Raw genomic sequence first — 115,343 nt, forward strand, 5'->3', positions numbered from 1 at the left:
GCCCTCACCACCACCGCAGGTACGACAGCAGCCGCAGGATCTCCAAGTAGAGCCACACCAGGGTCATCGTCAGCCCGAAGGCCACGTACCAGGCCCAGCGGTGCGAGGCGCCGGACCGCAGAAAGCGGTCGGCGGCCTCGAACTCCAGCAGCAGGAAGTAGGACGCGGCGGCGATCGCCACCACGCTCACGGCGATCGCCAGGCCGCCGCCGTCCCGCAGGCCGAGGTCCGCGCCGAACACCCACGACGCCACCAGATCCGCCAGGAACAGCACCAGCAGCCCGCACGCCGTACCGACCGCCCAGCGGGTCGCCTTCGCGCTGACCCGCACCACCCGTGTGTGATACGCCGCCAGCATGCCGGCGAAGATGCAGCCGGTACCGATGACGGCCCGGGTGCCGACGCCCGGGTACAGCGTGTCGAAGAACTGCGTCGCCTCGCCGAGCACCACCCCTTGAGCCGTCGCGTAGAGGAGGGCCAGTGCGGCGCTGGGCCGGGGCTTCAGGGCCAGGAAGATCCCGAGGCCCAGTCCGGCCAGGAGCGCGGGCAGGGCGAGGAACCCGAGCTCCAGATAGACGGTGAGGAAGGCGCTCGCCGTGAGGACGCCGAAGACGGCCAGGGTCTTGATGACGATGTCGTCGAGGGTGATCGGACGGTCCGTGGCCGCGGCCCTGACCGCACCGCCGCTCGGGCTCGGGCCGGCCGGCGCCACCGCACCGTCCAGCGTCAGCAGGTTACGGATCGCAGGGTTGCTCGTCGTGGGCACCGGCCCTCCCGGCGGATCGGATGTCACACAGTGGGTGGCGAGGGGTGTGCACGACGGCGTGCGCGCGCCGCCGCAACGGCGCCGCGCCGGTGCTCAACTCCTCGTGGTGACAGCATAGTTGCGGAGGGTGTCAATCCGCCCCTGACCGGCTCACTCCACCTCCACGACCCGCCGTGTGCGGGGCACGCTCTCCCGCAGCGCACGGGTCACCTCCGGCGTCGCGGCGAAAGTGGTGTCCCCGCCGGGCGGCGCCGCGTACGGCAGCGACGTGCCCAGATGATCGCGCCATGGCGCGGGCACGGCGACCGGCTGGCGGATCCCGGTCAGCACCACGCACTGCACCGCCTCGGCGCCGTGGTGCTGCAACGCGGACCGCAGCCGGCCCGGCAGGCCCAGGCGTTGCGGCACCGCCGTGCGGAGCAGCCGCTCGCCCAGGCTGTCGCCCTGCGTCGAGAGGTCACTGCCGCGCAGCCGGCGGACCGTGTCGCGCAGGGCGGGGTAGTGCTCCGGCAGCACCCCACGGCAGCGCAGCACGACCAGGGGGTGCGACGCCCCCTCCACCTCGCAGGCGATGTCGAACGACATCCGCCGCTTCAGGAAGCCGTAGCGGACCTCGTTGATCACCTCCAGATGCTCGTCCGGCTTCGGCCTGCCCGTCTCCGGGGGCGGCTGGCTGTGCAGGCCCTCGAACTGCTCGGCGACCGTCACGGAGCCGGTGAACAGCCGCCGCATGCCCACGGCCACCGCATGGTGCTCGTACAGCTCCAGCCAGGCGGGCAGCCGGCTGACGCTGGTGAGATCGGGCGCCAGCCGCGCGGCCTCCTCGGCGTGTTCCAGCGCGTCCCCGCGCAACTGCTCGCTGAGCAGGCCGATCCGCCGGCGCAGCTCGATCAGCGCCAGTGCGTCGAACTGCGCCGAACCGTCCGCGTCCGGCCGCCCGCCGACGCCTTCCAGTACGCCCGCGAGGATCTGGGTCGGCGCGGCGTCGGCGGACCATCCGCGCCGCCGGGCGAGCTCGGTGAGCCGGTCCAGTGCGGACGGGGTCAGCCAGGCCCGCCCCTCGACGAAACCGCCCCAGTCGCGGGACTCCAGACCGTGCCGGGCGGCGAGCCGCGGCAGCCGGGCCAGCAGCGCCAGCAGCAGCAACTCGGCGTCGTCGATGCCGTCCTGGTGCTGCCCCGTCTCGCGCAGCGCCTGGGCGAGCTGATGCGCGTCGAAGAGGGTGGCGAACACATCGGACTCCGGGCACCGGAGGATCTTCGCGAGCAGCGGCTGGGCGGTGGGGCCGACCAGCAGATGCAGATGCCGTCCGGTGAACACGGCCGGCAGCTCCGGTGGCGTGAAGGCGGCCCGGATACGGGCGGCCAGCTCCGCCAGCCGGCTCTCGGCCTCGCTGAACCGGCCGATCCGGTGCAGCAGATCATGCGCGGCGAAGTTCCCCAGCGCCTCCTCGGCCGCCGCCATCGCGCGCTCCGAGGTCCGCACCATCCACACGACATACAGCTCGTTGTCCATGCCTCATCTCCCCGCCACCCGGCCGTAGCGCGGGGGTTCCTGCCCGGAGAGCACCTCGAAGAGCTCCTCGGCCTCACCCCGCGATCCCCCGACGTACGGCCCCACAAGAATCTCCTCCAGCGCCCGGCCCAGCTTGGCCAGCGCCGTATCGACGGCCTCCTGCTCCTCGGCGAGCTCCTCACCGGCCTCGTCCAGCTGACGGGCCAGCCGGGCGTTCTCCACCGCACGACGGAAGAGCCACACCGCGTACTCCCGCTCGGCGCTCACCTTGTGCAGCGGGTCCCCCTTGCAGCCGGCCCGGGCCCGCGGCAGGCCCTGGAACAGCCGCCGGATGCCCTTGTCCAGACCGGCCTCCGGCAGGGCCTCCAGCCAGGCCCGGGTGAACTCCTCGTCGGTGCTGCCCGCTTCGTCCAGGGCCCGCAGCGCCGCATCGGGAAGTCCGGGCATCTGGTGGCCGAGCAGACCGGGGATCTCGCGCGGCTCCAGCCGCGCGGCGCGGCACTCCACGATCGCCCGCAGCAGCCAGACCCTGGTCTGCCACTGCGGCTCGGTACGGATCCCGTCCAGGCACTCCAGAGCGGTCAGGAACGCCTCCGAACGCATCGCCATCAGCGCCCGGTCCATCCCTTCGCCGAGCGAGGTGTGGCGTTCCGCGGTCCGCAGCGCGGTCTCGATCTCGTCCGCCTCGGTGGCGGCGGGCCCGGTCGGCTGGAGGGCCTCGATCATCCGGCGGGCGATACCGTGCGGCTGCGCCCGCAGCGCGTCGAGGAACCGGCCGCTGAACTCCTCCTCGGCGCCGGGCTCCTCGGCCAGCCGGGCGAGGCCGTCCCAGAGCGCCTGCGCGGTGGGCCCGGCGGCGTCGGACGGGGCGGGCTCGGCGTGGTCGGTGGCGTCCCGCACCACCAGCACGCCGCGCTCGGCATCGGCGAGCACCGCGGACCGGGCGGTGTCCACCAGGGTGTACGGGTGGCTGAACAACAGCGCCGCGTCCTCCGCGGTCGGCGGCAGATAGCGGCTGATCAGCACCGTGTGCGGGGTGAAGACATCCGACTCCGCGATGCCGTACCGGCGCAGTGCGCACCGCCACTCGAACCACAGCATCGGCGCGGCCTCCTTGCACCAGGCGCGGAAGGCCCGTTCGGTGGCCGGGCTCTCGTCCGGCGCGACGCCCCGTAAGGCGGCATCGAGGAACCGTCCGGCGGCCACCTGCCGCGCCGGCGCATGCGGCCGGTGCACCGCCGTCTCCAACTGCTCGACCAGCTCGGCCATCCGCCGGGCCCACTTCTCCCGCATGGAGATCAGCTGCGGGACATTGACCTCGTAGTACTGCTCGGTCTCCCGCTCCTCGGGCTCGGTCAGCCGGATCGTCCGGCCGGTCGGCTCGTCGAACCGCTCCACCAGCAGCACCGTCGCCGGCCACAGCGCCCGCCGCTCCGCCGCGTTCGCCCGGTTGAAGGCCGCCAGATCGGCCGTCAGCTGCCTGATCTCCGCCTCCAGCTGGTCCAGGCGCAGCCGTGCGTCCATGGTCAGCCGCTGGGAGAGCACCCGCTGATGGGCCTGCTCGACGCCCAGATAGGCGTCCGTGGTGAACAGGTCCGGGCTGAACTCCAGCCCCACGGTGGCCCCGTGCCCCTTGACCGTACGGAGATACGGCTGAAGCGACACCAGCGCGTCGTCCGGCGCGCGCGGCGCCCGCAGGAACGCCCGGTCCGTCTCGCCCGCCGCCCGGTCCGCGAGCGCCCGCAACCCCTGGGCGTACGTCACCAGATCCGCATACGCGATATCCGCGACCTCCACCAGGCTGGTCTCGTGCGCCAGCGACCGCAGCAGCCCGACGAAGTCACGCAGCGCCCCGCGGGCCGTCGACGACGCGCCGTCCGCCACCGTCACCGACCGCGCACCGAAGGCCGACGGAAGGTCGAGCGAGGGCTGTTTGCCGGACAGCCCGGCCGTCACCCGGATCAGCCCGACGCCGATATGGTCCCCGACGAAGTCACCGCTGTCCGGGTCGCTCAGGCCGTTGACCCGCAGACAAGTCGTGAGCGCCGCCTGCACCACCTGCTGCCGGATCTCGGGAATGCCCTCGCCGACCACCAGCACTTCCACGGGGCCCTGTTCGTCCCCCGCCACCCACGCCCGCAGCAGCGACGAGGGCAGCGCGGCGCGCACCTGCGGCGCGAGCGCCGCCTTCGGCCCCCACGCCGGTGGCGCGGGAAACAGCGGCCCGCACTCCGCGGACTCCCGGGCCCGCCGGGCACACCGTGCGACCGGGCCGTCGTCGGCCCCGAGGTCGCCGCCGGGGACCTGTAGCCCCAGCGCGCGGGCGTGCAGCACCAGCGCGAGATCGTCCTCGGTGTCCCCGAACAGCAGCTCGTCCGGGCACATCCGGAGCCAGTACTGCCACAGCCGTCTCACCAGACGCTTCGGCACGGCCGGCCGGCTGTCCCGGAACTGCCGGCCGACCCGCTCGGCCTCCTTGGTGGTCCAGGTGTACGGCAACCGCTTCAGCAGCTCATCGACGTCGTCCCCCCGCATGGATCTCCTCTCGTCGTCACCTGTCGCCGGCACACCGGAATCCGACGTTCCCGCGGCACTCGACCGGTGACCGTGGCGACAGTTCCTCCCGCAGCCGCGCCGCGGGAGTGTCGTACGCCCCGCCGCGCAGCACCGGTGCACCCGTGTCGTCCACGCAGATGTCCCAGACGTTACCGAGCAGATCGCCGATGTTGTACGGGTTCGGTGGGAATTCCCCGACCGGGGCCAACGCCGCATGACTGCCACGGAAGTTGACCCGGCCCGCGGCGATGTCCTCACGCCACCACTCCCCGGCCCGCCCGGCCCGTGCCGCCAGCGCCCACTCCGTCACGGTCGGCAGCCGCAGCGCGGCCCCCAGCCGGCGGCCCGCCCAGGCCGTGTAGGCACGGGCGGCGGGAAAGCTCACCGCCACCACGGGATGGCCGCCGCGCCCCACCGGAAAGTCCAGGCCGTGCCAGCCGCGCAGATAGTTGTCGTCCACGTGCGTGCCCGCCGCCCGCGCGGCCTCCGGGCGCCAGTGCGCGTTGTCCGGATCGACGAGGAACGCACGGAACTGGGCGTGCGTCACCGGATACCGGCCCAGCCGCACCGTCGTGGTCTCCGTCAGCGCCACCGTTGCCAGCTCCGGCCATGAAGGCGCTTCCTCGTCCGGCAGCTCCACCGGGGGCAACGGTGCCGTACGGCATGCCGGGGCCCCGGCACGCCGCTCGGCCGCCCGCGGCGCCGCGGCCTCCGGCGGACCGCCCCCGCCGGAGCACGGAGCGTCCGTGCCCGCCCCCGCCTCCCCGGCACGATTACGGAACAGACAGATCTGCCCGGCGGAGTTGCGGTTGCTCTGCTGGGGCAGCGGCCGGGACTTCGCGACCAGCGCCGCGGTCAGCTCCTCGAAGAGCGCCGACATGCTCAGCAGCGCAGGCCGCCCCGGCACCCCCGTGTCCAGCAGACGGATCAGCTCACCGGTGAACGCGGTATAGGTCTCTCCGGGCGGGGCCAGCGCCTGACGTGTCGCCGCGGTGGCGGTCAGCACGAAGGCGCCCTCGACGGCGACCCCGGGCACGAGGTCCCCGCCGTGCATGAGACCGCCCAGCGCCAGGCCGCTCCAGCAGCAGTCCAGCACGACCACCTTGCGCCGGGCCGAGGGGCGCCCGCCCGCCGGGGAGAGCAGGATCGAGCGCAGCTCCTCGTAACGCAGCGCCGTGTGCGGCCGGTCCGGGTGCGACCCGGGCAGCGCGAGGTGGAGCTCCCCTGACTGCGGGTGGACCAGGCCATGGCCCGCGTAATACAGCACCATGGTGTCGGTCGCCTCGGCGGCGGCGTCGAACACCGTGTCCAGAACCGTCTGCCGGGACGGCTGCCGCAGTACGCTGCACCGCTCGTCCGCCAGCCCCCAGACCGCCGGATCACCCAGCAACTCCCGCAGCCGGCCGATGTTGTTCGCCACCGCGGGGATGTCGTCCAGCTCCGTATACGCATCCGTACCGATCAGAACGGCACGGGAACGGGACGGGTCGGACAGCGCTCCCGCCAACGCACTAGCCCTGCCGGCCCGGCCGGTCCGCCGGCGCCGCGCCGCCCTCACCGCGCCCGGCCTCCGGGGCGCCGCCCGCGCCACTCCCCGCCTCCGGGGCGCCGCCCTCGCCGAGCGCCCGCAGCACCCGCGCGACGGCCTCGGGATCCCCGCCGTCGACCGTCACCCTGACCCCCGCGCGTTCGATGTGGACGCGCTCGGCGCGCGGCCGGGTGCTGCGCCAGCTCGCCACCGCCACCACCAGCGAGGCCAGCTGCACCCCACTGTCGAACACCGCCTCGACGGCCTCCAGGACCGGCCCCATGGGCCCGGGCGCCTCGGCCCGCCGCACCGGCGACAGCCCGGCTCCCGCGAGCACCTCGGGATCACCGCTCAGCCACGTGTACAGCGACTGCGCCGCCTCACCGGTCTCCGTATCCTGCTCGACCCCGATCCGTACGCGCACCGCCGCCCCCGCCGCCGTCCGTGAACCCGTCCGAGCGGCCAGCATAAGTGGCCCCCCACACCCAGGGGGTGTCTTTGGGATCAGGCCTTACGAGCCCGCCCTGACCCGAAAGACACCCCCAGGCCCCACGATCACGCCATCGGGCCCCGGTCCCACCCCGCCAGCCGCCGCCCGCTCTCGAACCGCCGGGTCCGTCCGTCCACCGGATCGGTGAACTCCAGTACCTTCGCGAGCAGTTGGAGCGGCGCGGTGAAGTCGTCGGGGGCCGGGTCCCCGACGACCGGATAGACCGGATCGTTGAGGATCGGCAGCCCGAGGCCGTTCATATGAACCCGCAGCTGGTGGGTGCGGCCGGTGGCGGGCAGCAGCCGGTAGCGCCCGAGCCCGCCCCGCCGTTCGGCCAGCTCGATCCGGCTCTCCGCGTTCGGCGCCCCGGCCTCCTCGCGCGCGGCCATCACCCCGCGCTCCTTCACGATCCGGCTGCGCACGGTCACCGGCAGCGCCACCTTCCCGTCGTACGGCGCCACCGCCTCGTACTCCTTGCGCACCTGCCGGCCACCGAACAGACCCTGGTACGCGCCCCGGTCCCCGGGCCGTACGACGAACAGCGCCAGCCCCGCCGTCAGCCGGTCGAGCCGGTGCGCGGGCTGAAGCGCGGGCAGCGACAGATCGCGCCGCAGCCGGGCCAGCGCGGTCTCGGTGATGTGCCGCCCGCGCGGAGTCGTGGCGAGGAAGTGCGGTTTGTCGGCGATCACGATCCGCTCGTCACGATGGACGATCCGCACCTCGAACGGCACCGGCACCTCCGGCGCGAAGTCCCGGTGGAACCAGACATACCGCCCCGGCTCGTACGGCTCACCCCCGCTCAGCGCCCCGCCCGTCCCGACGAACCGCCCGGCACCCAGCATCGCGTCCACCCGCTGCGCCCCGATCGCCCCCTGGAACCGGTCCACCAGATGATCCCGGACCGTCCCCCACGCCCCGTCCGGATCGGCGGGCAGCCGCACCCGTACGGGATCGATCCCGTCACGCTGGGGCAGCGGTGCGGGAGGAAGGGGGGATCTGCGTCTCACCCGGCAAGAAAACCCCAGCTCGGCCGCGCCGCGCAATGCGCGGGCCGGGCCGCGGCACCCGGCCCGCGCGCACGAGAGAGCGTGGAGTGATCACCGACACAGCTGAGGTCCGGCACCCCGGCTGCCGCACACCGCCCGCGACAGGAAACGCAAAAGGTGCCGGCTGAAGCTCAGCCGGCACCTTTTGCGGTGATGGTGTCCGAGGGGGGACTTGAACCCCCACGCCCGATAAAGGGCACTAGCACCTCAAGCTAGCGCGTCTGCCATTCCGCCACCCGGACAAGGTGTCTGCCGGTAGGGCCTGGGCCGTTCCGACGTGGAAAACAATAGCAAACCTTCGCGGGTGGTCGATCACCCGCACATTCGGCCGGATGCGGGGCTGTGACCAGGGCGTGTCGGGAGTATTGCGGCCTTGGGCACAGCGGGTGCCGGGTGGAGGATGGCGAGGGACCCCGCCGCGGGCCGTGCTCCCCCGGGGTGCACGACGCGGCCGTGAAGCCAGAGGAGGCACTGTGAGTCAGCTCCGCGAGCGAACCATGGAGAGGTGGGTGCCCTGCGAATGCGGGGCCGGGCGAAGCGAGGTTTCGGCATGAGTGAGTCACAGTCGGCCCGTACGGTCACCGGCGAGGACGAGGTCGTCGACCTGTGCCGGGATCTGATCAGGATGGACACCAGCAACTACGGCGATCACTCCGGCCCGGGAGAACGGGCCGCCGCCGAGTACGTCGCGGAGAAGCTCGCCGAGGTCGGACTCGAGCCGCAGATCTTCGAGTCCCACAAGGGCCGCGCCTCGACCGTCGCCCGCATCGAGGGCGAGGACCGCTCGCGGCCCGGACTGCTGATCCACGGGCACACCGACGTCGTGCCGGCCAACGCCGACGACTGGACCCACCACCCCTTCTCCGGTGAGATCGCCGACGGCTGCCTCTGGGGCCGGGGCGCGGTCGACATGAAGGACATGGACGCGATGACGCTGGCCGTCGTCCGCGACCGGCTGCGCAGCGGCCGCAAGCCGCCGCGCGACATCGTGCTGGCGTTCCTCGCGGACGAGGAGGCGGGCGGCACGTACGGCGCGCGCTACCTCGTCGACCACCACCCGCACCTCTTCGAGGGCGTCACGGAGGCGATCAGCGAGGTCGGCGGCTTCTCCTTCACCGTCAACGAGCAGGTGCGGCTCTACCTCATCGAGACGGCCCAGAAGGGCATGCACTGGATGAAGCTGACCGTGGACGGCAACGCCGGACACGGTTCGATGATCCACAAGGACAACGCCATCACCGAACTGTCCGAGGCGGTCGGGCGGTTGGGCCGGCACGAGTTCCCGGTACGGGTGACCAAGACGCTGCGGTCCTTCCTCGACCAGCTCGGGGACGCGCTGGGCACCGAGCTCGACCCGGAGGACATGGACGCCACGCTGGCCAAGCTCGGCGGTATCGCCAAGCTGATCGGCGCCTCGCTCAAGAACACCGCCAACCCCACGCAGCTGGGCGCCGGCTACAAGGTCAACGTCATCCCGGGGCAGGCCACCGCGCATGTCGACGGCCGTTTCCTGCCGGGCCACGAGGAGGAGTTCCTGGCCGACCTGGACCGGATCCTGGGCCCCCGCGTCAAGCGCGAGGACGTCCACGCGGACAAGGCGCTGGAGACCACCTTCGACGGTGCGCTGGTCGACGCGATGCAGTCGGCGCTACAGGCCGAGGACCCGATCGCACGCGCCGTGCCGTACATGCTCTCCGCCGGCACGGATGCCAAGTCCTTCGACGACCTCGGGATCCGCGGATTCGGGTTCGCCCCGCTGAAGTTGCCGCCGGAGCTGGACTTCGCAGGGATGTTCCATGGTGTGGACGAGCGGGTGCCGGTGGACGGACTGAAGTTCGGGGTGCGGGTGCTCGATCGGTTCATCGACCAGAGCTGAATTCGGCGCGGATTTCCTGCCTTTCGCGCCGCCTTCGCTGAAAAGAGTGAACGGGCCGATGTGTTCGTAGCTTCAACAGCATTTTCTTCGTTGCAGTGAGTGCGGTCCGCGGCTGGGATCGTATTGCCTACAAGGAGGAATAATGATCAAGAAGATCGTCGCCGCTGCGGCAGTTGCCGGTGGTGTCGTGCTCGCCGGTGCGGGCCTGGCCGTTGCCGACTCGGGTGCCCAGGGCGCGTCCCTGAACTCCGCTGGTGTGGTTTCCGGTAACACCATCCAGGTGCCGGTCCACGTTCCGGTGAACGCCTGTGGCAACACGGTCTCCGTGATCGGGCTGCTGAACCCCGCGTTCGGTGCGGGCTGCGTCAACAAGTGACCTTCCGGCGTCCTTTGGCGTTGTATTTGCATCCGTAAGGGTCTGACTCAGCTCGGCTCCGGAAGGCGTGCCATGCATTCCGGAGCCGCTGGGTATTCGGCGGGCGGGTGGATCTTTCCACGCCACTTGTCCGTATTCCTGTAAGGCACTAGGCAGGGGAACAACCTATGAGACAGGTCGCACGAAAGGGCCTGATCACCATGGCGGCCGCCAGTGGCGTACTCGCCCTGGCCGCCGGCTATGCACAGGCCGACGCGGGAGCCGCCGGAGGCGCGGCAAACTCGCCCGGCGTGGGATCCGGCAACAATGTTCAGGTACCGGTTCACGTTCCGGTGAACGCCTGCGGCAACACCGTCAATGTGGTGGGGCTGCTGAACCCGGCGTTCGGCAACCGCTGCGCCAACGTCGGCGGCGGCGGGCACCAGGCCGGTCACCACCACCAGGGCGGGCACACGGGTGCCGGCGCCGCCGGCAGCACCTCGCACTCTCCGGGTGTCGTGTCGGGCAACAATGTCCAGGCTCCGGTCGACGTACCGGTGAATGCCTGCGGCAACAATGTCTCGGGAGGCGGGCTGCTGAACCCGGCCTTCGGCAACCACTGCGCCAACGGGTCGTCGCACACCCCGGCCAGGCCGCACCACCCGGGGAAGCCGCATCACCCGGGCAAGCCCCACCACCCGGGGAAGCCGCACCACCCGAGCACGCCGCACCAGCCCGGCAAGCCCCACCAGCCGGGCAACCCGAGCCAGCAGACCCCGCACAAGCCGGGTACGAAGCCGCAGACCGGGGGGCACAGCCAGCAGGTGACGCCCGCCAAGCCCGTCGGGCATCTCGCACAGACCGGTGCGGGGTCGATCGGCTATGCGGTCCCGGCCAGCGCCGGAATGCTGCTCGGGGGCGCCCTGCTCTACCGCAAGGCGCGCGCCGCACGCCGGTGATCAGCAGCAGTTAGCGCACTGGCGCTCCATGGAGCGGGCCCTGCCGAGAGCGGGGCCCGCTCTGCCGTGTTCAGACGCGGGTGGCGCTCACCAGGTGGCGCGGAGCTGGCGGATGATCCGGCGGCGCAGCCGCACCTTGCGGCTGCCGTCCGGGTTCAGGCGCAGTCGGTCCAACTCCCAGTGTCCGTACTCGGCATGGTCGGTCAGCAGGCGTGTGGCGGCCTTCCGGGAGACCCCCCGGGGCACATACACATCGCAGAATTCGTATTCCGGCATCGCATCTATTGTGCGGGACCGGCCCCGGTACGGATAGCGTCTGCACTATGTCTGATGCTGCGCAGCCTTCCGCTGCCGAGGTACGTGCCGCCGCCGAGGCGGTCAAAGCCGCGCTGGACCGTCACCTCGACGCGGTCGAACGCCGCTCGGGGCAGGATGACCCGGCCGTCTACGCCGCGTTCGACGAGCTCGCCGCGGCGGCTGAGGTCTACGACGAGTTGCTGTACGACACCTACGACGAGGTCACCCCCTTCGAGATCCCCGGGAACGACGCGCTGCCCGCCTACGCGGGCCCGGAGGAACCGAGCGCGCTGAGCGTGCTGATCCGGCGCGATTACACCGTCGCCGAACCGCAGCGGCTGCTGCACCAGGCCCAGCGCATCGCCGATCTTGATCCGGACGCCGCCGACGAGGCGGCGGGCAGCGCGGCCGATGCCGCCGCCGTCGTCGGCACCAGCGTGCATGCCGCGCTCGGTGTGCTCTTCGGGGAGTTCGAACCGGACGAGATCGCCTCCCGGCACAAGGAATTCGGCCTGGAGGAGGGCGACTCCACCCTGTGGGTGGCGGCCGCCGACGACCCGGCCGAGCCGGGGGAGTGGCTGTCCGCGCCGTTCGACCAGGCAGACCCGCAGCGGGTGGTGTGCCGCTTCGACGTCAGCGCGGTCTTCGACGAGGAGCTGGGCGACGACGACATGCTGGAGCCGCTCGACCACGAGCGGTGAGGGCGCCCCGGGGTGTGCTCCTGCCCCGCCGTCGCCGCACCCTGATCGCGTACGCCGCTGTCCCGGCCCGTCAGCAGAAACCTGCCGACGGCCGGGGCAGCGGCCTTTTGCTGTGTGAGCGGGGGAGCGGGTGGGGCGGGCTCAGCCGGCCGCCGAGGGCTCCTCGGCGCTCTGCACGCTCTGCTGGAGCAGGGTGCGCAGCCGGGTGGTGCGCTCCTTGACGGGCACCTCGGCGACCGCACGGGGCAGCGCCTGGTCGGCGCCCTGCACGACCGACAGATGCTGCTCGCCACGGCTGAAGGCCGTGTAGACCCAGGCGCGGGTCAGACCGCCGGCGGCGTCCCCGGGAAGTACGACCACCGCGGCGGGCCAGCGCGCCCCGGCCGCCTGATGCGCGGTGAGCGCCCAGCCGTGGCGTACGGCTCCCGCGGCGACCTGCTCGCGAGGCACCACGGTCGCGGAGCCGTCGCAGTCGAGATGGAGTCCGGCCGCGTCCGCGCCGGTGACCGTGCCGGGGACCGTGCGGCCGGGTGCCGGGGCGTAGGCCACGCGGTCGCCGGGGTCGAAGCCGCCGAACCGGCCGGGGCCGGGGTTGAGCCGCTCCTTGAGGGCGGCGTTGAGCGCGCGGGTGCCGGCCGCGCCGCCGTGGCCGACCGTGATGACCTGCGTCCGGTCCGCGGGGACACCGAGCGCCCGGGGCACGGAGTCGGCGACCAGCTGGACGGTGCGGTGCACCGCCTCGCCGGGATCCCGCACCGGGACGATCACCACTTCCTTGCCGGGCGCCTCGACCTGGCTCAGCTCACCGATGCCGATGCCCGACACCAGCTCGCCGATCGGGCCGAAGTCCGGGGTACGCGAGGTGATCTGAGGGCAGAAGCGGGCCGCGAGCAGATCGGCGAACAGCCGGCCCGGACCGGCGGACCACAGGACGGCCGGGTCGCCGCTGAGCACCAGGCGGGTCCCGTCGGTCAGTGACTCGACGAGCAGCGCGGCGGTCTCCAGATCCAGTTGCGGGGCGTCCAGCACGACCAGCAGATCGAGCGCGAGCGCCCCGTCCGCGTCCCGGCCCGGTCCCTGCTGCCCGGACAGCAGGCCGGAGACGGTCACCGCGGCCGTGCCGGGATCCGTGGAGCCGGCGGCAGCGGCGTCCGGTGCGCTCGCGGTGAGGTACGCGGCCAGGCGCCGGCGGCCGTTCTCGGTGTGCGTGGCGCCGAACGCCCGCAGTCCCAGCGAGCGGGCCACGGCGATCAGCGCGGCGGGTTCGGCGCGGGCCGCCTCGGCGCCGGTGTGTGCCACCAGACCGCTGTGTGCGACGGCGCGGATGAGCTCCGCGGCCGACGGTGACGGGGCGGCGGCCGCCGCGGCCTCCCAGGCGGCGGCGGAGGGGCGGACGGGCCGGTGCGGGGTGTCCTCGGCGTCGGCGAGGGCATCGGCGGTTCCGGCCTCGGAGGCGGGGGCGGCGGCGCTCTCGGCGGACGGGTCGCCGTCGGCGGCTGCCGGCTGCGCACCGTCCGATCCGTCGCCGGGCTCCTCGGCCTCCGCCGCCGTGTCCTGCTCCGGCTCCGCCACCGCTTCGAAGGTGTTCAGCAGCCGGGCCAGCCCGTCCGCGACGCTCTCCTCGGCCATCGCGAACCGGTCCAGGCCGAGCAGGATCCGGACCGGCTGCTCCTCCTCGTCGTCACCCGCGGCGGGACGGGCGCGGCCCGGCTCCTCGATCGCGTCCTGGAAGACCAGCACGGCGCCGTCCGCGATGGCGGTCTGGAGGGCCTCGTCGGGGTCGGGCACTGAGCGCTGGGCGAGCGCCGCACGCAGCGCCGCGGCCTCCAGGGCGGAGTGCCCGGCCACGGCGGCCTGCTCCAGCAGCCAGCCGACCAGCGCCTGGGCGCGCCGCTCGTCGCCCGGCCCGCAGGCGGCGCCGAGCAGCGCCCGGGCAAAGCCGTCGGCCTGCTCGGGGCGTACCCCGGGCACGCCGAGCAACTGCCAGGGGTCCTCGCTCACTGCCTCGGCCGCCCGCTCCCCGAGCGCCTCAGCGGCCGGCCCGGCCAGCGTCTCCGGGGCGCCGCCCGCCGCGAGGACCTGCCGTACGCCCTCGATCCCGGGGGCCGTGGTCATGGCGGGGCGGGCGGCGGGGGCCGGACCGGCGGGGGCGGCCGCACCGGCCGGGTTCACGGCGCCGCCGTCCACGACGGGAGGACGGGCCGGACCGCCGGCCTCCTCCGCGGTGCGCGGCCGGGCCACCTCCGGGGCCGGGCCCGTGGGTCCGCCCTGCGGGGTGCCGGCGCCGCCGTCCCGGGCGTCCTTGGGGGAAGGGGCGGCGGGCGCGGCCGGTCTGGCGGAGCGCGGGGCGTCGTTGAAGAACGAAGCGGCCGCGCGCTCGCCGCTCTCCACGGCCCGCACGGCCGCCGCCAGCGCGTCCGCGGTCGCCTTGGCCGACGCGGACACCGAAGGCCGCTGCGCCGCACCGGAGTCCGGGGTCCCGGCCTCGTCTCCGGCTGCCGCGGGCGCCGGCTCGCTCACCGTCGCGTCCCCGCCCGGAGTCGCGGAGCCGTCCGGAGTCGTTGCGTCCTCGCGCGGGTTCGCGGAGTCTTCGGGCGTCGTTGCGTCCGCGTCCGGGTTCGCGGAGTCTTCGGGCGTCGTTGCGTCCTCGCCCGGGTTCGCGGAGTGCTCCGGAGTCGTTGCGTCCTCGCTCGGGTCCGCGGAGGCTTCGGGCGCCGACGCGTCCGCGCCCGGCGCCGTGGTGTCCTCGGGTGTCTGGGCATCCGCAGTCCCGGGCGCGGCCTCCTGCTCGGGCGGGGTTTCGCCGGCGAGGCGGTCGGTACTCACAGCGTGCTCCAGTCGTGATCGGGGTAGTGGTGCACCGGAGCCGATACATCGTCCAGCGCCCGGCGGATCTCGTCAGGAAGACTAAGGGTCTCCACTGACAATGCGGCTCTGAGCTGCTGCGCTGTGCGGGCGCCCAGGATCGGTGCGGTGACTCCTGGGCGGTCGCGTACCCAGGAGAGCGCGACCTGGAGCGGGGTGACGGCCAGTCCGTCGGCGGCGGTGCTGACCGCTTCGACGACCCGGCCCGCCGTCTCGTCGAGATAGGGCGCGACGAACGCCGCCAGATGCTCCGAGGCGCCCCGCGAGTCAGCCGGAGTGGCATGGCGGTATTTGGCGGTCAGCACGCCGCGGCCGAGCGGCGACGACGGCAGCAGACCGATGCCGAGATCGACCGCCGCGGGCAGCACCTCCCGCTCGATGCCGCGCTGGAGCAGGGAGTACTCCATCTGTGTGCTCGCCAGCCGGTTGCGCACACCGGGCGCCGCGAGCTGCCAGGTGCCCGCCTTGGCGAGCTGCCAGCCGGAGAAGTTCGACAGCCCCACATAGCGCGCCCGGCCGCTGGTGACGGCGAGGTCGAGGGCGTGCAGGGTCTCCTCCAGCGGTGTGTGCGGATCAAAGGCGTGCAGCTGCCACAGGTCGATGTAGTCGGTGCCCAGCCGTGACAGGGAGGCGTCCAGGGCGGCCAGGAGATGGCGCCGGGAGCCGTCGACGCGGCGGTCCGCCTCCAGGACGCTGCCGGCCTTGGTCGCGATCACCAGGTCCTCGCGCGGAACGAGCCCCTCCATCAGCCGGCCCAGGAGGTACTCGGCACCGCCGTCGGCGTAGATGTCGGCGGTGTCCACGAGGTTGCCGCCGGCCTCCCAGAACGCCTTGAGCTGGTCGGCGGCTTCCTGCTCGTCCGTGTCGCGGGCCCAGTTCAGGGTGCCGAGCCCGAGACGGGACACGCGAAGACCCGTACGGCCGAGGTGCCTTTGCTCCATGGGCCTTGAGATTACTGGGCATGAGCCGGGAACAGGGGACCTGTGGACAACCCGCCGATGACGACCGGCGGGGGTGCGCGCTACAGTCCCCGCAACAGCGACGTTACTGATGGGTAAGGGGAGCGGCATGAGGCTTGGCATCAACCTCGGCTACTGGGGCGCCGGGATGGACTCCGACAATCTCGCGGTGGCACAGGAGGCCGACCGCCTCGGCTACTCCGTCTGCTGGGCCGCGGAGGCCTATGGCTCCGACGCCGCCACCGTGCTCTCCTGGGTCGCGGCCCAGACCGAGCGCATCGACATCGGTTCGGCGATCTTCCAGATCCCAGCGCGTGCGCCCGCGATGACCGCGATGACGGCCGCGACCCTGGACTCGCTCTCCGGCGGCCGCTTCCGGCTCGGCCTGGGCGTCTCGGGGCCGCAGGTCTCCGAGGGCTGGTACGGCGTCAAGTTCGACAAGCCGCTGGCGCGCACCCGCGAGTACGTGGACATCGTCCGCAAGGCCATGACGCGCGAGCGGCTGTCCTACCAGGGCGAGCACTGGACGCTGCCGCTGCCCGACGGCCCCGGCAAGCCGCTGAAGCTCACCGTCCACCCGCAGCGCGAGCACATCCCGCTCTACATCGCCGCGATCGGCCCGAAGAACCTCCAGCAGACCGGCGAGATCGCCGACGGCGCGCTGCTGATCTTCCCCTCGGCCGAGCACCTGGAGGAGACCGCGATCTCGCACCTCCGGGCCGGCCGGGAGAAGGCGGGCAAGACGCTGGAGGGCTTCGACGTCTGTCCGACGCTGCCGCTGGCCGTCGGCGCGGACAAGGACGTCAGCGCGCTGGCCGACATGTTCCGTCCGTACACCGCCCTGTACGTCGGCGGTATGGGCAGCCCGAAGCAGAACTTCTACAACCAGCTCGCCCAGCGCATGGGCTACGAGAAGGAAGCCGCCGAGATCCAGGGCAAGTACCTGTCCGGCGACAAGGAAGGTGCCGCCGCGACGATCCCGGAGCGGCTCATCGACCAGACCACGCTGCTCGGTTCCGTGGAGCGGATCGCCGAGCGGATGCAGGCCTACGCGGCGGCCGGAGTGACAACCCTGACGCTGGCCCCGGCGGGCTTCACCCTCGAAGACCGCCTGGCGTCGCTGCGGGCCGGTACCGAGGCCCTGGAGCACGCCGGTCTGGCGTAGGGCCGCTGGTTCGGATCAGGCCGGGCTCGTGTGCCTGATCCGAACGAAAGAGCCTGGGGCACGGAGGCGGCGGCGTCCTCCAGGGGAGCCTGCCCGAATGCCCCGCACCCGGCCCGGCGCCCGCGGCGCCGGGCCGGCGAGGCCCGCGGCCGTGGTGGGGGCTCGGGGGATCTTCCCCGCCACGGCCGTCACGCAGCACAACGCGGTGACGAGCGCCCGGGTTACGCCTTCCACCAGGACAGATATCGCCCGAACGGCCGTACGGGCCACTGCTGAGGTTGCCGCGGACGGAACACTCCATTTGACTTTTCCTTTACGGGTGTGTCCGTTCGGAGGTGGCGCAGATGTTCTCGGCCCGAAGCCTGTTCCAGGAGATCGTCGACAACGACGACTCCTACCGCCTGTTCTGCTCCATCGCGGCCAGCGGTGAGGCCCAGGGCGGCTGGGAGAACGGCAGGATCGCCGCCCTCATGCCCGCCTCCATGCGCGAACTGGCGCCCAAGGTCACCCGGCACGGCGCCGACGAGGACAAGCACGGCCGGATCTTCCACGCCCTGCTGCGCAAGCGCGGCCTGACGCCCACCGACGTCCCCGGGGAGACCGACTACACCGCGCTGCTGGAGCGGCAGGGCATCGGCCTGGCGCACGACAAGCTGCGCCGCGACGAGCCGCTCACCGAGCTCGACATCATCACCTACCTCGCCCACAGCCGGGTCACCGAACAGCGCGCCGTCGACCAGATGGTGATGCTCAACAAGCACTTCGGCCACCACCCCGAGGTGGGCAAGGCGATCAAGATGATCTCCCACGACGAGGACAACCACCTCGCGTACTGCCACGAGGAGCTGCTGCGGCTGGCCCGCCTCGGCCACGGCCGGGCCATCCAGCGGATCCTGCACGACAGCGCGCACGCCGAGATCGTCGTCTACCGGGACGTCAGCCTGGCCGTGATGGACCACATGGGCCGCATCCTGAAGTGGCCGACGACGAAATCCGGCGCGCTCACCGCCGGGATCCGGGCGATGTACGGCTATGAGCGACTGGGCGGCTGGCGGCGGATGGTCAGCCTCCGGATGCCCGAGCGCAGGGACCCGCTGGGCGGCCCGGCCACCTCGGCGCCGGAGTTCGCCTGAGCCCTCCGGCGGGCCCGTCCGGCCGGCGGCCCGGCGCCTCCGGCCGTCCGGCCGTCCGGCCCCGTGGCGTCACAGCCAGCCGCGGCGCTTGAACAGCCGGTACAGCGACACCTCGATGATGACCATCACCAGCAGCACCGCCGGATAGCCCAGATGCCACTTCAGCTCCGGCATGTAGTCGAAGTTCATGCCGTAGATGCCGGCGATCAGGGTCGGTACGGCCGCCAGCGCCGCCCAGGCCGAGATCTTGCGCATGTCGTCGTTCTGCCGTACGCCCATCTGCGCCAGATGGGCCGAGAGGATGTCCGAGAGCAGCCGGTCCAGGCCCTCCACCGACTCGTTGGCGCGGGTCAGATGGTCGTCGACATCGCGGAAGAAGGGCCGGGCGTGGTCGTGCACGAACGGCACCCCGGGGTTCTGGAGGAGAGTCATCGGCGCCGCCAACGGGCCGGTCGCCCGCCGGAATTCGAGCACCTCACGCTTGAACGCATAGATCTCGGCAGCGGTGTTCTTGGTGTCCCGGCGCACCGGAGCGAACACCTCCGCCTCCAACTCCTCCAGATCCAGCTGGAGTTCGGCGGCCACCTCGATGTAGTGGTCGACCACCGCGTCACAGACCGCGTACAGCACCGCCCCCGGGCCGTGCCGGAGGATCTCCCGGTGCTCCTCCAGCCGCCGGCGCACCGCCGCCAGCGGGCTGGCCTCACCGTGCCGGACGGTGACCACGAACGCGTCGCCCAGGAAGACCATCACCTCTGACGCGGTCACCGTGGCGGCCTCGTCGTCGTAGGTGATCGGCTTCAGCACCATGAACAGCGAGTCGTCGAAGACCTCCAGCTTGGGCCGCTGATGCGCCTTGAGCGCGTCCTCGACGGCCAGCGGGTGCAGCCCGAATTCGCTCCTGACGAGAGCGAACTCCTCCTCCGTCGGCTCGTGCATCCCCAGCCACAGGAAAGCGTCCCCCTTGGCCCGGGCCTCCTCCAGCGCACGGGAGAAGTCGGCCGCACACTCCGCGCGGCGGCCGTCCCGGTAGATGGCGCTGTCCACGATCACACTTGGCATTCTCGCTCGTCACAGCGCCACCTGCCAGGAACACCGGTGAGGAACGTAGGGTGGCGCTCATGCCCACGCTGATCCTGCTGCGGCACGGCCGCTCCACCGCCAACACCGCCGGAGTGCTCGCCGGGCGGGCGCCCGGCGTCGCCCTCGACGAGCGTGGCGTCGCCCAGTCCGCCATGCTGCCCGCACGGCTCTCCCAGGTGCCGCTGACCGCCGTCGTCTCCAGTCCGCTCCAGCGCTGCCGGGAGACCGTGGCGCCGCTGCTGGACGCCCGGCCGTGGCTCTCGCTGCACATCGAGGACCGGATCAGCGAATGCGACTACGGCGACTGGTCGGGCCGCAAACTCGCCGAGCTGGGCGACGAGCCGCTGATGGAGGTCGTCCAGCGGCACCCGTCCGCCGCCGCCTTCCCCGGCGGCGAGTCGATGCGCGCCATGCAGGCCCGCGCGGTGGACGCGGTGCGCGACTGGAACGCCCGTATCGAGGAGGCGCACGGCCCCGAGGCGGCCTACGTCATGTGCTCGCACGGCGACATCATCAAATCCCTGGTCGCCGACGCGCTGGGCATGCACCTCGACCTCTTCCAGCGGATCTCCGTCGAGCCCTGCTCGGTCACCGCGATCCGCTACACCCGGCTGCGTCCCTACCTCGTACGGCTCGGGGACACCGGGGACTTCGGATCGCTCGCGCCCAGGGAGGACGGCGGCAGCCCGGCGGCCGAGCGGGACGCGGCCGTCGGCGGTGGTGCGGGAGCAGCGTGATCAGTCGGCGCAGTAGGGTGGTGCGACGGCGCTGCCCGCCACGCACCTGCGATCCGCGCAGTGACCGCAGGACGTGCAGCGACCGCAGTGACCCCGCAGTCGAGCAATCGGAGCAGGACGTTGTCCCGTCAGGTGTTCTTCTACGACGCGCCGGACCGCTTCGTGGCCGGTACGGTCGGGCTGCCTGGCCGCCGTAGTTTCTACCTCCAGGCCACCGCCTCCGGCCGCACCACCAGCGTCGCCCTGGAGAAGACCCAGGTCGCAGCCCTCGCCGAGCGGATCGACGAGCTGCTGGACGAGGTCGTACGGCGCAGCGGCGGCAACGCCCCGGTGCCCGCCGTCTCGCCCACCGAGCTGTCCGACACCGCCCCGCTGGAATCGCCCGTCGAGGAAGAGTTCCGGGTCGGCACGATGGCGCTCGCCTGGGACGGCGAGGACGAGCGGATGATCGTCGAGGCCCAGGCCCTGGTCGAGCTGGACGCGGACAACGACGAGGACCTCGCCGACGCCGAGGAGCGGCTGCTCCAGGACGACGAGAACGGCCCGCCGATGCTCCGGGTGCGTCTCACCGGAACCATGGCCAGGGCGTTCGCCAAGCGGGCGCTGGAAGTCGTCAACGCCGGCCGCCCGCCGTGCCCGCTGTGCAGCCTGCCGCTCGACCCGGAGGGACACGTATGCCCGCGCCAGAACGGATACCGACGGGACGCCTGAGCGCCATGGAGCCCGCAGTCGGGCCGGCCGCGCCGCTGCCCGGTCCCGCCGAGGCGCAGGACCCGCCGCCGGCCGCACCGGAGCCCACCACCGGCCTGCCGGACGCCGTGCTCGCCGACGGTGAGCTGACCGTACGCGGCCGCATCCAGGAGGCGTCCAACGCCGTGCTCTACTGCACGGTCGCCCACGACGGCCACACCGCCTCCTGCGTCTACAAGCCGGTCGCGGGCGAGCGCCCGCTGTGGGACTTCCCCGACGGCACGCTCGCCCAGCGCGAGGTCGCCGCGTACGAGATCTCCCGCGCCTGCGGCTGGGATCTGATCCCCCCGACGGTGCTGCGCGAGGGCCCGTACGGGACCGGGATGGTCCAGGAGTGGATCGATCCGCCGGAGAACAGCGACGAGGTGCCCGAGCTGCTGGCGCTGGTGGAGGACGAGGAGCCGGCGCCGGGCTGGAAGGCGGTCGGCCTCGCGCAGATCGGCGACGGCCGTACGGCGCTGCTGGTGCACGCCGACCATCCACGGCTGCGGCGGCTCGCGGTGCTCGACGCCGTGATCAACAACGGTGACCGCAAGGGCGGCCATCTGCTGCCGGGCGCCGGCGGACAGTTCTTCGCGATCGACCACGGCGTGACGTTCAACGCCGAGGACAAGCTGCGCACGCTCCTGTGGGGGTGGGCGGGGGAGCCGCTGACCGACGAGGCGCTGGAGGCCCTGCGCAACCTGGAGCGGGAGCTGGCGGACGGCACGCCGCTCGCCGCCCGACTGGCCGAACTGATCACGGATGACGAGACCGACGCGCTGCGGGCGCGGGTGGCCGCGCTGCTGAGCAGTGGCCGGCACCCGGAGCCGAGCGGCGAATGGCCCGCCATTCCCTGGCCGCCCGTGTGACATCCGGGCGGGGCGCCGTCCGGCATCGCCGGACTTCCCTTGCATGTTCGGCCGCCGCACACAAGACCGCCTTTCCGGCCAGACCTCTGATCCGGTTCGTATGCGGAACATCCGTCCGGTTAGGCTCAGGGCATGCATGCATGGCCCGCTTCTGAGGTCCCCGCCCTGCCTGGCCAGGGCCGCGACCTGAGGATCCACGACACCGCGACCGGCGGACGGGTAACCCTCGACCCCGGTCCCGTCGCCCGTATCTACGTCTGCGGCATCACGCCGTACGACGCCACCCACATGGGGCACGCGGCGACCTACAACGCGTTCGACCTCGTTCAGCGCGTGTGGCTCGACACGAAGCACCAGGTTCACTACGTGCAGAACGTCACCGATGTCGACGATCCGCTGCTGGAGCGGGCCGTGGCCACCGGCGACGACTGGACGGCGCTCGCCGAGCGGGAGACCGCCCTCTTCCGCGAGGACATGACGGCCCTGCGGATGCTGCCGCCCCGCCACTACATAGGCGCCGTCGAGTCGATACCCGGCATCGTCCCGCTGGTGGAGCGGCTGCGCGAAGCAGGCGCCGCCTACGAGCTGGACGGCGACACCTACTTCTCCGTCGAGTCCGACGCGCACTTCGGCGAGGTGTCCGGCCTGGACGCCGCGGCGATGCGGCTGCTGTCCGCCGAGCGCGGGGGCGACCCGGAGCGCGAGGGCAAGAAGAACCCGCTCGACCCGATGCTGTGGATGGCCGCCCGTGACGGCGAGCCGAGCTGGGACGGCGCCTCGCTGGGCCGCGGCCGGCCCGGCTGGCACATCGAGTGTGTCGCCATCGCCCTGGACCACCTCGGCATGGGCTTCGACGTCCAGGGCGGCGGCTCCGACCTCGCCTTCCCGCACCACGAGATGGGCGCCTCGCACGCCCAGGCGCTCACCGGCGAGTACCCGTTCGCCAAGGCGTATGTGCACGCCGGGATGGTGGCCCTGAACGGTCAGAAGATGTCCAAGTCCAAGGGCAATCTCGTCTTCGTCTCCACGGTGCGGCGCGACGGCACCGACCCGGCGGCGATCCGTCTGGCGCTGCTCGCGCACCACTACCGCGCCGACTGGGAGTGGACCGACGCGGTGCTGACGGAGGCCGAGGAGCGGCTGGCGCGCTGGCGTGCCGCGGTCTCCCGTCCCGACGGCCCGTCCGCCGACGCTCTCCTGGAGGAGATCCGTACGGCGCTCGCCGACGACCTGGACTCCCCGGCCGCCCTTGAGGCCGTGGACCGCTGGGCCGCCGCGCAGGCGTCCGGCGGCGGCACCGACGAGGGCGCTCCCGGCCTCGTCTCCCGCGCGGTCGACGCGCTCCTCGGCGTGGCCCTGTGACGGCCGCCCGCTGACCGTCGCCTTCCGTCCTACGGGGCGCTTCCGCCGAGTGGCGGGGGCGCCCCTTTTACTGCCCCCGCCTCGAACCCGCCCCCGCCCCGCCGGCCAGAAGTCCAGCAACGGGACCCGAGAGTCCATGGTCGCCGCGCCCGGCGGCGCGCTAGAGCTGCGGGCATGAGGAAACCAACAGGACTGCGGGCGGCGGTCGTTGCCGCGCTGCTCGGGCTCGCGGCGGCCGTCGCGGGGCCGGTGGGCAGCGTACGGGCCGACGGCCCCGCACCCGCACAGACCGTCGGCGACATCACCGGCTTCACGGCGGACGGGCCCGTCTACCGTCTGCACGCCGGCCGCGCCGAGGCCCGCGTCAGCTTCGTGACGGACCGTACCTTCCGCGTCGAACTCGCCCCGGACGGCACGTTCTCCGACCCCACCGGCAAGGACATCGTGCTGCCCCAGGGCGCGCCGCCCGCCACCCACTGGCGGGACGCCGGGGACGCCTACGAACTCAGCACCTCCCAGGTCACCCTGAAGGCCTTCAAGGCGCCCCTGCGCTTCGAGCTGCGACGGGCCGACGGCTCGCTGGTGTGGTCCGAGGCGAAGGGGCTGAGCTGGGACGACAAGACCACCACGCAGACCCTTGCGCGCGGCGCCGACGAGCAGTTCTACGGCGCCGGCATGCAGAACGGGCGCGGCAACACCTCCCACCGCGGGCACACCGTCGAGGTCGGCGTCGACTACCACTGGGACGACGGCGGACACCCCAACTCGGTCCCGTTCTACCTCTCCTCCGCGGGGTACGGCGTCTTCCGCAACACGTACGCGCCCAACACCTACGCCTTCGAGCAGCCGGTGACGACGCGCGCGAAGGAACGGCGCTTTGACGCTTACTACTTCGCCGGGCCGAGTGCCAAGGACGTCATCGGCCAGTACACCTCGCTGACCGGAAAGCCCTTCCTGCCACCGGTGTACGGCCTGGAGATCGGCGATTCGGACTGCTATCTGCACAATGCGAACCGGGGGGAGCGGCACACCCTGGACTCCTTGCAGATCGCCGACGGGTATGTGCAGCACGACCTGCCCAACGGCTGGATGCTGGTCAACGACGGCTACGGCTGCGGCTACGAGAACCTCGCCGAGACCTCGAAGGGCCTCGGCGAGCGGAAGATGAAGCTCGGCCTGTGGACCGAGGACGGTATCGGCAAACTCGCCGACCAGGTCAAGGCCGGCCAGCGGATCGCCAAGCTGGATGTCGCCTGGGTCGGCGACGGCTACAAGTTCGCGCTGGACGGCTGCAAGGACGCGTACCGGGGCATCGAGGACAACAGCGACGCGCGGGGCTTCACCTGGGCCCCGGAGAGCTGGTCGGGGGCGCAGCGCTGCGGTGTCCAGTGGTCCGGTGACCAGAGCGGCACCTGGGACTACATCCGCTGGCAGATACCGACCTACGCGGGCGCGACGCTGTCCGGACTCGCCTACACGACCGGCGATGTCGACGGCATCTTCGGCGGCAGCGCCAAGACCTACGTCCGCGATCTGGAGTGGAAGTCCTTCCTCCCGGCGATGATGACGATGGACGGCTGGGCCGCCAGTGACAAACAGCCCTACCGCCGCGGTGAGCCCTACACCTCCATCAGCCGGAAATATCTGAAGCTGAAGGAGTCGCTGCTGCCGTACATGTACTCCTACGCGGCGGAGGCGACCCGGACCGGCGTGGGCCCGGTGCGCCCGTTGTCGCTGGAGTACCCCGACGACCCGAAGGCCGCCACCGACGCCGCCAAGTACGAGTTCCTGACCGGCCAGGACTTCCTCGTCGCGCCCGTCTACAAGGACAGCGACACCCGCGACGGCATCTATCTGCCGAGGGGCACCTGGGTCGACTACTGGTCAGGACGCACCTACCAGGGTCCGGCCACGGTCGACGGCTACAGCGCCCCGTTGGACACTCTGCCGCTGTTCGTCAAGGCCGGTGCCGCCGTGCCCATGTGGCCGGGCATCAGGTCGTACCAGGACCGGACGGCACACTCGCCGCTCGCCTGGGACATCTATCCGCAGGGCCGCTCCTCGTTCACGCTCTACGAGGACGACGGGGTGACCCGTGCGCACCGGGACGGCCACAGCGCCACCCAGCGGGTGCGGGTGGCGGCGCCGCGCTCCGGTGGCGGCGACGTACGGATCGACGTCGGCGCCTCCCGGGGCTCGTTCCGCGGCAAGCAGACGGCCCGGCCGTACCGTTTCACCGTGCACACCGGGGACGCGCCGCGCGGCGTCGCGCTGGACGGCCGGGCGTTGAAGCGGCTGCCTTCCGCGGGCGCGTTCGAGGCGGCGCGGGAGGGCTGGTTCCACGACCCGGCCGACCGCGCGGGCGTCGTCCGGATCAAGACCGCCTCCCGCCCCACCGACCGCGCCTTCGGGCTGAAGCTGACGGGCGCGAGCGCGGTCGGCGGCAGGACTCCGGGCGCGGCGGTCACGGTCACCTCACCGGGCGGCCAGGAGGTGACCAAGGGCGCGGCGACGACCGTACGGACGGCCGTCACCGCGGGAACCCGTACGGCACACGGGGTGTCGGTGTCGCTGTCCGCGCCGGACGGCTGGACCGTCTCGGCGCCGGTGCGCCACGCACGGATCGCCGCAGGAACCACCCGGCACGACGCACTGACGCTCACCGCGCCCAAGGACGCCAGGAGCACGGACCCGGTCACGGTCACCGCGACCGTCCGCTACCGCTCGGCCGGCGCGCCGCGGACGGCGGTGCACCGCTTCGAGGTGCGGCCCGTACCGCCGGCGCCCAGCGGCGACACCTGGGCGAGCGATCTGGAGTGGCTGAGCGAAGCCAATGGCTACGGGCCGGCCGAACGCGACCGCAGCAACGGCGAGTCGGGGGCGTCGGACGGCCATCGGCTCACCCTCGCCGGGAAGACGTACGACAAGGGCATCGGGACACACGCCGACTCGGACCTGGAGTTCTTCGCCGGCGGGCGCTGTACGTCCTTCACCGCGGACGCCGGGATCGACGACGAGATCGCCGACTACGGGGAGGCCGCCTTCTCGGTGGAGGCGGACGGCAAGGTGCTGTGGACCTCACCGAAGCTGACCGGGAAGTCCGCGCCCGTGGCGGTGGATGTGCCGCTCGGCGGGGCCCGGCACGTCCGGCTCAAGGTGACCGATACGGACGGCAAGAAGTCCGGCGATCACGGCGACTGGGCGGGGGCGCGCTTCCACTGCTCGGGATGACCGCGGTCCGCACCGGGCGGGCGGAGTGACGCACGGGGCGCCGGACCGGCTCGATGGCCGGTCCGGCGCCCCTGGTGCGCTGTGGTGTGCGCTCCGCGCGCTCAGCTGCCGGTGTCCTCCGGGCCGTCCTCAGGCTTCGGGGAATCGGCGGACTCCGGCTTCGGGGAATCGGTGGAACCGGCGGAGTCCGGGCCCCCGGAGGGGTCGGAGGTGTCCGCGGAGCCCTTGCCCGTGTCCTTCGGTCCCGTACCCGTCTCGTCGCCGGGCTTCGGCTCGCGCGGCTCCTTGGACACCGGGCGGGGCGGGCGGGTCCGGCCGCTGGTGGAGTCGCGGAGGTAGGAGCTGTCGCGTCCTTCGGTGAGCCCGCCTTCGGTCGCCACGCCGGGACCGGCCTGCGGGTCACGGCGGCGCAGATAGCGCTCGAACTCGCGGGCGATGGCCTCGCCGGACGCCTCCGGGAGGTCCGCGGTGTCCCGCGCCTCCTCCAGCGACTGGACGTACTCGGCGACCTCGCTGTCCTCGGCCGCCAGCTGGTCCACGCCCAGCTGCCAGGCGCGGGCGTCCTCGCTCAGCTCACCGAGCGGGATCCGCACGTCGAGGAGGTCCTCCAGGCGGTTGAGCAGGGCGAGGCTGGCCTTCGGGTTGGGCGGCTGGGAGACGTAGTGCGGCACCGCCGCCCACAGGCTCACCGCGGGGACGCCCGCGTGGGTGCAGGCTTCCTGGAGGATGCCGACGATGCCCGTCGGGCCTTCGTAGCGCGACTCCTCCAGATCCAGCCGGCCGGCGAGATCCGCGTCGGAGGTCACCCCGCTGACCGGCACCGGGCGGGTGTGCGGGGTGTCGCCGAGCAGCGAGCCCAGCACCACCAGCATCTCCACGCCCAACTCGTGGGCGAAGCCCAGGATTTCGTTGCAGAACGAGCGCCAGCGCATGCTGGGCTCGATACCGCGGACCAGGACGAGATCGCGGGTCCGCCCCTTGCCGTTCGTGTCGCCGACGCGGACGACGGAGAGCCGGGTCGTCGGCCAGGTGATCTTGCGTACGCCGCCGTCCAGGAAGACGGTGGGACGGTTCACCTGGAAGTCGTAGTAGTCCTCCGCGTCCAGCGCGGCGAAGACCTCGCCCTTCCATTCCCGGTCCAGATGTGCGACCGCGGCGGAGGCGGCGTCGCCGGCGTCGTTCCAGCCTTCGAACGCGGCCACCATGACCGGGTCGATCAGCTCGGGCACCCCCTCGAGCTCGATCACCCAGCGCCTCCTTCCGACCGGTCCGGCCGCCTGGGGCGGCCGCCGGCAGCAGTTCCATTACGTGCGTTCCCCAGACTACGGCGTCCGTGGTGCCGGTCCGCAGCCCCTTTGCGTGAAGGGGTCGCGATTCATCCGATCTGTTGCGGGGGCTGTTCGGTCAACTTCCGTACAGGGTCTGGACGCTGCCTTGGCGGCGGGTCTATACATCGGATGACCCGGAAAGGTCCGATGTTCTTCCGCAACATCTCAGGGGGCATGCGCATGGCTGTGACCGACACCGTCACCGGGCTGGAGGTCCACGACGTCCGCTTCCCCACCTCGGAGCAGCTCGACGGCTCGGACGCCATGAACCCGGACCCCGACTACTCCGCCGCCTATGTCGTGCTGCACACCGCCGGCGGACCTCCGGGACACGGCCTCTGCTTCACGATAGGACGCGGCAACGATGTCATGGCCGCCGCGATCCGGTCCCTCGCGCCGTACATCGTCGGCCGCCCCGTGCCCGCCACCGCCGCCGCGCTCGCCGCACTGCACCACGACCTCACCCATGACTCCCAGCTGCGCTGGCTCGGCCCCGAAAAGGGCGTGATGCAGATGGCGGCCGGCGCGGTGGTCAACGCCGCCTGGGACCTGGCCGCGGCCCGGGCCGGCCTGCCGGTATGGGAGTTCCTCGCCGCGCTGACACCCGAGGAACTGGTCTCCCTCGTCGACTTCCGCTACCTCTCCGATGCCCTGACCCCGGGCGAGGCGCTGGCCATCCTGCGCGCCGCCGCACCCGGCCGGGCCGAGCGCGCCGCCCGCCTCAAGGCCGAGGGCTACCCCGCCTACACCACCTCGCCCGGCTGGCTCGGCTACGACGACAGCAAGCTGGTGCGGCTGGCGAAGGAGGCGGTGGCCGACGGCTTCGGGCAGATCAAGCTGAAGGTGGGGGCCGACCTCGACGACGACCGGCGGCGGCTGCGGCTGGCGAGGGACGCGGTCGGCCCCGGGGTACGGATCGCCGTCGACGCCAACCAGCGCTGGGACGTGGCCGAGGCGGTCCGCTGGATGACCGCACTCGCGCCGTACGCCCCGCACTGGATCGAGGAACCGACCAGCCCGGACGACGTCCTGGGGCATGCCGCGGTGCGTTCGGGCCAGCCCGTGAAGGTCGCCACCGGCGAGCACGTCGCCAACCGGGTGGTCTTCAAACAGCTGCTCCAGGCCGGCGCCGTGGACTTCGTCCAGATCGACGCGGCGCGGGTGGCCGGGGTCAACGAGAACCTCGCGATCCTCCTGCTGGCCGCGAAGTACGGCGTACCGGTGTGCCCGCACGCGGGCGGGGTCGGGCTGTGCGAGCTGGTGCAGCATCTGGCGATGTTCGACTACGTGGCGGTGTCCGGCAGTTGGGAGGACCGGGTGATCGAGTACGTCGACCATCTGCACGACCACTTCAGCGATCCCGTTGTCGTCGAGCGCGGCCGCTACCGCGCCCCGGCCGCGCCCGGCTTCTCGGCCCGGATGAAGCCCGCGTCGGTCGCCGCCCACCGTTTCCCCGACGGGCCCGTGTGGCGCGCCCGTCGGCCCCCGCAGAGCCGGCACGGCGAACAGGAGGTCCCCGCATGAGTTCCGGACCGCACCACGGCCGCGCGCCGGCCGACTTCGAGGGGATGACCGCACTCGTCACCGGCGGCGGCTCCGGCATCGGGGCGGCCACCGCCGCCCTGCTGCTGGCGCGCGGCGCCACGGTCGCCGTCCTCGACCGGGACCCCTCCGGCGCGCCCGCCGGGACGATCCGGGTCAAGGGCGATGTCACCTCCGACGCCGCGGTACGCGCCGCCGTCGACGAAGCGGTGGGGGAGCTGGGCGGTGTCCTGCACACCCTCGTCGGCAATGCCGGGATCGGCGCCGTCGGCACCGTCGAGGACAACGACGACGCGGAGTGGAGCCGGGTCCTGGACGTGAACGTGCTGGGCCTGGTGCGCACCGCCCGCGCCGCGCTCCCGGCGCTGCGCCGTGCCGCCGCCGACGCCCCGGGCCGGGTCTCCGTCACCCACACCTGCTCCATCGCCGCCACCGCCGGCCTGCCGCAGCGCGCGCTCTACAGCGCCAGCAAGGGCGCGGTCCTCTCGCTGACCCTCGCGATGGCCGCCGACCACCTCCGCGAGGGCATCCGCGTCAACTGCGTCAATCCGGGGACCGCCGACACCCCGTGGGTCGCCCGGCTGCTGGACCGGGCCGACGACCCGGCCGCCGAACGCGCCGCCCTCCACGCCCGCCAGCCGATGGGCCGGATGGTCACCGCCGACGAAGTGGCCGACGCCATCGCCTCGTTGGCGTCCCCGGCCGCCTCCGGCATCACGGGGACGGCGCTCGCCGTGGACGGCGGGATGCACGGGCTGCGGCTGCGGCCCGCCACCTGACCGGCCACGACCCGTACCGCGCCCCGCATCCCAGCCGCACACCACGACCGAGGGACCACCCATGAGACTGCGTACGACCGGCGCGGCGGCCTGTGCCGTGGTGCTCGCCACCGCCGCGCTCGCCGGCTGCAACCGCGGCAGCAGCGCCGCGGGCGGCAAGATCGGCATCGATATGCCCCGTACGGACACCGACTTCTGGAACTCCTACCAGCAGTACCTCGAAAAGGACCTGGACCACGGCGGACCGGCCGCGCTGCCGCTGTCCAACTCGCAGAACGACATCGCCAAGGTCGTCTCCAATGTGCAGGCGCTGACCGACCAGGGTGCCAAGGCGATCGTCATGGCGCCGCAGGACACCGGCGCCATCGCCGCCGCACTCCAGCGCCTGGAGGAGAAGAAGATCCCGGTCGTGAGCGTCGACACCCGCCCCGACGAGGGCAAGGTCTACATGGTCGTACGCGCCGACAACCGCGCCTACGGCGAGAAGTCCTGCGACTACCTCGGCAGGAAACTGGGCGGCCGGGGCCGGGTCGCCGAACTCCAGGGCGACCTCAGCTCGATCAACGGGCGGGACCGCTCCGAGGCGTTCGCGGCGTGCATGAAGAAGAAGTTCCCGAAGATCACCGTGCATGAGCTGGCCACCGACTGGAAGGGCGAGGTCGCCTCCGGCAAGCTCCAGAGCCTGCTCGCCCAGCACCCGGACCTCGACGGCATCTACATGCAGGCCGGCGGCGCCTTCCTCCAGCCGACGCTCGCCCTCCTGGAACAGCAGAAGCGCCTGAAGCCGGCCGGCTCCGACGGGCACATCACCATCATCTCCAACGACGGCATCCCGGACGAACTGGACGCGATCCGCGCCGGAAAGATCGACGCCACCCTCTCCCAGCCCGCCGACCTCTACGCCAAGTACGCGCTGTACTACGCCAGGGCCGGCCTTGCGGGGAAGACCTTCAAGCCGGGGCCCACCGACCACGGCTCGACCATCGTGAAGATCAAGAACGGTCTGGAGGACCAGCTCCCGGCGCCCCTGGTCACCAAGGACACCGCCGACGACAAGAAGCTGTGGGCCAACCAGCTCGAGAAGAAGAAGTAGCGATGGAGACGGACGACCGCACGGCGGCGGTGCACGCCGAGGGAATCGTCAAACGCTACGGTCCCACCGTCGCCCTCGACGGCGCCCGGCTGACCGTACGGCCCGGGGAGGCGCACGCCCTGGTGGGCCGCAACGGCGCCGGCAAGTCCACCCTGGTGTCCGTGCTGACCGGCATGGCACGCCCGGACGCCGGCCGGGTCACCTTCGGCGGCGAGCCCGCGCCCGGCTGGGGTGACACCGCGGCCTGGCAGCGCAAGGTCGCCTGTGTGTACCAGAAGTCGATGACCGTGCCGGAGCTGACCGTCGCGGAGAACCTCTATCTGAACCGGTTCCAGGGGGAGCGCACCATCCGCTGGCGGGCGCTGCGCGAACGGGCCCGCGAGCTGCTCGCCGGGTACGGCGTCGAGGTCGACCCGGCCGCCCGGATCAAGGAACTGGGCGTCGAGCAGCGGCAGTTCGTGGAGATCGCCCGCGCGCTGTCCTTCGGCGCCCGGCTGATCATCCTCGACGAGCCCACCGCCCGGCTGGACGCCGGCGGTATCGACCGGCTCTTCGGCAAGCTGCGGGCACTGCGCGCCCAGGGCGTGGCCTTCCTGTTCATCTCGCACCACCTCCAGGAGGTCCACGAACTGTGCGACACCGTCACCGTCTTCCGTGACGCCCGGCATGTACTGACCGCGCCCGTCCCGGGGCTGGCCAAGGACGCGCTGGTGGCGGCGATGACGGGTGAGCAGACGGCGCCCGCGCGGCAGCCGCGGCCGGGGGCGCGCCCGGCGGGGGAGCCGGTGCTGCGGACCCGAGGACTGTCCGCCGAAGGGCACTTCGCGCCGCTCGACCTGACCGTACGGGCCGGTGAGGTGGTGGGGCTCGCGGGCGCCACGGCCAGCGGGAACACCGCGATCGGGGAGACGCTGGCGGGGCTGCGGGCCCCGGACGGCGGCCGGATCGCGGTACGCGGGCGGCCGGTCCGTACCGGCAGCGTGCCGCACGCCCTCGCCGCGGGCATCGGCTACGTCCCCGAGGACCGGCACCGCGAGGGGCTCGTCCCGGGCCGCAGCGTCGCCGAGAACGCCACCCTCACCGTCGCCGACCAGCTCGGGCCGCTGGGCACCGTACTGCCGTCCCGGACCCGCGCGTTCGCCCGGCGGATGATCGCGTCACTCGGCATCAGGACGACCGGGCCGGGCCAGCCGGTGTCCGGGCTCTCCGGCGGCAACCAGCAGAAGGTCGTGATCGCCCGCGCGCTGGCCCGCGAGCCCGCCGTGCTGGTCGCGGTCCGGCCCACCAACGGCGTCGATGTGAAGTCGAAGGATGCGCTGCTGGGCGTCGTACGGGAGGTCGCGGACGGCGGCAGCGGCGCCGTGATCGTCTCCGACGAGCTGGACGATCTGCGGATCTGCGACCGGGTGCTGGCGGTCTTCCACGGCCGGGTGACCGCCGAATTCGCCGCCGGCTGGCGCGACCACGAACTCGTCGCCGCCATGGAGGGCATGGCGGGTGCCGACGAAGACGCCCCGCCCGGCGCGACCGGTGCCGGCCGGGCACCCGCACCGGACCTCCGCAAGCCGCAAGGAACGCAAGGAACGCACGGAACGGAAGGAACCGCGCCATGACCGAGACCGCAACGCCGCCGGCCACCGACGCGGTGGACGGCCCGCCGCGCAGCCGGCCCCGGATCGATCCGGCCCGCTGGCGGGACTTCTCCCTGGTGCCGGTGATCTTCGTGCTGGGCGTCATCGGCTTCATCGTGTCGCCCGCGTTCCTCACCCAGGACAACCTCATCGGCGTCATCCAGCAGTCCACGGAACTGGGCCTGCTGGTGCTCGGCGAGGCGCTGATCCTCATCAGCGGGCGGATGGACCTGTCGCTGGAGTCCACCATCGGGCTGGCCCCGGTGGTCGCCCTGTGGCTGGTGATGCCCGCCCACGGCGCGCGCTTCGCCGGGCTGGAACTCCTCCCCGCCTGGACGGCGGTCCCGCTCTGCCTGGCCGTGGGCGCGGCGATCGGCGCCGCCAACGGCTTCCTCATCCTCACCCTGCGGGTCAACGGCTTCATCGCCACCCTCGGCATGCTCACCATGCTCCGCGGCCTGCAAGTGGGCATCTCCGAGGGCCAGTCCCTCGGCAATGTCCCGGAGTCCTTCGCCTACTTGGGCAAGGCCGACTGGCTCGGCATCCCGGCCGCCGTCTGGATCTGCCTCACCCTCTTCGCGCTCGGCGGCGCGGCACTCGGCTACCTCCGGCACGGGCGGGCGCTGTACGCCATCGGCGGCAACCCGGAGGCGGCCCGCGCGGCCGGCGTACGGGTGGACCGCATCACCTGGATCGTGCTCGCCGTCGGCGGGGTGCTCGCCGCCTTCGCCGGCATCCTCTACACCGGCCACTACGGCGCGGTCTCCGCGAGTCAGGGCAACGGCTGGATCTTCCAGGTCTTCGCCGCCGCGGTGATCGGCGGCATCAGCCTCAAGGGCGGCCGCGGCACCCTCTTCGGCGCGCTCACCGGCGTCCTCACCCTCCAGCTCGTCATCAACGTGATGACCCTGGGCGGCGTGCCACCGCTGTGGACCCAGTTCCTCAACGGCATGATCATCATCATCGCGCTGGTCATCTCCCGCTTCACCAGCGGCGAGAAGCAGGACTGAGGTTCGCCATGAGTCATCCCCCGTACGGCCCGCGGGAGCTGGGGCGGACCGGCGTCACCGTCCCGCCCCTGGGCCTGGGCTGCGCACCGCTCGGCAACCTCTACCGCGCGGTCCCCGAGGAGCAGGCCCGGCACGTCGTCCACACCGCCCTCGCCACCGGCGCGGGCTACTTCGACACCGCGCCGCACTACGGCGTGGGACTGTCCGAGGAACGCCTCGGCCGGGCGCTGCGCGGCCGCGACCGGGCCGGCTACACCCTTTCCACGAAAGTCGGCCGCCGGCTGCGCCCGCTCGCGCCGGGGGAGCGGGCGGCCGGTGAGGGCTTTGTCGACACCCCCGCACGGGCCCGGGTGCGGGACCTCTCCCGCGACGGTATCCGCGCCACGCTGGACGCGTCCCTGGAACGGCTCGGTGTGGACGCCGTCGACATCGTCTATCTGCACGACGTCGAGGACCACCTGCGCGAGGTGTACGAGACCGGCTTCCCGGCCCTCGCCGAGCTGCGCGCCCAGCACGTGGTGCGCGCGATCGGCTTCGGTATGAATCACAGCGAGGTGCTGGCCCGCCTGGTCGCCGACCTGGACGTGGATGTGGTGCTCTGCGCAGGGCGCTGGACCCTGCTGGAGCGCACCGCCTTCGACGATCTGCTGCCGGAGTGCGAGCGCCGCGGCACCTCGGTGGTCGTCGGCGGCGTCTACAACTCCGGTCTGCTGGCCGACCCGTCACCCGGAGCGCCCTACAACTACGCACCCGCGCCCGCCGCCCTGATCGAGCGGGCACGTCAACTTGCCGCCGTCTGCGCGCAGTTCGATGTTCCCCTCAAGGCCGCAGCGCTCCGCTTCCCCTTCGGGCACCGCAGCGTCGCCTCCGCCGTCGTCGGCGCCGCCACCCCCGAGGAGATGGCCGAGAACGCCGCACTGTTCACCCATGACATCCCGGACGCGCTGTGGCATACGCTCGTCGCCCGCGGCCTGCTCGACCCCGATCTGCCGCTGCCCCTGCACCACTGAGCCCGACCCGGAGCGCGCCCCTGATGCGTATCGACGCCCATCACCACCTCTGGGACCTGAGCCGGCGCGCACAGCCGTGGATGAACGGGCCGTGGGCCGATCCGATCCGCCGCAGCTATGCGCTGACCGACCTCACCCCGCATCTGGCTGCGCACGGCATCGACGCCACGGTCCTCGTCCAGTCGTCGTCCTCGTACGAGGAGACCGCCGAACTGCTCACCCTGGCAGCGGGGGAGGGGCCGGTCGCCGGCGTCGTCGGCTGGGCCGATCTGCCCGATCCGGCGCTCACGGAGGTCCTCGCGGCGCTGCCTCCCGGGCTGGTCGGCGTCCGGCATCAGGTGCAGGACGAACCGGACCCCGACTGGCTCATCCGGCCGGACGTGCTCCGGGGGCTGGGCATGCTGGCCGACGCCGGGCTGGTCTACGACCTGCTGGTCACCCCGCGCGAACTGCCGGCCGCACAGACCGCGGTACGCGCCGTGCCGCGGCTGTCCTTCGTGCTGGACCACGCGGCCAAACCGGCGGTCGCGGCGGGGGACTGGCAGCCCTGGGCCGACGCCGTCACCGCGCTCGCCGGCCTGCCGAACGTCAGCTGCAAGCTGTCCGGGCTGGTCACCGAGGCCCACTGGGACGCCTGGCGGCCGCAGCAGATCCTCCCTTACGCCCGGCACGTGCTGGAGGCCTTCGGGCCCGGCCGGGTGATGTTCGGCTCCGACTGGCCGGTGTGCACGCTGGCCGCCGGCTACGAGGACGTCGTGGCGCTCGCGGAGTCGGCCACCGGCCACCTCGGGGAGGCGGAACGGTCGGATGTCTTCGGGGGAACGGCCGGGCGGGTGTACGGAGTCGGGGCCTCGTAGCCACAGGGTCTCCGGCCCGCCGATGTGGTGTCCGGATCCCGCCAGCTTCGGATCGCGCCGCGGCGCAGGATCGAGTCATACCGCGGAGAACACCGGCACAGCGGTGCACCTCCGGCGGAATCCGGCCGACTGCGTACGCCTGCGGTCGGCTGCGGGTGACCACGGATGACTCGACACAAAGGTGATGACATGACGGCGACCGTGATGACGGCGACGACTGCGGCGGCGAACGGCACCCGGCCGCTCACCGGCAAGGTGGCCCTGGTGACCGGCGGCAGCCGGGGCATCGGCGAGGCGACAGCGCTGCGGCTGGCCGCCGAGGGCGCGGCGGTGGCCCTGACCTACCTGAGCCGGCAGGACAAGGCCGAGCAGGTGGTCAAGGAGATCGAGCGGGGCGGCGGACAGGCCTGGGCGGTACGGGCCGACAGCGGTGACGCGGAGGCGGTGCGGTTCGCGGTGGCCGGCACCGTCGAACGGTTCGGGCGGCTGGACATCCTGGTGAACAACGCGGGCACCGGCGTGATGGGCCCCTTCGAGGGGATCTCCCTCGACGATGTCGACCGGGTGCTGCGGGCCAATGTCCGCGGGCCGTTCCTGGCGGCGCAGGCCGCGGCCGCGCACCTGACCGAGGGCGGCCGGATCATCTCCATCGGCAGCTGCATGGCCGAGCGGGTCGCCTTCCCCGGCGGCACCCTCTACGCCACCAGCAAGGCCGCCCTCGCCGGCCTGACCCGGACCCTGGCCAAGGAGCTGGGGCCGCGCGGCATCACCGCCAACCTCATCACCCCGGGCCCGATCGACACCGAGATGAACCCGGCCGACGGCGAGGGCGCGGAGATGCAGGCCGGGCTCACCGCCCTGGGGGCGTACGGCCGGGCCTGGGATGTCGCGGCGACCGTGGCCCATCTGGCGGGCGAGGGCGGCCGCTACATCACCGGCGCCTCGATCGCGGTGGACGGAGGGTTCGCGGCCTGACCGGCGGCGCGGCGGCGGGCGCGGACCTCACAGCGACGAGCGCAACCACTGCTCCACGCTGGCGATATGGACCGTCGCCCAGGCCCGCGCCGCCTCCGCGTCGCGGTCGCGCAGCGCGCCGAGGATCGCGCGGTGTTCGGTGAGGGTGCGGGCCACCGCGTCCTTCTGGGTCAGCCCCCGCCAGATCCTGGCCCGGGTGGTCGGCCCGGACAGCCCGTCCAGCAGCGAGCAGAGCACGGAGTTGCCGGACGCCGCGACGATCCCGCGGTGGAACTCCAGATCGCCGGCGACCAGGTCCTCGACCGAGGGGCTGGGCCCCAGCGCGTTCAACCGGGCCTCCAGCGAATCCAGTTCCGGCAGGCCTATCCGGCCGGCCGCCATCGCCGTGGCGGCCGGCTCCAGGATCCGGCGGACGGCGAGGAACTCCAGCACCGTGTCATCGCGGTGGAAGTCCACCACGAAGCTCATGGCCTCCAGCAGGAGTTGCGGATCGAGGCTGGTGACGTACGTACCGTCGCCCTGGCGCACATCCAGGATGCGGATGAGGGACAGCGCGCGCACCGCCTCGCGCAGCGAGTTGCGGGACAGGCCGAGCTCGGCCGCCAGCTCGCTCTCCTTCGGCAGCCGGTCGCCCGGCCGCAGCGCGCCGGAGACGATCATGCCCTTGATCTTCTCGATGGCCTCGTCGGTGACCGCCATGCCGACCTCCCCGCTCGGACCCGCCCGGATACCGCCACCCGGATGCCGTCACAGACATCCGATGTCTGAGCTCATTATGACCCGTCACGCGCCCCCCATCCGCTCCCGTACGCGGCCCAGTCCTCGTCCGTGGCGGCGAAGTCGACATACAGCGCCATTCCGAACCGCCGGCGCCCCGGGTCCTCGCGGGTCAGCCCGAGACGTATGCCCCGCACCGCGGCCCGTACCGTCTCCGCCGAGGCGTGATGGCCGATGCCGTCGGTGTGGAAGAACGGCAGCCCCATCAGCAGATCGGTGTCCGGCCCCGTCGCCTCCAGTGCCAGCCGGGTCTGCTGCGCCACATAGCCGCCGTACAGGCTCTCGGCCGGCATGCCGGTGTCGTACGACATCAGCGCGATCTGGTCGACCCGGCGTGCCACCTGCCCGAAGAAGCGCTGGGATATCCACTTGCGGTGGCCCGTGACCGCCCCGCTGACCGTGTGCAGTCCGGGCAGCGGATCGATCTGGTGCACGGCGACGGACAACAGCCCGCCGCCCTCCCGGACCGCGGGCCCGAGCCGGTCCAGCAGCCGCAGATAGTCGGCGTTGTCGGAGTGCAGCGGCTCCAGATCCAGATGGACGCCGGCGAACCCGTCCGCCCGCACCTGACGGGCGCTTGCCACGATCGCCCGGCGGGCCGCGGCATCCGAGAGGCGCAGCCCGCCCCGCTCACCCGCCTCGTACACCAGCCGATCGCCCAGCCAGGCGTGCACCCGCACCGACGGCAGGGCCCGGTGCAGCGCGCCGATCAGCCACCGCGCCCGCGGGTAGGCGCGACGGGCCGGTGGCAGGGTGCCGTCATGCTCCAACGGCCCGGCGTGGACGTACAGATCGCGGATCCCGGAGCCTTCGATCCGCCGCCGCAACGCCGCCACATCGGAGGCGTCCCGCCGCCCGTCCACCCAGGCATGCCCCAGCCAGAGCGCATCCCGCCCCCGGGTCGTCGTCTGCGGAGCGGCCGCCCCCGCGTACTGGGCGCGCAGCGCCGTACCCGCCAGTGCCACCGGCAGCACGATCAGCACCGCGACCGCCCAGGCCGCCCACTTCCCCGCACGCCGCCATCGGCGCAATCGTTGCCGAGCCATCGTCATCCCCCCGTTGATGCGTCTCGGTGCACATCATCGCAGCCGCCACTGACAGTGACCGCCGGCCCGCCCCGCTCCGGCCCCGCATGCGGGGCCACCGGCGGATACGGCGATGGGGCGGCCCCCGTGGACCGCCCCATCGTCACGCGCTGTACGTCACCATGAGGTGCCGTCAGGCTCCGCCGGCCGCTGTCCGCCGCGGCCGTGCGCTGCCGTCAGCCGGCCAGCATGTCCTTGACCTTGGCCCGCACGTCCTCCGTGGCCAGGCCGCGGATCATCAGGGTCGTGCGGCGGCGCAGCACATCGTCGACCGTCTCGGCCCACTCGTTGTCACGGGCGTAGGCGACCTGCGCCCAGATCTCCGGCGCGTCCGGGTGGATGCGCTCGGCCAGCGCCGGGTTCTCGTTCGCCAGCCGGGCGATGTCGAAGGACAGCGAGCCGTAGTGGGTGGCGAGGTGCCGCGCGGTCTCCGGGGCCATCCGCGGACCGGGCGTACCGCCGTCGATGAGCAGCCGGTGCGCGACCGCGTTCGGGTTGGCGATACCGGGCAGCGGAAGCTTCTTCGGCAGGTGCGCGATCGGCTCCATGTCCTCGGCCAGCGGGTGGCCGGGCAGCGCGGCGAGCTTGTTCATGACCGTACGGCCGATGTGCCGGAAGGTCGTCCACTTGCCGCCGGCCACCGACAGCATGCCGCCGCTGCCCTCGGTCACGACCGTCTCGCGCTTGGCCTTGGAGGTGTCGCCGGGGCCGCCGGGCAGCACCCGCAGACCCGCGAAGGAGTACGTGATCAGATCGCGCGACAGCTGCTGGTCGCGGACGGAGAAGGCCGCCTCGTCCAGGATCTGGGCGGTGTCCTTCTCGGTGACCGCGACATCCGCCGGGTCGCCCTCGAACTCCTCGTCCGTGGTGCCCAGCAGCAGCATGTCCTCCCAGGGGAGGGCGAAGGTGATGCGGTACTTGTCGATCGGGGTGGCCAGCGCGGCCTTCCAGGGCGCGGTCCGCTTGAGGACCAGGTGCGCACCCTTCGACAGCCGGATGGAGGGGGCCGCGTTCGCGTCCTCCATCTTGCGCAGGTGGTCCACCCACGGGCCGGTGGCGTTGAGGACCAGGCGGGCGTTGACGCCGAACTCCTGGCCGTCCGTGCGGTCCTTGAGCTCCGCACCGGTGACCCGGCCCTGGGTGAAGCGCAGTCCGGTGACCTCGGCGTGGTTGAGGACCGTGGCGCCGGCCTCGACCGCCGCACGGACGGTCATCAGCGCCATCCGGGAGTCGTTCATCTGGTCGTCGCCGTACACGGCCACGGCCTTGAGGTTGTCCGTCCGCAGCTCCGGCACGTCGCGCTGGGCCTTGGCCGGGGATATGACATGGCCGACGCCGTCGCCGAACGCGGACAGCGCGGAGTAGGCGAAGACGCCCGCGCCGAGCTTGGCCGCGCCGTGCGGTCCGCCCTTGTAGACGGGCAGGTAGAAGGTCAGGGGGTTGGCGAGGTGCGGTGCCACCTGACGGGACACCGCACGCCGCTCGAAGTGGTTCTCCGCCACCAGCTTGACCGCACCGGTCTGGAGGTAGCGCAGACCGCCGTGCAGCAGCTTGGAGGAGGCGGAGGAGGTGGCGCCGGCGAAGTCACCGGCGTCCACCAGGGCCACCCGCAGTCCGGCCTGTGCGGCGTGCCAGGCGGTGGAGATGCCCAGGATGCCGCCGCCGATCACCAGGAGGTCGTACGTCGCCTTGGAAAGCTGCTCCCGAGTCTCGGCGCGGCTCGCGTGCGAACCACTGGCCGGGTGCGTCCCGAGTGCCGGGACGCTCTGCAGGGTGCTCATGTTTACTCCTCGACAGTGTGCTGTCATCGAGCCAGCCCATGGACCGTTCCACGGCCTTGAGCCAGCTCTTGTACTCGCGGTCACGGGTGGCCGCATCCATCCGGGGGGTCCACTCGGCGGCCCGGCGCCAGTTGGCGCGCAGCTCGTCGGTGCTGGACCAGAAGCCGACGGCCAGTCCGGCCGCGTAGGCGGCGCCGAGGCAGGTCGTCTCGGCGACCATCGGGCGCACCACAGGGGCGTCCAGGAAGTCCGAGATGGTCTGCATCAGCAGGTTGTTGGAGGTCATACCGCCGTCGACCTTGAGCGCGGTCAGCTCGACGCCGGAGTCCTTGGTCATGGCGTCGGTGATCTCGCGGGTCTGCCAGGCGGTGGCCTCGAGCACGGCGCGCGCGATGTGCGCCTTGGTGACATAGCGGGTCAGGCCCGCGATGACACCGCGCGCGTCCGAGCGCCAGTAGGGGGCGAACAGGCCGGAGAAGGCCGGCACGAAGTAGGCCCCGCCGTTGTCCTCGACCGTGCTGGCCAGGGTCTCGATCTCGGCCGCGCTGTTGATGAGCCCCATCTGGTCGCGCATCCACTGGACGAGCGAGCCGGTGACGGCGATGGAGCCTTCCAGGGCGTAGACCGGCTGCTGGTCGCCGATGCGGTAGCCGACCGTGGTCAGCAGCCCGTTGTAGGAGTTGACCGGCTCGTGGCCGGTGTTCATCAGCATGAAGGTGCCGGTGCCGTACGTGGACTTGGCCTCGCCCTGCTCGAAGCAGGTCTGGCCGAACAGCGCGGCCTGCTGGTCACCGAGCGCCGAGGCGACCGGGACACCGGCCAGCACACCGCTGGTGCTGCGGCCGTAGACCTCGGCCGACGACTTGATCTCCGGCAGGACGGCCGCCGGGATCTCCATCGACGTGAGGATCTTCGGGTCCCACTCCAGGCGGTGGAGGTTCATCAGCATGGTGCGCGAGGCGTTGGTGACGTCGGTGACGTGCACGCCGCCGTCGACGCCGCCGGTCAGGTTCCAGATGACCCAGGAGTCCATCGTGCCGAAGAGGATGTCGCCGCGCTCGGCGCGCTCGCGCAGGCCCTCGACGTTGTCGAGCAGCCAGCGGATCTTCGGGCCGGCGAAGTACGAGGCCAGCGGCAGGCCGGTCTCGCGGCGGAAGCGGTCCTGGCCGACGTTGCGGCCGAGCTCCTTGCAGAGCGCGTCGGTGCGGGTGTCCTGCCAGACGATGGCGTTGTGGACCGGCTCGCCGGTGGTGCGGTCCCACAGGACGGTGGTCTCGCGCTGGTTGGTGATACCGATCGCCTTGACGTCGGCGGCGGTGAGCCCGGCCTTGTGGACGGCGCTGTCGACGACCTGCTGGACGTTGGTCCAGATCTCGGTGGCGTCGTGCTCGACCCAGCCCGGCTTCGGGAAGATCTGCTCGTGCTCCTTCTGGTCGACCGAGACGATCCGGCCGTCCTTGTCGAAGACGATGCAGCGGCTGGACGTGGTGCCCTGGTCGATGGCCGCGATGAACGGGCCGTGCCCGTGCGAGGAGGTGCTGGGGGTGTCGCTCATGGTGTGCTCCAAGAAGTCTGTGGGGGCGGAGTCGGGGCGGTCAGGCGGCTCAGGCGAATGCCACCTGGTAGATGCCCCCGGCGATGGCCCCGCCGATGAGCGGGCCGACGACCGGGATCCAGGCGTAGCCCCAGTCTGAACCGCCCTTGTTCTTCAGCGGCAGAAGCGCATGCACGATGCGCGGACCGAGGTCGCGGACCGGGTTGATCGCGTACCCGGTCGGACCGCCCAGCGACAGACCGATGCCGGTGACGACCAGCGCGACCAGCAGGGTGCCGATGACGCCGACGCCCTTTCCGTTGTCGCTCAGACCGAGAGTCAGGATCGACAGCACGAGCACGGTGGTGGCGATGATCTCGGTGGCCAGGTTCTGCACCGCGTTCCGGATCTCCGGGCCGGTGGAGAAGATGCCGAGGACCGGTCCGGCCGACGGAGCGGCGGACTGGTCGACCAATCCCTCTTCGCCGGTGTGGTCGGCCAGGACCTCGGGGTCACTCAGATGGGCCTGGAACTGTCCGTAGTACGTGATCCACACCAGCACCGCGCCGATCATGGCGCCGAGCATCTCGCCGCCGAGGTAGACGGGCACCTGGTTCCACTCGATGCCGCCCTTGATCGCGACACCGATGGTGACCGCAGGGTTGAGGTGTGCGCCGGACTTCGCGGCGATGTAGGCACCCGTGAGGACGGCGAAGCCCCACCCGAAGGCGATGGCGACCCATCCGGCGTTGAACGCCTTGGAGCGCTTGAAGGTGACGGCGGCGCAGACGCCACCGCCGAGCAAGATCAGAACAGCGGTACCGATGGTCTCGCTGATGAAGATGTCGGAGCTGGACACCCGCGACTCCTTTGTCCTTCGTCCAGGGGAAGGCGAACCCCGGGTCCCGTCCGGTGGTCCGCGCCCTCCTAGAGGGCGGTGGTCGGCCCGCGGCAATGCCCCACCATAGCGAATATTGCCGTTAGGTGTTCGACAATGCCGACCGACGAACGGCAGTTTTGTTCACCGTGAGAACCCCGTCAAGGGTTCCGTGGCCAAAAACTTAGGTGAACTTATGGGGCGAATCCGGTCAGAATCGCCCTGCACCAAGATCCCGGGATACAGCGCGTGCGCAATCCCTCACGGCAGCGATGATTTCCGGCCGCACTTCACCCTCCTGACAGACCCGCTCGACCGCTCCGGTGACGCCCACCGCACCCACCGGCATCCGCCGCCGGTCATGGATCGGCGCGGCCACCGACGCCACGCCCTCCCAGGTCTCCTCCACGTCCGCGGCCCAGCCCCGCGCCCGCGTCATGTCCAGCAGTCCCTCGAAGTCCGCCAGGCCGGTCACCGTGTGCGGGGTGAACGCCGTCCGGTCCGCCTCGACGATCTCGCTGTGCGCCACCGGGTCGTACGCCGACAGCACCTTGCCCAGCGCCGTACTGTGCAGCGGCTGCATCGCGCCCACCTCCAGCACCTGCCGGCTGTCGTCCGGCCGGAAGACGTGGTGGACGATCAGCACGCCCTGCTGGTGCAGTACGCCCAGGTAGACGGCCTCACCGCTGGAGCGGGCCAGATCGTCGGTCCACACCAGGGCGCGGGCGCGCAGCTCGTGCACGTCCAGGTAGCTGTTGCCCAGCCGCAGCAGCTCCGCGCCCAGCTGGTAGCGGCCGGAAGCGGCGTCCTGCTCGACAAAGCCCTCCTGCTGCAACGTGCGCAGGATTCCGTGGGCGGTGCCCTTCGCCAGTCCCAGCGAGGAGGAGATGTCGGAGAGTCCCAGTCGCCGTTCCCCTCCTGCGAGCAGCCGCAGCATCGCTGCGGCGCGCTCCAGCGACTGGATGGTGCGTGCCATCGGGCAACCTCCGAAGTGAGCGGTTCGACAATGCTGAACGATATCGGTCCATGCCGACTGGAGTCAGCGATCTGGCAACTTCTCGCTGAGCGAACCGGAGTCTGTCAACGATCACGGTTGGTGCAGGCAGCGGGGTGGAAGGGTGCTGTCCACGGCGTGGAACGGGGAACACGTGTACCGAACCGGCAGCTACGCTGGCCGGGTGCGCCCTCTCCCGGAGGGTGCAAAGCCGACAGCCGTCGCAACCACGGGAGCATCTCCATGGCCTCGAACACGCCATCGCCCATCAGCACGACCCGCGTCGAATCGTTCCGTGAGGCCCTGGCCTCGCGGGTGGTCGTCGCGGACGGTGCGATGGGCACCATGTTGCAGGCGCAGGATCCGTCCATGGAGGACTTCCAGCAGCTGGAGGGCTGCAACGAGATCCTCAATGTCACCCGGCCGGACATCGTGCGTTCGGTGCACGAGGAGTACTTCGCGGTCGGCGTCGACTGCGTCGAGACCAATACCTTCGGTGCGAATTTCGCGGCGCTTGCCGAGTACGACATTCCCGAGCGGGTCTTCGAGCTGTCCGAGTCCGGTGCCCGGCTGGCCCGCGAGGTGGCGGACGAGTTCACCGCCTCGACCGGTCAGCAGCGCTATGTGCTGGGGTCGATGGGTCCGGGCACGAAGCTGCCGACGCTGGGCCACGCCCCGTATGTGACGCTGCGCGACGCCTATCAGCAGAACGCCGAGGGCATGATCGCCGGCGGTGCGGACGCGCTGCTGGTGGAGACCACGCAGGACCTGCTCCAGACCAAGGCCGCCATCCTCGGTGCCCGCCGCGCCCTGAAGGCCACCGGCAGCAACCTCCCGGTGATCTGCTCGGTCACCGTCGAGACGACCGGCACGATGCTGCTGGGGTCGGAGATCGGCGCGGCGCTGACGGCGCTGGAGCCGCTGGGCATCGACATGATCGGCCTGAACTGCGCCACCGGCCCGGCCGAGATGAGCGAGCACCTGCGCTACCTCGCCCGCCACTCGCGCATCCCGCTGGCCTGTATGCCCAACGCCGGACTCCCGGTGCTGGGCAAGAACGGTGCGCATTACCCGCTGACGGCCGGTGAGCTGGCCGACGCGCAGGAGACCTTCGTTGCGGAGTACGGGCTGTCGCTGGTGGGCGGGTGCTGTGGCACCACGCCGGAGCACCTGCGGCAGGTCGTCGAGCGGGTGCGCGGCATCGCCCCGCCGGTTCGTGAGCCGCGCCCCGAGCCGGGCGCCGCCTCCCTCTACCAGACGGTGCCGTTCCGTCAGGACACGTCGTATCTGGCGATCGGTGAGCGGACCAATGCCAACGGGTCGAAGAAGTTCCGTGAGGCGATGCTGGAGGGCCGCTGGGACGACTGTGTGGAGATGGCCCGGGACCAGATCCGTGAGGGTGCGCACCTGCTCGACCTGTGTGTCGATTATGTGGGCCGTGACGGTGTGGCGGACATGGAGGAGCTGGCCGGCCGGTTCGCGACCGCCTCGACGCTGCCGATCGTGCTGGACTCCACGGAGCTGAACGTCATCCAGGCCGGTCTGGAGAAGCTCGGCGGCCGTGCGGTCATCAACTCCGTCAACTACGAGGACGGCGACGGACCCGAGTCCCGCTTCGCGAAGGTCACCGAGCTGGCGGCCGAGCACGGCGCGGCGCTGATCGCGCTGACCATCGACGAGGAGGGCCAGGCCCGTACCGTCGAGCACAAGGTCGCCATCGCCGAGCGGCTGATCGCCGATCTGACCGGTAACTGGGGTATCCACGAATCGGACATCCTCATCGACTGTCTGACCTTCACGATCTGCACGGGTCAGGAGGAGTCGCGCAAGGACGGTATCGCCACCATCGAGGCGATCCGTGAGCTGAAGAAGCGTCACCCGGATGTCCAGACGACGCTGGGTCTGTCGAACATCTCCTTCGGTCTGAACCCGGCCGCGCGGATCGTTCTCAACTCCGTGTTCCTGGACGAGTGCGTCAAGGCCGGTCTGGACTCGGCGATCGTGCACGCGAGCAAGATCCTGCCGATCGCGCGGCTGGAGGAGGAGCAGGTCAAGGCCGCCCTCGACCTCGTCTACGACCGGCGCAGCGAGGGCTATGACCCGCTCCAGAAGCTGATGGAGCTGTTCGAGGGCGTCAACACCAAGTCGATGAAGGCCGGCCGGGCCGAGGAACTCCTCGCGCTGCCCCTGGACGAGCGCCTCCAGCGGCGCATCATCGACGGGGAGAAGAACGGCCTGGAGGCGGATCTCGACGAGGCGCTGCAAGAACGGCCCGCGCTCGAGATCGTCAACGACACCCTCCTGGAGGGCATGAAGGTCGTCGGTGAGCTGTTCGGCTCCGGGCAGATGCAGCTGCCGTTCGTGCTCCAGTCCGCCGAGGTCATGAAGACCGCGGTGGCCCATCTGGAGCCGCACATGGAGAAGTCCGACGACGAGGGCAAGGGCACGATCGTGCTGGCCACCGTCCGTGGTGACGTCCATGACATCGGCAAGAACCTCGTCGACATCATCCTGTCCAACAACGGCTACAACGTCGTCAACCTCGGTATCAAGCAGCCGGTCTCGGCGATCCTGGAAGCCGCCGAGGAACACCGCGCCGACGTCATCGGCATGTCCGGTCTCCTGGTCAAGTCCACAGTGATCATGAAGGAGAACCTCGAAGAGCTCAACCAGCGCAAGATGGCGGCCGACTTCCCCGTCATCCTCGGCGGCGCCGCGCTGACCCGCGCCTACGTCGAGCAGGACCTCCACGAGATCTACGAGGGCGAGGTCCGCTATGCCCGCGACGCGTTCGAGGGCCTGCGTCTGATGGACGCCCTGATCGCCGTCAAGCGCGGCGTGCCCGGCGCCACCCTCCCCGAACTCAAGCAGCGCCGGGTGCCCAAGCGGGACACGGCCGTGCTGGAGGTCGAGGAGCCGGAGGGCGCGGTGCGCTCCGACGTCGCCATCGACAACCCGGTCCCGGAACCGCCGTTCTGGGGGACCCGCGTCGTCAAGGGCATCCAGCTCGCCGACTACGCGTCCTGGCTGGACGAGGGCGCCCTCTTCAAGGGGCAGTGGGGCCTCAAGCAGGCCCGCACGGGTGACGGTCCGACGTACGAGGAGCTGGTGGAGACCGAGGGGCGCCCGCGGCTGCGCGGCTGGCTCGACAAGCTCCAGACCGAGAACCTCCTCGAAGCGGCCGTCGTACACGGTTACTTCCCGTGCGTGTCCAAGGGCGAGGACCTGATCCTGCTCCACGAGGACGGCACCGAGCGCACCCGCTTCACCTTCCCCCGCCAGCGCCGCGGCCGGCGCCTGTGCCTGGCCGACTACTTCCGCCCCGAGGAGACCGGCGAAACCGACGTCGTCGGCCTCCAGGTCGTCACCGTCGGCTCCAGGATCGGCGGCGCCACCGCCGAACTCTTCGAAGCCAACTCCTACCGCGACTACCTCGAACTCCACGGCCTGTCCGTCCAGTTGGCCGAAGCGCTCGCCGAGTACTGGCACGCCCGGGTCCGCGCGGAGCTGGGCTTCGCGGGTGAGGACCCGGCCGATGTCGAGGACATGTTCGCGCTCAAGTACCGCGGCGCGCGCTTCTCGCTGGGCTACGGCGCCTGCCCCGACCTGGAGGACCGTGCCAAGATCGCCGACCTGCTTCAGCCGGAGCGGATCGGTGTCGAGCTCTCCGAGGAGTTCCAGCTCCACCCCGAGCAGTCCACCGACGCCATCGTGATCCACCACCCGGAGGCCAAGTACTTCAACGCGCGGTAGCCGCTGCACCCGGCCGGGGCGACCCGCAGATCGCCCCGGCCGGATCGCCGTGACGGTCGGTGACACTCGGTGATCCCGCATGAGCGGCTCAGGGCCGCCCGCAAGGGCCCCAGGACACCGCCGACCTCTGCCAGGACGCATTTCGGCCCGTATCGTCGTACACTTATCGGTCCGGTAGTGGCCGGTCGTTTCCCCAGCCGGGGATGGCGACCGGCCCTTTCGTCCCTTCGGGGACGTCGTAACGGAGGTGGATGGATGACCAGCAGCATCCCCGTAGTCGGCACCCGAACGGCCGAAGCCGCGACCCTCCAAGCCGTATTCCTGGATCTGGACGGCACCCTCGTCGACACCGAGGGTTTCTGGTGGGAGGCGGAGGCGGAGGTCTTTGCCGAACTCGGCCACATCCTCGACGACACCCACCGCGAAGTCGTGGTCGGCGGCCCGATGACCCGCAGTGCCGGGTATCTGATTCAAGCCACCGGCGTCGACATCAGCCTGACCGAGCTCAGCGTGCTCCTCAATGCCGCCTTCCTCGCCCGGATCCGGCGCGGCGTCCCCCTCATGCCGGGCGCCCGCAGGCTGCTGGCCGAACTGGCCGCGCACGGGGTGCCGGCCGCGCTGGTCTCCGCCTCGCACCGCGCCATCGTCGACCAGATGCTGCATTCGCTGGGCCCGGAGAACTTCCGGCTGACCCTGGCGGGCGACGACCTGGAGCGCACCAAACCGCACCCGGACCCGTATCTGACGGCTGCCGCGCGGCTGGGGGCCGACCCGGCGTGCTGTGCGGTCATCGAGGACACACTGACCGGTGTGACCGCAGGTGAGGCGGCGGGCTGCCCGGTCGTGGCGGTGCCCTCGGTGACGCCGATCCCGCCGTCCGTGGGGCGCACGATCGTGCGTTCGCTGGAAGAAGTGGATCTGTCATTTCTCCGAACGCTCATCACGGAAAGCCGTTGAGCCGTGCACTGAGCGTGGTTCGGAGAAAGCCGTCCGGAACCGAGGGGAGCGGCCCGCTCATTTTCCGTGACGAATGCGATGACTGAATTTCTGCATCGCCCCGGGTCCTTGAATGCGTGACGTTTCTCACGTGCCGGGCCGTCGACAGCGGGCCCCATGGGTGGTCCAGGGGGTGTCTCGGGGGTCTTCGGCGGGGGTAAGTGTCCGGATTGGTGGAGCAACGCGCGAATCGTTCCACCGTCCGGATATCGATCGCCCAGCTGTCGTTATCCACGCGCCATATCGATACAACTCCTTTCTGTCTGAGAGCGGCTGGCCGTTCCTACTAATGTCGACGCGAGCAACACCTCTGCGCTGATAAGGAACCTGCCCACGATGAATCGCAAGACCCTGGTGCTGCCGGCGCTGGCCGGTCTCCTCGCCCCCGTTCTCGCCGCCTGTGGCAGCACGGACGGTGCGGGCGAAGGCGGCGATCCGATCGTCGTGGGAGTCGCCACCCAGATCGAGGCGACCAAGGCGGCGCCCGCGCCGCTCGACCCGGCGCAGGCCTATGACGTCGACGCGTGGAACATGCTGCGCGGCACCCTCCAGACGCTGATGCGGCTGCCCAGAACCGGCACCGCGCCGGTGCCCGAGGCCGCCGAGTCCTGCGGGTTCCGCGACACCCAGAACGAGCAGTACCGCTGCAAGCTGCGCAGTGGCCTGAAGTTTTCGAACGGTCATGCTCTGACGGCGCAGGACGTCAAGTTCTCCATCGACCGTATGCGGACCATCAACAACACCAACGGCCCGGTGTCGCTGCTCAACGACATCGACAAGGTCGAGGCGCCCAGCGACACCGAGGTGGTCTTCCACCTCACCAAGCCGGACGCCACGTTCCCGCAGAAGCTGGCCACGCCCGCGGCGGCCATCGTCGACGGCGCCGTGTACCCGAAGGGCCGCCTCTACAGCGGCTTCGACGTGGTCGGCTCCGGTCCGTACACCCTCAAGACGGAGCGCAGGAACAACCACATCACCAAGGCCACCTTCACCAAGAACCCCACCTACAAGGGCGGGGTGAACGTGAAGAACGACAAGGTCGAGATGCGTTTCTTCGTCAACTCCCAGGCCACGGAGACGGCGCTGCGCAAGGGGAGCGTCGACCTGATGTACCGCGGGCTGTCGCCCGACCAGATCAAGGGCCTGGAGAACGCCCGCGACGAGCACCTCATGCTCCAGGAGATGCCGGGCCAGGAGATCCGTTACCTCGCCTTCAACACCAAGGACCCGGCCGTCTCCAACAAGGCCGTGCGGAAGGCGATGGCGCAGATCGTCAACCGCTCGGAGCTGGTGCGCGACGTCTACTCCTACACCGGCGACCCGCTCTACTCGATGGTTCCCACCGGCCTCACCGGTCACATCAACTCGTTCTTCTCCAAGTACGGGAACCCCAGCGCCACCGCCGCCCGCAAGACGCTCCAGCAGGCGAACATCAACACCCCGGTGAAGTTCACGCTCACCTACACCACGAACCACTACGGCTCCAGCACCGGCAAGGAAGTCCGCGCGCTGGCGAGCCAGCTCAACAGCACCAAGCTGTTCGACATCGACGTCAAGGGCGTCGACAGCTGGCAGCAGTTCCGCACCGACGCCCTGGACGGCAAGTACAGCGTCTACAACATGGGCTGGTTCGCCGACATCCCGGACCCGGACAACTACATCGCGCCGTTCATCGGCAAGCAGAACTTCCTCGGCTCCCCCTACCGCAACACCAAGATCGAGTCGCAGCTGATCCCGGACAGCCGGCAGCAGTCCGACCGCAACGCCGCCGCGGCCAACTTCAAGCAGGCGCAGGACATCATCGCCGATGACGTACCGCTCCTCCCGCTGTGGCAGGGCAAGCAGTACGTCGTCGCCCGCGACGACGTCACGGGCATCGAGTGGGCCCTCAACTCCTCCTCCTCGCTCCAGATCTGGGAGCTCAGCCGCGGCGTCGCCGACTGAGCCCGCGGACGCGGCCCATGCAGTACACACCCGCCGCGGCCACCCCGCCGCGGCCCGACAGGCACCACCCAGAACGTGAGGACCGTTTAGTGAGGAAGCGTGACCAGTGGCTGGCCGCCCCGATCGGAGCGGGGCTGGCAACAGCTCTGCTCGCGGTCGCAGGGTGCGGCACGGACGACTCGGGAGCGGCCGGCAACGGCGTGCCCGTGGTCATGGGAATGACGGACAAGGTCGTGTCCACCGACCCCGCGGCCGGATACGAGCCCGGCTCCTGGCTGTTGTTCAACAACGTCTTCCAGTCCCTGCTGAGCTTCCCCAAGGGAGGCACCACCCCCGAGCCGGAAGCCGCCGAGCGCTGCGGGTTCACCGACGGGGAGAGCAAGGTCTACCGCTGCACCCTGAAGGACGGCCTCACCTTCAGCAACGGTGACAAGCTGACCTCCAAGGACGTCAAGTACTCCTTCGACCGCACCCGGCGCATCAAGGACGTGAACGGCCCCGCCGTGATGTTCTCCGCGCTGGACAAGGTCGAGGCGCCGGACGCCAAGACCGTGGTCTTCCGGCTGAAGTCGCCCGACGCGACCTTCCCCATGAAGATTGCCTCGGGCGCCGGCTCCATCGTCGACCACGCCGAGTACCCCGCGGACCGGCTGCGCACCGACGGCAAGGCCGTCGGCTCCGGCGTCTACACCCTCAAGGACTACAGCTCCCAGAAGGCCGTCTTCGCCGTCAACGGCTCCTACAAGGGCCCGGCCAAGGTCAAGAACTCCGGTATGACCGTGAAGTTCTTCAACGCCGCCGACAAGCTCAAGAAGGCCGTCGAGGGCGGCGATGTCGATGTCGCCTACCGCGGACTGGCCATGAAGGACATCGCGGCGCTGGACAACGCCTCCCTCGAGCAGCAGCACGGCACCCAGGTCGTGGAGGGCGCCAGCGCCGAGGTCATGCACCTGGTGTTCAACCTCAAGGACCCGGTCGCCGGCAAGCCGGGCGTCCGGAAGGCGATCGCCTACCTCCTGGACCGCTCCTCCCTCGTCCGGGACGTCTACCAGCGCACCGCGGTGCCGCTGTACTCCATCGTCCCGGCCGGCATCACCGGCCACAGCACCTCCTTCTTCGACACCTACGGTGACCGCCCCAAGCCCAACAAGGCGAAGGACGCGCTGCGCTCCGCCGGCCTCAACGGCAAGGTGCCGCTCACGCTGTGGGCCACCCCCGACCGCTACGGCCCCGGCACCGTCCCGGCCTTCGAGGAAATCGCCCAACAGCTCAACCACAGCGGTCTGTTCGACGCCAAGGTGCGCACCCTGCCCACCAAGGAGTACGAGAAGGGCATGGCCGACGGCAAGTTCGGCGTCTACGTCAAGGGCTGGATCCCCGACTATCCGGACCCCGACAACTTCACCGCGCCGTTCTTCGGCAAGGACAGCGTGGTGGCCAACAACTACAGCTCGCCCACCATCACCGGCCATCTGCTGCCCAAGACGGCCGACCAGCCGAACCGCGGCGCCACCAAGGCCCAGTTCCGGGAGCTCCAGAAGATCGTCGCGGAGGACGTGCCGATGATCCCGATCTGGCAGGGCAAGCAGTACGCGGTGGCCCGCGACGGCATCTCCGGTCTGGAATGGACGCTGGACTCCTCGACCGTCTTCCGGTTCTGGGAGATCAGCAAGGCCACCGACGCCTGACCCCGGCGCCGAAGCGGAGGCCTGACCGGCTCCTTTCACCACGACGGCGGGGCTCCCGGGAAATCCCGGGAGCCCCGCCGTCGTCCGTCTGCCGGGCCGTCAGGGCCCTCGCCGGCTACTGCGCGCCGGGGCGCACCAGCCCGCTCTCGTATGCGTACACCGCCGCCTGCACCCGGTCGCGCAGCCCCAGCTTCGTCAGCACATGCCCCACATGCGTCTTCACCGTCGTCTCGCTCACGAACAGATCCGCGGCGATCTCCGCATTCGACAGCCCGCGCGCCACCAGCTTCAGCACCTCCACCTCGCGCTCGGTGAGGGTGTGCAGTGTGTCCGGAACCGGCTCCTCGCCCGACGGCAGATGCCCCGCGTACTTGTCCAGCAGCCGGCGCGTGATGCTCGGCGCGAGCATCGCCTCGCCGCCCGCCACCACACGGATCGCCTGCACCAGTTCATTGGCCGGCGCGTCCTTGAGCAGGAAGCCGCTCGCCCCCGCCCGCAGCGCCTCGACGACATACTCGTCCAGATCGAAGGTCGTCAGCACCAGCACCTTCGCCGGGCCGTCCTTCGCCGGGCCCGTGATCTGCCGGGTCGCCTCGACGCCGTCCATCCGGGGCATCCGGATGTCCATCAGCACCACATCGGGTTGCAGCGCCCGCACCTGCTCCAGCGCCTGAAGACCGTCACCGGCCTCCCCGACGACCGCCAGATCCTGCTCCGCCTCCAGAATCATCCGGAATCCCGTACGCAGCAGGGGCTGGTCGTCGACCAGCAGGACGCGGATGGCCACGAGCTCTCCTTTGATAGGCCTGTCCGGGCGATCAGCGCCTAGATTTCCCCCATTCTGCCCTGCGGCACCACACCACCGTCCGCCGGGCGCACCTGGAGCGGATACACCGGGGGAGTGCCGCCGAATTCCGGACAGTGCGCCTGGTGGTCGCACCAGCCGCACAGCTTCGTCGGCCGCGGCCGCCAGTCGCCCGTCGCCGTCGCCAGCCGGATCGCCTCCCACAGCGCCAGCAACTTCCGCTCCACGCCCCGCAGATCGGCCTCACCCGGGTCGTACGTCACCACATCGCCGCTGCCCAGATAGACCAGCTGGAGCCGCCGCGGCACCACACCGCGCAGCCGCCACATCACCAGCGCATAGAACTTCATCTGGAACAGCGCGCCCTCGGCGAACTGCGGCCGCGGCGCCTTGCCGGTCTTGTAGTCGACGATCCGCACCTCGCCCGTCGGCGCGACATCCACCCGGTCGATGAACCCCCGCAGCCGGAGCCCCGAATCCAGCACCGTCTCGACATACAGTTCACGGTCCGCCGGCTCCAGCCGCGTCGGATCCTCCAGCGAGAACCACCGCTCCACCAGCGCCTCGGCCTCCGCCAGCCACTGCGCCAGCCGCTCACCCTCCGCGTCCCCGGCGAACAGCTCCGCCAGCTCCGGCCGCTTGGCGAGCAGCTTCTCCCACTCGCCCGGGACCATCGCGCGCGCCCCGACGGCCGTACGCTCCGCCGCCGGAGCGTCGAAGAGCCGCTCCAGCACCGCATGCACGACCGTGCCGCGCGTCGCCGCCGCGCTCGGCTTCTCCGGCAGTCTGTCGATCACCCGGAAGCGGTACAGCAGCGGACACTGCATGAAGTCGCTCGCCCGCGACGGCGACAGCGCCACCGGCGCCCGCGCCGGCTCCCCCACCTGCGTCTCCGCCCCGGCAGTCTCCATGCCGGACCCGCCCTCCCCGCTCTGAATGCCCGCCCCGGCCTGCTCCGTGCTCCATCCCATGCCACAAAACCCTACGGCCCGCCACTGACAAGCGCGGACGGGTCATCGCGCAAGGGCCCCGCAGCGGAACGGGCCGGGGCACTCCGCATACCATCGACGCCGGACCCCTGCGCCCTGCATGATCGAGATATCAGGCCGAGCAGGGGCGAAAGCCGTATTCGATGAGGGGACGCCGTGGACGAGAGCGGGAAGTCGCAGGACCCCGAGGAGTCCGTGCGGTCCCAGCCGCCCGAGCCGCCCGAGCCCGGCAAGGAGCCCAGGACACCACCGCCCGGCAAGAGGAAGGGCAGCGGCGGCGGCATCCTGATGGGCCGTCCCTTCGGCGTGCCCGTCTACGTCGCCCCCAGCTGGTTCCTCGTCGCCGCCCTGATCACCTGGGTCTTCGGCGGACAGCTGGAGCGCGTACTTCCCGAGCTGGGCGCCGCCCGCTACCTCGTGTCGCTCTTCTTCGCGGTCGCCTTCTACGCCTCGGTGCTGGTCCACGAACTGGCCCACACCGTGGCCGCGCTGCGCTTCAAGCTCCCCGTACGCCGCATCCAGCTCCAGTTCTTCGGCGGCGTCTCGGAGATCGAGAAGGAGACCGAGACCCCCGGCAGGGAATTCGTCCTCGCCTTCGTCGGCCCGCTGCTCTCCCTCGCCCTCGCCGGGGTCTTCTACGCCGCTATGCAGCTGGTCGAGCCCAACACCGTCCCCGGCGTCCTGGTCGCCGGCCTGATGATCTCCAACCTCATCGTGGCGATCTTCAACCTGCTGCCCGGCCTCCCCCTGGACGGCGGCCGGATGCTGCGCGCCCTCGTCTGGAAGATCACCGGCAAGCCCATGAGCGGCACCATCGCCGCCGCCTGGGTCGGCCGCGCGCTCGCCGTCACCGTCCTCATCGGACTGCCGCTGCTCACCCACACCGGCGCCCTCGGCAACGCCCGGCCCGAGATCGGCGGCGCCGACTCGCTCACCGACGCCCTGCTCGCCGCGATCCTCGCCGCCATCATCTGGACCGGCGCCGGCAACAGCCTGCGCATGGCCCGGCTACGGGAACGCCTCCCCGACCTCACCGCCCGCACCCTGACCCGGCGCGCCGTCCCCGTCGAGACCGACACCCCGCTCTCCGAGGCGCTGCGCCGCGCCAACGACGCCGGCGCCCGCGCCCTGGTCGTCGTCGACCGCCAGGGCACCCCCACCGCCCTCGTCCGCGAGGCCGCCATCGTCGGGGTCCCCGACCACCGCCGCCCCTGGGTCGCCGTGGGCACCCTCGCCCAGGACCTCAAGGAAGGCATGCGGGTCTCCGCCGAATTCGCCGGAGAAGACCTCTTGGAGTACCTGCGCGCCACCCCCGCCACCGAATACCTCGTCGTCGAGGAGACCGGCGAGATCTACGGCGTGCTGTCCACCGCCGACGTCGAGCGGGCCTTCGTCTCCGCCATGGCCCGTAAGACTGCTTAGCCGGGCTCGGTTCGCCTCCGGGGGTGCCGAAGCGGTGTCAGGAGAGCGGCCGTGCTGGGCCCCTCCTCCGTCGGGGCCTGCGCTCGTGCTCCCGACCCGGCACGCCCCTCTCGGCTCACTCGCCCTGCCCACTGGTCCGCGGCGTCCCGACGGGCCGGTAGGCTGGTCACATGTCCGAACCGACCGGTGCCGCCCGCCGTCGCGGGCCCTTCAAGGTCGGGGACCAGGTCCAGCTCACCGATCCCAAGGGACGCCACTACACCTTCACGCTCGAAGAGGGAAAAAGCTTCCACACCCACAAGGGAGCTTTCCCCCACGACGAGCTGATCGGTGCTCCCGAAGGCAGTGTTGTCCGTACCACCGGGAACGTCGCCTACCTCGCGCTGCGCCCGCTGCTCCCCGACTATGTCCTGTCCATGCCCCGCGGTGCCGCCGTGGTCTACCCCAAGGACGCGGGGCAGATCCTGGCGATGGCCGACATCTTCCCCGGCGCCCGCGTCGTCGAGGCAGGTGTGGGCTCCGGCTCGCTCAGCAGCTTCCTGCTGCGCGCCATCGGCGACGACGGCATGCTGCACTCCTACGAGCGCCGCGCCGACTTCGCCGAGATCGCCACGCAGAACGTCGAGCGCTACTTCGGCGGTCCGCACCCCGCATGGACGCTCACCGTCGGTGACCTCCAGGACAACCTCTCCGACGCCGACGTCGACCGGGTCATCCTCGACATGCTCGCCCCCTGGGAGTGCCTGGAGGCCGTCTCCAAGGCCCTGGTCCCCGGCGGCATCCTCTGCGCCTACGTCGCCACGACGACGCAGATGGCCCGCACCGTCGAGGCGATCCGCGAGCACGGCACCTTCAACGAGCCGTCGGCCTGGGAAACCATGGTCCGCACCTGGCACGTCGAGGGCCTCGCCGTCCGCCCCGACCACCGCATGATCGGCCACACCGGCTTCCTGCTGACCGCCCGCCGCCTCGCCGACGGTGTCGAGCCCCCGCTGCGCCGCCGCCGCCCCGCCAAGGGCGCCTACGGCGAGGACTACACAGGGCCCGGCAAGGACCAGGCGGCAGCCTCCGGAGGCGGCTCGGCCGAGCGCGGCTGACCGTCCGGAACCGGCCACCGAACCACCAGGCGCCGCCGACGAGTTCCCCGCCGGGAACCGCCGGCGGCGCTCCTTCGTTTCCACCACCGGATCTGCACGGAAAACTCCGGCCCGGCCGGTTCCTTGCCGCATCCTCCTGTGGAACGATGCTGGGCACTCCCACCGGTACAGCACTTCACAGGAGTTACCCCGCGTGCAGCCCATGGCAGGCCAGGACCTTTTGCACACCCAGCCGCGCCCCATGCACTGGCTCGCCACCGCCACCGCCATCTCGGCGGTCGTCGCGGCCGCGTCCCTCCTCCAGCCCCCCGACGCCAAGGCCACGACCTCCCCCGCGGCCGCTGCGGCCGGGCAGCACTCCGCGGCCGCCCCCGACCCGGACAAGGTGACCTTTCCGGTCGACTGCGGCCCCAACCGCCTCGACGTGGTGAAGAAGGCCTCGGGCGACCTCGACGGTGACGGGACGACCGAGACGGTCGCGGTGGTCCGCTGCCACAGCGGGACCGGCACGCCCCCCAGCGGCGTCTACGTCCTCGCGCAGCCGTCCGACGCCGGGGCCGCGCCCCGGATCGTGGCGACACTCCTCACGCCCGCCCGGCAGCGCAGCGTCCAAACCCTCATCATCAAGGATGGCGCGATCTCAGCGGCACTCCTGGGCTACTCCACGCTCGACGTTCCGCGCTGCTGCCCGGACGTGCACAAGAGCGTCAAGTGGCAATGGAAGGGCGGGAAGTTCGTTCAGAGCGAACTCCCCGCCGCGATGGGCACCAGGGGTGTGTGACCCGTCACACGATGTGGCCGGCCGGCGCGTTCCGCGCCGCGCCGGCTACTCCGCGTCCGGGCCGTAGACCTCGACGAGGTCCTTGACGCGGCGGACGTGGATGCAGTCCCCGGGGCACTCCTTCGCGGAGTCCCGCACGTCAGCGAGCAGCTTCAGCGGGACGGGCGTTGTCGCGCCCTTGTCCTGGAGCAGCTCGTCGTCGTCGCTCTTCACATAAGCCAGCCCGTCGATGTCGAGCTCGAAGACCTCCGGCGCGTACTGCGCACAGATGCCGTCCCCGGTGCACAGATCCTGGTCGATCCACACTTCCAGCTCTGGGGCTTCGTCCTGCGCGGTCATCTCGCCTGCCGTTCCTGCGTACGTGAACCGTTTTTGCCTAAGTGGCGCCAGCCCTGACGGGTGTTGACCGACTCGACGATACAACCGCTCGCTTTCCGATGTTGTTGGGTGGGTATCCCCTTGGCGTGAGGACGTGCGCAAGGGTGAAGATCGGACACGCCCCGACAGTCTTTTCGATCTAGGGGTTTCAACCTGCACCGGCCCAGGTAGGGTCAGGAAGCGTCCAGCTCCTTGGAGGAGGTGAGGACCGTGGCAGCCCACGACGACGACATCAACCGCGGCATCCGGCCGGGGCGAGGGTCTGAAGATCCCGCCGGTCAGGTTGCCTATCTCGAGCAGGAGATCGCCGTCCTGCGACGCAAGCTCGCCGACTCTCCGCGTCACACGAGGATTCTCGAAGAGCGGATCGTCGAGCTCCAGACCAACCTGGCCGGCGTCTCGGCGCAGAACGAGCGTCTCGCCAATACTCTCCGCGAGGCGCGCGACCAGATCGTCGCGCTCAAAGAGGAGGTCGACCGGCTCGCGCAGCCGCCGGCCGGCTTCGGTGTCTTCCTACAGTCGAACGAGGACGACACCGTCGACATTTTCACCGGAGGCAGAAAACTCCGGGTGAATGTCAGTCCCAGCGTGGAGACCGAGGACCTCAGGCGCGGCCAAGAGGTCATGCTCAATGAAGCGCTCAACGTGGTCGAGGCCATGGCGTACGAGAGCGCCGGCGACATCGTCACCCTCAAGGAGATCCTCGAGGACGGCGAGCGCGCCCTGGTGATCGGGCACACCGACGAGGAACGGGTGGTGAGGCTCGCCGAGCCGCTGCTGGACATCACCATCCGCCCCGGCGACGCCCTGCTGCTCGAACCCCGTTCCGGCTACGTCTACGAAGTCATCCCGAAGAGCGAGGTCGAGGAACTCGTCCTCGAAGAGGTTCCGGACATCGACTACACCAAGATCGGCGGTCTGGGCGGCCAGATCGAACTGATCCGGGATGCGGTCGAGCTTCCGTACCTCTACCCCGACCTCTTCAAGGAGCACGAACTCCGCCCGCCCAAGGGCGTCTTGCTCTACGGCCCGCCGGGCTGCGGCAAGACTCTCATCGCCAAGGCGGTCGCCAACTCTCTCGCCAAGAAGGTCGCCGAGGTGACCGGGCAGCCCGCGGGGAAGAGCTTCTTCCTCAACATCAAGGGCCCCGAGCTGCTCAACAAGTACGTCGGTGAGACGGAGCGGCACATCCGGCTGGTCTTCCAGCGCGCCAGGGAAAAGGCGAGCGAGGGCACCCCCGTCATCGTCTTCTTCGACGAGATGGACTCCCTCTTCCGCACCCGCGGATCCGGCGTCAGCTCGGACGTGGAGAACACCATCGTCCCGCAGCTGCTCTCCGAGATCGACGGTGTCGAGGGTCTCGAAAACGTGATCGTGATCGGCGCCTCGAACCGTGAGGACATGATCGACCCGGCGATCCTGCGCCCGGGCCGCCTCGACGTGAAAATCAAGATCGAGCGTCCGGACGCGGAAGCCGCCAAGGACATCTTCTCGAAGTACCTCACCGAAAGGCTCCCGCTGCACTCCGACGACCTCGCCGAACACGGCGACTCGCGGAAGGCCGCAGTAAGCGGAATGATTCAATCCGTCGTCGAGCAGATGTATGCGGAATCCGAGGAAAATCGCTTCCTGGAGGTCACCTACGCCAATGGTGACAAGGAAGTCCTCTACTTCAAGGACTTCAACTCCGGTGCGATGATCGAAAACATCGTAGGACGCGCGAAGAAGATGGCCATCAAGGCCTTCCTCGAACACAATCAGAAGGGGCTTCGGGTCTCCCACCTCCTCCAGGCATGCGTGGACGAGTTCAAGGAGAACGAGGACCTGCCCAACACCACCAACCCGGACGACTGGGCCCGGATCTCCGGAAAGAAGGGCGAGCGGATCGTATACATCCGCACGCTCGTCACCGGAAAGCAGGGCGCGGACACCGGTCGCTCCATCGACACGGTGGCGAATACCGGCCAATACCTGTAACACCGCTCTCCGGCTGCGGATGTCCTGCACGGGGCGTCCGCAGCCGGATGCTTTTCCGGGGGCGCCAGAGCCGCACCTCATAAGGGCGCGGTGGACCAGGAAAAACCGGACTGGAGCAATGACTGTAATGATCTCCCCAGCGCCGCAAAGGCGTTCTAGGCTCTTCGGTACCGCTGCGTCACGCTGTGCGGGCGTGGGGCACGCACACGGACCGGAAGCACAGCGGTACTTGAGCGCCGACCCCATCAGGGGGCGCCGCCGGGCAAGGAGGGCCGCATGACCGTACGGCGAGTAATGGGAATCGAGACGGAGTACGGGATCTCCGTCCCCGGCCACCCGAACGCCAATGCCATGCTCACCTCGTCCCAGGTCGTCAACGCCTACGCGGCCGCGATGCACCGGGCACGCCGTGCCCGCTGGGATTTCGAGGAGGAGAACCCGCTGCGGGACGCCCGCGGCTTCGACCTCGCACGCGAAAACGCGGACGCCAGCCAGCTCACGGACGAGGACATCGGCCTGGCGAACGTGATCCTCACGAACGGCGCCAGGCTCTACGTCGACCATGCCCACCCCGAATACAGTGCCCCCGAGGTCACCAATCCGTGGGACGCCGTCCTCTGGGACAAGGCCGGCGAGCGGATCATGGCCGAGGCCGCCGAACGGGCCGCCCAGGTCCCCGGCGCCCAGCCCATCCACCTCTACAAGAACAACACCGACAACAAGGGCGCCTCCTACGGCACGCACGAGAACTACCTGATGAAGCGGGAGACCCCCTTCTCGGACATCGTGCGGCACCTGACGCCGTTCTTCGTCTCCCGCCAGGTGGTCACCGGCGCCGGCCGGGTCGGTATCGGCCAGGACGGCCATGAGCACGGCTTCCAGCTCAGCCAGCGCGCCGACTACTTCGAGGTGGAGGTCGGCCTGGAGACGACCCTCAAACGGCCCATCATCAACACCCGCGACGAACCGCACGCGGACGCGGAGAAGTACCGCCGGCTGCACGTGATCATCGGGGACGCGAACCTCTCCGAGATCTCGACGTATCTGAAGCTGGGCACCACCTCCCTGGTGCTCTCCATGATCGAGGACGGCTTCATCGCCGTCGACCTGGCCATCGACCAGCCCGTCCGCACCCTCCACCAGGTCTCGCACGACCCCACCCTGCAACACCTGATCACGCTCCGCAGCGGCCGCACGCTCACCGCCGTACAGCTCCAGATGGAGTACTTCGAGCTGGCCCGCAAATACGTCGAGGACCGTTACGGAGCGGATGCGGACGACCAGACCAAGGACGTCCTGACCAGGTGGGAGGACGTGCTCGGCCGGCTGGAGAACGATCCGATGAGCCTGTCCGGCGAGCTGGACTGGGTCGCCAAGCGCGAGCTGATGGAGGGCTACCGGCGCCGCGACGGCCTGGACTGGGACGCGGCGCGGCTGCACCTCATCGACCTCCAGTACGCCGACGTACGGCCCGACAAGGGCCTGTACAACCGTCTGGCGGCACGCGGCAAGATGCAGCGCCTCCTGGACGAGCCACAGGTCGAGCGGGCCGAGCAGAAGCCTCCAGAGGACACCAGGGCCTATTTCCGTGGCCGCTGCCTGGAGCAGTACGCGGACGATGTCGCGGCCGCTTCATGGGATTCGGTCATCTTCGACCTGCCCGGTCGTGACTCCCTGCAACGGGTTCCCACACTGGAGCCGCTGCGGGGGACCCGTAAGCACGTCAAGGAGCTCCTTGACCGCTGCCGGACCGCGGAGGAGCTGGTGAGGACACTGTCCGGCCGCTGAGTTTCAGCAGGTGCACGACAGAATTTGTCGGGATGCACAGCCGATCCACGGCTGAAATCGTCGCGGGGCGGGAATCATCGAGGTGACTCCCGGGCGTTGCAGCAAGTGCAGGGCCGATGTCGGACCCTGCTTGTAGGGTCGGATCTTGAAGGTCACATCGAGCGGGGCGAACCGAGCGGGGTGAGGGACATGGCGACCAAGGACAGCGGCGGCGGACAGGCAAAGGCCACGCGTTCCACCGAAGAGGTCGAGGAGCAGACGCAGGACGCGGAGGCCTCGGAAGACCTCAAGGAACGCCAGGAAAAGTTGTCGGACGACGTGGACTCGGTGCTGGACGAGATCGACGATGTACTCGAGGAGAACGCAGAGGACTTCGTGCGGTCATTTGTCCAGAAAGGTGGACAATAAGCCCCGAAACGGGCATGGCCGGCTCGGGGGGACCGGCATGCTGTTCGCGGTGCGAGCGGGCACTGCCGACAGCCGCATTCTCCAGTAACAAGTCGATGCGAGACGGCCTTCAGGCGTACTGCCGGGAGTGCTCTGCGGAGTACTGCCGGCAGCGTCAGGCGGCCACGGGGCAGAACGGAACCGGGAGCCACCGCAAGCGCCACTACGGCCTCTCCGTGGCCGAGCGCGGCGTGATGATCAAGGCACAGTTCGGTATCTGCCCGATCTGTCTCGAGCCGGGCCCGAGGCATGTGGATCACGACCACGATACGGGTAAGGTCCGAGGCGTACCGTGCTTCAACTGCAATTCGGCACTCGGCAAGTTGAGGGATGACCCCGACGCCATGCGCAGGGCCATCGCTATCTGGAAGGAAACGTGTGGAAGCCAATACTCGAAGCACCGGGCGTCTACCGGCTGCCTTCCTGACGCCTGGATCCTCGTCGTTCATGGATTTCCTCGGCGAGCACTCGCCCGGTCTGCTGCCCAGCAACCGCCCGTTGCCGCCGGTGCAGGGTGCCATCGAGGCGCCGCACGGCACGACGATCGTTGCCGCGGCGTTCCCGCAAGGCGTGGTGCTGGCCGGTGACCGGCGGGCGACAATGGGCAATGTCATCGCGCAGCGTGATATCGAGAAGGTTTTCCCGGCCGACGAGTATTCGGCGGTCGGCATCGCGGGCACGGCAGGCCTCGCGGTGGAGATGGTCAAGCTCTTCCAGCTGGAGCTGGAGCACTTCGAAAAGGTCGAGGGTGCCCAACTCTCCTTGGAGGGCAAGGCGAATCGTCTGTCGACGATGATTCGCAGCAATCTGGGGATGGCCATGCAGGGCCTGGCCGTGGTGCCGCTGTTCGCCGGCTATGACCTCGACCGCGAGAAGGGCCGTATCTTCTCGTACGACGTGACCGGCGGGCGGTCGGAGGAGCACGGCTTCGCGGCGACGGGTTCCGGCTCTGTCTTTGCGCGCAGCGCGCTGAAGAAGCTCTTCCGGGAAGATTTCACGGAGAATCAGGCCGCCACCGCCGTCGTCCAGGCGCTCTATGACGCCGCCGACGACGACTCGGCGACCGGCGGGCCCGATATGGCGCGGAAGATCTACCCCATCGTCACGGTGATCACCGAAGACGGCTTCAAGAAGCTCACCGACGACGAAGTCTCGGAGATCGCCCGTGCCGTGCACGAGCGCCGCCTCGAACAGCCCGACGGCCCGCGCGCCGCGCTGCTCTGACGGGACGGATGTTCCGTAATGCTCCCCCGGCTCGGCCGGGCCGGGGGAGCCCCCAGCCACTGCGAGACCTTTTGACAGGAAGGGACGGATAGCCGGTGTCGACGCCGTTCTATGTCTCACCCCAGCAGGCCATGGCCGATCGCGCCGAGTACGCCCGCAAGGGCATCGCCCGCGGCCGTAGTGTCGTGGTGCTGCAATACACCGACGGCGTGGTCTTCGTCGCCGAGAATCCCTCCCGCGCCCTGCACAAGGTCAGCGAGATTTATGACCGGATCGCCTTTGCGGCGGTCGGCAAGTACAACGAGTTCGAGAATCTGCGGATCGGCGGTGTGCGCTACGCCGATCTGCGGGGCTACACCTACGACCGTGAGGATGTGACCGCGCGGGGCCTGGCGAATGTCTATGCCCAGACGCTCGGCACGATTTTCTCCAGCGCCGCCGAGAAGCCGTACGAGGTCGAGCTGATCGTCGCCGAGGTCGGCGCCGCTCCCGAGGACGACCAGATCTACCGGTTGCCGCATGACGGCTCGATCGTCGACGAGCACGGGTCGGTGGCGGTCGGTGGCAACGCCGACCAGATCAGCAGCTACCTCGACCAGCGTCACCGCGACGGTATGACGCTGGCTGAGGCGCTCAAGCTGGCGGTGGATTCGCTCTCCCGGGACAACAACGGCGGTGAGCGCACGCTGACCGCCGAGCAGCTCGAGGTCGCGACGCTGGACCGTACGCGCCCGCAGCAGCGCAAGTTCAAGCGGATCCTGGGGCGGCAGCTGTCCCGGCTGCTGGACGAGAGCGGCGGGGCGGATGCCGGGGACGCGGCGGCGGACGCCGATGCGGACGCCGGTGCCGGGGAGTCCGGGACCGCCGCCGAGGGCGCCGGGGACAAGGGCGCCAAGGGCAAGGGGGCCAAGGGCAAGGGCGCTTCGGGCGAGGACGGCCCCGAAGGGGAGCCTCTGCTCTGACGTCACGCTGTGGGGCGGATGCCCCTGCCGCGCGCCCCGGTGGGTCACTCCCCGTGGGGGCGCGCGGCGTTTTCGGGGGCGTCCGGGGGCGGGGCGGTGGAGCCGCGGGTGATGAGCTCGACCGGCAGGGTGGGGGCGTCGGCGGGGCGGCCGTCGAGCACGCTCATCAGGGCACGCATGCCGGCCTCGCCGAATTCCTCGGCGGGCAGTCGTACGGTCGTCAGCTCCGGCTCGACGGCGACGGCCAGGGCCAGGTCGTCGAAGCCGGTGACGGAGACGTCCTCGGGGACCCGCAGGCCCAGCCGGCGTACGGCCTTGCAGGCGCCCGCGGCGATGGTGTCGTCGTCGCAGAGCAGCGCCGTGGGGCGGGGGCCGGGGGCGGTCAGGGCGGCGCGTGCGGCGTGCAGCCCGGCGTCGACACCGAGGGCGGCCGGCCGGCGGCGCAGCAGCGTGCCGGGGACACCGTCGCATGCCGCGGTGACGGCGCGGGCGCGCAGGTCGAAGGTCCAGGAGTGCACATCGGCCGCGAGGTGGGTGATGTGGCGATGGCCGAGCCCGGTCAGATGGGCGGTCAATTGCCGTGCGCCGTCGGCGATGTCCAGGTTGACGGTGGCGGTGGCCCGGTCGTCGTCGGGGTCGCTGTCCAGCATGACCAGCGGCAGGTCGGCGTCCCGTAGGGCGGTGAGGGCCTCGGCGGCCATGGACGAGGCGATCACGCCGTCCAGGGTGGCCGCGGCGGAGCCGAAGGGGTCGCGGGCGGGGCCGATGCCTTCGGGGGAGGGGTAGAGGACCACTCCGAAGTCGTGGTCGGCGGCGATCCGGGCCGCGCCGGTGTAGACGCGGGCGAAGAATTCGGTGGTCAGGGCGGGGACGACCAGCAGGGCGGTGCGGGTGCGGCCCATCCGCAGGCTGCGGGCGGCGAGGTTGGGGCGGTAGCCCAACTGGCGGGCGGCGGTGCGCACGGCCTCGGCCTTGGCGGGGGAGACCCGGCCGCGCCATTTGTCGCCCAGGACGAGCGAGACGGCGGCCTGGGAGACTCCCGCGGCGCGGGCCACGTCCCGGCTGGTGGTGCGGCCGCCTGCCGGGCGCCTGCCGGGTGTGGTGGTCTCGTTGCTGGTCACCTGGGGTATCGCTCCTCGCGTCGCCGTTGCGGGGTGGACCTGGGGTGGGGGTCATGATACGTATAACGGCGAAGGTTATACGTATCACGTCCGTCCGCTCCGGACGGGAAAGGGGCAGGGATGGCCGCGGGATATGCGGAGCTGCTCAGAACCCGGCACGCGGCCCGGCTCCTGGTGGGGACGCTGGTCGGCAGGCTGCCGAACGCCACCGCCGCGCTGGCGGTGGTGCTCTTCCTCCGCGCCGAGGGCGGCAGCTACGCCTTGGCCGGTGCGCTCTCCGGCGTCTACGCCGTCTGCAATGCCGTCGGCCAGCCACTGCTGGGCCGGGCGGTGGACCTCTACGGCCAGCCGCGGGTGATGCTGCCCGCCTCGGTGCTCTCCGCGCTCGGTATGGCGCTGCTCGCGGTCGTCGGCCTGGATGTGCTGTGGCTCGCCTTCGTCGCCATGGTGATCGCCGGTTTCTTCACCCCGCCCCTGGAGGGCGGCCTGCGGGCGCTGTGGCCCGGCGTCCTCAAGCGCGCGGACCGGGTGCATGCCGCCTACGCGCTGGACGCGGTGGCGCAGGAAGTCATGTTCGCGGTGGGGCCCTTGCTGGTGACGCTGTGTGTGGCGGCCTGGTCGGAGGGGGTGGCGCTGCTGGTGATCAACCTGATCGGGGTGCTCGGCGCGCTCTCCGTGGTCGTCTCCGAGCCGTCCCGGCAGTGGCGCAGCGGTCCGCGGGAGGCGCACTGGCTGGGTGCGTTGCGCTCGGCCGGGATGCTGGTGCTGATCGGCGCGTTCTTCTTCGTGGGGCTGGCGCTGGGGTCGATCGCGGTCGCGGCGGTGGCGTACGCCGACGAGTACGGCGGGGGGATGGTCTCCAGTCTGCTGCTGTCCTCGCTGGGGGTCGGCGCGCTGGCCGGTGGCCTCGTCTACGGTTCACGCGAATGGCCGGGGCGGCCGGAGGGCCGGCTGCGGCTGTTGACCGCCCTGCTGGCACTGGGCTATCTGCCGCTGGTGCTGGTGCCGGGTGTCCTCGGGATGACGGCGTTGACCGGTGTCGCGGGGGTGTTCCTGGCGCCGGCGCTGGCCTGTGCGTTCGTGGTGGTCGACCGGCATGCGCCCAAGGGCACGGTGACGGAGGCGTTTTCCTGGCTGGTGACGACGTTCGGTGTCGGGTCGGCGGTGGGTGCTTCGGTGGTGGGTCCGGCCGTGGGGAGCGGCGGCGCGGTGGCGGGTTTCGCGGTGGCCGGAGCCGGTGGGCTCGCCGCGCTGCTCGTCCTTTTGTCGACGAAGCGATTTCTCGGGGATCCCGTGCCGCGTACGGCAGATGAGGCCCCGGCGGAAAATGATCGAAACGGGGCCGTCGAACCCGGTTTCAGAGCAGGCCATCAGGCGTAATGTTCAGTCATGGACCGCCGCATTTTCGGGCTGGAGAACGAGTACGGCGTCACGTGCACGTTCAGGGGACAGCGCCGACTGTCGCCTGACGAAGTGGCGCGGTACCTCTTCCGCCGTGTCGTGTCATGGGGCCGCAGCAGCAATGTCTTCCTGCGGAACGGCGCCCGCCTGTACTTGGACGTGGGATCGCACCCGGAATATGCAACTCCCGAGTGCGACAACGTGACCGAACTGGTCACTCACGACAAGGCCGGCGAGCGCATTCTCGAAGGCCTGCTCGTCGACGCCGAACGCCGCCTGCACGAGGAGGGAATCGCGGGCGACGTCTATCTCTTCAAGAACAACACCGATTCGGCGGGAAACTCCTACGGGTGCCACGAGAATTATCTCGTCGCCCGCCATGGTGAGTTCTCCCGGCTCGCGGACATCCTCATTCCGTTCCTTGTCACCCGTCAGCTGCTGTGCGGCGCGGGCAAGGTGCTACAGACTCCGCGCGGCGCCGTCTACTGCGTCAGCCAGCGTGCGGAGCACATCTGGGAGGGCGTCTCCTCGGCGACGACCCGTTCCCGGCCGATCATCAATACCCGCGACGAACCGCATGCGGATGCCGAGCGGTACCGCCGGCTGCATGTCATCGTCGGTGACTCCAACATGTCCGAGACGACCATGATGCTGAAGGTCGGGGCCACCGATCTTGTCCTGCGCATGATCGAAGCGGGCACGGTCATGCGGGATCTGACGCTGGAGAACCCGATCCGGGCCATCCGTGAGGTCAGTCATGACATCACGGGCCAGCGCAAGGTGCGGCTGGCCAGCGGGCGCGAGGCATCGGCGCTCGAAGTCCAGCAGGAGTACTACGAGAAGGCCGTGGATTTCTGCGACCGCCGCGGAATCCGTACGGGCACCGTCGAGCAGGTCCTGGAACTGTGGGGCCGTACGCTCGAGGCGATCCGGGACGAGCAGCTCGACCGTATCTCGACCGAGATCGACTGGGTGATGAAACATCAGCTCATCGAGCGGTATCGCACAAAGAACAACATCACCATGTCCCACCCCCGGGTGGCGCAGATAGACCTCGCGTATCACGACATCCACCGCCGCCGAGGGCTGTACTACCTCCTGGAGCGGAAGGGGCAAGCGGCGCGGATCTGTAACGACTTGAAGATTTTCGAGGGCAAGTCGGTGCCGCCGCAGACCACCCGCGCCAGGCTGCGCGGCGACTTCATTCGCCGGGCACAGGAGCAGCGCCGTGATTTCACGGTCGACTGGGTGCATCTCAAGCTGAATGACCAGGCGCAGCGCACGGTCCTGTGCAAGGACCCGTTCCGTTCGGTGGACGACCGGGTGGAGAAGCTCATCGCCGGCATGTGAGCCGATTCCGGCGAGTGTCCGGTGCACCGCGTCCGGGCGGATTTCCCGTCGTGGCTCCATGGCGGGAAATCCGACCCGTTCGGGTGGCGGTGCCGAGGCGTGTGGGGCCGGTGAGGGTGCCGGTCGAGTGCAACAGTGGCGGGGTCCATGTGACATGGACCCCGCCACTGTTGCGTGGCGTGGTTAGAGTGGCCCAGTCCATTTACATTGATCGCAGCCCGTCTTGAGGGATTTACGTGCGCCGACGCCGAATCGCAGCCCTGATCGCCGTGCCCCTGCTTCTCGTCTCCGCAGCGGCCTGCGGCAATGACGACTCACCCGAGGCCGGCTCAGTGCCGGCGGTGAGCGGGCAGGCGGACGCCAAGCCCAAGGTGGCAAAGGGCGAAGGTGACCCGCCCAAGAAACTTCAGGTCAAGGTGCTGAAGAAGGGCAACGGCCCGGCGGTGAAGAAGGGCGACGCCCTCAACGCCAACTACCTCGGCCAGACCTGGACCGGCTCCGCCTTCGACAACAGCTGGGACCGTGGGGCGCCGGCCACCTTCGAGATCGGCAGCGGCAAGGTCATCAAGGGCTGGGACGAGGGTCTGGTGGGCCAGAAGCTCGGCAGCCGCGTCGAGTTGGTGATCCCGCCGGACAAGGGTTACGGCGCGCAGGCGCAGCAGAAGATCCCTGCGAACTCCACGCTGGTCTTCGTCGTGGACCTCAAGAAGGTCATGCCGAACAAGATCGAGGGCAAGCCGGTCGCGCAGGACAACGCCGAGCTGCCCAAGGTGGGCACCAACATCGACGGCAAGGCGCCGAAGATCACCATCCCCAAGGGCCAGGACGCCCCGAAGGGCATCGAGAGCGAGACGATCATCGAGGGCAAGGGCGCGAAGATCGGCAGCAAGGCCACCGTGCGTGCCAACTACACGGTGGCCACCTGGAAGGACGGCAAGGTGATCGCCGACACCTGGGCACCGGGGCAGTCCGGGGCGCAGGAGGTGCCCATCGCACAGCTGCCGGGCTGGCAGGAAGGCCTCAAGGGCAAGAAGGCCGGCAGCCGGGTGCTGATCGTGGTGCCCAAGAGCAAGCTGACCCCGGAGCAGCAGAAGTCCATCGGATCGGATCTTGCCTTCTCCGTGGATGTCCTCAGCGTCAGCTGACGTTGATCTGCGAGACTGAGGCAGTAATCGTAAAGATTCGTAAGTAGGAGCACATTCGTGAGCATCGACAAGCCCGAGATCGACTTTCCTGAGGGCCCGGCTCCCACCGAGCTCGAGATCGTGGACCTGACGGAGGGCGACGGGCCGGTCGCCAAGGCCGGGGACACCGTCTCCGTCCACTATGTCGGCGTGTCGTTCAGCACCGGCGAGGAGTTCGACGCGAGCTGGAACCGCGGCAAGCCGCTCCAGTTCCAGCTGGGCGCCGGCCAGGTCATCGCCGGCTGGGACCAGGGCGTGCAGGGCATGAAGGTCGGCGGCCGCCGTCGGCTGACCATCCCCGCGCACCTGGCGTACGGCGACCGCGGTGCCGGCGGCGGCCGGATCGCCCCGGGCGAGACGCTGATCTTCGTCTGCGACCTGGTCTCCGTCTGAGACCGGTGCCGGTCGCCGTGCGCGACCGCTGCTGACGTGTCCGAGGGCCCGCGCCGAGACGGCGCGGGCCCTCCGGCTTTTGCCCTGACCTCCCCGAGCGGTACGGTCAACGATCGGGAGTACAACGAGAAAGGGCGTCGATGGCGATTGCCAAGGCCGAGCGGCTGATGAACCTGGCGCTGTGCCTGCTGGGGACACGACGCCCGCTGACCAAGCGTGAGCTCAGGTCGTCCATCGAGGCCTATATCGAGGCGAGCAGCGACGACTCGTTCAACCGCATGTTCGAGCGCGACAAGGACGATCTGCGCGAGCTCGGCCTGGTCATCGAGACCGTCGAGGGCATCGAGGGCGACATCGGCTATCTCGCCCGCCGCGACAGCAACCGCCTGCCCCCGATCACGCTGGACGCCGAGGAGGCTGCCGCACTGGGGCTGGCCGCGAAGATCTGGCAGCAGGCCCGGCTGGCGGGCGCCGCCAGCGGCGCGCTCCAGAAGCTGCGCGCGGCCGGTATGCCGCTGGCCGACGGGGCGGACTATGACGCCGGGCAGCCGCACAGCGCCCTGGAACCCCGTATCCCGGCCCATGAGGCCGCCTTCGAGCCGCTGATGCTGGCCTGCCGCGACCGCCGCCCGGTCGTCTTCGACTACCGCAAGTCGAACGCCGCCCACCCCGAGCAGCGGCAGGTCGAACCGTGGATCCTCGAATGCTGGCGGGGGCATTGGTACGTGGCCGGCTGGGACCGCGAGCGCAAGGCGGAGCGGGTCTTCCGGCTCTCCCGGATCACCGGCAAGGTCCGTTCCCGGCAAGGGGCGTTCACCGCTCCGGTGCCCGATCACGTCACCGTCCGCGAGACCGTCGAGAGCTGGGCCGGGGAGACCGCCACCGGCACCGCACGGATCAGGCTCCGTGCCGAGCACGGCTATCCGCTGCGCGCCCGTGCGCTCACCGTTCGCGACCTGGGCGACGGCTGGGACGAACTGGAGATCCCCAACGGCCACGGACTCGACGCCTGGCTGGTGGAGTTCGGGCCCGACGTGGTCGTACTGGAACCCGCGGAACTGCGCGCCGAGGTCATCGACCGGCTGCGCGCCGTGGCCAAGGGCTGAGAGGGATACGAGACCCATGGCGACGAACGCGATCGACCAGACCCGCCGGATGCTGTCCCTGGTGACCTACCTGCGCGAGCGCCCCGGTGCCCGCGTCGGTGATGTCGCCCGCGCCTTCGGCATCACCGAGGACGAGCTGATCACCGACCTCGACATCCTGCCGATGTGCGGTACGAGCTTCCGGGGCGGCGACCTCCTGGACATCGACACCGACGGCGACCGCATCTGGTGGCACAACCCCGACGATGTCGCGGAGCCGCTGCGGCTGGCCGCCGACGAGGCGACCGCGCTGCTCGTCGCGGCCCGTGCGGTGGCCACCCTCCCCGGGCTGCGCGAGGGCGACCGGCAGGCGCTGCTGCGTGCCACCGCGAAGCTGGAGGCGGCGGCCGGTGAGGCGGCCGGCGCCAGTGCCCGGCTGTCGGTGACCTTCGAGTCCGAGGGCGGAGTGTTCGCCGACGTGGACCGCGCCATCGCCGAGCGGCGCCGGCTGTGGCTGCGCTACTACTCCCCGGCCCGTGACGAGCTGACCGAGCGCGAGGTCGACCCGATCCGGCTCTTCGCCGTCGGACACACCTATATGGAGGCGTGGTGCCGGCTCTCGGAGGCCCGGCGCACCTTCCGTCTCGACCGGGTCGCCGAGATCAAGCTGCTGGACGCGCCCGCCGACCCGCCGCCGGTCGAGCTGCGCGATCTGTCGGAGGGGCTGGTACAGCCCGCGGCCGAGGACCCCGAGGTGTCCATCGAGGTCGGGCCCGGCGGCCGCTGGGTCGCCGAGTACTACCCGCACGACAGCGCCGAGGAACTCCCCGACGGCGGACTGCACATCACGCTGCGCACCCCCGACCCGGCCTCGCTGCGACGGCTGGCGCTGCGACTGGGCCGCGACGGCCGGATCGTGGCGCCGCAGGCCCTCGCGGACAGTGCGCGGCAGGCCGCCGACCAGGCGCTCGCGGCGTACGGCGAGTGAGCGCGGCGGACCGGGTGGCGCGCGGCGCGCGCCGCGTCGCGCAGGGAGAAGGAGGAGGCAGCGAAGGATGACGTCCACGAGGGCGACCACCGCCCTGGCGGGCATGACCGCCCCGGTGCTCTTCAAAGCGGCCTGCCCGGACTGCCGGGGCCGCTTCGAGCTGGCCTCGGACGCCTTCCGGCTGGCGATCGGCGGCAGCAGCCGCACCACCTTCTACTCCTTCACCTGCCCCGACTGCCGCCGCGCGGTGCGCAAACCGGCCGGCGAGCGGATCATCGAGCTGCTCACCGGCGGCGGGGTCCGCACGCTGCGGCTGCACACGGGCTGACCGATAGGCTCGCCCCATGCTCTGGCCCATGATCGCAATCGCCCTCGGCTTCGTCGGGATCGCCGTGCTCGGCGTCCTCGCCGTCCGCGTCTTCGCCGAAGTACGACGGCTTTCCCGCCAGGTCGGAGCGACATCGGAGCGGATCCAGCGGGCCGCCGAGGACCTGGAGCGGGCGGCGGCGCCATTGGCCGCATCGGCGCATTGGCGGGAAACGGAGTAGCGGACGTGACGGGCCGAAGCTCTCGTACGTGTGGACGGTACGCTGTTCCGCAGGGCCGAAGCGTGCGGCGCGGCCCGCTACTCGGAGTGCGCACAGGGGTTGCCCAGCGTTTACCCGTGAGCGTTACGATCGCTGCTAGCACGGCGGGCGGACGGATGTCCGGCCAAGTCAGGTAGCTCCATCCCCAGCCGCCTCGGTGAGAAGGTAGACGCTTATGTTGTTCGGAAAGATCGGCGCTCCCGAGATCATTCTCATTCTCGTCGTCGTCGTCCTGCTGTTCGGCGCCAAGAAGCTGCCCGACATGGCGCGCTCGCTCGGCAAGTCCGCCCGCATCCTCAAGAGCGAGGCGAAGGCGATGAAGTCCGAGGGCGGCCAGAAGCAGGAAGCCCCCGCCGACCCGCCGAACCCCGACTCGCAGAGTGCGACCCGGACGATCAAGGCGGCGCCTGGTGACGTGAACGGTGCTCGGCCGGTCGCCGAGAACGATCACAGCGTGCAGCGCTGAATCCAGGGCTTGACTGTGGCAGTGGCGCGTCCACTGCCCGTCGCATGAGATGAGGACGTGGGTTGCTCAAGTCTGCCCCCAATAAAGAACAGAAGGCGAAAGACCCCGAGGGGCGCATGCCTCTCGTGGAGCACCTGCGCGAGCTCCGCAACCGGCTCGCCAAGGGGTTGCTGGCCATTGTCGTCGCGACGGTCGTCGCGGCCTTCTTCTACGAAGAGATCATCAACTTCTTCACGAAGCCGGTGTTGCAGTCGGTGGGCTGCAACTCGCTCTTCACCGACCTCGCCAAGCAGGAGAAGGGGTCGCGATGCGCCAGCATCGTGATGATGGATCTGCTCGGCCCCTTCACCCTCGCGCTGAAGGTCTCCCTGGTCGCCGGTCTCATCCTGTCGGCGCCGGTCTGGCTCTACCAGCTCTGGGCCTTCCTCGCCCCGGGGCTGCACCGGAACGAGAAGAAGTACACGCTCAGCTTCGTCGGCGTGGGCTTTCCGCTGTTCGTGGCCGGCGGCTACTTCGCGTACCGGGTGCTGCCCACCACGGCGGACGTCCTCATCGCCTTCACCCCGGCCGGCATCGGCAACCTCCTCACGCTGGACAAGCTGCTCGACCTCATCGCCCGGATGGTCATCGTCTTCGGCCTGTCCTTCGAGCTGCCTCTGCTCCTGGTCATGCTGAACTTCGCCGGCGTCATCACCGGCAAACGCATGCTCGGCTGGTGGCGGGCGATGGTCATGGGCATCACGGTCTTCGCGGCGATCGCGACACCGAGCACGGACCCGCTGACCATGCTCGCCCTGGCCGTCCCGATCACCGTGCTGTACTTCGGCGCCGTCGGGGTTGCGCTGGCCAACGATGCCCGACGGCGGCGACGGCTCGCGGCAGGACCGGCCGACGACGAGGCCTCCGACCTTGATCTGACGCCTACGGAGATCGGCGAGATCGAGCCGGTGGCGGCGACCGCGGCGTTGCCGGAGCAGGCGAGCGGAGACGGCGACGCGAAGCGCGGCAGCTTCGACGACGTCACCTGACGAAGCCGGCGGGCCGGGCCTTCTCACCCGGCTCGGCACGGGCCGCGGAGGCGCCCGTGTGAGGCCGAGGGAACGCAGAAGGGGGAGGCTCCCAGGGAGCCTCCCCCTTCACCGTGTCTGGCCGCCGGGTCTGCCCGGCTGACACAGGTTCAGCAGTACTTGATGCCCGTCAGCTGGCCGGTGCCCTTGTAGTGGAGCTCGCCCCCCGCACGGATCGTGTAGCAGTCGCTGTCCGGCCAGAAGCGCTCGGCGATCTGCACCTTGATCGCCTTTTTGCAGTCGTTGGCGATGTCCACGGAGTTGTTGCTCGGGTGCCAGGTCGCCTTGACGCACTTGCCCACGCCCGAGGCCGCGGCCGTCGCCGGGCCGGCGGTGGCCATCGGAAGCGCCACCGCGGTCACGGCCAGCGCCGCGGTCACCGTTGCTGCCTTGAACTTGTTCATCGTCCCCCTTTGTCATCGGGAGGCATGAGCTGCCTCCTCCGCTCCGCCCGCGGGGGATGCCTCTGGTCAAGAGGCGCCGCTGAAAGATCCCGCGGATGCACGGAATGATCAAGATGATCGTAGGGGATCTCTTGTGATCATGACAGCGAATTCGTTCCGCCCCGGTGCCCCGCCGACCCGCTCCCTCGTGCACGGGGGTCCCGGCGTTCCGGGACCGAAGGGGGGCGGGCAAAGGCTGCCCATAATGATCGGTCGTTGTCAGAGGTGGCCGGTAGGCTCGTAAGCACGATGACCGAGGACATGTCCCCTGCTGAACGCTATGCCGCCGCCAAGCTCCGGGCGGCCGAGCAGGCCACCGCACTCGCCCCTTTCCGAGAAATGTACGACTTTGGCCTGGATCCGTTCCAGGTCGAGGCGTGCCAGGCCCTGGAGGCCGGCAAGGGCGTGCTGGTCGCGGCCCCTACTGGATCCGGAAAGACGATCGTCGGCGAATTCGCCGTCCACCTGGCCCTGGAGCAGGGCCGAAAATGCTTCTACACCACGCCCATCAAGGCGCTGTCCAACCAGAAGTACCAGGACCTGGTCAAGCGTTACGGCGCCGACAAGGTCGGTCTGCTGACCGGCGACAACAGCGTCAACTCCGAGGCTCCGGTGGTCGTGATGACCACCGAAGTGCTGCGGAACATGCTCTATTCCGGCTCGCAGTCGCTGGTCGGGCTCGGCTATGTGGTCATGGACGAGGTGCACTACCTCTCCGACCGCTTCCGCGGTGCCGTCTGGGAAGAGGTGATCATCCATCTTCCCGAGTCGGTGACGCTGGTGTCACTGTCGGCCACGGTCTCCAACGCCGAGGAGTTCGGTGACTGGCTGGACACGGTCCGTGGCGACACCGCCGTGATCGTCTCCGAGCACCGGCCGGTGCCGCTGTGGCAGCACGTCCTCGCAGGCCGCCGGACATACGACCTGTTCGAGGAGCGGGACGGGCAGAGCGGCGGCCGCCGCGAGGTCAATCCCGATCTGGAGCGGCTGGCGCGGATGGAGAACAGCCGGCCGACGTTCGGCCGGGACAAGCGCCGGGGCCGCAATACGCGCGAGGCGGACCGCGAGCGCGAGCGGCGCCAGCGTGCCCGGATCTGGACGCCGAGCCGCCCGGAGGTCATCGACCGCCTCGACAACGAGGGCCTGCTGCCCGCGATCACCTTCATCTTCAGCCGCGCGGGCTGCGAGGCCGCCGTCCAGCAGTGCCTGTATTCGGGCCTGCGGCTCAACGACCAGGAGGGCCGCGAGCAGGTCCGTCGCATAGTGGAGGCGCGGACGGCCGGCATCCCGGACGACGACCTCCATGTGCTGGGCTACTTCGAGTGGTTGGAGGGCCTGGAGCGGGGCATCGCGGCGCATCACGCCGGCATGCTGCCGACGTTCAAGGAGGTCGTCGAGGAGCTGTTCGTGAAGGGCCTGGTCAAGGCCGTCTTCGCCACCGAGACGCTGGCGCTGGGCATCAACATGCCCGCGCGTTCCGTGGTGTTGGAAAAGCTGGTGAAGTGGAACGGCGAGCAGCACGCCGACATCACTCCCGGCGAGTACACCCAGCTGACCGGCCGCGCCGGGCGCCGCGGCATCGACATCGAGGGCCATGCGGTGGTGCTGTGGCAGCGGGGGATGAACCCGGGCGCGCTGGCCGGGCTCGCCGGAACCCGTACGTATCCGCTGCGGTCCTCCTTCAAGCCGTCGTACAACATGGCGGTCAACCTCGTCTCCCAGTTCGGCAGGCACCGTTCGCGGGAGCTGCTGGAGATGTCCTTCGCTCAGTTCCAGGCCGACAAGTCGGTGGTCGGGATCACGCGGCAGGTGCAGAAGAACGAGGAGGGGCTGGAGGGCTACCGCGGCTCGATGACCTGTCACCTCGGCGACTTCGAGGAGTACTCCCGGCTGCGGCGGTCGCTGAAGGAGCGGGAGACGGAGCTGGCCAAGCAGGGCGCGGCACAGCGCCGGGTGGCGGCCGCGGCGGCGCTGGAGAAGCTCAAGCCCGGCGATGTCATCCATGTGCCGACCGGCAAGTACGCGGGTCTGGCGCTGGTCCTCGACCCCGGTATGCCCTCGGGGCGGACGAACGGCCATCGCGGCTTCGATGCGCAGGACGGGCCGCGGCCGCTGGTGCTGACCGCCGAGCGGCAGGTCAAGCGGCTGGCCTCGATGGACTTCCCGGTGCCGGTCGAGGCGTTGGACCGGATGCGGATCCCCAAGTCCTTCAACGCCCGCAGCCCGCAGTCGCGCCGCGATCTGGCGTCCGCGCTGCGGACGAAGGCCGGTCATGTCGTCCCGTCGCGGCATCGCAAGCCGCGCGCGGAGGCGGCCGACGACCGGGAGATCGCCCGGCTGCGTACGGAGATCAGGGCGCACCCCTGCCACGGCTGTGCCGAGCGCGAGGACCACGCCCGCTGGGCGGAGCGCTATCACCGACTGCTGCGCGACACCCGCCAGTTGGAGCGCCGGATCGAGGGGCGGACGAACACCATCGCCCGCACCTTCGACCGGATCTGCGCACTGCTGACCGAGCTGGACTACCTCGAAGGCGACACGGTCACCGACGAGGGCCGCCGGCTGGCCCGGCTCTACGGCGAGCTGGATCTGCTGGCGAGCGAGTGTCTGCGCGAGGGCGTCTGGGAGGGCCTCGGCCCGGCGGAGCTGGCGGCCTGCGCCTCGGCGCTGGTGTACGAGGCGCGGCAGGCGGACGACGCGGTGGCGCCCAAGCTGCCGGCCGGCAAGGCCAGGGACGCGCTGGGCGAGATGGTGCGTATCTGGGGCCGGCTGGACGCCCTGGAGGAGGACCACAAGATCAGCCAGGCGGAGGGCGTCGGCCAGCGCGAGCCGGACCTCGGCTTCGCCTGGGCCGCCTACCGCTGGGCCTCCGGCTTCGGCCTCGACGAGGTGCTCCGGGAGGCCGAGATGCCCGCCGGTGACTTCGTCCGCTGGTGCAAGCAGCTGATCGATGTCCTGGGCCAGATCGCGGCGGCGGCCCCGCCCGGGGGCACGGTGGCGCGTACCGCCCGTAAGGCCGTGGACGGTGTGCTGCGCGGCGTGGTGGCGTATTCGTCGGTGGGCTGAGCGACCGCGGCCGGTCCCGGCCTGAGCGCTACGGCGCCGTACCCCCGTCCGGCGGGGGTACGGCGCCGGCTGCTGTCGTCTATCCGGCGGAGGCGGGTGACAACGCCGGCCGGCCGCCGGTGGCCGCCCGCTCCGCGTCGCGCTTGGCGACCTCCTCGCGCACGATCGGGATGACATACCGCCCGAAGTCGATGGCGTCGTCGAGCAGGTCGTAGCCGCGTGCGGAGAGGATGTCCACGCCCAGGTCGTAGTAGTCGAGCAGGGCCTCGGCGACGGTCTCCGGGGTGCCGACCAGGGCCGTGGAGTTGCCCGCGCCGCCGGTCTCCGCGGCGGTCGGGGTCCACAGCGCCCGGTCGTGCCGCTCGCCCCCGGCGGCCACCGCCAGCAGCCGCTGTGACCCGGCGTTCTGCGGGTTCGTCAGCGGATGCCGGCGGCTGAGCGGGCCGCCCGCCTTGCGTGCCCTGATCCGCTCCAGGGTGCGGTGGGCCTTCTCCCAGGCCAGTTCCTCCGTGGGCGCGATGATCGGCCGGAACGCGACCTGGATCCTGGGCACGTCGCTGCGGCCGGCCGCCTGCGCCGCGGCCCGCACCGAGGCGATCTGCTCGGCCGTCTGCGCCAGCGGTTCGCCCCACAGGCAGTAGATGTCCGCCTCGGCGCCGCCCGCCGCGTACGCCGCCGCCGAGGATCCCCCGAACGACACCTGGGGGTGCGGCTGCTGGACGGGGAAGGTGTCCGAGGCGAAGTCATGGAAGCGGTAGTGGGTGCCCTCGTGGTCGAAGGGCTCGTGGGTGGTCCAGATCTTCTTGACGAGGCGGATGTATTCGCGGGTGCGGTCGTAGCGCTCGTCCTTGGTGAGGGTGTCGCCCTCACGGCCCTGCTCGTGGTCGTTGCCGCCGGTGATGAAGTGGACCGCGAGCCGGCCGTCGCTGATCCGGTCCAGTGTGGCGAAGGTCTTCGCGGCGAACGTCGGATAGGAGACGTTGGGGCGGTGCGCCACCAGGATCTGAAGGGTCTCGGTGCGGGCCGCGACATAGGCCGCGGCCGGTGAGGGGTCGGGGGAGCCGGAACCGTAGGCGAACAGCACCCGGTCCCAGCCGTACTCCTCGTGGGCGCGGGCCAGTTTCAGCGTGTAGGCCTTGTCGAAGGAAGCGCCGGAACGGGGGGTGACTTCGGAACCGTCGTTGGTCGCGGCAATGCCGAGGAACTCGACAGGCATGGGTAGGGCCTCGTCTTCTCGTAGGTCGTGCGCTCATGGGCATGCGCGTGGGGCATGCGGGCGTACGGGAGGGCCGTACGGCGGAGGGGGATGTACTGCGCTACGAAGAAGTCAGCGGCAACAGGAAGCCGACCACACTCGACCGAAGTCGATGTGGTCGCGGGTGACCAGCCGCTGCTGAGGACGCATGGGGTCAGTGGAACAGGCAGATGCCTGCGCCGTCAACCAATTCCCGCGACGGCAGGACGACTTCACGGCGGTCCGGGCCGGCAGGGTGCGGCCGCCGGAAGGGTGGGGAAGGATTCCGCCATGTGTGCGACACGCGACGAGGGCGCCGCCCCGGTGCGGCGCTTCGGCAAGCTCATCACCCTGCGCCCGGAACACCGCGAGGAGTATCTGCGGCTGCATGCGGAGGTCTGGCCCGAGGTGCTGGCGATGATCACCGCCTGCCATCTCCGCAACTACTCGATCTTCCTTGAGGGCGAGATGCTGTTCTCGTATGCCGAGTACGTCGGGGAGGACTACGCCGCCGACATGGCCCGGATGGCCGCCGACCCGGTGACCAGGCGGTGGTGGCAGCTCACCGATCCCTGCCAGGAGCAGACCGAGGGCGCCGTACCGGGGGAGTGGTGGACACCGATGCGGGAGGTCTTCCACCACGACTGAGCGGGCCGGCGCTCCGGTCCGCGTTCGGGACGGGGCTGCCGACGGGCTCTTCGGCGGGCTTTCGACGGGGCGCCCGAGGGGCTCCTGGCGGAAAACGCCGCGACAGACTTCCGGTGCCGGTGGAACGCTGGCGGCATGATTGATCACATCGCGATCCAGGTCGGCAATGTCGCGGCGAGCGCGGAGTTCTACGACCGTGTCCTCGCCCCGCTCGGGGGGCGACGGACCAAGGAATTCGGCGAGTTCATCAGCTTCGGCACCACCGGACACACCCTCTGGCTGGTCCCGGCCACCGACGACGGCCCGGCCCGCGAGGTGCACCTCGCCTTCGCCGCGGACGGCCGCGCGGCCGTCGATGCCTTCCACGCCGCCGCCGTTGCGGCCGGCGCCGAGTCCCTGCACGCGCCACGGCTGTGGCCCCAGTACCACGCGTCGTACTACGGGGCCTTCGTCCGTGACCCCGACGGCAACAACATCGAAGCGGTCTGCCATACGCCGTAGCGCGGCCCCCTCCACCGCCGAGGACGTGACGTAGGCCTACGGCCTACGGGCCCGCGAGGGTCTCGCCGTGGAAGGGGCCGGCCGGGCCGTGCCGCCGGGTCAGGAGGCCGGGGCCGTCGCGGACTCCTGCTCGGCCTCGACCTGCTGGTTCCAGTCGCGCTTGGCGGCCTGCCAGCCGTCCTCGTCGTGGCCGGTACGCCAGTAGCCGGAGATGGACAGGGCCTCGCGGGGGATGTCGCGCTCGACCCGGAGCAGGCGCCGCAGCTCCTTCACGAACCCGGCCTCGCCGTGCACGAACGCCTGGACCTGACCGGCCGGGAACTCCAGCGCCCGTACGGCGGCGACCAGTTCGCGGCCGACCGGTGCGGCGCCGCGGTACAGCCAGTGGATCTCGGCGCCGGCCGGTACCTCCAGTTCCTGGCGTTCCTCCGGGCCCGCCACCTCGATGAAGGCATGCACCGCTACGCCCGCGGGCATCCGCGCCAGGGACGCGGCGATGGCCGGCAGTGCGCTCTCGTCGCCCGCCAGCAGATGCCAGTCGGCGCCGGCCTCCGGGACGTAGGCGCCGCCCGGACCGAGAAGGAAGATCTCCTCGCCCGGCTTCGCCGCGGCCGCCCACGGTCCGGCCACGCCCTCGTCGCCGTGCACCACGAAGTCCACGGTCATCTCGCGGGTTCCGGCGTCCCAGGCGCGGACGGTGTACGTACGGGTCCTGGGCCAGCGGTTGCGGGGGAGCTCGGCGCGGATCTGTGTGATGTCGAACGGCTCGGGGTAGCTCACGCCGGGCAACGGAAAGACCAGCTTGACGTAATGGTCGGAGAACTCGCCCGCCGTGAACTCCGCCAGCCCCTCACCGCCCAGCACCACGCGGACCATGTGCGGGGTGAGCTGCTCGGTGCGCTGCACCCGGGCGCGGTGCAGGGTGGGCTTCTTGCGGGACGGACGCTCTGCTGCCACGGCGGTCTCCCCTGATGCGATATTTGTTAGGTATACCTAACCTAACAGGTCATCGGCGGAGGGTGAGGAGCAGGCGCTGCAATGCGCCACCGAGACCCCATTGGCCGGCCAGTGCTTCCAGCCGCTCGGGGTCTGCCGGTTCGCCCGGCAGGGCGTGGTCGACGGCGGGGACGGACACATCGGTGGCCACCTTCACGACCTTCGGGGCGACCGCGATATACGGGCGTGCCTCCAGCAGCCGCTTGCGCTGGGCGGGGGTCACCTTCGAAGCGGGGTCCTCGGCGGCGGCCATGATGCCCGCCAGGTCGCCGTAGGTGTCCAGCAGTTTCGCGGCCGTCTTCTCGCCGATCCCCGGGACGCCGGGCAGGCCGTCGCTGGGGTCGCCGCGCAGCAGCGCCAGATCGACGTAGCCGGGGCCGTCCACGCCGTACTTCTCGCGCAGCAGCGCCTCATCGGTGATCTGGAGGGTGCCGACGCCCTTGAGCGGATACAGGATGCGGATGCCGCGCCGGTCGTCGACGAGCTGGAAGAGGTCGCGGTCGCCGGTGACGATGTCCACCGGGCCCTTGGCCTGCGCGGTCAGGGTGCCGATGATGTCGTCGGCCTCGTAGCCGGCCGCCCCGATACGGGCGATGCCCAGGGCGTCCAGGACGTCCTCGATGACCGGGACCTGGGGCGAGAGGGTGTCGGGGATCTCCTCTTCGTCAGGTTCCGCGGAACCGGCCGGAGCCTCCTCGGCGACCCGGTGCGCCTTGTATGAGGGGATCAGGTCGACCCGCCACTGGGGGCGCCAGTCGAAGTCCATGCAGGCGACCAGGTCATCGGGGTGGTGGTCCTGGACGAGCCGGGCGATGAAGTCCAGCAGGCCGCGCACCGCGTTCACCGGGGTGCCGTCCGGGGCTTTGACTGATTCCGGTACCCCGAAATAGGCGCGGAAGTAGAGAGAGGCGGTGTCGAGGAGCATCAGGCGTCGAGTCACATCCCGCATCTTGCCGTATGCCCCATACGTCACGCCGATGTGAGGTGAATCACCGTCTTGTTTGAGCCGCATAAAGAAGGGCAGGCGCGCAGCCGGAGTGGACCCGATCGAAATTCAACTTTTCGATCGGTAAAGGCGGGCGGAACCCGTGCCACTCCACGACCTGGCTACGGGGGTGGCAGGTCGTCACTGGTTCGACAAGAGAGGCATATGTGTCCAGGCTGCAAGCCGAGCACCTGTACAAAGTGTTCGGCAGACGACCCGAGGACGCGGTCCGCAAACTCGAAGCCGGCGCCAGCCGGGAGGACCTGCGGGCCGAAGGCACCACCGCTGCGGTGATCGACGCGTCGATCGAGGTGGACGAGGGCCAGATATTCGTCGTCATGGGTCTGTCCGGGTCCGGCAAGTCCACCCTGCTGCGCACGCTCAACGGGCTGCTGGAGCCCACGTCGGGAACCGTCCGGTTCGACGGCCAGGACCTCACCTCGCTCAGCGACAAGGAGCTGCGCAAGGTCCGCTCCGAGAAGATCTCCATGGTCTTCCAGCACTTCGCGCTCTTCCCGCACCGCAGTGTGCTGGAGAACGCCGCCTACGGCCTCGAAGTGCAGGGTGTACCGCGCGCCGAGCGGACGAAGCGCGCCACCGAGGCGCTCGAACTCACCGGGCTCAAGGGCTGGGAGAAGTCCTGGCCCGACGAGCTGTCCGGCGGGATGCAGCAGCGCGTGGGCCTGGCCCGCGCGCTGGCCACCAATGCGGATCTGCTGCTGATGGACGAGTCCTTCAGCGCGCTCGACCCGCTGATCCGCCGCGATATGCAGGACCAGCTGCTGGAGCTCCAGAAGGCGCTGAAGAAGACCATCGTCTTCATCACCCACGACCTGAACGAGGCCATGCGGCTCGGCGACAAGATCGCCGTGATGCGCGACGGCCGGATCGTCCAGATCGGCAGCGCCGAGGACATCCTCGTCACCCCGGCCAACGACTATGTCGCCTCCTTCACCCAGGACGTGGACCGTACGCGGGTACTGACCGCGGGCGCGATCATGGCCGAGGTCGGGACCGTGCTCGGCGCCACGACCCCGGAGGGCAAGAAGCTCGCCACCGCGGCGGAGTTCCGGGCCGCCGCACCTGCCACGGTCGGTGTCGACACCCCGCTCGTCGAGCTGTTCACGCCCTGCTCGACCAGCACCGTTCCGGTCGCCGTGACCGATGAGAAGGGCGAGCTGGTCGGTGCCGTCACGGCCGAGCGGCTGCTCGCCGTCCTCGGCGAATCCGCGGCGCAGGACCCGGCCCCGGCCGTTTCCGTCCAGGCCGAGGCCAAGGCCTCGGGCGACGGGATATCCGCGGACAAGACGCCCGCGGACGAGACCCCCGAGCACACGTCCGGCAACGCGCCCACGGACCACGACCCCGAGGACAAGGTGAGCGCCGGTGCCTAGGATTCCGATAGGCAGTTGGGCCGACAGCCTGGTCGAATGGCTGCGTGACCACGCCGAGTGGCTCTTCCACTTCGTCACGACCGTGCTGGGGGGCTTCTACGACGGCATCCTCACGGTCCTCTCCGGCCCCGAGCCGCTGCTCCTGACGGGCATCTTCGCGGTGATCGCCTGGTGGCTGCGCGGTCTGCCGGCGGCTGTGCTGACATTCCTCGGCTTCGCCTTGATCGATTCGATCGAGCAGTGGCACCAGACCATGCAGTCGCTCTCCCTGGTGCTCGTGGCCTGCATCATCACCATCGCGGTCGCCGTACCCCTCGGTGTCTGGGCCGCCCGCAACCGCGCCGTCAGCGGAGCGGTGCGTCCGGTCCTGGACCTGATGCAGACGATGCCCGCGATGGTCTACCTGATCCCCGGCATCCTCTTCTTCGGGCTCGGCGCCGTCCCCGGCATCGTGTCGACCATCGTCTTCTCCATGCCGCCCGCGGTCCGCATGACCGAACTGGGCATCCGGCAGGTCGACGGGGAACTGGTCGAGGCCGCCGACGCGTTCGGCACCCATCCACGGCGCACGCTCTTCCGCGTACAGCTGCCGCTGGCCCTGCCGACGATCATGGCCGGTATCAACCAGGTCATCATGCTGGCGCTGTCCATGGTCGTCATCGCGGGCATGGTCGGCGGCGCCGGCCTCGGCGGCACCGTCTACCTCTCGCTCAGCTCGGTCGATGTGAAGCTGGGCGCGGAGGGCGGTCTCGCGGTCGTCATCCTCGCGGTGTACCTGGACCGGATGACCAGCGCGCTCAACCAGCGGGTCTCCCCGCTCGGCCGGCGCGCGCTGGCGAAGGCGCAGGCCGCGCTCGGCGGCCTGAAGTTCCTCCACTGGAAGCCCGCGACCTCGGTCGCGACGGTCGCGGTGGTGGTGCTCGCGCTGATCGCCGGAGGGATGAGCTTCGCCGGCGAGGAGAAGGGCGGCGCGGCGGGCACCGACGGCAACGGCCGGCCGGTCAGCCTCGGCTACGTCAACTGGGACGAGGGCAAGGCCACGACGTTCCTGTGGAAGGAAATCCTCGAACAGCGCGGGTACAAGCCCAAGGTCCAGGCCCTGGACGCCGGCCCGCTCTTCACCGGCCAGGCCCGTGGTGACATCGACGTGCAGACCAACGCCTGGCTGCCGACGACCCACGCGGAGTACTGGAAGAAGTACAAGGACAAGCTCGAGGACCTGGGCGCCTGGTACGACAAGACCTCCCTGGAGATCGCGGTCCCGTCCTACATGAAGGACGTCAAGACCCTGGACGACCTCAAGGGCAAGGGCGGCACGTTCGGCGGGAAGATCGTCGGCATCGAGCCGGGCGCGGGCGAGATGAAGATCCTCAAGGACAAGGTCCTCAAGGATTACGGCCTGGGTGGCGAGTACAAGGTCATGGAGTCGAGCACCTCGTCCATGCTCACCGAGCTGGACCGCTCGATCCACGACAAGAAGCCGATCGCCGTCACGCTGTGGTCGCCGCACTGGGCCTACGACAAGTACAAGCTGACCAAGCTCAAGGACCCCAAGGGCTCCTTCGGCTCCGGGGACAGCCTGCACATGCTGGGCCGCAAGGGCTTCTCCCACGACGAGCCGCAGGTCGCCGGCTGGATGAAGAAGTTCCACCTGGACGAGAAGCAGCTCACCAGCCTCGAGAGCGAGGTCAAGAACGCCGGTACGGGGCATGAGCAGGAGGGCGTGCGCGCCTGGCTCAAGCAGCACCCGGGCCTGGTCAACAAGCTGGCGCCGTCCGCCAAGGCCGCCTACGCCAAGGGCAAGGACGCGGGCAAGACCCCGACCATGGGCTTCCCGGCGTGGGACGAGGGCATCGCCACGACGTACCTCTGGAAGAACATTCTGGAGAAGCGGGGCTACCGGCCGAAGCTCCAGAACCTCGATGTCGGGCCGATGTGGACCGGACTGTCGACGGGGCAGATCGATGTCGAAACCGATGCCTGGCTTCCGGTGGCGCAGAAGCAGTACTGGGACAAGTACAAGGACGATCTCGTCGACGTCGGGGCCTGGTACGACAAGACCTCACTGGAGATCGCCGTACCGTCCTACGTCAAGGGTGTGAAGACCCTGGACGATCTGCGCAAGCACAAGGACACCTTCGGCGGCAAGATCATCGGAATCGAGCCGGGCACCGGCGAGATGAAGCGTCTCAAGAGCGTGGTGTCTCCCGCCTACGGCCTGGACGGCTTCGACGTCACCGAGGCCGGGACCAGCGCCATGCTCACCGAGCTGGAGCGGGCCTACGACAAGAAGGAGCCCATCGCGGTGGTCCTGTGGTCCCCGCACTGGGCGTACAGCAAGTACGACCTCACCAAGCTCAAGGACCCGCAGGGCACCTGGGGCGCCAACAACCAGATCAAGACGATCGGCAACAAGAGCTTCCCGAAGAAATTCCCGGAGTTCAACGGCTGGTTGAAGAACTGGAAGATGAACGCCGATGAGCTCGGCAGCCTGGAGAAGGACATTCAGGCCGCCGGCAAGGGCAACGAGGACAAGGGCGTCCAGAAGTGGATCGATGCCCACCCGGGCATCGTCGACAAGATGGCACCCGTGAAGTAATCCTCACCGGCGTCCACTTCGCCAGGGCGAGCCCCGCCACCGGAACTTTTCGGTGGCGGGGCTCGGCTGTTTCCGGTCCGCGGTACGGGTTGCGAGGCGGAATGCGAGACGGGTGGATCGGCGGTGCGGCGGAATATGCCTCAGAACTTGCGGCACAGGAGCTTGGAGGTCTCGACTTTGGCTCCGTCGAACTTTCCCGGCACGTCCAGCGCATAGATCCGGTATTTCACCGAACGCAGTCCGGTCGGGGTGGGCCGTTCCGTGAGCAGATAGTTCTTGTGGCCGAAATCCTGGGTCCAGACGTGGTGTCCCTTACCCGGCTTCTTGAACTTGTGCACGATGTGGCCGACGGCCTTGGAGACGATGATGACTTCCTGGCCCTTGCCGCAGCGCTTGTAGCCGCCTTCCTTCTCGGTGGCGTGCGCGGCACCCGGGGCGAGGAGCAGCGTGGCACCGGCGGCGGCCAGCACCGCAGTGATCTTCTTCTTCATGCGGGGCGTCACCGGTTTCCCTTCACGCTACAGAATCCGTACACCTTGACCAGGTTCTTCTTCGTGCCCCAGACCGAGGTCACTTTCCAGTAGACCTGGTGCCGCCAGGTCGGAATGGCCTTGGACGAGATGCCGGCGGGGTCGTTCCAGTACTCCTGGGTGTGCACTTTTCCGCTCGGAACCCGCCAGCTGACCCGGAACTTCGCGGCGCCCTTGACGTAGATGAACGCCGTGTCATAGGCGCCCGGGCATCCCGTGCCGTCCGACTTGGAATGAAATCCCTTGACCGGGGCGGCCTGCGCCGGCGCGCTGAGCGCCAACGGCGAAACGAGTGCGAGACCCGTGACCAGCACGCTGAGGAGAGTGCCCTTTCGGCGGTGGCTGTGCATGCAGAAAATCCCTCAGTTCTCCCTTGGTGATGCTTGATCAACTCGCGTCGATCCTAGGGATGAAAGGGCTGTCCCCGCTATTGTCCGATGGTGCACAACCGCCCGTCGCGGGCGGTGAATTGCGTACCCTGGCGCCATGACGATCCGCACTCCGCCGCGCCGCGTGGTCTCACTCGTCCCCTCGCTGACGGAGGCGGTCGCCTGCACCGCGCCCGGTCTGCTGGTGGGGGCCACCGACTGGTGCAGCGAGCCGGCCGGACTCGATGTCGTGCGCATCGGCGGTACCAAGAACCCGGACACGGAGCGGATCGCCGCCCTCGCCCCCGACCTCGTGATCGCCAACGAGGAGGAGAACCGGGAGCCCGATCTCGCCGCGTTGCGGGCCGCCGGGATCGAGGTGCTGGTCACCGAAGTACGGACCCTGCCGCAGGCGTTCCGGGAGCTGGAGCGGGTCCTCGTGCACGGCTGCGGGCTGGCCCGGCCCGAATGGCTGGACGCCGCCGAGGCCGCCTGGCGGGACCTGCCGGCCGGTCCTGCCGAGCGGACGGCGGTGGTGCCGGTCTGGCGCCGGCCGTGGATGGTGCTGGGCCGGGACACCTTCGCCGGTGATCTCCTGGCCCGCCTGGGCGTCCGCAACCGCTACGCGGACCATGCGGAGCGCTACCCCCGTATCCCGCTCGACGCCCTCCGCGCCGGTGCCGCCGACCTCGTGGTGCTGCCCGACGAGCCCTATCGCTTCAGCGCCGAGGACGGTCCCGAGGCGTTCCCCGGCCTGCCCGCCGCGCTGGTCAGCGGCCGGTATCTGACCTGGTACGGGCCCTCGCTGGTGCGCGCCCCGGCCGTACTGGCACAGGCCCTGGCCGGGGCGCGGTGAGCGGGCGGCGTACGAGGGCTACGCCGTGACCGGCCGGGGCGGGGCCAGGAGACGGCCGCGGACCAGGCCGGCGGCCGTGCGGGTGCCGGCCACCGCGACGGCGGTCACGAGGAGCGCGAACAGGCCCACCGCGAGCCAGTCGAAGGCGCCGAGGCCGGTGCGCAGGGCCAGGCCCGCCGCGCCCGTGACGCAGGTGCCGAGGGGGAAGGTGAAGCCCCACCAGGTCATCGCGAAGCCCATGCCGTTGCGGAAGGCGCGCACCACCATCGCGGTCGCGATCGCCAGCCAGAGGAGCGCGAAGCCCGTCACCGGGACGCCGTACAGCACCGCGAAGGCCCCCATGGCGTGTGCGGAGGAGGCGTCCACGACACCCGGTGCCACATGGGCGAGGTTGGCCAGTGCGGTGGTGGACTGCCCCAGCGGGCCCAGGACGAGGAACAGCGTGGGGGTGAGCGCGAGGGGGAGCGGGCCGTGGTGGATCAGCCGGGACAGCACGAGCGGCAGGACGAGCAGGGTGGCCAGCAGGGACATGCCGAACAGGGCGTAGCAGGTGAACAGCAGGGCCGCCTGCCACTGGCCGGCCGGCAGATGCGGCACCAGGGCCGGGCCCAGCGCCGCCGAGACCATGGGGGCGACCAGCGGCAGGAGCCAGACGGGAGAGGCGCTGCCGGCCTCGATGCGGTGCCGGGTCACCATCAGATACGGAATCGCCGCGGCCGCCGTGAGGCCGACGAGGGTGCCCAGGGTCCACAGGACCGCGTCGGCGGCCAGCGCGGCCGGCTCACCGATGACGTCCCGGCCCACGGCGAGCGTGCCGCCGCCCACCGCCAGCAGCGCCATCGCCAGACACCCGTAGAACGGGGCGACGGACGGATCGAGCAGATGGCGGCGCGCCTGGTCGCCGTGGCGGACCCAGTGCACGGTTCTGGCGGCCAGCAGCGTCAGCAGCATCAGCGCCGACAGCGCCCAGACGACCTGGTAGGCAGTGCGCAGGCCCGGAGCGGTGAGCGGCAGGACCGCACCGGCGTTGGCGACGATCGCGGTGCCCATGACGGCGGCGTACCAGTTCGGTCCGAGATGGCGGACCGAGGCTGCGGTGGCGGGTGTGCCGGGGCCGGCGCCGGTGCCGGGGCCCGCGGCGGTGCCGGTGCGGGAAGGTGCGTGCGCGAGAGTTGCCATGGGAACAGCGTCGTCGCCCAGGACGCCCGCCACCAGGGACCTCGTGTCTATGAGGGCATAAGCTGGGGTTATGTGCAGGGGGACTTATGAGTGATGAGGAAGGGCCCGCCGCCGTGCCGCTGTCGCACCGGGTCCCGGATCTCGGTGCGCTGGAGCTGCTGCTCGCCGTCGCCCGGCTCGGCAGCCTGGGGCGGGCCGCCCGTGCGCGGGGCATCAGCCAGCCCGCCGCCAGCAGCCGTATCCGGTCGATGGAGCGGCAGTTGGGGGTGGCGCTGGTCGAACGCTCGCCGCGCGGCTCCCGGTTGACGGACGCCGGCGCCCTGGTGACGGACTGGGCGCGGCGGGTGGTGGAGGCGGCCGAGGCCTTCGACGCGGGTGCGCAGGCGTTGCGGGGGCAGCGCGATTCGCGGCTGCGGGTCGCGGCCAGCATGACGATCGCCGAGTATCTGCTGCCGGGGTGGCTGATCGCGCTGCGCGCGCAGCGGCCGGGGACCGCGGTGTCGTTGCTCGCAGGCAACTCCAGCGTGGTCGCCGAGCGGTTGCTGGGGGGCGCGGCGGACCTCGGGTTTGTGGAGGGGCTGGAGGTGCCGGCGGGGCTGGACGGGACGGTCATCGGGCATGACCGGCTGGTGGTGGTCGCGGCTCCGTCCCACCCCTGGGCCCGGCGTCGTACGGAGCTGACCGCCGCCGAACTCGCCGCCACCCCGCTGATCCTGCGCGAGCGGGGCTCGGGGACCCGTCAGGTGCTGGACGCGGCGCTCGCCCGGCACGGCGGGCTGGCCGAACCGCTCCTCGAACTCGCCTCGACCACCGCCGTGAAGGCGGCCGTGGTGAGCGAGGCGGCGCCGTCCGTGCTCAGTGAACTCGCCGTCGGTGAGGAGCTGACCGCTCGCCGGCTGGTCGAGATTCCGGTGCGCGAGCTGCGGCTCGGCCGCGATCTGCGGGCCGTGTGGCCCGCCGGTCAGCGGCCCGCGGGCCCGGCCCGGCAGCTGCTGGGGCTGACGCGCGGGGCGCCCTGAGCGGGCCGCCGGGGCCTCCTGCGGGACAGACCCGTCCCGGTCACTCCCCGGCGGACGTCCCGCGCGCGGCCGCCACCAGGGCCTCCATCACCCGGGTGTCGTCCCCGGCCTCCGGGTGCCACTGCACCGCCAGGGTGAAGCCGTACGCGCCCGGGAGTTCCAGCGCCTCGATGGTGCCGTCCTCCGCATAGGCGGAGGCCAGCAGCCCGCGGCCGAGCCGGTCGACGGCCTGGTGGTGGTACGTCGGCACGGAGACCGGCTCGGGCAGCGTACGGCCCAGCAGCGTCCCGGGGACCGGCTTGATGTCGTGCCGGTCGAAGACTCCGGGGGCTCCGGCATGCCCGTCGAGGTGCTGGACGAGGGTGCCGCCCAGCACCACGTTCAGCAGCTGGAGCCCGCGGCAGATGCCCAGCAGCGGGACGCCGCCCGTCAACGCGGCCTCGATCAGGGCCAGTTCCCAGGCGTCCCGGTCCAGGGCCGGCGGGCCGGTCCGGGGGTGCGGCTCCGCGCCGTAGCGGGCCGGCTCCACGTCCGCGCCGCCGGCGATCACCAGCCCGTCCAGACGGGCGACGGTCGCGGCGGCCGTGGCCGGGTCGCCCGGCGGCAGCAGCGCGGCCAGCCCGCCCGAGCGCTGCACCAGCTTCGGGTATCCGGCGGGCACCAGCGCGGCGGGCAGGGCCCATACCCCCCACCGGGCCTCTTCCTGGTACGTGCTGATGCCGATGAGGGGCTGGGACATGGGGTGTGGTCCTCCGTGGGTGGTGCGGGCGGTGGGTGCGGGGACGGGCGGGGCCGGCCGGGAGGTCCCGGCCGACCGTTGCTGTGCTCTGGCGTATCGGCGTATCGGTGTACCGGCGTACCGGTCAGGTGCGTTCGAGTTCGGCCTCCGCCGCCGCCAGCGCCGCGAACTCCTCCTCGGGCGCCGCGGCCACCAGCCGGTGGCGGGAGTAGAAGGCGAAGTAGGCGAGTGCCACGGCGTAGACACCGAGGGCGATGAAGGCGGCCTCCTTGTCGACCAGGAACGTCGCCACCAGCGCCGAGCAGGCCAGGACGAACGCAACGGACGAGGTCAGCAGGCCGCCGGGGGTGCGGTAGGGGCGGGGCAGGCCGGGCTCACGGCGGCGCAGCACGATGTGCGAGAGCGCCATCAGCGCGTAGGAGATGGTGGCGCCGAAGACCGCGACATTGAGCATCCGGGCACCGTCGCCGGTGGCCGCGGCGAGCGCGAAGCCCAGCGCGCCGGGCACCAGCAGCCCCAGGTAGGGCGCCTTGCGGCGGCTGGTCAGGGAGAGGAAGCGGGGCAGATAGCCGGCCCGGGAGAGCGCGAACAGCTGGCGCGAACCGGCGAAGATCAGGGAGAAGAAGGACGCCACCAGGCCCGCGAGACCGGCGTAGTTGACGATCCGGCTGACGGTGGTCGGCTTGCCGTGCGGCTGGAGCGCCTGGACCAGCGGATCGCCCACCGACTGGATCGCCGCCGAGCCGCGCGCCCCGGTCGCGGCGACAAAGGTGATCAGCGCCAGCACCAGCAGGATGCCCATCGCGGCGGCCATCGCCTTGGGCAGGGAGCGGGCCGGGTCCTTGGTCTCCTCGGCCGCCAGCGGTACGCCCTCGACGCCGAGGAAGAACCACATGCCGAACGGGAAGGACGCCCAGATGCCCAGAATGCCGAACGGCAGCCAGGAGTTGGCCCCGAAGGCGCCTGCCTTGACGGGGATGTCGTTGAGCGTGTCGACATGGAAGTCGGTCAGCGCGGCGATCGCGAAGACGACGACGGCGGCGACGGCTATGGCGGTGACGATCAGGCTGAAGCGCAGCGCCTCGCCCACGCCCCACAGATGGATCCCGATGAAGATCACGAAGCAGGCGAGATAGACCGGCCAGCTGGAGTGCAGGCCGAACAGGCCGAGCGATTCGACGTAGTCACCGATGAAGATGGAGATCGCGGCGGGCGCCAGCACATATTCGATCAGGATCGCGGTGCCGGTCAGAAAGCCGCCCCAGGTGCCCAGGGCCCGCCGGGCGAAGCCGTAGCCGCCGCCGGCGGTCGGCAGGATCGAGGCCAGCTCCGCCAGCGCGAAGACCAGACAGGTGTACATCAGGCCCATCAGGACGGCGGCGATCGCCAGGCCGCCGAAGCCGCCCTGCGCCAGACCGTTGTTCCAGCCCGAGAAGTCGCCGGAGACGACATAGGCGACGCCCAGGCCGGTCAGCAGCAGGGGTCCCGCACTGCCGCGGCGCAGTGTCCGCCGCTCCAGATAGGTCTCGTCGGACGATGTGCCGCCCGCCGGCCCGATGGGCGGTGCGGTCTGCGAATCCGTGTTGTCGGCCATGAGCCGCTCCTGCCTCGCCGAGGGGATAACGAGCAAAGGTTTAGCGGCATACCTTTGCTGGCGGGTCGGCTCAGCGCAAGACCTGGACGTAAAAGAATGGTGAACGCACCCGCAGGGTCCCCGGGCGGGCGCTCAGGGTGACGGAGCCGTCAGGAAGCCGCGCAGCAGCGCCGCCGTCCCGCAGCAGTGCTCGCGCATCACCTCGCGGGCCCCGTCCGCATCGCCCTCCAGCACCGCCTCCACCAGTGCGGTGTGCTGGGTCTGCGAATGCTCCAGATTCCGGACCAGGAGCGGAATGCAGTCCAGGAGATCGTTCACGCCCGCCCGTACTCCCGCGTACTGCGCCGCCAGCGACGGCGAGCCGGACAGCTCCGCGAGGGTCAGATGCAGCAGGGTGTCGCGCCGGCGGTAGTCCGCGAGCGGCGCCTCCTGGGTGGCCGCGAGCGCCGCCCGCAGCCGGTCGCTCTGCGCGTCGGACAGCCCGTGGGCCGCGCACAGCCCGGCCGCGCCCACCTCCAGCACCTCCCGGAAACGCAGGGTGTCCTCGACGTCGATCTTCCCGATCCGGCGCCGCAGCTCGGCCTCGCCCGGGTTCTCCGTGCGCACCCGTACGAACGTGCCGCCGTAGCGCCCGCGCCGGCTCTCCACCAGGCCCTCGTCCTGGAGCACCTTGAGCACCTCGCGCAGGGTGACCCGGCTGATCTGGAGCCGTTCGGCCAATTCCCGCTCGGCGGGCAGCCGTTCGCCCTGGGGAACCAGACCGAGCCGGACGATCTGGAGTATCTGCTCCAGCGCTTCCTCGAAACCGTTGCCCGCCCGCACCGGCCGCAGCACGGGTGCCAGCCGATCGACCGCACCGTCCATCGATACCCCTTCCCAATCAATGGTTCGTGTGCCTACCTTATGACCTCCGGATGCAGTGACAGGAGGCAACACCGTGGCAGACCGCACGCCCCCACTCTCCGTCGAGGAGCTCAGAGTCCTCGTCGACGCCGGGGAGATCGACACTGTCGTCCTCGCCTTCACCGATATGCAAGGCAGGCTCCAGGGCAAGCGGTTCGCGGCCCGATACTTCCTCGACACCGTCCTCGAACACGGTACGGAGGGCTGCAACTACCTCCTCGCCGTCGATGTCGACCTCAACACCGTCGAGGGCTACGCGATGTCCTCCTGGGAACGCGGCTACGGCGACTTCGCCATGCACGGCGACCCCGGCACCCTGCGCCGCACCCCCTGGAACCCCGGCACCGCGCTGATCACCGCCGACCTCGCCTGGCACGACGGCTCGCCGGTCGTCGCCTCCCCGCGGCAGATCCTGCGCCGCCAGCTCGACCGGCTCGCCGAGCGCGGCTGGAGCGCCCACGCCGGCACCGAGCTGGAGTTCATGCTCTTCAAGGACACCTACGAAGACGCCTGGTCGCGCGGCTACCGCCAGATGAACCCCGCCAACCAGTACAACGCCGACTACTCGGTCCTCGGCACCGGCCGGGTCGAACCCGTGCTGCGCCGGATCCGCAACGAGATGGGCGCGGCCGGCATGACCGTCGAGTCCGCCAAGGGCGAGTGCAACCTCGGCCAGCACGAGATCGTGTTCGTCTACGACGAGGCGCTCACCACCTGCGACCAGCACTCCATCTACAAGACGGGTGCCAAGGAGATCGCCGCCCAGGAGGGCATGTCGCTCACCTTCATGGCGAAGTACGACGAGCGCGAGGGCAACTCCTGTCATATCCACCTCTCGCTCCAGGACGCGGAGGGCCGGCCGGTGCTGGCCGACGACAGCGGCCCGTACGGCATGTCGAAGACCATGCAGCACTTCCTGGCGGGCCAGGTCGCCGCGATGCGTGACTTCACGCTCCTCTACGCGCCCAACATCAACTCCTACAAGCGCTTCCGCCCCGGCTCCTTCGCGCCCACCGCCGCCGCCTGGGGCCCCGACAACCGCACCTGCGCCCTGCGGGTGATCGGCCACGGCCGCGCCCACCGCCTGGAGAACCGCCTGCCCGGCGGCGATGTGAACCCCTACCTCGCGGTCGCCGGCATGGTCGCGGCGGGCCTGTACGGCATCGAGCACGAGCTGGAACTCCCCGAGGCGACCACCGGCAACGCCTACAACGGCGACGCCGCGCACGTCCCCACGACGCTGCGCGAGGCCGCCGAGCTGTGGGAGAAGAGCCCGATCGCCCGGGCGGCGTTCGGCGACGAGGTCGTCGACCACTACCGCCACATGGCGCGCGTCGAGCAGGACGCCTACGACGCCGCCGTCACGGACTGGGAGCGCTTCCGCTCCTTCGAGCGCATGTAAGGAACCTGACCGTGTCCACTGGTCTGCACGAGCTGCACATCCTCAACCCGGCGACCGAGGAGGTGGTGGCCACCGTCCCCACCACCTCCCCCCAAGAGGTCGATGCCGCGGTCCGGCGGGCCGCCGCCGCCCAGGAAGCCTGGGCGGCCGTGGCACCCGGCGACCGGGCCCGCATCCTGCGCCGGTTCGCCGAGGTCGTCGACGCCCACATCGCACCGCTCGCCGAACTCGAACTGAAGGAAGCCGGCCACCCGCTGGGCAACGCCCGGTGGGAAGCGGGCAACGTCCGCGATCTGCTGCACTACGCGGCCGGGGGAGTGGAGCGCCTGAACGGCACCCAGATCCCCGTCTCCGGCGGCCTGAACATCACCGTCCAGGAGCCGCTCGGCGTCGTCGCCGTCATCGCCCCCTGGAACTTCCCGATGCCGATCGCCGCCTGGGGCACCGCCCCCGCGCTCGCGGCCGGCAACGCGGTGCTCCTCAAGCCCGCCGAGACCACCCCGCTCACCGCGCTCAGGCTCGCCGGGCTGGCGCTGGAGGCCGGGCTCCCCGAGGGCCTCTTCCAGGTCCTGCCCGGCGAGGGAGCGGTCACCGGCACCGCGCTGGTCGACCACCCCGGCGTCGCCAAGGTCGTCTTCACCGGCTCGACCGCCACCGGCCGGCAGATCGCCGCCCGCTGCGCGGCGCAGACCAAGCGGCTCACCCTCGAACTCGGCGGCAAGAGCCCCAATATCGTCTTCGCCGACGCCGACCTCGAAGCCGCCGCGGCCGCCGCCCCCGGCTCCTTCCTCGACAACACCGGCCAGGACTGCTGCGCCCGCAGCCGCATCCTCGTCCAGCGCTCCGTCTACGACCGCTTCATGGAGCTGCTGGAGCCTGCCGTCAAGGCGTTCACCGTCGGCGACCCGGCCGATCCCGCCACCCAGATGGGTCCGCTGATCTCCGCCGCCCAGCGCGAGCGGGTACGGTCCTACGTCCGCGAGGACGCCCCGGCCGCCATCCGCGGCGAGGCCCCCGCCGGCAAGGGCTTCTGGTACCCGGCCACCGTCCTGGAGGGCCGCCCCGACGACCGTACGGCCGTCGAGGAGATCTTCGGCCCGGTCGCCGTCGTCCTGCCCTTCGAGGACGAGGCCGACGCGGTCCGGCTCGCCAACGCCGGCGACTACGGCCTGGCCGGGTCGCTGTGGACCCGTGACGTCGGCCGTGCCCTGCGGGTCTCGCGCGGCGTCGCGGCCGGCAACCTCTCCGTCAACTCCCACAGCGCGGTGCGCTATTGGACCCCCTTCGGCGGCTTCAAGCAGTCCGGCCTCGGCCGTGAACTGGGCCCCGACGCACTGTCCGCCTTCACCGAGACCAAGAACATCTTCATCAGCACAGAGGAGACCCAGTGACCGACCAGACCGCAGTGTGCCGCCGCCTCGTCGGCCGTACCGCCGTGATCACCGGTGCCGGCAGCGGCATCGGGCTGGCCACCGCCCGCCGACTGGCCTCCGAGGGCGCCCACGTCGTCTGCGCCGACATCGACGAGACGGCGGGCAAGGCCGCGGCCGCCGAGGTCGGCGGCCTCTTCGTCCAGGTCGACGTGACCGACTCCGACCAGGTCGAGGCGCTCTACAAGACCGCCTTCGACACCTACGGCTCGGTCGACATCGCCTTCAACAACGCCGGGATCTCCCCGGACGACGACGACTCGATCCTCACCACCGGACTGGACGCCTGGAAGCGCGTCCAGGAGGTCAACCTCACCTCGGTCTACCTCTGCTGCAAGCACGCCCTGCCCTACATGCGCGACCAGGGCCGCGGCTCCATCATCAACACCGCGTCCTTCGTGGCCGTGATGGGCGCCGCCACCTCGCAGATCAGCTACACCGCCTCCAAGGGCGGCGTGCTGTCCATGTCCCGCGAACTGGGCGTCCAGTTCGCCCGCGAGGGCATCCGGGTCAACGCCCTGTGCCCCGGGCCGGTCAACACCCCGCTGCTCCAGGAGCTGTTCGCCAAGGACCCGGAGCGCGCCGCGCGCCGCCTGGTGCACGTCCCGGTCGGCCGGTTCGCCGAGCCCGAGGAGATCGCCTCCGCCGTCGCCTTCCTCGCCAGCGACGACTCCTCGTTCGTCAATGCCGCCGAGTTCCTGGTCGACGGCGGTATCGCGGGCGCCTACGTCACCCCCGTCTGAGGCGTCCGTCCCGCCGCCGCGGAACCGGCGGGACCCGAAGGTAAAGTCCGACATCCACACCGGGACCGGCACCACCGTGTGCCGGTCCCGGCGTGCTCCCCGCCCCTCACCACGGAGGACACATTGGGTACTACAGGCTCCAAGAGGTACGCCCTCGCCCTGGGACTGGCAGGGGCCGCCACCCTCTCGGCGCTCACGGCCACCGCGCCCGCCACCGCCGCGCCCGCAAAGGCCCCGGCACGCGCCACCTGTCCCCAACTCTCCACGAGCATCAAGTGGTACGGCCACAACCGCGCCAAGCTCCAGAAGATGATCGACGAGCGCGGCAGCTGCTCGGGACACCACGGCCCGCGCCCCGTCGCCGCCTTCGACTGGGACAACACCGTCGTCAAGAACGACATCTCCGACGCCACCCTGGCCTGGTCGCTCCGGCACGACAAGATCCTGCGGCCCGCCGACTGGCGGGACACCAGCCCCTGGCTGACCGAGGCCGCCGACCGTGCGCTGACCAAGGCCTGTGGCACCGACGTCCCGGCCGGCCGCCCGCTGCCCACCGCCGAGAAGACCGCCTGCGCCGACGAGATCATGGAGATCCGCGGTGAGGCCAGGACCATGAGCGGGGCAGAGGCCTTCGCCGGCGACTGGAACCACCGCCGTACGGTGCCCGAATACGCCTGGGTGCCCCAGCTGTTCGCCGGTCTGCGGCCCGCCACGCTCACCTCGTACGCCAAGAAGGCCCGTGCCGAGAACCTCGCCGCGCCCGTCGGCACCGAGCAGACCGTCGGCACCCACAAGCTCGCCGGCTACGTCCGCTACTACGACCAGCAGAAGGACCTGATCCGCACGCTGAAGCGGGCCGGCTTCGACGTCTACATCGTCTCCGCCTCCGCCGAGACCGTGGCCGAGGCCTGGTCCTCCGGTGTCGGTGTGGACGCCGCGCACACCATCGGCGTGCGCAGCATGGTCGACGGCGGCCGGTTCACCACCGGCATCCGCGGCTGCGGCGACGTCAAGGACGGCCACGGCGAGGCCATCCCGTACATCGACGGCAAGCGCTGCTGGATCAACCAGGAGATCTTCAAGGTCAAGGGCGCCGCGGCCTGGCGCAAGCAGGACCCGGCCCACCGCATCGCCCTCGGCGGCGGTGACGCCGACACCGATGTGACGTTCGTGAACGACGCCACCGGCGCGCATCTGGCCATCAACCGCAACAAGAACGAGCTGATGTGCCGCGGCCTGGACGACGCGGACGGCCGCTGGGTGGTCAACCCGATGTTCATCGACCCGCTGCCCCGCAAGTCCGGCGCCTACCCCTGCGCCACCGAGGGCTACACCCGCCCCGACGGCAGCCTCGGCCCGGTCCGCCGTGCCGACGGGAGCATCGTGCCCGACCAGCAGGACCGCATCCACGGCTGACGGCGACCGGCCGCCCGCCGTACGGGCCTGTCCTCGCACCCGGCCGGGGGCGAGGACAGGCCCTCGGCAGAAGACAGGCCCGGCCGTTCACGGGGCGGACGCACGCTCAGAGGAACGCGTGGCCCTCGCCCCGGTACGTCGGCACCGTCCCCACCACCCGGTCCCCGTCGATCAGTTGCAGCTCCGTGAACCGCTCACACAGCTCACCGGCCTTCGCATGCCGGAACCACACCTTGTCGCCGATCCGCAGCGCGTCCGCGGCCGGGCCCAGCAGCGGTGTCTGGACCTCGCCGGGGCCCTCCTGCGGGTCGTAGCGCAGCCCGGCCGGCAGATACGGCACCGGCAGCCGGTCCGGACCCGCCACCCCCGAGGCCGGATAGCCGCCGCCCAGCACCGTCACCACTCCAGGGCCCGGACGGCGCACCACGGGCTGGGCGAACAGCGCCGCCGGACGCCCGCTGAACGAACGGAAGTTGTCGAACAGCCGCGGCACGTACAGCCCCGACCCGGCCGCGATCTCGGTGACCGCCGCCTCCGCCGCGGTGTGCTGCACGCTGCCGGTCCCGCCGCCGTTGACGAACTCCAGCCGCGGCGCCACCGCCCGCACCGCCCGTACGGCCTCCCAGCGCCGCTGCGCCAGCTCCTTGCGCGCCGCCGCCTGCATCACCCGGATCGCCCGCGAGAACACCGGCTTGCCGGCGACCTCGTCGCCCACACCGGCCACATGCCCCTCGTACGCCATCAGCCCCACCAGCCGGAAACCGGGGCGGCGCACCACCGACCGGGCCAGCGCGGCCAGTCGGTCGGGCGTGCGCAGCGGTGAACGGCGGGCACCGACCCGCACCTTGCCGCCCACCAGCCGGTAGGAGGTGTCCAGTTCGAGGCACACCCGCACCTCCTCGCCCGCCCCGCCGCTCGGCCGGGCCGCGTCGATCAGGTCCAGCTGCGCCGGATCGTCGGCCATCACCGTCACCGCGGCCGCGAGCTTCGGGTCGGCGGTCAGTTCGGCGAAACCCGCCCGGTCCACCGAGGGATAGGCCAGCAGGACGTCCGTGAAGCCCGAGCGTGCCAGCCACAGCGACTCGGCGAGCGTGAAGCTCATGATCCCCGTGAAGCCGTCCCGCGCCAGCACCCGCTCCAGCAGCGCCCGGCAGCGCACCGACTTGCTCGCCACCCGGACCGGCTTCCCCTTCGCGCGGCGCACCAGATCGGCGGCGTTGGCGTCGAAAGCCCGCAGGTCGACGGCGGCCAGCGGCGCGTCGAGGTGTGCGGTGGCCCGGTCGTAGGAGGCTTTGTCGCCATACGTATGGACTGTGTGCGGGGACATGGCCGCAGCCTGCCAGACCTCTCTACCCCTGGGTAGGGGAGAGATTGCGACAGAGCGGACAAGGGTTGGAGCACCGACGGCACCAGCCCTTACAGTGGCTCGACACCGCAACCAGCAGGTCAGCGGCGTGTTGTCCGGATACGAACCACCGTGCCCCGATTGCGGATCGGGCCCGGAGGCCAGCGGCGCAAGGGGGAGCGCGGGTGAGCACCGACGCTGAATTCGCCGATGCGCGACACATCCCACCCATACCCCCGCAGCCACCCCGGCGGCCCGCCGCGGCGCCGGCGCCGGCCGAGGATCCGCAGACGGCCGTGCTGCGCCGGGTGCCGCCCGCGCCCTCGTCCGCACCGGCCGCCCCGTCCGGCCCCACCGCGCCCCCGGTCCCGCCGCGTCCCGCCGCCCCGCCCCGTGTGCAGCAGCCCCCCGCCGGTGACCGGCAGCCGCCCCGCCCGGACCGCGCGCCCGGCTCCCCGGCCCCCACCGGGCCGGCCGCGCCCGGCACCCCGCCGCCCGCCGCCCGCCCCGCCGCCTTCCGCGACACCGCCGCCTTCCATCTGGCCAACAGCCAGGACCTGTGGAGCGGCCCCGGTGAACGCGGCGCCGGGCAGGGCACCCGTGAGCCCGCCTCCGCCGCCTCACCGGCCGCGCCCGGCGGCCGGCCGCCGGGGCCCGCGGCCGAGCGCCCGTCACAGGTGCCCTGGCCCCGAACCCCCCTTCCTCCCCAGGGAGTCGGTCCCGCCACCGGCGTACCGGCCGCCCCGTCCCGCCGCCCCGGCGCCCGGGTGCTCGCCGCCGCGGCCTGCCTGGTCCTCGGCATCGGCCTCATCGGCGGTGCCGCGGCCGGGGGTTGGCTCACCGAGAAGGCCGCCGGCGCCCCACCCGACGCCGCGGCCGCGTTCGCCAAGGGCCATGACGTCTGGCGCAACACCCCGGTCGACACCCTCTTCCCGCGTACCGTCAACGGCCTGGGCGTCGGCCCCGGCGGCGCCGACCGGACCTGGACCCGGATCGCGGTCGCCCCCGACAGTGCCTGCAAGGGCGCCTTCGACCCGAAGCTCGCCGCCGCACTCGCCCCGGCCGGCTGCGTCCGGCTGCTGCGCGCCACCTACGTCGACGCCACCCGCAGCGGCTTCATCACGGTCGGTGCGCAGATCACCAAGGCCGACCAGGCCGGGATGATGGCCCTCAACACCCGCTTCAGCACCAAGAATCTGGGCATCCGCACCGACCTGATGCCGCTGCCGTACGCCGCCAAGGGCACCTTGGCGGCGGACTTCGGGCGCGCCCAGCGGGCCAGCTGGACCGTCCGGGTGCTCACCGACCTCCCGGCCGTCGTCTTCGCCGTCTCCGGCTTCGCCGACGGCCGCACGTTCACCGATCCGCAGCCCGCCGAGGCCGCGACCCGGCCCGGCGCCACCACCGCCCCCGCCGAATCCGGCCTGGGACACGACGCGAAGGACCTGGCGGACCGTATCGAGGCGGATCTCCGCAAGGCGGCCGGCAGCCCCACGCAGACAACGGAGACCTCGTCATGACGAAGACCGTGCTGCGCGGCACCGCGCTCGCACTGGCCTCCGCGGCTCTCGCCGTACTGCCCGCCGTACCCGCACAGGCCGACGCCCTCCGCGCCCAGGAGTGGGCCCTCCAGGCCGTCCACGCCCAGCAGGCCTGGCGCACCACCAAGGGCGAGGGCATCACCGTCGCCGTCCTGGACACCGGTGTGGACGCCAACCACCCCGACCTCGCCGGCCAAGTGCTGCCCGAGCAGGACCTGGTCGGCTTCGGCGCCGGGTCCGGAGACGCCGCATGGGCCCGGCACGGCACCGGAATGGCCAGCATCATCGCAGGTCACGGCCATGGTGACGGCCGCGAGGACGGTGTGCTCGGGCTCGCCCCGGCCGCCAGGATCCTCCCGGTCCGGGTGATCCTCGAAGACAGCGACCCCCAGCGCGAGCGGGCCCGCTCCGAGAAGGCGGGCGCACTCGCCGACGGCATCCGCTGGGCCGCCGACCACGGCGCCGACGTGATCAACATGTCGCTGGGCGACGACAGCGAATCCGCGCACCCCGAGCCGCGCGAGGACGCCGCCATCCAGTACGCCCTCGGCAAGGGCATCCCCGTCGTCGCCTCCGCAGGCAACGGCGGCGAGAAGGGCAACCACGTCTCCTACCCGGCCGCCTACCCGGGCGTCATCGCGGCCACCGCCGTCACCCATCTGGGCGGCCGCGCCCGCTTTTCCACCCGCCACTGGTACGCCACGGTCAGCGCCCCCGGCTTCGACATCGTCATGGCCGACACCGACGACGGCTACCTCTCGGGCTGGGGCACCAGCCCCGCCGCAGCCTTCGTCTCCGGCGCCGTCGCCCTGATCCGCTCCGCACACCCCGACCTGAGCCCGGCCCAGATCCGCCGGCTGCTCACCTCCACCGCCCAGGACAGTCCCGACGGCGGCCGCGACGACGACTACGGCGCCGGCCTGATCGACCCCGCCGCCGCCCTCAAGGCCGCGGCGGACCTCAAGCCCACCCCGCAGAAGCCTGCCCCCGCCGGCTACACCACCCGCTACTTCGGCCCCGGCCCCACCGCCGACGCCGACGACACCCCCGTCAACTGGCTGCCCTGGACCGCCGGCGCCGCCGGCCTGGCCCTCGTCGCGGCCGCCGTCGTCCTCTGGCGCGGCCGCCCCGCCCGCCACTGACCGGCAGCCGCCCACCGGCCGGGCGCCCCACCGGCCCGGACGGCAAAGGGACCGCCCCCGGCCGATACGCTCACCTCGTGCAGAAGAACATCCCGGACCCCGGTTTCTCCGACGACGACGGCTCCGCCGACCCCGCGCTCGCGGCGGCCCTGACGGCGTACGGAGCCGACCGGACCGCCGAGCCCCAGCTCCTGTCGGCGCTGGCCGGCGCGCGCGTCCTGGTGCCCGTGGTGGCCGTCCTCGGCGAGGTCGAGACCGGCCCCGACGGACTGCGCCGCGAAAAGACCAGCGACATGGCCGTACCCACCCTCCAGGCCCCGGACGGCCGTCGCGCCCTGCCGGCCTTCACGTCCATGGAGACCCTCCAGCGCTGGCGCGCCGACGCCCGCCCCGTCGCGGTCCCGCTCCAGCAGGCCCTGCTCGCCGCGTCCCACGAGAAGGCCGACACGGTCGTCGTCGATCTGGCGGGCCCGGTCACCTACCAGCTCACCGGCCCCGCCCTGCGCGCGCTGGCCGAGGGCCGCACGAGCGCCGACCCGCTCGCCGACCCGGCCGTCACCGACGCCCTGCGCGCCCTGCTCGACGCCGAGCCCGGGGTGCTCCTCGCCCGTCTCGCGCCGTCCGGCGAAACCGACGCCACCCTCGCCCTCCGCCTCGCCCCCGAGGCCCGTGCCGCCGAGGTCGCCCAGCGGCTGGCCGGGGCGCTGGCCGCCGACGAGGTCCTGCGCGCCCGGCTCGTACGCGGCCTGGACCTGGCCCTTCTGCCGCCCGGCGCCACGACGGCCGGAGAAGCGCTCTACCGGCGCTGAGCGCCACCGCCGGGGCCCGGGTGCGACGGCCGGGCCCCCGGCCGCCGACGGGCGGGTTCGTCTCCAGGGCCGCACAATGCGAGGAGAGCTCAAGATCCACGCGAGGAGAGCCCCCATGGAGAAAAAGGAGATCTCGACGGTACTGACCCGCGCGGTCGTATCCGAGTTCCTCGGCACGCTGCTCCTGGTGTTCTTCGCCGTCGGCTCGGCAGTGCTGGCGGGCGAGTACATCGGCACCTTCGGCATCGCCCTGGCCTTCGGCTTCACCATGGTGGCGCTTGCCTACGCCCTCGGCCCGATCTCGGGCTGCCACCTCAACCCCGCCGTGACGCTGGGCATGCTCCTGGCCCGCCGGATCGGGCTGCGGACGGCCGCCGAGTACTGGATCGCCCAGGTGGTCGGCGCGATCGTCGGCTCCGCCCTGCTCTTCCTGGTGGCCCGGCAGATCCCGGGGCTCCAGACCCATGCGTCCTTCGGTACGAACGGCTGGGGCGACCGCTCGGCCGTGCACCTCAACCTCGGCGGTGCCTTCGTCGCCGAGATGGTGATGACCTTCCTGCTGGTCTACGTGTGGCTGTCGGTCACCCACAAGGTCGCCGTGATCGGCTTCAACGGCCTGGCGATCGGCCTGGCCCTGGCCACCGTCCACCTCATCGGCATCCCGCTGGACGGCACCTCGGTGAACCCGGCACGCTCCATCGGCCCGGCGCTGTTCGCGGGCGGCGCGGCCATCACCCAGCTGTGGCTGTTCATCATCGCGCCGCTGATCGGCGCCGCCATCGCCGCGGTGGTGCACCCGATCACCCACCCGCCGCACGAGCCGGTCCTCGTCGCCGACGACGCGGTGCCGCACGAACCCGCGGAGTGAAACGGCCGACGCGCACCCCAGGCGCACCGGACACACGATGAGCCCCGGCCGTTCCCGGGCCGGGGCTCGTCGTGTGCGTCTCCGGACGGCAGTGCCCGGGTCCGGCGTCAGCCGTAGACGGGGCCGGTGTACTTCTCCCCGGGGCCCTGACCCGGCTCGTCCGGCACGACCGAGGCCTCGCGGAACGCCAGCTGGAGCGACTTCAGACCGTCCCGCAGCGGGGCCGCGTGGTACGAGCCGATCTCGGTGGCGCTGGCGGTGACCAGCCCGGCCAGCGCCTGGATGAGCTTGCGCGCCTCGTCGAGGTCCTTGTGCGCCGCGCCCTCCTCGGCGAGCCCGAGGTTGACCGCCGCCGAACTCATCAGATGCACCGCGACCGTGGTGATCACCTCGACCGCCGGCACCTCGGCGATGTCGCGGGTCATGGCGTCGAAGTCAGGGTTCGCCGCGTTCGGCGCGTCGGGCTGCTGCGGTGTCTGGTCGCTCATGTCTTCGGGCTTCTTCCTGCTGAGGGGACGGCTCCAGCCTATGGGCACCCCGCCCGGACCCCGCGTCCGGGAGTGTCATCCTGGACGCCGGGACGCGGCCGCGTCCGCACACGAGTGGGTGCCACCCCTTGACTCGTGTATTCTGGTACTCCGACCGGCCGGACACGCATGTGACCGGCCCACAAGTGGAGGCTCCGATCTCCCACCCGACCGACCTCAGGGTTGGCGGGTCAACGGTCCGGCTGCGCCCCGCGGAGACTTCGCGTCGGTGCTCCAGATCTATGTGGAGCCCCGCCTGTGTCCCGTCCGGGGCATTTTTCATGTACCTGCGCGGTTGGTCACACCGAAAAGACGTTACGCGGCAGTCCGCCAGGCCGTCGCGTGGTGCTACCGAGGAGGATCCATCAGCGCCGAGCCCCGCATCAACGACCGGATTCGCGTTCCCGAAGTGCGACTTGTCGGTCCCAGCGGCGAGCAGGTCGGGATTGTTCCGCTTGCCAAGGCCCTTGAGCTTGCTCAGGAGTACGACCTCGACCTGGTCGAGGTGGCGGCGAACGCTCGCCCGCCCGTCTGCAAGCTCATGGACTACGGGAAGTTCAAGTACGAGTCGGCCATGAAGGCCCGTGAGGCGCGCAAGAACCAGGCGCACACGGTCATCAAGGAGATGAAGCTCCGGCCGAAGATCGACCCGCACGACTACGACACCAAAAAGGGTCACGTCGTCCGGTTCCTCAAGCAGGGTGACAAGGTCAAGATCACGATCATGTTCCGTGGTCGCGAGCAGTCCCGCCCCGAGCTGGGCTTCCGGCTGCTCCAGCGGCTCGCGTCCGACGTGGAGGACCTCGGCTTCATCGAGTCGAATCCGAAGCAGGACGGCCGAAACATGATCATGGTCCTCGGTCCGCACAAGAAGAAGACCGAGGCGATGGCCGAAGCCCGCGAGGCGCAGGCCGCCCGCAAGGCGGAGCGCCAGGGTGGAGTTCCCGCGGACGAGTCCGTGGAGGAGCCCGCCGAGGAGCCCACCGAGGAGCACGCCCAGGCGTGATCCCCGAGGCGTGCGCCCCGGAGTCCGTCCGGGGCACCGCGCCGCGGACACCTAACCGATACATCTGACGCTCCCGCTTGCCGGATTCCTGCCTGCGGGAGCGCCACTGACGAGGAGAGAACGGCGCATGCCGAAGAACAAGACGCACAGCGGTGCCAGCAAGCGCTTCAAGATCACCGGCTCCGGCAAGGTGCTCCGCGAGCGCGCCGGCAAGCGCCACCTGCTCGAGCACAAGTCGTCCCGCGTGACGCGTCGCCTCACCGGCAACGCCGAGATGGCCCCGGGCGACGCCGCGAAGATCAAGAAGCTTCTCGGCAAGTGAGCCGCCGCGCCCCACTGATCTGGAGGGGGCGCGCGACTCGGACCGGGACTCAATCGATTCGGGCCGTGTGACGACAACCACGGCCCCGCTACAAGGAGTTAACAAGTGGCACGCGTCAAGCGGGCAGTCAACGCCCACAAGAAGCGCCGGGCGATCCTCGAGCAGGCCAGCGGCTACCGTGGCCAGCGCTCCCGCCTGTACCGCAAGGCGAAGGAGCAGGTCACCCACTCCCTCGTCTACAACTACAACGACCGCAAGAAGCGCAAGGGCGACTTCCGTCAGCTGTGGATCCAGCGCATCAACGCCGCTGCCCGCGCCAACGGCATGACGTACAACCGCTTCATCCAGGGTCTGAAGGCCGCCAACATCGAGGTGGACCGCAAGATCCTGGCCGACCTCGCGGTGACGGACGCCAACGCGTTCGCCGCGCTCGTCGAGGTTGCCCAGAAGGCGCTTCCGAGCGACGTCAACGCCCCGAAGGCTGCCTGAACCTCAGCCTGACGACGTGGTGATGCAGACCCGCAGGCCCCGGCCTGCGGGTCCGCTGCTTTTCCGGACCGGGCCAGGTCTCTTCGGACGGACCGGCCCCCACGCACCGAACCAAAGAAGCGAGCCGCCGCCCATGGGCACCCCCGAGCTGATCTCCCCGCGTTCCCCGCGCGTCACCGCCGCCCGGCGGCTGGCCCGCCGCGCCTTCCGCGGCAAGGAGCGCCGGTTCATCGCCGAGGGCCCGCAGGCCGTACGGGAGGCCATCGCGCACCGCACGGGCAGCGCTCCCACGCTCATCGAGCTGTTCGCCACCGTCGAGGCCGCCGAGCGGCACACCGAGATCGTCGCGGCGGCCCGCGCGGCCGGGGTGCGGGTGCACCTCGCCGACGACCGGACCATCGCCGACATCTCCCAGACGGTCACCCCACAGGGCCTCCTCGGCGTCTGCGAGTTCCTCGACTCGCCGTTCGAGGAGATCCTCGCCGCCCGCCCGCAGCTGGTCGCGGTGCTCGCCAACGTCCGTGACCCCGGCAACGCCGGCACGGTGCTGCGCTGCGCGGACGCCGCGGGCGCGGACGCCGTCGTGCTGACCGACGCCTCCGTGGACCTCTACAACCCCAAGTCCGTACGGGCCTCGGTCGGTTCGCTCTTCCACCTCCCGGTCGCGGTGGGCGTACCGGTCGAGCGGGTGGTCGGCGGGCTCCAGGCCGCCGGCGTACGGATCCTCGCCGCCGACGGTGCGGGCGACCGTGACCTGGACGCCGAGCTGGACACCGGCTCCATGGGCGGGCCCACCGCCTGGGTCTTCGGCAACGAGGCCTGGGGCCTGCCGGAGGAGACCCGGGAGCTGGCGGACGCGGTCGTACGGGTCCCCATCCACGGCAGGGCCGAGAGCCTCAACCTCGCGACGGCCGCCGCGGTCTGCCTCTACGCCTCCGCCCGCGCCCAGCGCAGCCCCGGCGGATGCCGCGCGGTGTCACCCGCCTGAGGGGCGTACCGGGGAACTCCGCGGCACTTCCGATCCGAGCTAGTAGGCTTGCGTGCTCGGGGGCCCGGAAGGGGGTAACGGGGATGAGTGTGAGGACTTCCGGCACCGCAGCCACCGCTGACAGCAGCCCGTCCGGCGGACCGGCACGCGGGCCGTCGCCCACGACTGCCGCGGCACCGGACATCCTGGGGACCGGTCTCGGACTGGATCCCGACGACCTGCCCGACGGGCTGGTCGTCGCCGACGAGACCGGCCGGGTGATCTGCTTCAACGCCGCGGCGGCCAGGATCACCGACATCACCCCCGAGCACGCGCTCGGCCGCTCCCTCGAACACGCCCTGCCGCTCCAGGACATCGAGGGCCGCCGCTGGTGGCGGCTCACCGACCCCTACGGCGGTCTCGCCATCCGCCGCGGCCAGCCCGAGCGCAATCTGCTGCTCGGCGGTCGTGAGGTGCTGGTCTCCGCCCGCTATGTCCGCAGCCGGCCGACGGGTCCCGTCCAGCGGCTGGTGATCGCGCTGCGCGGCACCGAGGCCCGGCGCCGCACGGAGCTCAGCCACGCCGAGCTGATCGCGACCGTCGCCCATGAGCTGCGCTCGCCGCTGACCTCCGTCAAGGGCTTCACCGCCACCCTCCTCCAGAAGTGGGAACGCTTCACCGACGACCAGAAGCGGCTGATGCTGGAGACGGTGGACGCCGACGCCAACCGCGTCACCCGGCTGATCGCCGAGCTGCTGGACATCTCCCGGATCGACTCCGGCCGTCTGGAGGTGCGCCGGCAGCGGGTCGACATGAGCGCCGCGGTCCGCCGGCACGTCCAGGCGCAGACCACCGCCGGCCAGCGCCCGGACCGCTTCCTGATCCGGATGCTGGAACCGCTGCCCGATCTGTGGGCGGACCCGGACAAGGTCGACCAGGTGCTGGGCAACCTGCTGGAAAATGCGGTGCGCCACGGCGAGGGAACCGTCACCATCGAGGTCGGACCGGTATCGGATGCGACCAGCACGGAGGGGACGAGCGTCACCGTGAGCGACGAGGGCCCCGGCATCCCGGAGGAATCGATGAGCCGCGTGTTCACCCGCTTCTGGCGGGGCAGCAAGCGCGGCGGCACGGGCCTGGGCCTCTACATCGTCAAGGGCATCGTCGAGGCCCACGGCGGGACGATCACGGTCGGCCGGGCGCCGGCCGGCGGCGCACAGTTCCGATTTAGCCTGCCCGTCGCGGCCCCGGCCTTCATGGCCTGAGCGAGCAGCGGCGGGCGCCCCGCGGGGGCGCGGACCGGCCGCGCGGCCCGTCCCCCTTAGACTTGACCTTTGGCACCTTTGGCGCACAGGCATCGCGGGCACAGCGCGGGCTCGGCATCCGACCTTTGTGATCGAGGAGCCGAGGCGACGCGAGCCAAGCCAAGCCAGTCCACCGGAAGCACGGGAAGAGATGTCCGCACCCAATAAGTCGTACGACCCTGTCGAGGTCGAAGCCCTGAAACCGGAAGAGATCGCCGCACGGCTGGACGAGGCGCTGGCCGCCATCGCCGCCGCGGCCGATCTCGAGGAGCTGCGTGAGGTGAAGGTCGCGCACACCGGCGACCGCTCGCCGCTCGCGCTCGCCAACCGTGAGATCGGCGCCCTGCCCCCGCACGCCAAGGCGGACGCCGGCAAGCGCGTCGGCCAGGCCCGTGGCCGGGTGAACCAGGCGCTCAAGGTCCGCCAGGAGGAGCTGGAGGCCGAGCGCGACGCCCGTGTGCTGGTCGAGGAGGCGGTGGATGTCACGCTGCCCTACGACCGCACCCCGGCCGGCGCCCGGCACCCGCTCACCACGTTCATGGAGCGGGTCGCGGACGTCTTCGTGGCCATGGGCTACGAGATCGCCGAGGGCCCCGAGGTCGAGGCGGAGTGGTTCAACTTCGACGCCCTCAACTTCGTGCCCGACCACCCGGCGCGCCAGATGCAGGACACCTTCTTCGTGCAGGGCAACGGAACGGAGGGCGATGAGTCCGGTGTCGTGCTGCGCACCCACACCTCGCCGGTCCAGGCCCGTACGCTCGTCGACCGCGAGCCGCCGGTCTATGTCGTCTGCCCGGGGCGGGTCTACCGCACCGACGAGCTGGACGCCACGCACTCCCCGGTCTTCCACCAGATCGAGCTGCTCGCCGTCGACGAGGGCCTGACCATGGCCGACCTCAAGGGCACCCTCGACCACATGGTCCGGGCGCTGTTCGGCCCGGACATGAAGACCCGGCTGCGGCCGAACTACTTCCCGTTCACCGAGCCGTCCGCCGAGATGGACATGGTCTGCTACGTCTGCCGTGGCGAGTCCGTGGGCAACGCCGACCGCCCCTGCCGCACCTGCTCCAGCGAGGGCTGGATCGAGCTCGGCGGCTGCGGCATGGTCAACCCCAAGGTGCTCGTGGCCTGCGGCGTCGACCCGGAGAAGTACAGCGGCTTCGCCTTCGGGTTCGGCATCGACCGGATGCTGATGTTCCGGCACAACGTGGAAGACATGCGCGACATGTTCGAGGGCGACGTCCGGTTCACCCGGCCGTTCGGGATGGAGATCTGATGCGGGTCCCGCTTTCTTGGCTGCGGGAGTACGTCGACCTGCCGGCGACGGAGACCGGCCGTGACGTACAGGCCAAGCTCATTGCCGTCGGCCTGGAGGTCGAGACCGTCGAGCGCCTCGGCGAGGGCCTCAAGGGCCCGCTCGTCGTCGGCCAGGTGCTGACCATCGAGGAGCTGGAGGGCTTCAAGAAGCCGATCCGCTTCTGCACGGTGGACGTCGGCCAGGCCAACGGCACGGGCGAGCCGCAGGAAATCGTCTGCGGCGCGCGGAACTTCGCCGTCGGCGACAAGGTCGTGGTCGTCCTCCCCGGCGCCGTGCTGCCCGGCGACTTCAAGATCGCCGCGCGCAAGACGTACGGCAAGACCTCGCACGGCATGATCTGCTCCGGCGACGAGCTGGGCATGGGCGACGACGGCACGCACGGCATCATCGTGCTGCCGCCCGAGTACGAGGTCGGCACCGACGCGATCGAGCTGCTGGAGCTCGTCGACGAGGTGCTGGACATCGCCGTCACCCCGGACCGCGGCTACTGCCTGTCGATGCGCGGTGTCGCCCGTGAGGCCGCCACCGCCTACGGCCTGCCGCTGCGCGATCCGGCGCTGCTGGACGTGCCGCCGCCGAACTCCGCCGGCTACCCCGTCCAGGTCTCCGACCCGTTGGGCTGCGACCGCTTCACCGCCCGTACGGTCACCGGTCTGGAGCCCGGCGCGCGCACCCCGCTGTGGATGCAGCGCCGGCTCCAGAAGGCCGGGATGCGTCCGGTCTCGCTGGCCGTCGACATCACCAACTACGTGATGCTGGAGCTCGGCCAGCCGCTGCACGCCTACGACCGCACCAGCGTGGACGGTCCGATCGGCGTCCGGCGGGCGGCCCCCGGTGAGAAGCTGACCACCCTGGACGGCACCAAGCGGGTGCTGGACGCCGCGGACCTGGTCATCACCGACAACCGCGGTCCCATCGGCCTCGCGGGTGTCATGGGCGGCGCCAACACCGAGATCGCGGGCGGGGTCACCGACCCTGAGACCGGCGAGCAGCGCGGCACCACCGACGTCGTGATCGAGGCCGCGCACTTCGACGCGCTCTCCATCGCCCGTACGGCCCGCCGGCACAAGCTGTCCTCGGAGGCCGCCAAGCGCTTCGAGCGCGGGGTGGACCCGGAGGCCGCGTCCGCCGCGGCGCAGCGCACCGTCGACCTGCTGGTGCTGCTCGCGGGCGGCACCGCCGAGGACGGCGTCACCGAGGTCGTCACGCCCAGCGGGCCGCGCACGATCACCATCTCAGCCGACCACCCGGACAAGGTCGCCGGTGTCGCCTACGGCCGGGAGACCGTCGTCCGCCGCCTCCAGCAGGTCGGCTGCGACGCCTACGGCCAGGACGAGCTGGTCGTGACCGTGCCGTCCTGGCGGCCGGACCTCAGCGAGCCGAACGACCTGGCCGAAGAGGTCATCCGGCTGGAGGGCTACGAGAACCTGCCCTCCACCCTCCCGAAGCCGCCGGCCGGCCGTGGGCTGACCGAGCGTCAGCGGCTGCACCGCAGGGTCGGCCGGGTGCTGGCCGGTGCGGGCTATGTCGAGGCGCTGAACTACCCGTTCACCGGCTCGCACGTGCTCGACCAGCTCGGCATCGAGTCCGACGACCCGCGCCGCGCGGCCGTCACCCTCGTCAACCCACTCTCCGACGAGGAGCCCGACCTCCGTACGACGCTGATCCCGGGGCTGCTGAACGCGCTGCGCCGCAACTACGGCCGCGGCACGCACGATCTGGCGCTCTTCGAGACCGGACCGGTCTTCCGGGCGACCGGTGACGAGCAGCCGGCCAGCCGGCTGGTCGTCGACCGCCGGCCGACCGACGACGAGATCGCCTCGCTGGACGCCTCGCTGCCGCAGCAGCCGCGGCGTGCCGCCGTGGTGCTCGCCGGGGGCCGTGAGCAGGACGGCTGGTGGGGCGGCGCACGCCCCGCGGTCTGGGCGGACGCCATCGAGGCGGGCCGTAAGGTCGCGCGTGAGGCGGGCGTCGAGCTGATCGTCCGTCAGGACCAGCACGCGCCCTTCCACCCGGGCCGCTGTGCGGCGCTGCTCGCCGTCGCCGACGGTGAGGAGATCCTCGTCGGCAACGCCGGTGAGCTGCACCCGCGTGTCATCAAGACGCTCGCCCTGCCCGAGCGCACCTGCGCGATGGAGATCGACCTGGACCGGCTGGAGCAGGCCGGCACCGGACCGCTGCGGGCCCCGAAGATCTCGGCCTTCCCGGTCGCGACCCAGGACGTCGCCCTCGTGGTCGACGACTCCGTCCCGGCCGCCGAGGTCGAGGGCGCGCTGCGCGACGGTGCGGGGGAACTGCTGGAGTCGCTGCGGCTGTTCGACGTCTTCACCGGTGAGCAGATCGGCGCCGGCAAGAAGTCGCTGGCGTATGCGCTGCGCTTCCGTGCCGCCGACCGGACGCTGACCGCCGAGGAGGCCTCGGCGGCGCGTGACGCGGCGGTCGCGGCGGCCGTCGAGCGGACGGCGGCGGTGCAGCGCGGCTGAACACGGCCCGCCACGGCGTGATCGAGGGGTGAGGGCCCGGACGGTGAGACCGTCCGGGCCCTCACCCTTTTTCCGCTGTGCGGCGGGAGGGCGCGGTGAGGCGGGCCGGGTGCCCTGAGGCCGTCCGTGGCGGGTGGGGGCGTGCCCGCCGGTTCCAGGGAGACGATCAGATCCGTACACCATCACTCAATCGGGTGATGGTGTACGGATCGTCGTCGGACGGATACGGAACGTCGCAAGAATCGACCCGGTCGTGGCGGGCCGCGCGAGGCGCGGCAGCGGGCCCGGCCGATCCGCTCAACGCCTGCTAGGGGGACCATCGGCATGATCCGAACCCGGGCGAGGGGCGGAGCACGCGCCGGAGCGGAAACCGCGCGGCGCGCCTTCGTCTTCGTCCTGCCCGGCCTCTGGGTGCTCGGGGTGGTGGCCTGGGAGCTGTGGCATCCGACCAGCGGCCGGCTGTTGCAGCTGCTCTCCGCCGCGCCGGCCATCGCCTGCGCGGGCACCGGCCGCCGCCAGTGTGTGCTGCTCGGCGGGCTGTGCGCGCTGCTGGCGCTGGTGCCGTTCGGCGAGGCGGAGCCCGGTGCCGGGGCCGGCACGCGCCTCATGACCTGCGGTGCGACCCTCGCGGTGATCGGTGCCAGCTATCTGACGGCGGGGCGGCGGCTGCGGCTGGTACGGGAGTTGGAGCGCACCCGGGAGGTGGCCGTCGCCGCGCAGCGGGTGGTGCTGCGGCCGTTGCCCCGGCGGATCGACGGGGTGCTGCTGGCGGCCGACCATCTCTCCGCGAGCGAGGGGGCCATGATCGGCGGGGATCTCTACGAGGTCGTGGGGACCCGGCACGGGGTGCGGGCGGTGATCGGGGATGTGCGCGGGCACGGCCTGGAGGCCATAGGCACGGTGGCGGCGATGCTCGGCAGCTTTCGCGAAGTGGTGCACGACGAGCCCGAACTGGGCGAGGTGCTGCGCCGGTTGGAGCGGTCGCACCAGCGGCATCTGCGGGAGCGGGCGCTTGCCGGGGGCCCGGTGGCCGGTGCCGGGGAGGCGGTGAGTGTGCTCGCGGAGGAGTTTGTGACGCTGCTGCTCCTGGAGGTGGCGCAGGACGGCTCCGTCACGGCGCTGAACTGCGGGCATCCGTGGCCGTACCGGGTCGCCTGCCGGGCGGTCGCCCCGGTCGCCGCGGCCGAGCCGATGCCGCCGTTGGGGCTGTTCCCGTTACCGCAGGAGCTCTCCGCGGTGCGGTGCGGGCGGCTGCGGCCCGGGGAGGGGCTGTTCCTGCACACCGACGGGGCGGCCGACGCGCGGGATGCGGCGGGGGAGTTCTTTCCGTTGGCGCAGGAACTGCGCAGCAGCGTCGTGGCGGCCGCGGCACCGTGCGGTCCCTCGCCGTCCGGCGTGGTCGGTGCGGTGCGGAAGGCGCTGCTGCGGCATGCGGGCGGGCGGCTGACGGATGATGTGGCGCTGCTGATGCTGAGCAATGACCGGGTGCGGGTGCCGGCGTCGTCGGCCGGCACCCCGCCTGCCGGGGAGCGCCTTACGCGGTGACCTCCCGGCCGGTCGGGGAGGGGAAGGCGACGCCGGTCAGTTCCTCGGAGGCCTGCCACAGGCGCCGGGCGGTCTCCGGGTCGCTGGCCGCGGCCGTCCTGCCGACCATCGTCGGTGCGCCGCGCATCCCGCCGAGGCCGTCCGGGCCGAGGTAGGAGGCGCCGGGCAGGTCCTGGGTGGCGGCGTAGAGCGTGGGCAGCGCACCGGCCCTGTTGTCCTGGGCGACCACGCGGTTGCCCACCTGCATCACCGCGCGCCGCAGCACGCTGACATCGGCGCCCTGGAGGTTGGTGGCGGCCCAGCCCGGGTGTGCGGCGAGGGCGCGCACCGGCGATCCCGCGTCGGCGAGACGGCGCTGAAGCTCCAGGGTGAACAGCAGGTTGGCCAGCTTGGACTGGCTGTAGGCGGTGACGGGGCGGTAGGCGCCGGTCAGGTTCAGGTTGTCGAAGTGGATGCGGTTGCCGGGCATCCGGTGGGCGCCCGAGGACACGGTCACCACGCGGTCGGTGACGTGCGGCAGCAGCAGGTTGGTCAGCGCGAAGTGACCGAGGTGGTTGGTGCCGAGCTGCATCTCGAAGCCGTCCTTGGTCCGGGACTCCGGGATGTTCATGACGCCGGCGTTGTTGATCAGCAGATCGACCGGACCGTGCCAGGCGGCGGCGAACTCGCGTACGGAGGCGAGGTCGGCCAGGTCGAGGCGGCGGACCTCGACGCTGCCCCGGGCGCCGCGCACGGTGTCGGCGGCGGCCTCGCCGCGTGCGGTGTCGCGAACGGCGAGGACGACATGGGCACCCGCTCGGGCGAGGGCGTCGACGGTGGCGATGCCGAGTCCGCTGTTGGCGCCGGTCACCACGGCGGTGCGGCCGGTCTGGTCGGGAATGTCGGTGGCGTTCCATTTCGGGGTGTGAGTCATGGGCATCAATGTAGGCAACGCCAACAATGATGTCAATGCCAACAATGTAGCCAGTGAATACATGGGGGATAGGATGGCGGACATGCAGACTCGTCGTTACCACCACGGAGACCTGCGCGCCGCGCTGCTCACCCGCGCCGAGCAGACGCTCCGCGAGAAGGGCCCCGGCGCACTGTCCCTGCGGGAGCTGGCCCGCGACCTCGGCGTCAGCCATGCCGCGCCGAGCCGGCACTTCAAGGACAAGCAGGCGCTGCTGGACGCGCTGGCGCTGGCCGGATTCGAGCGGCTGGACGAGGCACTGGCGGCGTCCCGGACGGCGGGCGAGGCCTTCGCCGACCGGCTCGGCAGACTCGTCCGCGCCTATGTGGACTTCGCCCTCGCCAATGCCGAGCTGCTCGACCTCATGTACACGGTCAAGCATGACCCGGCGGCGTCCGAAGCGCTGATCACGGCCGCTCAGCGGCTGGGGGCGATGGCGGTGGAACTGGTCGCGGAGGGACAGCGCAGCGGTGAGGTGCGGGAGGGGCCCGTCGACGACATCGCGATGCCGGTGTTCACCACCCTGCACGGATTCGCCAGCTTCGCGGTGAGCGGTGTGCTCTCCGCCGAGCAGGTCGGCTCCGGCCTCGATGCGGTCATCGCGTACATGGTGCGGGGCTGCGCGCCGCGTTGAGCCGCCGGCGCCCTTCACACCCCGTGTGAGGGGCGGTTGACTACGCTCGACGCACGGAGTCGTGGAGTCGACGAGGCCATGAGCCGGGGGTCCGCGGGCGGGCCAGGCTCACCGGGAGGCCGGTATGGAGCCCAACACCCTGCTGGACGCGATCCTCGACGAGGCCGGTATCTCGCATGCCGGGCTCGCCGCGCGCATCAACCAGCTCGGCAGGTGTCGCGGACTGGCGCTGCGCTACGAACACACGGCGGTGGCCCGGTGGTTGAAGGGGCAGCGGCCGCGTGGGCAGGTGCCCGATCTGATCTGCGAGATCCTCGGCGAACGGCTGCACCGGCCGGTCGGGCTCGACGACATCGGCTTCAGCGGTCCGGGCTCGGCGCGTGCCTCCGGCACCCCGCTCTCCGGTTTCGTCGAACGGGCCACCGCGCTGTGGCGGTCCGACGAGCAGCAGCGGCCGCACCTCCTCGACGCCCCGGCGCTCACCGGAACCTCGGCGGTCATCCCCGTATGGGAGTGGGAGAACCCGCCCGAGGACTCCGATGTGTCGCGCGACGGGCTGACCCGGGTCGGTATGGCCGACATCGAGATGCTGCGCGCCGCGCGGACGCACTACGAGACGATGTACCGGAAGGCGGGTGGTGTCGCTACCAGAGCA

The 115,343-nt window shown here is 71.0% G+C and carries 99 protein-coding genes, 1 tRNA gene and 2 pseudogenes (1 of these 102 cut by a window edge); 67 read left to right on the forward strand and 35 right to left on the reverse strand.

The window, feature by feature from the left end; translation table 11 throughout:
* Positions 1–4 precede the first annotated feature (4 nt).
* From M8I34_RS06730 to M8I34_RS06760, 7 genes are all read right to left on the reverse strand, one after another.
* Positions 5–766 (reverse strand): Bax inhibitor-1/YccA family protein, encoded by a 762-nt coding sequence (locus tag M8I34_RS06730; RefSeq protein WP_250048349.1) that lies wholly within the window; start codon positions 764–766, stop codon positions 5–7.
* Positions 767–916: 150 nt separating this feature from the next.
* The gene (locus M8I34_RS06735) at positions 917–2,281 is read right to left on the reverse strand and encodes a hypothetical protein (protein WP_250048351.1); all 1,365 of its coding nucleotides are present in this window, start codon (positions 2,279–2,281) and stop codon (positions 917–919) included.
* A 3-nt stretch (positions 2,282–2,284) separates the two neighbouring features.
* The gene (locus M8I34_RS06740; RefSeq protein ID WP_250048353.1) at positions 2,285–4,816 is read right to left on the reverse strand and encodes a hypothetical protein; all 2,532 of its coding nucleotides are present in this window, start codon (positions 4,814–4,816) and stop codon (positions 2,285–2,287) included.
* Positions 4,817–4,832: 16 nt separating this feature from the next.
* Positions 4,833–6,344 (reverse strand): SUMF1/EgtB/PvdO family nonheme iron enzyme, encoded by a 1,512-nt coding sequence (locus M8I34_RS06745; protein WP_250048357.1) that lies wholly within the window; start codon positions 6,342–6,344, stop codon positions 4,833–4,835.
* Between the two features lie 4 nt (positions 6,345–6,348).
* Positions 6,349–6,834: a hypothetical protein gene (locus tag M8I34_RS06750; protein WP_250048359.1), complete on the reverse strand. Its 486-nt coding sequence runs from the start codon at positions 6,832–6,834 to the stop codon at positions 6,349–6,351.
* Between the two features lie 86 nt (positions 6,835–6,920).
* Positions 6,921–7,862, reverse strand: coding sequence for a pseudouridine synthase (locus tag M8I34_RS06755; protein WP_250048360.1), 942 nt, complete (start codon positions 7,860–7,862; stop codon positions 6,921–6,923).
* Positions 7,863–8,055: 193 nt separating this feature from the next.
* A tRNA-Leu gene (locus M8I34_RS06760) sits at positions 8,056–8,143 on the reverse strand.
* Between the two features lie 308 nt (positions 8,144–8,451).
* On the opposite strand from M8I34_RS06760, the gene M8I34_RS06765 reads away from it, so the two are divergent.
* The 3 genes from M8I34_RS06765 to M8I34_RS06775 all read left to right on the forward strand — a co-directional run bounded on the left by M8I34_RS06765 (position 8,452) and on the right by M8I34_RS06775 (position 11,091).
* Positions 8,452–9,777 carry a M20/M25/M40 family metallo-hydrolase gene (locus tag M8I34_RS06765; RefSeq protein ID WP_244415815.1) on the forward strand — a complete coding sequence of 442 codons (1,326 nt, stop codon included), beginning with the start codon at positions 8,452–8,454 and terminating at the stop codon, positions 9,775–9,777.
* A gap of 142 nt (positions 9,778–9,919) precedes the next feature.
* Entirely contained in the window at positions 9,920–10,153 is a 234-nt protein-coding gene (locus M8I34_RS06770) for a chaplin (protein WP_030990319.1), read from the forward strand.
* Between the two features lie 167 nt (positions 10,154–10,320).
* Positions 10,321–11,091: a chaplin gene (locus tag M8I34_RS06775; protein ID WP_250048362.1), complete on the forward strand. Its 771-nt coding sequence runs from the start codon at positions 10,321–10,323 to the stop codon at positions 11,089–11,091.
* Positions 11,092–11,178: 87 nt separating this feature from the next.
* On the opposite strand, the gene M8I34_RS06780 is transcribed toward M8I34_RS06775, so the two are convergent.
* On the reverse strand, positions 11,179–11,367 hold the full coding sequence (locus M8I34_RS06780; protein ID WP_006607658.1) for a DUF5703 family protein: 189 nt from the start codon (positions 11,365–11,367) through the stop codon (positions 11,179–11,181).
* Between the two features lie 47 nt (positions 11,368–11,414).
* On the opposite strand from M8I34_RS06780, the gene M8I34_RS06785 reads away from it, so the two are divergent.
* The gene (locus tag M8I34_RS06785; RefSeq protein ID WP_244415817.1) at positions 11,415–12,089 is read left to right on the forward strand and encodes a hypothetical protein; all 675 of its coding nucleotides are present in this window, start codon (positions 11,415–11,417) and stop codon (positions 12,087–12,089) included.
* Positions 12,090–12,230: 141 nt separating this feature from the next.
* Here M8I34_RS06785 and M8I34_RS06790 read toward each other — a convergent pair whose 3' ends face one another.
* Entirely contained in the window at positions 12,231–14,915 is a 2,685-nt protein-coding gene (locus tag M8I34_RS06790; protein ID WP_250048363.1) for a helix-hairpin-helix domain-containing protein, read from the reverse strand.
* On the reverse strand, positions 14,912–15,895 hold the full coding sequence (locus M8I34_RS06795; protein ID WP_250048364.1) for an aldo/keto reductase: 984 nt from the start codon (positions 15,893–15,895) through the stop codon (positions 14,912–14,914). Before M8I34_RS06795 ends, M8I34_RS06790 begins: the two co-directional genes overlap by 4 nt.
* Positions 15,896–16,022: 127 nt before the next feature.
* On the opposite strand from M8I34_RS06795, the gene M8I34_RS06800 reads away from it, so the two are divergent.
* Positions 16,023–17,078 carry an LLM class F420-dependent oxidoreductase gene (locus M8I34_RS06800; RefSeq protein ID WP_250048365.1) on the forward strand — a complete coding sequence of 352 codons (1,056 nt, stop codon included), beginning with the start codon at positions 16,023–16,025 and terminating at the stop codon, positions 17,076–17,078.
* 344 nt (positions 17,079–17,422) lie between these two features.
* Complete coding sequence (locus M8I34_RS06805) at positions 17,423–18,211, forward strand: ferritin-like domain-containing protein (RefSeq protein ID WP_250048367.1); 789 nt, start codon at positions 17,423–17,425, stop codon at positions 18,209–18,211.
* A 69-nt stretch (positions 18,212–18,280) separates the two neighbouring features.
* On the opposite strand, the gene corA is transcribed toward M8I34_RS06805, so the two are convergent.
* A complete protein-coding gene (gene corA, locus M8I34_RS06810) occupies positions 18,281–19,273 on the reverse strand; it encodes a magnesium/cobalt transporter CorA (protein WP_250048372.1) in 993 nt (330 codons plus the stop codon).
* A 59-nt stretch (positions 19,274–19,332) separates the two neighbouring features.
* Here corA and M8I34_RS06815 point away from each other — a divergent pair, with 59 nt between their 5' ends.
* From M8I34_RS06815 to M8I34_RS06835, 5 genes are all read left to right on the forward strand, one after another.
* A complete protein-coding gene (locus M8I34_RS06815; RefSeq protein ID WP_250048374.1) occupies positions 19,333–20,031 on the forward strand; it encodes a histidine phosphatase family protein in 699 nt (232 codons plus the stop codon).
* A gap of 120 nt (positions 20,032–20,151) precedes the next feature.
* Positions 20,152–20,742, forward strand: coding sequence for a DUF3090 domain-containing protein (locus M8I34_RS06820; protein WP_244415824.1), 591 nt, complete (start codon positions 20,152–20,154; stop codon positions 20,740–20,742).
* 5 nt (positions 20,743–20,747) lie between these two features.
* Positions 20,748–21,632, forward strand: coding sequence for an SCO1664 family protein (locus M8I34_RS06825; protein ID WP_250048377.1), 885 nt, complete (start codon positions 20,748–20,750; stop codon positions 21,630–21,632).
* Positions 21,633–21,764: 132 nt separating this feature from the next.
* Positions 21,765–22,994: a cysteine--1-D-myo-inosityl 2-amino-2-deoxy-alpha-D-glucopyranoside ligase gene (mshC, locus tag M8I34_RS06830; RefSeq protein ID WP_250048378.1), complete on the forward strand. Its 1,230-nt coding sequence runs from the start codon at positions 21,765–21,767 to the stop codon at positions 22,992–22,994.
* A gap of 174 nt (positions 22,995–23,168) precedes the next feature.
* Entirely contained in the window at positions 23,169–26,225 is a 3,057-nt protein-coding gene (locus tag M8I34_RS06835) for an NPCBM/NEW2 domain-containing protein (RefSeq protein ID WP_250048379.1), read from the forward strand.
* 101 nt (positions 26,226–26,326) lie between these two features.
* Here M8I34_RS06835 and M8I34_RS06840 read toward each other — a convergent pair whose 3' ends face one another.
* On the reverse strand, positions 26,327–27,472 hold the full coding sequence (locus M8I34_RS06840; RefSeq protein WP_250048380.1) for a PAC2 family protein: 1,146 nt from the start codon (positions 27,470–27,472) through the stop codon (positions 26,327–26,329).
* Positions 27,473–27,733: 261 nt separating this feature from the next.
* Between M8I34_RS06840 and M8I34_RS06845 the strand changes: the two genes are divergently transcribed.
* From M8I34_RS06845 to M8I34_RS06880, 8 genes are all read left to right on the forward strand, one after another.
* Positions 27,734–29,077, forward strand: coding sequence for an enolase C-terminal domain-like protein (locus tag M8I34_RS06845; RefSeq protein WP_284050037.1), 1,344 nt, complete (start codon positions 27,734–27,736; stop codon positions 29,075–29,077).
* Positions 29,074–29,874: an SDR family NAD(P)-dependent oxidoreductase gene (locus M8I34_RS06850; RefSeq protein ID WP_250048382.1), complete on the forward strand. Its 801-nt coding sequence runs from the start codon at positions 29,074–29,076 to the stop codon at positions 29,872–29,874. Before M8I34_RS06845 ends, M8I34_RS06850 begins: the two co-directional genes overlap by 4 nt.
* A 61-nt stretch (positions 29,875–29,935) precedes the next feature.
* Positions 29,936–30,967, forward strand: a complete 1,032-nt coding sequence (locus M8I34_RS06855; protein WP_250048383.1) for a sugar ABC transporter substrate-binding protein — start codon at positions 29,936–29,938, stop codon at positions 30,965–30,967.
* Between the two features lie 2 nt (positions 30,968–30,969).
* Entirely contained in the window at positions 30,970–32,580 is a 1,611-nt protein-coding gene (locus M8I34_RS06860; RefSeq protein ID WP_250048384.1) for a sugar ABC transporter ATP-binding protein, read from the forward strand.
* Complete coding sequence (locus M8I34_RS06865; protein WP_250048385.1) at positions 32,577–33,608, forward strand: ABC transporter permease; 1,032 nt, start codon at positions 32,577–32,579, stop codon at positions 33,606–33,608. Before M8I34_RS06860 ends, M8I34_RS06865 begins: the two co-directional genes overlap by 4 nt.
* Positions 33,609–33,616: 8 nt before the next feature.
* Positions 33,617–34,618, forward strand: coding sequence for an aldo/keto reductase (locus M8I34_RS06870; protein ID WP_250048388.1), 1,002 nt, complete (start codon positions 33,617–33,619; stop codon positions 34,616–34,618).
* Between the two features lie 23 nt (positions 34,619–34,641).
* Complete coding sequence (locus tag M8I34_RS06875) at positions 34,642–35,475, forward strand: amidohydrolase (protein ID WP_250048389.1); 834 nt, start codon at positions 34,642–34,644, stop codon at positions 35,473–35,475.
* A 189-nt stretch (positions 35,476–35,664) separates the two neighbouring features.
* The gene (locus tag M8I34_RS06880; RefSeq protein ID WP_250048390.1) at positions 35,665–36,450 is read left to right on the forward strand and encodes an SDR family NAD(P)-dependent oxidoreductase; all 786 of its coding nucleotides are present in this window, start codon (positions 35,665–35,667) and stop codon (positions 36,448–36,450) included.
* A 27-nt stretch (positions 36,451–36,477) separates the two neighbouring features.
* On the opposite strand, the gene M8I34_RS06885 is transcribed toward M8I34_RS06880, so the two are convergent.
* The 6 genes and pseudogenes from M8I34_RS06885 to M8I34_RS06910 form a co-directional block, all read right to left on the reverse strand.
* Positions 36,478–37,149 (reverse strand): FadR/GntR family transcriptional regulator, encoded by a 672-nt coding sequence (locus M8I34_RS06885; protein ID WP_250048392.1) that lies wholly within the window; start codon positions 37,147–37,149, stop codon positions 36,478–36,480.
* 74 nt (positions 37,150–37,223) lie between these two features.
* Positions 37,224–38,279, reverse strand: a complete 1,056-nt coding sequence (locus M8I34_RS06890) for a hypothetical protein (protein ID WP_374210865.1) — start codon at positions 38,277–38,279, stop codon at positions 37,224–37,226.
* Positions 38,280–38,488: 209 nt separating this feature from the next.
* A complete protein-coding gene (locus M8I34_RS06895) occupies positions 38,489–40,093 on the reverse strand; it encodes a glycerol-3-phosphate dehydrogenase/oxidase (RefSeq protein ID WP_244415838.1) in 1,605 nt (534 codons plus the stop codon).
* 22 nt (positions 40,094–40,115) lie between these two features.
* A pseudogene (gene glpK, locus M8I34_RS06900) lies at positions 40,116–41,648 on the reverse strand (glycerol kinase GlpK); the annotation flags it as partial.
* Between the two features lie 49 nt (positions 41,649–41,697).
* The gene (locus tag M8I34_RS06905) at positions 41,698–42,486 is read right to left on the reverse strand and encodes an MIP/aquaporin family protein (RefSeq protein WP_250048393.1); all 789 of its coding nucleotides are present in this window, start codon (positions 42,484–42,486) and stop codon (positions 41,698–41,700) included.
* 229 nt (positions 42,487–42,715) lie between these two features.
* The gene (locus tag M8I34_RS06910; RefSeq protein WP_030990368.1) at positions 42,716–43,480 is read right to left on the reverse strand and encodes an IclR family transcriptional regulator; all 765 of its coding nucleotides are present in this window, start codon (positions 43,478–43,480) and stop codon (positions 42,716–42,718) included.
* Positions 43,481–43,741: 261 nt separating this feature from the next.
* On the opposite strand from M8I34_RS06910, the gene metH reads away from it, so the two are divergent.
* The 4 genes from metH (at position 43,742) to M8I34_RS06930 (ending at position 51,879) form a co-directional block, all read left to right on the forward strand.
* Positions 43,742–47,251 carry a methionine synthase gene (gene metH, locus M8I34_RS06915; RefSeq protein ID WP_250048395.1) on the forward strand — a complete coding sequence of 1,170 codons (3,510 nt, stop codon included), beginning with the start codon at positions 43,742–43,744 and terminating at the stop codon, positions 47,249–47,251.
* Positions 47,252–47,506: 255 nt separating this feature from the next.
* Entirely contained in the window at positions 47,507–48,208 is a 702-nt protein-coding gene (locus M8I34_RS06920; RefSeq protein WP_250048396.1) for an HAD family phosphatase, read from the forward strand.
* 375 nt (positions 48,209–48,583) lie between these two features.
* Entirely contained in the window at positions 48,584–50,191 is a 1,608-nt protein-coding gene (locus M8I34_RS06925) for an ABC transporter substrate-binding protein (RefSeq protein WP_250048397.1), read from the forward strand.
* An 89-nt stretch (positions 50,192–50,280) separates the two neighbouring features.
* On the forward strand, positions 50,281–51,879 hold the full coding sequence (locus M8I34_RS06930; RefSeq protein ID WP_250048398.1) for an ABC transporter substrate-binding protein: 1,599 nt from the start codon (positions 50,281–50,283) through the stop codon (positions 51,877–51,879).
* A gap of 115 nt (positions 51,880–51,994) precedes the next feature.
* On the opposite strand, the gene M8I34_RS06935 is transcribed toward M8I34_RS06930, so the two are convergent.
* On the reverse strand, positions 51,995–52,666 hold the full coding sequence (locus M8I34_RS06935) for a response regulator transcription factor (RefSeq protein WP_020929992.1): 672 nt from the start codon (positions 52,664–52,666) through the stop codon (positions 51,995–51,997).
* Between the two features lie 38 nt (positions 52,667–52,704).
* The gene (locus tag M8I34_RS06940; RefSeq protein ID WP_374210866.1) at positions 52,705–53,655 is read right to left on the reverse strand and encodes a RecB family exonuclease; all 951 of its coding nucleotides are present in this window, start codon (positions 53,653–53,655) and stop codon (positions 52,705–52,707) included.
* Positions 53,656–53,829: 174 nt separating this feature from the next.
* Here M8I34_RS06940 and M8I34_RS06945 point away from each other — a divergent pair, with 174 nt between their 5' ends.
* The 3 genes from M8I34_RS06945 to M8I34_RS06955 all read left to right on the forward strand — a co-directional run bounded on the left by M8I34_RS06945 (position 53,830) and on the right by M8I34_RS06955 (position 56,973).
* Positions 53,830–55,095 carry a site-2 protease family protein gene (locus tag M8I34_RS06945; RefSeq protein ID WP_250048399.1) on the forward strand — a complete coding sequence of 422 codons (1,266 nt, stop codon included), beginning with the start codon at positions 53,830–53,832 and terminating at the stop codon, positions 55,093–55,095.
* 170 nt (positions 55,096–55,265) lie between these two features.
* On the forward strand, positions 55,266–56,192 hold the full coding sequence (locus tag M8I34_RS06950) for a tRNA (adenine-N1)-methyltransferase (protein WP_030987012.1): 927 nt from the start codon (positions 55,266–55,268) through the stop codon (positions 56,190–56,192).
* Positions 56,193–56,394: 202 nt separating this feature from the next.
* Positions 56,395–56,973: a hypothetical protein gene (locus tag M8I34_RS06955; RefSeq protein WP_250048478.1), complete on the forward strand. Its 579-nt coding sequence runs from the start codon at positions 56,395–56,397 to the stop codon at positions 56,971–56,973.
* Positions 56,974–57,018: 45 nt separating this feature from the next.
* On the opposite strand, the gene M8I34_RS06960 is transcribed toward M8I34_RS06955, so the two are convergent.
* Positions 57,019–57,312, reverse strand: a complete 294-nt coding sequence (locus M8I34_RS06960; RefSeq protein ID WP_244415845.1) for a ferredoxin — start codon at positions 57,310–57,312, stop codon at positions 57,019–57,021.
* A 249-nt stretch (positions 57,313–57,561) separates the two neighbouring features.
* Between M8I34_RS06960 and arc the strand changes: the two genes are divergently transcribed.
* The 6 genes and pseudogenes from arc (at position 57,562) to prcA (ending at position 63,749) form a co-directional block, all read left to right on the forward strand.
* Positions 57,562–59,328 (forward strand): proteasome ATPase, encoded by a 1,767-nt coding sequence (arc, locus tag M8I34_RS06965; RefSeq protein ID WP_250048400.1) that lies wholly within the window; start codon positions 57,562–57,564, stop codon positions 59,326–59,328.
* Positions 59,329–59,604: 276 nt separating this feature from the next.
* Complete coding sequence (gene dop, locus M8I34_RS06970; RefSeq protein ID WP_250048401.1) at positions 59,605–61,116, forward strand: depupylase/deamidase Dop; 1,512 nt, start codon at positions 59,605–59,607, stop codon at positions 61,114–61,116.
* 189 nt (positions 61,117–61,305) lie between these two features.
* Positions 61,306–61,524 (forward strand): ubiquitin-like protein Pup, encoded by a 219-nt coding sequence (locus M8I34_RS06975; protein ID WP_018087774.1) that lies wholly within the window; start codon positions 61,306–61,308, stop codon positions 61,522–61,524.
* Positions 61,525–61,757: 233 nt separating this feature from the next.
* A pseudogene (locus tag M8I34_RS41590) lies at positions 61,758–61,865 on the forward strand (endonuclease domain-containing protein); the annotation flags it as partial.
* A 76-nt stretch (positions 61,866–61,941) separates the two neighbouring features.
* Positions 61,942–62,787 (forward strand): proteasome subunit beta, encoded by an 846-nt coding sequence (gene prcB / locus M8I34_RS06985; protein ID WP_244415849.1) that lies wholly within the window; start codon positions 61,942–61,944, stop codon positions 62,785–62,787.
* Positions 62,788–62,882: 95 nt separating this feature from the next.
* Positions 62,883–63,749 carry a proteasome subunit alpha gene (gene prcA, locus M8I34_RS06990; RefSeq protein WP_250048402.1) on the forward strand — a complete coding sequence of 289 codons (867 nt, stop codon included), beginning with the start codon at positions 62,883–62,885 and terminating at the stop codon, positions 63,747–63,749.
* 44 nt (positions 63,750–63,793) lie between these two features.
* On the opposite strand, the gene M8I34_RS06995 is transcribed toward prcA, so the two are convergent.
* Positions 63,794–64,870, reverse strand: a complete 1,077-nt coding sequence (locus tag M8I34_RS06995) for a LacI family DNA-binding transcriptional regulator (RefSeq protein WP_250048403.1) — start codon at positions 64,868–64,870, stop codon at positions 63,794–63,796.
* Between the two features lie 120 nt (positions 64,871–64,990).
* Here M8I34_RS06995 and M8I34_RS07000 point away from each other — a divergent pair, with 120 nt between their 5' ends.
* From M8I34_RS07000 to tatC, 10 genes are all read left to right on the forward strand, one after another.
* Positions 64,991–66,250 (forward strand): MFS transporter, encoded by a 1,260-nt coding sequence (locus tag M8I34_RS07000; protein ID WP_250048404.1) that lies wholly within the window; start codon positions 64,991–64,993, stop codon positions 66,248–66,250.
* 9 nt (positions 66,251–66,259) lie between these two features.
* Positions 66,260–67,621: a Pup--protein ligase gene (gene pafA, locus M8I34_RS07005; protein ID WP_030987033.1), complete on the forward strand. Its 1,362-nt coding sequence runs from the start codon at positions 66,260–66,262 to the stop codon at positions 67,619–67,621.
* Positions 67,622–67,857: 236 nt separating this feature from the next.
* Complete coding sequence (locus tag M8I34_RS07010; RefSeq protein WP_250048405.1) at positions 67,858–68,766, forward strand: FKBP-type peptidyl-prolyl cis-trans isomerase; 909 nt, start codon at positions 67,858–67,860, stop codon at positions 68,764–68,766.
* Positions 68,767–68,823: 57 nt separating this feature from the next.
* Entirely contained in the window at positions 68,824–69,198 is a 375-nt protein-coding gene (locus M8I34_RS07015; protein WP_018087767.1) for an FKBP-type peptidyl-prolyl cis-trans isomerase, read from the forward strand.
* Positions 69,199–69,338: 140 nt separating this feature from the next.
* Positions 69,339–70,304: a YafY family protein gene (locus M8I34_RS07020; RefSeq protein ID WP_250048406.1), complete on the forward strand. Its 966-nt coding sequence runs from the start codon at positions 69,339–69,341 to the stop codon at positions 70,302–70,304.
* A 16-nt stretch (positions 70,305–70,320) separates the two neighbouring features.
* Positions 70,321–71,271, forward strand: a complete 951-nt coding sequence (locus M8I34_RS07025; RefSeq protein WP_250048408.1) for a YafY family protein — start codon at positions 70,321–70,323, stop codon at positions 71,269–71,271.
* 67 nt (positions 71,272–71,338) lie between these two features.
* Entirely contained in the window at positions 71,339–71,599 is a 261-nt protein-coding gene (locus M8I34_RS07030) for a hypothetical protein (RefSeq protein ID WP_030987045.1), read from the forward strand.
* 16 nt (positions 71,600–71,615) lie between these two features.
* Positions 71,616–71,819, forward strand: a complete 204-nt coding sequence (locus tag M8I34_RS07035) for a hypothetical protein (RefSeq protein ID WP_250048409.1) — start codon at positions 71,616–71,618, stop codon at positions 71,817–71,819.
* A gap of 217 nt (positions 71,820–72,036) precedes the next feature.
* Entirely contained in the window at positions 72,037–72,324 is a 288-nt protein-coding gene (gene tatA, locus M8I34_RS07040; protein ID WP_244419989.1) for a Sec-independent protein translocase subunit TatA, read from the forward strand.
* Between the two features lie 62 nt (positions 72,325–72,386).
* Positions 72,387–73,352: a twin-arginine translocase subunit TatC gene (tatC, locus tag M8I34_RS07045; RefSeq protein WP_244415856.1), complete on the forward strand. Its 966-nt coding sequence runs from the start codon at positions 72,387–72,389 to the stop codon at positions 73,350–73,352.
* A 149-nt stretch (positions 73,353–73,501) separates the two neighbouring features.
* On the opposite strand, the gene M8I34_RS07050 is transcribed toward tatC, so the two are convergent.
* Complete coding sequence (locus M8I34_RS07050; protein ID WP_250048410.1) at positions 73,502–73,795, reverse strand: hypothetical protein; 294 nt, start codon at positions 73,793–73,795, stop codon at positions 73,502–73,504.
* Between the two features lie 288 nt (positions 73,796–74,083).
* Between M8I34_RS07050 and M8I34_RS07055 the strand changes: the two genes are divergently transcribed.
* Entirely contained in the window at positions 74,084–76,900 is a 2,817-nt protein-coding gene (locus M8I34_RS07055) for an RNA helicase (RefSeq protein WP_250048411.1), read from the forward strand.
* A gap of 79 nt (positions 76,901–76,979) precedes the next feature.
* Here M8I34_RS07055 and M8I34_RS07060 read toward each other — a convergent pair whose 3' ends face one another.
* Positions 76,980–78,116: an LLM class flavin-dependent oxidoreductase gene (locus tag M8I34_RS07060; protein WP_250048412.1), complete on the reverse strand. Its 1,137-nt coding sequence runs from the start codon at positions 78,114–78,116 to the stop codon at positions 76,980–76,982.
* A gap of 309 nt (positions 78,117–78,425) precedes the next feature.
* Between M8I34_RS07060 and M8I34_RS07065 the strand changes: the two genes are divergently transcribed.
* Positions 78,426–78,782: an L-rhamnose mutarotase gene (locus tag M8I34_RS07065; RefSeq protein WP_244415860.1), complete on the forward strand. Its 357-nt coding sequence runs from the start codon at positions 78,426–78,428 to the stop codon at positions 78,780–78,782.
* A gap of 135 nt (positions 78,783–78,917) precedes the next feature.
* The gene (locus M8I34_RS07070; RefSeq protein ID WP_250048413.1) at positions 78,918–79,283 is read left to right on the forward strand and encodes a VOC family protein; all 366 of its coding nucleotides are present in this window, start codon (positions 78,918–78,920) and stop codon (positions 79,281–79,283) included.
* A 99-nt stretch (positions 79,284–79,382) separates the two neighbouring features.
* Here M8I34_RS07070 and M8I34_RS07075 read toward each other — a convergent pair whose 3' ends face one another.
* The gene (locus M8I34_RS07075) at positions 79,383–80,240 is read right to left on the reverse strand and encodes a siderophore-interacting protein (RefSeq protein ID WP_250048415.1); all 858 of its coding nucleotides are present in this window, start codon (positions 80,238–80,240) and stop codon (positions 79,383–79,385) included.
* A 49-nt stretch (positions 80,241–80,289) separates the two neighbouring features.
* Positions 80,290–81,204 carry a 5'-3' exonuclease gene (locus tag M8I34_RS07080; RefSeq protein WP_250048479.1) on the reverse strand — a complete coding sequence of 305 codons (915 nt, stop codon included), beginning with the start codon at positions 81,202–81,204 and terminating at the stop codon, positions 80,290–80,292.
* Between the two features lie 227 nt (positions 81,205–81,431).
* Between M8I34_RS07080 and M8I34_RS07085 the strand changes: the two genes are divergently transcribed.
* Both M8I34_RS07085 and M8I34_RS07090 read left to right on the forward strand, forming a co-directional pair.
* Positions 81,432–82,658: a glycine betaine/L-proline ABC transporter ATP-binding protein gene (locus M8I34_RS07085; RefSeq protein ID WP_250048416.1), complete on the forward strand. Its 1,227-nt coding sequence runs from the start codon at positions 81,432–81,434 to the stop codon at positions 82,656–82,658.
* Positions 82,651–85,257, forward strand: a complete 2,607-nt coding sequence (locus M8I34_RS07090; RefSeq protein WP_250048418.1) for an ABC transporter permease/substrate binding protein — start codon at positions 82,651–82,653, stop codon at positions 85,255–85,257. Before M8I34_RS07085 ends, M8I34_RS07090 begins: the two co-directional genes overlap by 8 nt.
* 140 nt (positions 85,258–85,397) lie before the next feature.
* On the opposite strand, the gene M8I34_RS07095 is transcribed toward M8I34_RS07090, so the two are convergent.
* Complete coding sequence (locus M8I34_RS07095) at positions 85,398–85,760, reverse strand: hypothetical protein (protein ID WP_250048419.1); 363 nt, start codon at positions 85,758–85,760, stop codon at positions 85,398–85,400.
* Positions 85,757–86,137, reverse strand: a complete 381-nt coding sequence (locus M8I34_RS07100; protein WP_250048421.1) for a hypothetical protein — start codon at positions 86,135–86,137, stop codon at positions 85,757–85,759. The genes M8I34_RS07095 and M8I34_RS07100 overlap by 4 nt, the downstream gene beginning before the upstream one ends.
* Positions 86,138–86,273: 136 nt before the next feature.
* Here M8I34_RS07100 and M8I34_RS07105 point away from each other — a divergent pair, with 136 nt between their 5' ends.
* Positions 86,274–87,011, forward strand: coding sequence for a helical backbone metal receptor (locus M8I34_RS07105; RefSeq protein WP_250048422.1), 738 nt, complete (start codon positions 86,274–86,276; stop codon positions 87,009–87,011).
* An 18-nt stretch (positions 87,012–87,029) separates the two neighbouring features.
* Here M8I34_RS07105 and M8I34_RS07110 read toward each other — a convergent pair whose 3' ends face one another.
* Positions 87,030–88,190, reverse strand: a complete 1,161-nt coding sequence (locus tag M8I34_RS07110; RefSeq protein ID WP_250048423.1) for a TDT family transporter — start codon at positions 88,188–88,190, stop codon at positions 87,030–87,032.
* Positions 88,191–88,276: 86 nt separating this feature from the next.
* Here M8I34_RS07110 and M8I34_RS07115 point away from each other — a divergent pair, with 86 nt between their 5' ends.
* Positions 88,277–89,209: a LysR family transcriptional regulator gene (locus M8I34_RS07115; protein ID WP_030987077.1), complete on the forward strand. Its 933-nt coding sequence runs from the start codon at positions 88,277–88,279 to the stop codon at positions 89,207–89,209.
* A 40-nt stretch (positions 89,210–89,249) separates the two neighbouring features.
* Here the strand turns inward: M8I34_RS07115 and M8I34_RS07120 are convergent, their stop codons facing one another.
* From M8I34_RS07120 to M8I34_RS07130, 3 genes are all read right to left on the reverse strand, one after another.
* Positions 89,250–89,948 carry a gamma-glutamyl-gamma-aminobutyrate hydrolase family protein gene (locus M8I34_RS07120; protein ID WP_250048424.1) on the reverse strand — a complete coding sequence of 233 codons (699 nt, stop codon included), beginning with the start codon at positions 89,946–89,948 and terminating at the stop codon, positions 89,250–89,252.
* Positions 89,949–90,072: 124 nt separating this feature from the next.
* Entirely contained in the window at positions 90,073–91,542 is a 1,470-nt protein-coding gene (eat, locus tag M8I34_RS07125) for an ethanolamine permease (RefSeq protein ID WP_250048425.1), read from the reverse strand.
* A gap of 132 nt (positions 91,543–91,674) precedes the next feature.
* Positions 91,675–92,406 (reverse strand): FadR/GntR family transcriptional regulator, encoded by a 732-nt coding sequence (locus tag M8I34_RS07130; RefSeq protein ID WP_244415870.1) that lies wholly within the window; start codon positions 92,404–92,406, stop codon positions 91,675–91,677.
* A 73-nt stretch (positions 92,407–92,479) separates the two neighbouring features.
* On the opposite strand from M8I34_RS07130, the gene M8I34_RS07135 reads away from it, so the two are divergent.
* The 4 genes from M8I34_RS07135 to M8I34_RS07150 all read left to right on the forward strand — a co-directional run bounded on the left by M8I34_RS07135 (position 92,480) and on the right by M8I34_RS07150 (position 97,436).
* Positions 92,480–93,847 carry a glutamine synthetase family protein gene (locus tag M8I34_RS07135; protein WP_250048426.1) on the forward strand — a complete coding sequence of 456 codons (1,368 nt, stop codon included), beginning with the start codon at positions 92,480–92,482 and terminating at the stop codon, positions 93,845–93,847.
* 11 nt (positions 93,848–93,858) lie between these two features.
* Positions 93,859–95,238: an aldehyde dehydrogenase gene (locus M8I34_RS07140; protein WP_250048427.1), complete on the forward strand. Its 1,380-nt coding sequence runs from the start codon at positions 93,859–93,861 to the stop codon at positions 95,236–95,238.
* The gene (locus M8I34_RS07145) at positions 95,235–96,020 is read left to right on the forward strand and encodes a 3-oxoacyl-ACP reductase (protein WP_250048428.1); all 786 of its coding nucleotides are present in this window, start codon (positions 95,235–95,237) and stop codon (positions 96,018–96,020) included. The genes M8I34_RS07140 and M8I34_RS07145 overlap by 4 nt, the downstream gene beginning before the upstream one ends.
* 123 nt (positions 96,021–96,143) lie before the next feature.
* Positions 96,144–97,436 (forward strand): haloacid dehalogenase-like hydrolase, encoded by a 1,293-nt coding sequence (locus M8I34_RS07150; protein ID WP_250048429.1) that lies wholly within the window; start codon positions 96,144–96,146, stop codon positions 97,434–97,436.
* A 106-nt stretch (positions 97,437–97,542) separates the two neighbouring features.
* Here M8I34_RS07150 and M8I34_RS07155 read toward each other — a convergent pair whose 3' ends face one another.
* Positions 97,543–98,763, reverse strand: a complete 1,221-nt coding sequence (locus tag M8I34_RS07155) for an amino acid deaminase/aldolase (RefSeq protein ID WP_250048430.1) — start codon at positions 98,761–98,763, stop codon at positions 97,543–97,545.
* Positions 98,764–98,966: 203 nt separating this feature from the next.
* Here M8I34_RS07155 and M8I34_RS07160 point away from each other — a divergent pair, with 203 nt between their 5' ends.
* The 4 genes from M8I34_RS07160 to M8I34_RS07175 all read left to right on the forward strand — a co-directional run bounded on the left by M8I34_RS07160 (position 98,967) and on the right by M8I34_RS07175 (position 103,141).
* On the forward strand, positions 98,967–100,301 hold the full coding sequence (locus M8I34_RS07160) for a hypothetical protein (RefSeq protein WP_250048431.1): 1,335 nt from the start codon (positions 98,967–98,969) through the stop codon (positions 100,299–100,301).
* Positions 100,298–101,464 (forward strand): type VII secretion-associated serine protease mycosin, encoded by a 1,167-nt coding sequence (gene mycP, locus M8I34_RS07165; protein ID WP_250048432.1) that lies wholly within the window; start codon positions 100,298–100,300, stop codon positions 101,462–101,464. Before M8I34_RS07160 ends, mycP begins: the two co-directional genes overlap by 4 nt.
* Positions 101,465–101,541: 77 nt before the next feature.
* The gene (locus M8I34_RS07170) at positions 101,542–102,273 is read left to right on the forward strand and encodes an SseB family protein (protein ID WP_250048433.1); all 732 of its coding nucleotides are present in this window, start codon (positions 101,542–101,544) and stop codon (positions 102,271–102,273) included.
* A 115-nt stretch (positions 102,274–102,388) separates the two neighbouring features.
* Entirely contained in the window at positions 102,389–103,141 is a 753-nt protein-coding gene (locus M8I34_RS07175) for an MIP family channel protein (protein ID WP_244415878.1), read from the forward strand.
* Between the two features lie 107 nt (positions 103,142–103,248).
* On the opposite strand, the gene M8I34_RS07180 is transcribed toward M8I34_RS07175, so the two are convergent.
* Positions 103,249–103,629, reverse strand: a complete 381-nt coding sequence (locus tag M8I34_RS07180) for a DUF1844 domain-containing protein (protein ID WP_030083147.1) — start codon at positions 103,627–103,629, stop codon at positions 103,249–103,251.
* A gap of 334 nt (positions 103,630–103,963) precedes the next feature.
* Here M8I34_RS07180 and infC point away from each other — a divergent pair, with 334 nt between their 5' ends.
* The 8 genes from infC (at position 103,964) to M8I34_RS07220 (ending at position 113,102) form a co-directional block, all read left to right on the forward strand.
* On the forward strand, positions 103,964–104,674 hold the full coding sequence (gene infC, locus M8I34_RS07185) for a translation initiation factor IF-3 (protein WP_244415879.1): 711 nt from the start codon (positions 103,964–103,966) through the stop codon (positions 104,672–104,674).
* A gap of 127 nt (positions 104,675–104,801) precedes the next feature.
* Complete coding sequence (rpmI, locus tag M8I34_RS07190; RefSeq protein ID WP_006607578.1) at positions 104,802–104,996, forward strand: 50S ribosomal protein L35; 195 nt, start codon at positions 104,802–104,804, stop codon at positions 104,994–104,996.
* A 105-nt stretch (positions 104,997–105,101) separates the two neighbouring features.
* Positions 105,102–105,485, forward strand: a complete 384-nt coding sequence (gene rplT, locus M8I34_RS07195) for a 50S ribosomal protein L20 (RefSeq protein WP_006607577.1) — start codon at positions 105,102–105,104, stop codon at positions 105,483–105,485.
* Between the two features lie 133 nt (positions 105,486–105,618).
* Positions 105,619–106,473: an RNA methyltransferase gene (locus tag M8I34_RS07200; protein ID WP_250048434.1), complete on the forward strand. Its 855-nt coding sequence runs from the start codon at positions 105,619–105,621 to the stop codon at positions 106,471–106,473.
* A gap of 83 nt (positions 106,474–106,556) precedes the next feature.
* Positions 106,557–107,717, forward strand: a complete 1,161-nt coding sequence (locus M8I34_RS07205; RefSeq protein ID WP_250048435.1) for a PAS domain-containing sensor histidine kinase — start codon at positions 106,557–106,559, stop codon at positions 107,715–107,717.
* A 190-nt stretch (positions 107,718–107,907) separates the two neighbouring features.
* The gene (pheS, locus tag M8I34_RS07210) at positions 107,908–109,032 is read left to right on the forward strand and encodes a phenylalanine--tRNA ligase subunit alpha (RefSeq protein ID WP_250048436.1); all 1,125 of its coding nucleotides are present in this window, start codon (positions 107,908–107,910) and stop codon (positions 109,030–109,032) included.
* Entirely contained in the window at positions 109,032–111,557 is a 2,526-nt protein-coding gene (gene pheT / locus M8I34_RS07215; RefSeq protein ID WP_244415883.1) for a phenylalanine--tRNA ligase subunit beta, read from the forward strand. The genes pheS and pheT overlap by 1 nt, the downstream gene beginning before the upstream one ends.
* A 324-nt stretch (positions 111,558–111,881) precedes the next feature.
* Entirely contained in the window at positions 111,882–113,102 is a 1,221-nt protein-coding gene (locus M8I34_RS07220; RefSeq protein ID WP_250048437.1) for a PP2C family protein-serine/threonine phosphatase, read from the forward strand.
* Here the strand turns inward: M8I34_RS07220 and M8I34_RS07225 are convergent.
* Positions 113,092–114,015 (reverse strand): oxidoreductase, encoded by a 924-nt coding sequence (locus M8I34_RS07225; RefSeq protein WP_250048438.1) that lies wholly within the window; start codon positions 114,013–114,015, stop codon positions 113,092–113,094. The two genes, M8I34_RS07220 and M8I34_RS07225, sit on opposite strands and share 11 nt — an antisense overlap.
* A gap of 82 nt (positions 114,016–114,097) precedes the next feature.
* Between M8I34_RS07225 and M8I34_RS07230 the strand changes: the two genes are divergently transcribed.
* Together M8I34_RS07230 and M8I34_RS07235 are read left to right on the forward strand one after the other, a co-directional pair.
* Positions 114,098–114,688: a TetR/AcrR family transcriptional regulator gene (locus M8I34_RS07230; RefSeq protein WP_250048439.1), complete on the forward strand. Its 591-nt coding sequence runs from the start codon at positions 114,098–114,100 to the stop codon at positions 114,686–114,688.
* Between the two features lie 124 nt (positions 114,689–114,812).
* On the forward strand, positions 114,813–115,343 hold the start of the coding sequence (locus tag M8I34_RS07235; protein WP_250048440.1) for a transcriptional regulator. 807 nt of this gene lie beyond the right edge of the window; only the first 531 of its 1,338 coding nucleotides appear in the window; its start codon is at positions 114,813–114,815; its stop codon lies beyond the right edge, outside the window.

The organism is Streptomyces sp. MCA2, assembly GCF_023544705.1.
Lineage (GTDB): Bacteria > Actinomycetota > Actinomycetes > Streptomycetales > Streptomycetaceae > Streptomyces > Streptomyces decoyicus.

Bases quoted from the DNA above. Each gene is read 5' to 3' on its own strand.
- M8I34_RS06735 (WP_250048351.1), bottom strand. From the start codon at position 2,281: ATGGACAACGAGCTGTATGTCGTGTGGATGGTGCGGACCTCGGAGCGC.
- M8I34_RS06740 (WP_250048353.1), bottom strand. From the start codon at position 4,816: ATGCGGGGGGACGACGTCGATGAGCTGCTGAAGCGGTTGCCGTACACC.
- M8I34_RS06750 (WP_250048359.1), bottom strand. From the start codon at position 6,834: ATGCTGGCCGCTCGGACGGGTTCACGGACGGCGGCGGGGGCGGCGGTG.
- M8I34_RS06765 (WP_244415815.1), top strand. From the start codon at position 8,452: ATGAGTGAGTCACAGTCGGCCCGTACGGTCACCGGCGAGGACGAGGTC.
- M8I34_RS06770 (WP_030990319.1), top strand. From the start codon at position 9,920: ATGATCAAGAAGATCGTCGCCGCTGCGGCAGTTGCCGGTGGTGTCGTG.
- M8I34_RS06775 (WP_250048362.1), top strand. From the start codon at position 10,321: ATGAGACAGGTCGCACGAAAGGGCCTGATCACCATGGCGGCCGCCAGT.
- M8I34_RS06780 (WP_006607658.1), bottom strand. From the start codon at position 11,367: ATGCCGGAATACGAATTCTGCGATGTGTATGTGCCCCGGGGGGTCTCC.
- M8I34_RS06785 (WP_244415817.1), top strand. From the start codon at position 11,415: ATGTCTGATGCTGCGCAGCCTTCCGCTGCCGAGGTACGTGCCGCCGCC.
- M8I34_RS06795 (WP_250048364.1), bottom strand. From the start codon at position 15,895: ATGGAGCAAAGGCACCTCGGCCGTACGGGTCTTCGCGTGTCCCGTCTC.
- M8I34_RS06800 (WP_250048365.1), top strand. From the start codon at position 16,023: ATGAGGCTTGGCATCAACCTCGGCTACTGGGGCGCCGGGATGGACTCC.
- M8I34_RS06805 (WP_250048367.1), top strand. From the start codon at position 17,423: ATGTTCTCGGCCCGAAGCCTGTTCCAGGAGATCGTCGACAACGACGAC.
- corA (WP_250048372.1), bottom strand. From the start codon at position 19,273: ATGCCAAGTGTGATCGTGGACAGCGCCATCTACCGGGACGGCCGCCGC.
- M8I34_RS06815 (WP_250048374.1), top strand. From the start codon at position 19,333: ATGCCCACGCTGATCCTGCTGCGGCACGGCCGCTCCACCGCCAACACC.
- M8I34_RS06825 (WP_250048377.1), top strand. From the start codon at position 20,748: ATGGAGCCCGCAGTCGGGCCGGCCGCGCCGCTGCCCGGTCCCGCCGAG.
- mshC (WP_250048378.1), top strand. From the start codon at position 21,765: ATGCATGCATGGCCCGCTTCTGAGGTCCCCGCCCTGCCTGGCCAGGGC.
- M8I34_RS06835 (WP_250048379.1), top strand. From the start codon at position 23,169: ATGAGGAAACCAACAGGACTGCGGGCGGCGGTCGTTGCCGCGCTGCTC.
- M8I34_RS06845 (WP_284050037.1), top strand. From the start codon at position 27,734: ATGGCTGTGACCGACACCGTCACCGGGCTGGAGGTCCACGACGTCCGC.
- M8I34_RS06850 (WP_250048382.1), top strand. From the start codon at position 29,074: ATGAGTTCCGGACCGCACCACGGCCGCGCGCCGGCCGACTTCGAGGGG.
- M8I34_RS06855 (WP_250048383.1), top strand. From the start codon at position 29,936: ATGAGACTGCGTACGACCGGCGCGGCGGCCTGTGCCGTGGTGCTCGCC.
- M8I34_RS06860 (WP_250048384.1), top strand. From the start codon at position 30,970: ATGGAGACGGACGACCGCACGGCGGCGGTGCACGCCGAGGGAATCGTC.
- M8I34_RS06865 (WP_250048385.1), top strand. From the start codon at position 32,577: ATGACCGAGACCGCAACGCCGCCGGCCACCGACGCGGTGGACGGCCCG.
- M8I34_RS06870 (WP_250048388.1), top strand. From the start codon at position 33,617: ATGAGTCATCCCCCGTACGGCCCGCGGGAGCTGGGGCGGACCGGCGTC.
- M8I34_RS06875 (WP_250048389.1), top strand. From the start codon at position 34,642: ATGCGTATCGACGCCCATCACCACCTCTGGGACCTGAGCCGGCGCGCA.
- M8I34_RS06880 (WP_250048390.1), top strand. From the start codon at position 35,665: ATGACGGCGACCGTGATGACGGCGACGACTGCGGCGGCGAACGGCACC.
- M8I34_RS06885 (WP_250048392.1), bottom strand. From the start codon at position 37,149: ATGGCGGTCACCGACGAGGCCATCGAGAAGATCAAGGGCATGATCGTC.
- M8I34_RS06890 (WP_374210865.1), bottom strand. From the start codon at position 38,279: ATGACGATGGCTCGGCAACGATTGCGCCGATGGCGGCGTGCGGGGAAG.
- M8I34_RS06895 (WP_244415838.1), bottom strand. From the start codon at position 40,093: ATGAGCACCCTGCAGAGCGTCCCGGCACTCGGGACGCACCCGGCCAGT.
- M8I34_RS06910 (WP_030990368.1), bottom strand. From the start codon at position 43,480: ATGGCACGCACCATCCAGTCGCTGGAGCGCGCCGCAGCGATGCTGCGG.
- metH (WP_250048395.1), top strand. From the start codon at position 43,742: ATGGCCTCGAACACGCCATCGCCCATCAGCACGACCCGCGTCGAATCG.
- M8I34_RS06920 (WP_250048396.1), top strand. From the start codon at position 47,507: ATGACCAGCAGCATCCCCGTAGTCGGCACCCGAACGGCCGAAGCCGCG.
- M8I34_RS06925 (WP_250048397.1), top strand. From the start codon at position 48,584: ATGAATCGCAAGACCCTGGTGCTGCCGGCGCTGGCCGGTCTCCTCGCC.
- M8I34_RS06940 (WP_374210866.1), bottom strand. From the start codon at position 53,655: ATGGGATGGAGCACGGAGCAGGCCGGGGCGGGCATTCAGAGCGGGGAG.
- M8I34_RS06950 (WP_030987012.1), top strand. From the start codon at position 55,266: ATGTCCGAACCGACCGGTGCCGCCCGCCGTCGCGGGCCCTTCAAGGTC.
- M8I34_RS06955 (WP_250048478.1), top strand. From the start codon at position 56,395: ATGGCAGGCCAGGACCTTTTGCACACCCAGCCGCGCCCCATGCACTGG.
- M8I34_RS06960 (WP_244415845.1), bottom strand. From the start codon at position 57,312: ATGACCGCGCAGGACGAAGCCCCAGAGCTGGAAGTGTGGATCGACCAG.
- dop (WP_250048401.1), top strand. From the start codon at position 59,605: ATGACCGTACGGCGAGTAATGGGAATCGAGACGGAGTACGGGATCTCC.
- M8I34_RS06975 (WP_018087774.1), top strand. From the start codon at position 61,306: ATGGCGACCAAGGACAGCGGCGGCGGACAGGCAAAGGCCACGCGTTCC.
- M8I34_RS07000 (WP_250048404.1), top strand. From the start codon at position 64,991: ATGGCCGCGGGATATGCGGAGCTGCTCAGAACCCGGCACGCGGCCCGG.
- pafA (WP_030987033.1), top strand. From the start codon at position 66,260: ATGGACCGCCGCATTTTCGGGCTGGAGAACGAGTACGGCGTCACGTGC.
- M8I34_RS07020 (WP_250048406.1), top strand. From the start codon at position 69,339: ATGGCGATTGCCAAGGCCGAGCGGCTGATGAACCTGGCGCTGTGCCTG.
- M8I34_RS07025 (WP_250048408.1), top strand. From the start codon at position 70,321: ATGGCGACGAACGCGATCGACCAGACCCGCCGGATGCTGTCCCTGGTG.
- M8I34_RS07030 (WP_030987045.1), top strand. From the start codon at position 71,339: ATGACGTCCACGAGGGCGACCACCGCCCTGGCGGGCATGACCGCCCCG.
- M8I34_RS07035 (WP_250048409.1), top strand. From the start codon at position 71,616: ATGCTCTGGCCCATGATCGCAATCGCCCTCGGCTTCGTCGGGATCGCC.
- M8I34_RS07050 (WP_250048410.1), bottom strand. From the start codon at position 73,795: ATGAACAAGTTCAAGGCAGCAACGGTGACCGCGGCGCTGGCCGTGACC.
- M8I34_RS07055 (WP_250048411.1), top strand. From the start codon at position 74,084: ATGACCGAGGACATGTCCCCTGCTGAACGCTATGCCGCCGCCAAGCTC.
- M8I34_RS07060 (WP_250048412.1), bottom strand. From the start codon at position 78,116: ATGCCTGTCGAGTTCCTCGGCATTGCCGCGACCAACGACGGTTCCGAA.
- M8I34_RS07065 (WP_244415860.1), top strand. From the start codon at position 78,426: ATGTGTGCGACACGCGACGAGGGCGCCGCCCCGGTGCGGCGCTTCGGC.
- M8I34_RS07070 (WP_250048413.1), top strand. From the start codon at position 78,918: ATGATTGATCACATCGCGATCCAGGTCGGCAATGTCGCGGCGAGCGCG.
- M8I34_RS07080 (WP_250048479.1), bottom strand. From the start codon at position 81,204: ATGCTCCTCGACACCGCCTCTCTCTACTTCCGCGCCTATTTCGGGGTA.
- M8I34_RS07100 (WP_250048421.1), bottom strand. From the start codon at position 86,137: ATGCACAGCCACCGCCGAAAGGGCACTCTCCTCAGCGTGCTGGTCACG.
- M8I34_RS07105 (WP_250048422.1), top strand. From the start codon at position 86,274: ATGACGATCCGCACTCCGCCGCGCCGCGTGGTCTCACTCGTCCCCTCG.
- M8I34_RS07110 (WP_250048423.1), bottom strand. From the start codon at position 88,190: ATGGCAACTCTCGCGCACGCACCTTCCCGCACCGGCACCGCCGCGGGC.
- M8I34_RS07115 (WP_030987077.1), top strand. From the start codon at position 88,277: ATGAGTGATGAGGAAGGGCCCGCCGCCGTGCCGCTGTCGCACCGGGTC.
- M8I34_RS07120 (WP_250048424.1), bottom strand. From the start codon at position 89,948: ATGTCCCAGCCCCTCATCGGCATCAGCACGTACCAGGAAGAGGCCCGG.
- eat (WP_250048425.1), bottom strand. From the start codon at position 91,542: ATGGCCGACAACACGGATTCGCAGACCGCACCGCCCATCGGGCCGGCG.
- M8I34_RS07130 (WP_244415870.1), bottom strand. From the start codon at position 92,406: ATGGACGGTGCGGTCGATCGGCTGGCACCCGTGCTGCGGCCGGTGCGG.
- M8I34_RS07155 (WP_250048430.1), bottom strand. From the start codon at position 98,763: ATGTCCCCGCACACAGTCCATACGTATGGCGACAAAGCCTCCTACGAC.
- mycP (WP_250048432.1), top strand. From the start codon at position 100,298: ATGACGAAGACCGTGCTGCGCGGCACCGCGCTCGCACTGGCCTCCGCG.
- M8I34_RS07175 (WP_244415878.1), top strand. From the start codon at position 102,389: ATGGAGAAAAAGGAGATCTCGACGGTACTGACCCGCGCGGTCGTATCC.
- M8I34_RS07180 (WP_030083147.1), bottom strand. From the start codon at position 103,629: ATGAGCGACCAGACACCGCAGCAGCCCGACGCGCCGAACGCGGCGAAC.
- rpmI (WP_006607578.1), top strand. From the start codon at position 104,802: ATGCCGAAGAACAAGACGCACAGCGGTGCCAGCAAGCGCTTCAAGATC.
- M8I34_RS07200 (WP_250048434.1), top strand. From the start codon at position 105,619: ATGGGCACCCCCGAGCTGATCTCCCCGCGTTCCCCGCGCGTCACCGCC.
- M8I34_RS07205 (WP_250048435.1), top strand. From the start codon at position 106,557: ATGAGTGTGAGGACTTCCGGCACCGCAGCCACCGCTGACAGCAGCCCG.
- pheS (WP_250048436.1), top strand. From the start codon at position 107,908: ATGTCCGCACCCAATAAGTCGTACGACCCTGTCGAGGTCGAAGCCCTG.
- pheT (WP_244415883.1), top strand. From the start codon at position 109,032: ATGCGGGTCCCGCTTTCTTGGCTGCGGGAGTACGTCGACCTGCCGGCG.
- M8I34_RS07220 (WP_250048437.1), top strand. From the start codon at position 111,882: ATGATCCGAACCCGGGCGAGGGGCGGAGCACGCGCCGGAGCGGAAACC.
- M8I34_RS07225 (WP_250048438.1), bottom strand. From the start codon at position 114,015: ATGACTCACACCCCGAAATGGAACGCCACCGACATTCCCGACCAGACC.
- M8I34_RS07230 (WP_250048439.1), top strand. From the start codon at position 114,098: ATGCAGACTCGTCGTTACCACCACGGAGACCTGCGCGCCGCGCTGCTC.